Source organism: Dyella sp. A6, assembly GCF_036320485.1.
Classification (GTDB): Bacteria; Pseudomonadota; Gammaproteobacteria; order Xanthomonadales; family Rhodanobacteraceae; genus Rhodanobacter_A; species Rhodanobacter_A aluminiiresistens.
Map to the genome: position 1 here is coordinate 919,767 of NZ_CP132911.1, position 112,939 is coordinate 1,032,705.

112 protein-coding genes and 5 tRNA genes (2 of these 117 only partly in view) are annotated in these 112,939 nt (G+C 66.1%); 90 read left to right on the forward strand and 27 right to left on the reverse strand.

What is annotated here, in order from left to right; genetic code table 11:
- From flgM to RA164_RS03805, 3 genes are all read right to left on the reverse strand, one after another.
- On the reverse strand, positions 1-217 hold the 5' portion of the coding sequence (flgM, locus tag RA164_RS03795) for a flagellar biosynthesis anti-sigma factor FlgM (protein ID WP_329742646.1). It extends 104 nt beyond the left edge of the window; the window shows 217 of its 321 coding nt (coding positions 1-217); its start codon is at positions 215-217; the stop codon falls past the left edge of the window.
- 80 nt (positions 218-297) lie between these two features.
- Entirely contained in the window at positions 298-1,002 is a 705-nt protein-coding gene (gene flgA, locus RA164_RS03800) for a flagellar basal body P-ring formation chaperone FlgA (RefSeq protein ID WP_329742647.1), read from the reverse strand.
- Entirely contained in the window at positions 999-2,306 is a 1,308-nt protein-coding gene (locus RA164_RS03805) for a methyl-accepting chemotaxis protein (protein WP_329742648.1), read from the reverse strand. The genes flgA and RA164_RS03805 overlap by 4 nt, the downstream gene beginning before the upstream one ends.
- Before the next feature lie 189 nt (positions 2,307-2,495).
- Between RA164_RS03805 and RA164_RS03810 the strand changes: the two genes are divergently transcribed.
- The 12 genes from RA164_RS03810 (at position 2,496) to flgL (ending at position 13,906) form a co-directional block, all read left to right on the forward strand.
- Positions 2,496-3,413, forward strand: coding sequence for a chemotaxis protein (locus RA164_RS03810; RefSeq protein WP_329742649.1), 918 nt, complete (start codon positions 2,496-2,498; stop codon positions 3,411-3,413).
- A 143-nt stretch (positions 3,414-3,556) separates the two neighbouring features.
- On the forward strand, positions 3,557-3,949 hold the full coding sequence (flgB, locus tag RA164_RS03815; RefSeq protein WP_329742650.1) for a flagellar basal body rod protein FlgB: 393 nt from the start codon (positions 3,557-3,559) through the stop codon (positions 3,947-3,949).
- A 4-nt stretch (positions 3,950-3,953) separates the two neighbouring features.
- The gene (gene flgC / locus RA164_RS03820; protein WP_329742651.1) at positions 3,954-4,397 is read left to right on the forward strand and encodes a flagellar basal body rod protein FlgC; all 444 of its coding nucleotides are present in this window, start codon (positions 3,954-3,956) and stop codon (positions 4,395-4,397) included.
- Positions 4,398-4,414: 17 nt separating this feature from the next.
- Entirely contained in the window at positions 4,415-5,077 is a 663-nt protein-coding gene (locus tag RA164_RS03825) for a flagellar hook assembly protein FlgD (RefSeq protein ID WP_329742652.1), read from the forward strand.
- A gap of 45 nt (positions 5,078-5,122) precedes the next feature.
- Positions 5,123-6,343 carry a flagellar hook protein FlgE gene (gene flgE, locus RA164_RS03830; protein ID WP_329742653.1) on the forward strand — a complete coding sequence of 407 codons (1,221 nt, stop codon included), beginning with the start codon at positions 5,123-5,125 and terminating at the stop codon, positions 6,341-6,343.
- Positions 6,344-6,355: 12 nt separating this feature from the next.
- Positions 6,356-7,096, forward strand: coding sequence for a flagellar basal-body rod protein FlgF (flgF, locus tag RA164_RS03835; protein ID WP_329742654.1), 741 nt, complete (start codon positions 6,356-6,358; stop codon positions 7,094-7,096).
- Positions 7,097-7,129: 33 nt separating this feature from the next.
- A complete protein-coding gene (gene flgG / locus RA164_RS03840) occupies positions 7,130-7,915 on the forward strand; it encodes a flagellar basal-body rod protein FlgG (RefSeq protein WP_329742655.1) in 786 nt (261 codons plus the stop codon).
- Between the two features lie 8 nt (positions 7,916-7,923).
- Positions 7,924-8,610, forward strand: a complete 687-nt coding sequence (gene flgH, locus RA164_RS03845; protein WP_329742656.1) for a flagellar basal body L-ring protein FlgH — start codon at positions 7,924-7,926, stop codon at positions 8,608-8,610.
- The gene (locus RA164_RS03850) at positions 8,610-9,761 is read left to right on the forward strand and encodes a flagellar basal body P-ring protein FlgI (protein ID WP_329742657.1); all 1,152 of its coding nucleotides are present in this window, start codon (positions 8,610-8,612) and stop codon (positions 9,759-9,761) included. Before flgH ends, RA164_RS03850 begins: the two co-directional genes overlap by 1 nt.
- 1 nt (position 9,762) lies before the next feature.
- Entirely contained in the window at positions 9,763-10,743 is a 981-nt protein-coding gene (gene flgJ / locus RA164_RS03855) for a flagellar assembly peptidoglycan hydrolase FlgJ (RefSeq protein ID WP_329742658.1), read from the forward strand.
- A gap of 47 nt (positions 10,744-10,790) precedes the next feature.
- A complete protein-coding gene (gene flgK, locus RA164_RS03860; protein ID WP_329742659.1) occupies positions 10,791-12,671 on the forward strand; it encodes a flagellar hook-associated protein FlgK in 1,881 nt (626 codons plus the stop codon).
- Positions 12,672-12,676: 5 nt separating this feature from the next.
- Positions 12,677-13,906 (forward strand): flagellar hook-associated protein FlgL, encoded by a 1,230-nt coding sequence (gene flgL / locus RA164_RS03865; RefSeq protein WP_329742660.1) that lies wholly within the window; start codon positions 12,677-12,679, stop codon positions 13,904-13,906.
- An 88-nt stretch (positions 13,907-13,994) separates the two neighbouring features.
- Here the strand turns inward: flgL and RA164_RS03870 are convergent, their stop codons facing one another.
- Positions 13,995-18,083, reverse strand: a complete 4,089-nt coding sequence (locus RA164_RS03870) for a glycosyltransferase (protein WP_329742661.1) — start codon at positions 18,081-18,083, stop codon at positions 13,995-13,997.
- Positions 18,084-18,435: 352 nt separating this feature from the next.
- On the opposite strand from RA164_RS03870, the gene RA164_RS03875 reads away from it, so the two are divergent.
- The 32 genes from RA164_RS03875 to RA164_RS04030 all read left to right on the forward strand — a co-directional run bounded on the left by RA164_RS03875 (position 18,436) and on the right by RA164_RS04030 (position 47,787).
- Positions 18,436-19,827 (forward strand): flagellin N-terminal helical domain-containing protein, encoded by a 1,392-nt coding sequence (locus RA164_RS03875; protein WP_329742662.1) that lies wholly within the window; start codon positions 18,436-18,438, stop codon positions 19,825-19,827.
- Between the two features lie 200 nt (positions 19,828-20,027).
- A complete protein-coding gene (gene fliD, locus RA164_RS03880) occupies positions 20,028-21,527 on the forward strand; it encodes a flagellar filament capping protein FliD (RefSeq protein ID WP_329742663.1) in 1,500 nt (499 codons plus the stop codon).
- 14 nt (positions 21,528-21,541) lie between these two features.
- Positions 21,542-21,961, forward strand: a complete 420-nt coding sequence (gene fliS, locus RA164_RS03885; protein WP_329742664.1) for a flagellar export chaperone FliS — start codon at positions 21,542-21,544, stop codon at positions 21,959-21,961.
- The gene (locus RA164_RS03890; RefSeq protein ID WP_329742665.1) at positions 21,961-22,263 is read left to right on the forward strand and encodes a hypothetical protein; all 303 of its coding nucleotides are present in this window, start codon (positions 21,961-21,963) and stop codon (positions 22,261-22,263) included. The genes fliS and RA164_RS03890 overlap by 1 nt, the downstream gene beginning before the upstream one ends.
- A gap of 74 nt (positions 22,264-22,337) precedes the next feature.
- The gene (locus tag RA164_RS03895) at positions 22,338-22,889 is read left to right on the forward strand and encodes a PilZ domain-containing protein (protein WP_329742666.1); all 552 of its coding nucleotides are present in this window, start codon (positions 22,338-22,340) and stop codon (positions 22,887-22,889) included.
- A 359-nt stretch (positions 22,890-23,248) separates the two neighbouring features.
- The gene (locus RA164_RS03900; RefSeq protein ID WP_329742667.1) at positions 23,249-24,676 is read left to right on the forward strand and encodes a sigma-54 dependent transcriptional regulator; all 1,428 of its coding nucleotides are present in this window, start codon (positions 23,249-23,251) and stop codon (positions 24,674-24,676) included.
- Positions 24,677-24,737: 61 nt separating this feature from the next.
- Complete coding sequence (fliE, locus tag RA164_RS03905) at positions 24,738-25,085, forward strand: flagellar hook-basal body complex protein FliE (RefSeq protein ID WP_329742668.1); 348 nt, start codon at positions 24,738-24,740, stop codon at positions 25,083-25,085.
- A gap of 58 nt (positions 25,086-25,143) precedes the next feature.
- Positions 25,144-26,835: a flagellar basal-body MS-ring/collar protein FliF gene (gene fliF / locus RA164_RS03910; protein ID WP_329742669.1), complete on the forward strand. Its 1,692-nt coding sequence runs from the start codon at positions 25,144-25,146 to the stop codon at positions 26,833-26,835.
- A gap of 10 nt (positions 26,836-26,845) precedes the next feature.
- Positions 26,846-27,838 carry a flagellar motor switch protein FliG gene (gene fliG, locus RA164_RS03915; protein ID WP_329743473.1) on the forward strand — a complete coding sequence of 331 codons (993 nt, stop codon included), beginning with the start codon at positions 26,846-26,848 and terminating at the stop codon, positions 27,836-27,838.
- Positions 27,835-28,497 (forward strand): FliH/SctL family protein, encoded by a 663-nt coding sequence (locus RA164_RS03920; RefSeq protein WP_329742670.1) that lies wholly within the window; start codon positions 27,835-27,837, stop codon positions 28,495-28,497. The genes fliG and RA164_RS03920 overlap by 4 nt, the downstream gene beginning before the upstream one ends.
- Entirely contained in the window at positions 28,494-29,864 is a 1,371-nt protein-coding gene (fliI, locus tag RA164_RS03925; RefSeq protein WP_329742671.1) for a flagellar protein export ATPase FliI, read from the forward strand. Before RA164_RS03920 ends, fliI begins: the two co-directional genes overlap by 4 nt.
- Positions 29,861-30,295, forward strand: coding sequence for a flagellar export protein FliJ (gene fliJ / locus RA164_RS03930; protein ID WP_329742672.1), 435 nt, complete (start codon positions 29,861-29,863; stop codon positions 30,293-30,295). Before fliI ends, fliJ begins: the two co-directional genes overlap by 4 nt.
- Positions 30,296-30,309: 14 nt before the next feature.
- On the forward strand, positions 30,310-31,629 hold the full coding sequence (locus RA164_RS03935; RefSeq protein WP_329742673.1) for a flagellar hook-length control protein FliK: 1,320 nt from the start codon (positions 30,310-30,312) through the stop codon (positions 31,627-31,629).
- Positions 31,630-31,697: 68 nt separating this feature from the next.
- Positions 31,698-31,826, forward strand: coding sequence for a hypothetical protein (locus tag RA164_RS03940; RefSeq protein WP_329742674.1), 129 nt, complete (start codon positions 31,698-31,700; stop codon positions 31,824-31,826).
- Between the two features lie 113 nt (positions 31,827-31,939).
- Positions 31,940-32,440, forward strand: a complete 501-nt coding sequence (locus tag RA164_RS03945; RefSeq protein WP_329742675.1) for a flagellar basal body-associated FliL family protein — start codon at positions 31,940-31,942, stop codon at positions 32,438-32,440.
- Positions 32,440-33,456 (forward strand): flagellar motor switch protein FliM, encoded by a 1,017-nt coding sequence (fliM, locus tag RA164_RS03950; protein WP_329742676.1) that lies wholly within the window; start codon positions 32,440-32,442, stop codon positions 33,454-33,456. Before RA164_RS03945 ends, fliM begins: the two co-directional genes overlap by 1 nt.
- 68 nt (positions 33,457-33,524) lie before the next feature.
- Positions 33,525-33,806, forward strand: a complete 282-nt coding sequence (fliN, locus tag RA164_RS03955; protein ID WP_329743474.1) for a flagellar motor switch protein FliN — start codon at positions 33,525-33,527, stop codon at positions 33,804-33,806.
- Positions 33,806-34,210: a flagellar biosynthetic protein FliO gene (fliO, locus tag RA164_RS03960; protein ID WP_329742677.1), complete on the forward strand. Its 405-nt coding sequence runs from the start codon at positions 33,806-33,808 to the stop codon at positions 34,208-34,210. The genes fliN and fliO overlap by 1 nt, the downstream gene beginning before the upstream one ends.
- Positions 34,207-34,968, forward strand: a complete 762-nt coding sequence (gene fliP, locus RA164_RS03965) for a flagellar type III secretion system pore protein FliP (protein ID WP_329742678.1) — start codon at positions 34,207-34,209, stop codon at positions 34,966-34,968. The genes fliO and fliP overlap by 4 nt, the downstream gene beginning before the upstream one ends.
- On the forward strand, positions 34,965-35,234 hold the full coding sequence (gene fliQ, locus RA164_RS03970; RefSeq protein ID WP_329742679.1) for a flagellar biosynthesis protein FliQ: 270 nt from the start codon (positions 34,965-34,967) through the stop codon (positions 35,232-35,234). The genes fliP and fliQ overlap by 4 nt, the downstream gene beginning before the upstream one ends.
- Positions 35,231-36,001 carry a flagellar biosynthetic protein FliR gene (fliR, locus tag RA164_RS03975; RefSeq protein WP_329742680.1) on the forward strand — a complete coding sequence of 257 codons (771 nt, stop codon included), beginning with the start codon at positions 35,231-35,233 and terminating at the stop codon, positions 35,999-36,001. Before fliQ ends, fliR begins: the two co-directional genes overlap by 4 nt.
- A 4-nt stretch (positions 36,002-36,005) precedes the next feature.
- Positions 36,006-37,145: a flagellar biosynthesis protein FlhB gene (gene flhB / locus RA164_RS03980; protein ID WP_329742681.1), complete on the forward strand. Its 1,140-nt coding sequence runs from the start codon at positions 36,006-36,008 to the stop codon at positions 37,143-37,145.
- 81 nt (positions 37,146-37,226) lie between these two features.
- Positions 37,227-39,248, forward strand: a complete 2,022-nt coding sequence (gene flhA / locus RA164_RS03985) for a flagellar biosynthesis protein FlhA (RefSeq protein WP_329743475.1) — start codon at positions 37,227-37,229, stop codon at positions 39,246-39,248.
- A gap of 115 nt (positions 39,249-39,363) precedes the next feature.
- Positions 39,364-40,737 (forward strand): flagellar biosynthesis protein FlhF, encoded by a 1,374-nt coding sequence (gene flhF / locus RA164_RS03990; RefSeq protein ID WP_329742682.1) that lies wholly within the window; start codon positions 39,364-39,366, stop codon positions 40,735-40,737.
- A 46-nt stretch (positions 40,738-40,783) separates the two neighbouring features.
- Complete coding sequence (locus RA164_RS03995) at positions 40,784-41,653, forward strand: MinD/ParA family ATP-binding protein (RefSeq protein ID WP_329743476.1); 870 nt, start codon at positions 40,784-40,786, stop codon at positions 41,651-41,653.
- A gap of 1 nt (position 41,654) precedes the next feature.
- Entirely contained in the window at positions 41,655-42,425 is a 771-nt protein-coding gene (locus RA164_RS04000; RefSeq protein ID WP_329742683.1) for an RNA polymerase sigma factor FliA, read from the forward strand.
- Positions 42,426-42,474: 49 nt separating this feature from the next.
- Positions 42,475-42,882: a chemotaxis response regulator CheY gene (gene cheY / locus RA164_RS04005; RefSeq protein ID WP_329742684.1), complete on the forward strand. Its 408-nt coding sequence runs from the start codon at positions 42,475-42,477 to the stop codon at positions 42,880-42,882.
- A complete protein-coding gene (locus tag RA164_RS04010) occupies positions 42,879-43,520 on the forward strand; it encodes a protein phosphatase CheZ (RefSeq protein ID WP_329742685.1) in 642 nt (213 codons plus the stop codon). Before cheY ends, RA164_RS04010 begins: the two co-directional genes overlap by 4 nt.
- Before the next feature lie 13 nt (positions 43,521-43,533).
- Positions 43,534-45,507, forward strand: a complete 1,974-nt coding sequence (locus RA164_RS04015; RefSeq protein ID WP_329742686.1) for a chemotaxis protein CheA — start codon at positions 43,534-43,536, stop codon at positions 45,505-45,507.
- Between the two features lies 1 nt (position 45,508).
- Complete coding sequence (locus RA164_RS04020; protein WP_329742687.1) at positions 45,509-46,249, forward strand: flagellar motor protein; 741 nt, start codon at positions 45,509-45,511, stop codon at positions 46,247-46,249.
- Positions 46,246-47,250, forward strand: a complete 1,005-nt coding sequence (gene motD, locus RA164_RS04025; RefSeq protein WP_329742688.1) for a flagellar motor protein MotD — start codon at positions 46,246-46,248, stop codon at positions 47,248-47,250. Before RA164_RS04020 ends, motD begins: the two co-directional genes overlap by 4 nt.
- Positions 47,251-47,316: 66 nt before the next feature.
- Positions 47,317-47,787, forward strand: a complete 471-nt coding sequence (locus tag RA164_RS04030) for a chemotaxis protein CheW (RefSeq protein ID WP_329742689.1) — start codon at positions 47,317-47,319, stop codon at positions 47,785-47,787.
- 34 nt (positions 47,788-47,821) lie between these two features.
- Here the strand turns inward: RA164_RS04030 and RA164_RS04035 are convergent, their stop codons facing one another.
- Positions 47,822-48,079, reverse strand: a complete 258-nt coding sequence (locus RA164_RS04035) for a flagellar biosynthesis protein (RefSeq protein ID WP_329742690.1) — start codon at positions 48,077-48,079, stop codon at positions 47,822-47,824.
- Positions 48,076-49,287, reverse strand: coding sequence for a flagellar hook-length control protein FliK (gene fliK / locus RA164_RS04040; protein ID WP_329742691.1), 1,212 nt, complete (start codon positions 49,285-49,287; stop codon positions 48,076-48,078). Before fliK ends, RA164_RS04035 begins: the two co-directional genes overlap by 4 nt.
- A 210-nt stretch (positions 49,288-49,497) precedes the next feature.
- On the opposite strand from fliK, the gene RA164_RS04045 reads away from it, so the two are divergent.
- The 11 genes from RA164_RS04045 to RA164_RS04095 all read left to right on the forward strand — a co-directional run bounded on the left by RA164_RS04045 (position 49,498) and on the right by RA164_RS04095 (position 60,605).
- Positions 49,498-49,827 carry an STAS domain-containing protein gene (locus tag RA164_RS04045; protein ID WP_329742692.1) on the forward strand — a complete coding sequence of 110 codons (330 nt, stop codon included), beginning with the start codon at positions 49,498-49,500 and terminating at the stop codon, positions 49,825-49,827.
- 14 nt (positions 49,828-49,841) lie between these two features.
- Positions 49,842-50,204 (forward strand): response regulator, encoded by a 363-nt coding sequence (locus RA164_RS04050; RefSeq protein WP_329742693.1) that lies wholly within the window; start codon positions 49,842-49,844, stop codon positions 50,202-50,204.
- Between the two features lie 10 nt (positions 50,205-50,214).
- Complete coding sequence (locus RA164_RS04055; protein ID WP_329742694.1) at positions 50,215-52,197, forward strand: chemotaxis protein CheA; 1,983 nt, start codon at positions 50,215-50,217, stop codon at positions 52,195-52,197.
- Between the two features lie 129 nt (positions 52,198-52,326).
- On the forward strand, positions 52,327-54,036 hold the full coding sequence (locus RA164_RS04060) for a methyl-accepting chemotaxis protein (RefSeq protein WP_329742695.1): 1,710 nt from the start codon (positions 52,327-52,329) through the stop codon (positions 54,034-54,036).
- 95 nt (positions 54,037-54,131) lie between these two features.
- Positions 54,132-54,635, forward strand: coding sequence for a chemotaxis protein CheW (locus RA164_RS04065; RefSeq protein WP_329742696.1), 504 nt, complete (start codon positions 54,132-54,134; stop codon positions 54,633-54,635).
- Positions 54,636-54,646: 11 nt separating this feature from the next.
- Complete coding sequence (locus RA164_RS04070; protein ID WP_412731064.1) at positions 54,647-56,371, forward strand: methyl-accepting chemotaxis protein; 1,725 nt, start codon at positions 54,647-54,649, stop codon at positions 56,369-56,371.
- 4 nt (positions 56,372-56,375) lie between these two features.
- Positions 56,376-57,248 (forward strand): CheR family methyltransferase, encoded by an 873-nt coding sequence (locus RA164_RS04075; RefSeq protein ID WP_329742697.1) that lies wholly within the window; start codon positions 56,376-56,378, stop codon positions 57,246-57,248.
- The gene (gene cheD / locus RA164_RS04080) at positions 57,245-57,892 is read left to right on the forward strand and encodes a chemoreceptor glutamine deamidase CheD (RefSeq protein ID WP_329742698.1); all 648 of its coding nucleotides are present in this window, start codon (positions 57,245-57,247) and stop codon (positions 57,890-57,892) included. Before RA164_RS04075 ends, cheD begins: the two co-directional genes overlap by 4 nt.
- Before the next feature lie 73 nt (positions 57,893-57,965).
- The gene (locus RA164_RS04085) at positions 57,966-59,069 is read left to right on the forward strand and encodes a protein-glutamate methylesterase/protein-glutamine glutaminase (RefSeq protein ID WP_329742699.1); all 1,104 of its coding nucleotides are present in this window, start codon (positions 57,966-57,968) and stop codon (positions 59,067-59,069) included.
- A gap of 15 nt (positions 59,070-59,084) precedes the next feature.
- Positions 59,085-60,254 carry a methyl-accepting chemotaxis protein gene (locus RA164_RS04090; RefSeq protein WP_329742700.1) on the forward strand — a complete coding sequence of 390 codons (1,170 nt, stop codon included), beginning with the start codon at positions 59,085-59,087 and terminating at the stop codon, positions 60,252-60,254.
- Between the two features lie 45 nt (positions 60,255-60,299).
- Complete coding sequence (locus tag RA164_RS04095; protein ID WP_329742701.1) at positions 60,300-60,605, forward strand: STAS domain-containing protein; 306 nt, start codon at positions 60,300-60,302, stop codon at positions 60,603-60,605.
- 506 nt (positions 60,606-61,111) lie between these two features.
- On the opposite strand, the gene RA164_RS04100 is transcribed toward RA164_RS04095, so the two are convergent.
- From RA164_RS04100 to RA164_RS04125, 6 genes are all read right to left on the reverse strand, one after another.
- Complete coding sequence (locus RA164_RS04100) at positions 61,112-62,038, reverse strand: acyltransferase family protein (RefSeq protein ID WP_329742702.1); 927 nt, start codon at positions 62,036-62,038, stop codon at positions 61,112-61,114.
- Positions 62,039-62,329: 291 nt separating this feature from the next.
- On the reverse strand, positions 62,330-62,692 hold the full coding sequence (locus RA164_RS04105) for a hypothetical protein (RefSeq protein WP_329742703.1): 363 nt from the start codon (positions 62,690-62,692) through the stop codon (positions 62,330-62,332).
- 161 nt (positions 62,693-62,853) lie between these two features.
- On the reverse strand, positions 62,854-63,420 hold the full coding sequence (locus RA164_RS04110; RefSeq protein WP_329742704.1) for an NUDIX hydrolase: 567 nt from the start codon (positions 63,418-63,420) through the stop codon (positions 62,854-62,856).
- 92 nt (positions 63,421-63,512) lie between these two features.
- Complete coding sequence (locus tag RA164_RS04115) at positions 63,513-64,409, reverse strand: 5'-3' exonuclease (RefSeq protein ID WP_329742705.1); 897 nt, start codon at positions 64,407-64,409, stop codon at positions 63,513-63,515.
- A complete protein-coding gene (locus RA164_RS04120) occupies positions 64,406-64,975 on the reverse strand; it encodes a nitroreductase family protein (RefSeq protein WP_329742706.1) in 570 nt (189 codons plus the stop codon). The genes RA164_RS04115 and RA164_RS04120 overlap by 4 nt, the downstream gene beginning before the upstream one ends.
- Before the next feature lie 68 nt (positions 64,976-65,043).
- Positions 65,044-65,460: a cytidine deaminase gene (locus RA164_RS04125; protein ID WP_412731065.1), complete on the reverse strand. Its 417-nt coding sequence runs from the start codon at positions 65,458-65,460 to the stop codon at positions 65,044-65,046.
- Between the two features lie 158 nt (positions 65,461-65,618).
- Here RA164_RS04125 and RA164_RS04130 point away from each other — a divergent pair, with 158 nt between their 5' ends.
- Positions 65,619-66,719 carry an NAD(P) transhydrogenase subunit alpha gene (locus tag RA164_RS04130; RefSeq protein WP_329742708.1) on the forward strand — a complete coding sequence of 367 codons (1,101 nt, stop codon included), beginning with the start codon at positions 65,619-65,621 and terminating at the stop codon, positions 66,717-66,719.
- Between the two features lie 27 nt (positions 66,720-66,746).
- On the opposite strand, the gene RA164_RS04135 is transcribed toward RA164_RS04130, so the two are convergent.
- The 3 genes from RA164_RS04135 to RA164_RS04145 are packed head-to-tail and all read right to left on the reverse strand — an operon-like array spanning position 66,747 to position 68,305.
- The gene (locus tag RA164_RS04135) at positions 66,747-67,316 is read right to left on the reverse strand and encodes a DUF3106 domain-containing protein (RefSeq protein WP_329742709.1); all 570 of its coding nucleotides are present in this window, start codon (positions 67,314-67,316) and stop codon (positions 66,747-66,749) included.
- A 9-nt stretch (positions 67,317-67,325) separates the two neighbouring features.
- Entirely contained in the window at positions 67,326-67,718 is a 393-nt protein-coding gene (locus RA164_RS04140; RefSeq protein WP_329742710.1) for a hypothetical protein, read from the reverse strand.
- Positions 67,715-68,305: an RNA polymerase sigma factor gene (locus tag RA164_RS04145; RefSeq protein ID WP_329742711.1), complete on the reverse strand. Its 591-nt coding sequence runs from the start codon at positions 68,303-68,305 to the stop codon at positions 67,715-67,717. The genes RA164_RS04140 and RA164_RS04145 overlap by 4 nt, the downstream gene beginning before the upstream one ends.
- A 219-nt stretch (positions 68,306-68,524) precedes the next feature.
- On the opposite strand from RA164_RS04145, the gene RA164_RS04150 reads away from it, so the two are divergent.
- Together RA164_RS04150 and RA164_RS04155 are read left to right on the forward strand one after the other, a co-directional pair.
- Complete coding sequence (locus RA164_RS04150) at positions 68,525-68,824, forward strand: NAD(P) transhydrogenase subunit alpha part 2 (RefSeq protein ID WP_329742712.1); 300 nt, start codon at positions 68,525-68,527, stop codon at positions 68,822-68,824.
- The gene (locus tag RA164_RS04155; RefSeq protein ID WP_329742713.1) at positions 68,821-70,233 is read left to right on the forward strand and encodes an NAD(P)(+) transhydrogenase (Re/Si-specific) subunit beta; all 1,413 of its coding nucleotides are present in this window, start codon (positions 68,821-68,823) and stop codon (positions 70,231-70,233) included. The genes RA164_RS04150 and RA164_RS04155 overlap by 4 nt, the downstream gene beginning before the upstream one ends.
- On the opposite strand, the gene RA164_RS04160 is transcribed toward RA164_RS04155, so the two are convergent.
- Positions 70,214-70,684: a hypothetical protein gene (locus RA164_RS04160; RefSeq protein WP_329742714.1), complete on the reverse strand. Its 471-nt coding sequence runs from the start codon at positions 70,682-70,684 to the stop codon at positions 70,214-70,216. The genes RA164_RS04155 and RA164_RS04160 overlap by 20 nt on opposite strands.
- Positions 70,685-70,889: 205 nt before the next feature.
- On the opposite strand from RA164_RS04160, the gene sufT reads away from it, so the two are divergent.
- Positions 70,890-71,447, forward strand: coding sequence for a putative Fe-S cluster assembly protein SufT (sufT, locus tag RA164_RS04165; protein WP_329742715.1), 558 nt, complete (start codon positions 70,890-70,892; stop codon positions 71,445-71,447).
- Positions 71,448-71,563: 116 nt separating this feature from the next.
- Here the strand turns inward: sufT and RA164_RS04170 are convergent, their stop codons facing one another.
- From RA164_RS04170 to wrbA, 6 genes are all read right to left on the reverse strand, one after another.
- On the reverse strand, positions 71,564-71,926 hold the full coding sequence (locus RA164_RS04170; protein ID WP_329742716.1) for a hypothetical protein: 363 nt from the start codon (positions 71,924-71,926) through the stop codon (positions 71,564-71,566).
- Between the two features lie 18 nt (positions 71,927-71,944).
- Positions 71,945-72,436 (reverse strand): asparaginase domain-containing protein, encoded by a 492-nt coding sequence (locus tag RA164_RS04175; RefSeq protein WP_329742717.1) that lies wholly within the window; start codon positions 72,434-72,436, stop codon positions 71,945-71,947.
- A 93-nt stretch (positions 72,437-72,529) separates the two neighbouring features.
- Positions 72,530-74,170, reverse strand: coding sequence for an acyl-CoA dehydrogenase family protein (locus tag RA164_RS04180; protein ID WP_329742718.1), 1,641 nt, complete (start codon positions 74,168-74,170; stop codon positions 72,530-72,532).
- 75 nt (positions 74,171-74,245) lie between these two features.
- Complete coding sequence (locus tag RA164_RS04185; RefSeq protein WP_329742719.1) at positions 74,246-74,713, reverse strand: cupin domain-containing protein; 468 nt, start codon at positions 74,711-74,713, stop codon at positions 74,246-74,248.
- A gap of 36 nt (positions 74,714-74,749) precedes the next feature.
- Positions 74,750-75,097 (reverse strand): DUF2069 domain-containing protein, encoded by a 348-nt coding sequence (locus RA164_RS04190; RefSeq protein ID WP_329742720.1) that lies wholly within the window; start codon positions 75,095-75,097, stop codon positions 74,750-74,752.
- Complete coding sequence (gene wrbA / locus RA164_RS04195) at positions 75,094-75,693, reverse strand: NAD(P)H:quinone oxidoreductase (RefSeq protein ID WP_329742721.1); 600 nt, start codon at positions 75,691-75,693, stop codon at positions 75,094-75,096. Before wrbA ends, RA164_RS04190 begins: the two co-directional genes overlap by 4 nt.
- Positions 75,694-75,762: 69 nt before the next feature.
- Here wrbA and RA164_RS04200 point away from each other — a divergent pair, with 69 nt between their 5' ends.
- The 3 genes from RA164_RS04200 to RA164_RS04210 are packed head-to-tail and all read left to right on the forward strand — an operon-like array spanning position 75,763 to position 77,776.
- The gene (locus RA164_RS04200) at positions 75,763-77,034 is read left to right on the forward strand and encodes a YihY family inner membrane protein (protein WP_329742722.1); all 1,272 of its coding nucleotides are present in this window, start codon (positions 75,763-75,765) and stop codon (positions 77,032-77,034) included.
- Positions 77,034-77,510 carry a TlpA family protein disulfide reductase gene (locus tag RA164_RS04205; RefSeq protein ID WP_329742723.1) on the forward strand — a complete coding sequence of 159 codons (477 nt, stop codon included), beginning with the start codon at positions 77,034-77,036 and terminating at the stop codon, positions 77,508-77,510. Before RA164_RS04200 ends, RA164_RS04205 begins: the two co-directional genes overlap by 1 nt.
- The gene (locus tag RA164_RS04210) at positions 77,507-77,776 is read left to right on the forward strand and encodes an acylphosphatase (protein ID WP_329742724.1); all 270 of its coding nucleotides are present in this window, start codon (positions 77,507-77,509) and stop codon (positions 77,774-77,776) included. The genes RA164_RS04205 and RA164_RS04210 overlap by 4 nt, the downstream gene beginning before the upstream one ends.
- 10 nt (positions 77,777-77,786) lie before the next feature.
- Here the strand turns inward: RA164_RS04210 and RA164_RS04215 are convergent, their stop codons facing one another.
- The 3 genes from RA164_RS04215 to hemA form a co-directional block, all read right to left on the reverse strand.
- The gene (locus RA164_RS04215) at positions 77,787-79,889 is read right to left on the reverse strand and encodes an O-linked N-acetylglucosamine transferase, SPINDLY family protein (protein WP_329742725.1); all 2,103 of its coding nucleotides are present in this window, start codon (positions 79,887-79,889) and stop codon (positions 77,787-77,789) included.
- A 29-nt stretch (positions 79,890-79,918) separates the two neighbouring features.
- A complete protein-coding gene (gene prfA, locus RA164_RS04220) occupies positions 79,919-80,998 on the reverse strand; it encodes a peptide chain release factor 1 (protein WP_329742726.1) in 1,080 nt (359 codons plus the stop codon).
- A gap of 76 nt (positions 80,999-81,074) precedes the next feature.
- A complete protein-coding gene (hemA, locus tag RA164_RS04225; RefSeq protein WP_329742727.1) occupies positions 81,075-82,349 on the reverse strand; it encodes a glutamyl-tRNA reductase in 1,275 nt (424 codons plus the stop codon).
- 94 nt (positions 82,350-82,443) lie between these two features.
- On the opposite strand from hemA, the gene RA164_RS04230 reads away from it, so the two are divergent.
- The 8 genes from RA164_RS04230 (at position 82,444) to ychF (ending at position 89,934) form a co-directional block, all read left to right on the forward strand.
- Entirely contained in the window at positions 82,444-84,186 is a 1,743-nt protein-coding gene (locus tag RA164_RS04230) for a tetratricopeptide repeat protein (protein WP_329743478.1), read from the forward strand.
- Positions 84,183-84,797, forward strand: coding sequence for a lipoprotein insertase outer membrane protein LolB (gene lolB / locus RA164_RS04235; protein WP_329742728.1), 615 nt, complete (start codon positions 84,183-84,185; stop codon positions 84,795-84,797). The genes RA164_RS04230 and lolB overlap by 4 nt, the downstream gene beginning before the upstream one ends.
- Positions 84,798-84,876: 79 nt before the next feature.
- Positions 84,877-86,259: a 4-(cytidine 5'-diphospho)-2-C-methyl-D-erythritol kinase gene (gene ispE, locus RA164_RS04240; protein ID WP_329742729.1), complete on the forward strand. Its 1,383-nt coding sequence runs from the start codon at positions 84,877-84,879 to the stop codon at positions 86,257-86,259.
- Between the two features lie 25 nt (positions 86,260-86,284).
- Positions 86,285-86,359: transfer RNA gene (locus RA164_RS04245), tRNA-Gln, on the forward strand.
- A gap of 33 nt (positions 86,360-86,392) precedes the next feature.
- On the forward strand, positions 86,393-87,349 hold the full coding sequence (locus RA164_RS04250) for a ribose-phosphate diphosphokinase (protein WP_329742730.1): 957 nt from the start codon (positions 86,393-86,395) through the stop codon (positions 87,347-87,349).
- A 107-nt stretch (positions 87,350-87,456) separates the two neighbouring features.
- Positions 87,457-88,107 (forward strand): 50S ribosomal protein L25/general stress protein Ctc, encoded by a 651-nt coding sequence (locus RA164_RS04255; protein WP_329742731.1) that lies wholly within the window; start codon positions 87,457-87,459, stop codon positions 88,105-88,107.
- Between the two features lie 51 nt (positions 88,108-88,158).
- On the forward strand, positions 88,159-88,749 hold the full coding sequence (pth, locus tag RA164_RS04260) for an aminoacyl-tRNA hydrolase (protein WP_329742732.1): 591 nt from the start codon (positions 88,159-88,161) through the stop codon (positions 88,747-88,749).
- Positions 88,750-88,842: 93 nt separating this feature from the next.
- Entirely contained in the window at positions 88,843-89,934 is a 1,092-nt protein-coding gene (gene ychF / locus RA164_RS04265) for a redox-regulated ATPase YchF (protein WP_329742733.1), read from the forward strand.
- Between the two features lie 22 nt (positions 89,935-89,956).
- Here ychF and RA164_RS04270 read toward each other — a convergent pair whose 3' ends face one another.
- Together RA164_RS04270 and RA164_RS04275 are read right to left on the reverse strand one after the other, a co-directional pair.
- Positions 89,957-90,343 carry an STAS domain-containing protein gene (locus RA164_RS04270; protein WP_329742734.1) on the reverse strand — a complete coding sequence of 129 codons (387 nt, stop codon included), beginning with the start codon at positions 90,341-90,343 and terminating at the stop codon, positions 89,957-89,959.
- Positions 90,340-92,661: a SpoIIE family protein phosphatase gene (locus RA164_RS04275; protein ID WP_329742735.1), complete on the reverse strand. Its 2,322-nt coding sequence runs from the start codon at positions 92,659-92,661 to the stop codon at positions 90,340-90,342. The genes RA164_RS04270 and RA164_RS04275 overlap by 4 nt, the downstream gene beginning before the upstream one ends.
- A 109-nt stretch (positions 92,662-92,770) precedes the next feature.
- Here RA164_RS04275 and RA164_RS04280 point away from each other — a divergent pair, with 109 nt between their 5' ends.
- The 20 genes from RA164_RS04280 to rplC form a co-directional block, all read left to right on the forward strand.
- Positions 92,771-93,259 (forward strand): acyl-CoA thioesterase, encoded by a 489-nt coding sequence (locus RA164_RS04280; RefSeq protein ID WP_329742736.1) that lies wholly within the window; start codon positions 92,771-92,773, stop codon positions 93,257-93,259.
- Positions 93,260-93,433: 174 nt separating this feature from the next.
- Positions 93,434-93,519, forward strand: a tRNA-Tyr gene (locus RA164_RS04285).
- A 31-nt stretch (positions 93,520-93,550) separates the two neighbouring features.
- Positions 93,551-93,624, forward strand: a tRNA-Gly gene (locus RA164_RS04290).
- Positions 93,625-93,647: 23 nt separating this feature from the next.
- Positions 93,648-93,723, forward strand: a tRNA-Thr gene (locus tag RA164_RS04295).
- 84 nt (positions 93,724-93,807) lie between these two features.
- Entirely contained in the window at positions 93,808-94,998 is a 1,191-nt protein-coding gene (gene tuf / locus RA164_RS04300; RefSeq protein ID WP_329742737.1) for an elongation factor Tu, read from the forward strand.
- A 90-nt stretch (positions 94,999-95,088) separates the two neighbouring features.
- Positions 95,089-95,164 (forward strand) — tRNA-Trp (locus RA164_RS04305).
- A 76-nt stretch (positions 95,165-95,240) separates the two neighbouring features.
- Positions 95,241-95,633: a preprotein translocase subunit SecE gene (gene secE / locus RA164_RS04310; RefSeq protein ID WP_329742738.1), complete on the forward strand. Its 393-nt coding sequence runs from the start codon at positions 95,241-95,243 to the stop codon at positions 95,631-95,633.
- Positions 95,634-95,643: 10 nt separating this feature from the next.
- Positions 95,644-96,204, forward strand: a complete 561-nt coding sequence (gene nusG, locus RA164_RS04315; RefSeq protein WP_329742739.1) for a transcription termination/antitermination protein NusG — start codon at positions 95,644-95,646, stop codon at positions 96,202-96,204.
- A gap of 184 nt (positions 96,205-96,388) precedes the next feature.
- Positions 96,389-96,817, forward strand: a complete 429-nt coding sequence (gene rplK / locus RA164_RS04320) for a 50S ribosomal protein L11 (protein WP_329742740.1) — start codon at positions 96,389-96,391, stop codon at positions 96,815-96,817.
- Positions 96,818-96,820: 3 nt separating this feature from the next.
- A complete protein-coding gene (gene rplA, locus RA164_RS04325) occupies positions 96,821-97,531 on the forward strand; it encodes a 50S ribosomal protein L1 (RefSeq protein WP_329742741.1) in 711 nt (236 codons plus the stop codon).
- Positions 97,532-97,877: 346 nt separating this feature from the next.
- Positions 97,878-98,405, forward strand: a complete 528-nt coding sequence (gene rplJ / locus RA164_RS04330; RefSeq protein ID WP_329742742.1) for a 50S ribosomal protein L10 — start codon at positions 97,878-97,880, stop codon at positions 98,403-98,405.
- Between the two features lie 46 nt (positions 98,406-98,451).
- Positions 98,452-98,823: a 50S ribosomal protein L7/L12 gene (gene rplL / locus RA164_RS04335; RefSeq protein WP_329742743.1), complete on the forward strand. Its 372-nt coding sequence runs from the start codon at positions 98,452-98,454 to the stop codon at positions 98,821-98,823.
- 224 nt (positions 98,824-99,047) lie between these two features.
- Positions 99,048-103,208, forward strand: a complete 4,161-nt coding sequence (rpoB, locus tag RA164_RS04340; protein WP_329742744.1) for a DNA-directed RNA polymerase subunit beta — start codon at positions 99,048-99,050, stop codon at positions 103,206-103,208.
- Positions 103,209-103,323: 115 nt separating this feature from the next.
- On the forward strand, positions 103,324-107,538 hold the full coding sequence (rpoC, locus tag RA164_RS04345) for a DNA-directed RNA polymerase subunit beta' (RefSeq protein ID WP_329742745.1): 4,215 nt from the start codon (positions 103,324-103,326) through the stop codon (positions 107,536-107,538).
- Between the two features lie 182 nt (positions 107,539-107,720).
- Positions 107,721-108,095 carry a 30S ribosomal protein S12 gene (rpsL, locus tag RA164_RS04350; RefSeq protein WP_329742746.1) on the forward strand — a complete coding sequence of 125 codons (375 nt, stop codon included), beginning with the start codon at positions 107,721-107,723 and terminating at the stop codon, positions 108,093-108,095.
- A gap of 18 nt (positions 108,096-108,113) precedes the next feature.
- Positions 108,114-108,581, forward strand: a complete 468-nt coding sequence (gene rpsG / locus RA164_RS04355; protein ID WP_329742747.1) for a 30S ribosomal protein S7 — start codon at positions 108,114-108,116, stop codon at positions 108,579-108,581.
- Between the two features lie 130 nt (positions 108,582-108,711).
- Entirely contained in the window at positions 108,712-110,838 is a 2,127-nt protein-coding gene (fusA, locus tag RA164_RS04360) for an elongation factor G (RefSeq protein WP_329742748.1), read from the forward strand.
- 97 nt (positions 110,839-110,935) lie between these two features.
- Positions 110,936-112,126, forward strand: a complete 1,191-nt coding sequence (gene tuf / locus RA164_RS04365) for an elongation factor Tu (RefSeq protein ID WP_329742737.1) — start codon at positions 110,936-110,938, stop codon at positions 112,124-112,126.
- A 339-nt stretch (positions 112,127-112,465) separates the two neighbouring features.
- Positions 112,466-112,777, forward strand: a complete 312-nt coding sequence (gene rpsJ / locus RA164_RS04370; protein ID WP_014402136.1) for a 30S ribosomal protein S10 — start codon at positions 112,466-112,468, stop codon at positions 112,775-112,777.
- Between the two features lie 20 nt (positions 112,778-112,797).
- Positions 112,798-112,939, forward strand: partial view of a 50S ribosomal protein L3 gene (gene rplC, locus RA164_RS04375; protein WP_329742749.1) — the beginning only. It continues 500 nt past the right edge of the window; only the first 142 of its 642 coding nucleotides appear in the window; it begins with the start codon at positions 112,798-112,800; its stop codon lies beyond the right edge, outside the window.

The window sequence follows — 112,939 nt, forward strand, 5'->3', positions numbered from 1 at the left end:
CCACCCGCTGGGTGTTCACTTGCTGACCGCTGCCGGCCTTGGCGACGTCCTGCAGCGACTGGGCCGAAGCGGTCAGCTTCAGGCTGTCGCTACCGGCACCGGCTGTCGCCGAAGTGCTTTCGGTGGAGGTGCTGGCGCCCTGCTGGGTACCGCTGCCCTGGCTGCTCTTGGTTTGCGGCGGAAGCGGCAATCCGTTCGATGTAATGGTGGTATTCATGGCGTGTCCTAATGGGATCTTCGGCCTTTCAGATCAGACTATCGGCGTCGCGCGGGAAAACTTTAAGGGCAGTTGGCGCATCAGGGCAGCACCGCCAGCACGCCGGGGGATTGCACCACCGCCGTCACGGTGCGTCCCGAGCTGTCGTTGCGCGCCAGCAGCCGGGCGCCGACGTCGCCGCTGCCCAGGGCCACCCCGCTGGCGCGAACCTGAACGCCGCCCAGGTTGGCGATCAACTGCACTTGGTCGCCGGACCGTACCGCGATCCGGGTGGCCAGGTCGCCAGGAATCAGTACGCTGCCGGCGCTCACCGGCCTGGACAGGGTCCGGCCGCTGACCTGGTTGACCTGAGCGATGTAACCATAGCCCAGCCGGGTCACGTCGCGCTGTTCAGTACGAACGTCGCCCGGGCGGATGCCATCGCCGCGTTGCAGCGGGCGGGTGGTCACCAGCACGCTCCGGTACAGATGTACCCGGACCGGGATGCGGATGCGCCAGCCGCTGGCGACCGGGCAGTGCACTTCCACCCCGATGCGCGAAGTGATCCGCGTGCCGGCGGGCATCGAAATCTGCAGGTGGGCCGGACAGGCCGGCAGGCGCAGGCGGCTGTCCAGCGGATCGGCATGCACCTCGACCCGGTTGCCGCTGCGCCCAAGCTGTGTGCGCAGCCAGGTTTCGGCGGCCTGGCGCAGGCTCTGCGGCGACTGCACCGCAGCGGCATGCAGCGGTACGGCCGCCAGCAGCGCGCACGCGGCCAGGGTGAGGGTGACATGCCGCATGCTCATGAAGCGGAAGCTGCCAGCAGGGAGCCGAGCTGCTGCTGGATCGCTTCGCGCTCGGCTTCGATCCGGTCGGGCAGCGGCTTGGCCTGGTCGACGTTGCCATCGCCCATCAGGTTGGCGAAGGTCTGGCCGTGTTCGCCCAGCCGGCTGCCCGCTTCGCGCAGCATGGCCGAGGCCGGATTATCCGGATACTGTGCCGCCAGCTGGTCGATCGCGCGGCGCAGGGCGCGGGTATCGAACCAGCGACGATCCAGCGAGGTCGGTTCGCGCAGGGTCAGGTCCATCGCCTGGCGCAGCGCCAGCACCGACTCGCGCACGGTCAGGCTGAGGCTGGCGATATCGTTGCCGCCCAGGCTGTCCAGCCAGTCCAGTCCGAGGTGGTGGGTGAGTACGGCCCCGCGCGACATGGCCTCGCCATGGCGGCGTGCTTCCTGGGCGCGTCGGCGCAGGACCCCGAGCGATGTCTGCGCGGCGACCGCGCGGGCGTGCTGGGCATCGTGGTTCTGCTGGGCGGTCCGCAGCCGCTCGGTGGCGGTCTGCGCGGCTTCGTCACCCTGGCGCAGTGTGGTTTCGGCCGCGCTGATGCTGTTCTGCGCGCGTTCGAGTTGCTTCAGGCCGTGCTGGACGTCGCCATCCAGCTGCTGCGAGAACTCGCCGATGGCACCGGCCACTGCTTCGATCTCGGCGGTGGACTGGGTGGTTTTCTCGGCCAGTTGCTTGACCTCGTCGGCGACCACGGCGAAGCCGCGGCCCGCCTCGCCCGCGCGCGCTGCTTCAATGGCGGCGTTCAGGGCGACCAGGTTGGTCTGGTGTGCCAGCTCCTGCACGCAAGCGGTGAGCCGGCGGATCTCGCCGACCTGCTCGGCCAGCCGGTCGCGGTTGCGGTTGAGCGCGGACAGCGCGGTGCGGGTCAGGCGGACCTGTCCGTCCAGTTCGCTTACGCTGGTCTGTGCCTGGGCGCCGACGGTGCGGGCTTGGTCGACGCCGCTGCGGGCCTGCCCGAGCATCGTCGAGATCCCGGCGCCGGACTCCGTCAAACGATCGACGCTGTTGCGGCTTTCGGCGATGGCCTGTTCCAGTGTCTCCTGTTCGCGGATCAGGCTCTGCGAGGCGTTCAGCAACAGGCTCTGCTGCTCCAGCGTCTGCAGGGCAACGCCGCTGGGCGTGTGTTCCAGCCGCGCGAGCAGCGGTGCCAACAGCTGCGACAACTGGGGGTGCCGCTTCGAGAGCAGTTCGAATCCGGCCTCGTCATCGCTGGCGAGGGCCTGGATCATGGCGGCAAGGTGCTGGCTCCGGATGAAGGGCATGGATGCGACACTTCCTGAAAGTGGGAGGGACTCTCAAGAATCGTCGGAATCCCCTGGAACTTGAGCAAGCAACGCGCGTGCCAGCACCGCCGTGGCATGTCGGCGGCCCACCGGGGTGCCGCCGAACGGGGCTCAAGTGGTGGCGCGCGTGGCCGATAGCCATGCGAGTCGAACCGGTTGGATGTCGCGATGGCAGGTACGTTGCTGGAAAATGTGGAGCGCTATACCCGCCTTGCCGGGCACAACCGGATGGCGATGCTGCTTTTCCGTGTGGGTGGCGAGCAGCTTTTCGCGATCAATGTGTTCAAGGTGCGCGAGGTGCTGCGTCGGCCGCCGCTGGAGCGCATGCCCAAGGCGCACGAGCTGCTGGCCGGAAGCTGCGACTATCGTGGCCAGACCATCCCGGTGATCGATCTGGCTCTGGCGCTGGGGTATCCCTCGTTGCGCGACGAGCCGTCCGCGCACCTGATCGTCACCGAGTTCAGCCGCAGCGTGCAGGGCTTCCTGGTCGCCGACCCGCTGCGCATCGTGCATTGCGAGGGTGAGTCGATGGCGGCACCTGCCGCCGCGCTGGGCTTCGGTTCGCGCGTCAACGGCGTGACGCGGGTGGACGGCGCGCTGATCGCGGTGGTCGATGTCGAGCATGTGCTGGCCAGTCTGGACGAGACGCCGGCGGTGCTGTCGGACAGCCTGCAGAACGTCATGGCCGGGCGCTCATCCGCGCCGTGCCGGGTGCTGGTGGCCGACGATTCGACGGTGGCCCGGCGCAAGGTCGTGGATTTTTTCCGGCAGATGGGTATCGAGTGCGTGGTGGCGCAGGACGGCCGCGAGGCGCTGGACCGGCTGCTGGAGATGGCCGAAGGCCCCGCCGGGGAAGGTGTGGGGCTGGTCGTGTCGGATATCGAAATGCCACGCATGGACGGCTATGCGCTGACCCGCGCTATCCGCGAGACGCCTGGCCTGCGTTCGATGAAAGTGTTGCTACACAGCTCGCTCAGTGGGGTTTTCAACGAAGCCCTGGTGCGCGAAGTCGGCGCCGACCGCTTTGTCGCCAAATTCCAGCCCGATGTACTGGCCCGCGCCGTGCTGGAGCTGTTCCCGGACTGACCCGCCAACGCGTCGGGATTCCGACTCCTGCCTGATGCACGGTCCCGGCCGTGCGCTGCCAGACCGCGCCGCTGCGCGGTTTCCGGGCGCATGGCACGCTAATTGCCACACGACTACCACCGGCCAGGCCGCGTGGAGTCAACATGAGCAGTCTCGACAACCTTTTCGGCATGCACACACAGGCACTGGCCCTGTGGGAGAAGCGTGCGGAGGTGCTGTCCAGCAACCTCGCGAACGCGGATACCCCGGGCTATCTCGCGCGTGACATCGATTTCCGCAAGGTGCTCGCCGGCACCAGCAATGCGCAGACGGCACTGCCGCTGAGCACGACGTCGTCCGACCAGATCCAGCCGGTCACATCAGGCGACATGCCGCTTTCCTATCGCATTCCGACCCAGCCGAGCATGGACGGCAACACCGTCGATACCCAGGTCGAGGAAGCCGCGTTCGCGTCGAACAGCGTGCACTACCAGGCCAGCCTGTCCTTCATCACCGCGCAGATCCAGATGCTGCGCACCGCCATCACGGGGAACTGAGGCCATGTCGCTTACCAATATCTTCAACATCGCCGGCTCGGGCATGGCGGCGCAGTCACTGCGCCTCAACGTGGTGGCCAGCAACCTGGCCAATGCCAACAGCGTGGCGAGTTCGGCGCAGGCCGCCTACCACTCGCGCGAGCCGGTGTTCTCGGTGGTGCAGCAGGACGCCAGCATGGCCGCGCAGGCCGGCAGCGCCACCGATGCCGGCGACGGCTCGGTCGGCGTCAAGGTCGACGGCATTACCCAGAGCAATGCCCCGATCCAGCGCCAGTACGAGCCGGGCAACCCGATGGCCGACGCCAACGGCTATGTCTACAGCAGCAACGTCAACCCGGTCGACGAGCTGGTCAACATGATTTCCGCCTCGCGTTCCTACCAGAACAACGTCGAGGTGATGAACACCACCAAGCAGTTGATGCTCAAGACCTTAAGCCTCGGCAACTAGTCCAGACGGAGCAAACCGTGACCACGATCAATACCAACAGCACCGCCAGCACGTCGTCGGGTTCGTCCGTCAGCTCGGCGCTTTCCAGCACGATGTCGCAAGCCGACTTCCTCAAGCTGATGACGGCGCAGCTGCAGGCGCAGGACCCGACCAACCCGGTCAACAACTCGCAGTTCGTCTCGCAGATGGCGCAGTTCAGCCAGCTGTCGGCGACGCAGAAGCTGGATACCGACCTCACCACGCTCAGCAACAATGTTTCCAGCGCCACCCAGACCAACCAGATGCTGAGCTCGTCCAACCTGCTGGACCGCTCCGTGCTGGTGCCGTCGAGCAACCTGGCCTACAGCGGCAGCGCGATGAACGGTGGCGTGCAGGTGACCAGCGCCGGTCCGGTGACGGTGCAGATCGCCGACTCGGCAGGCAACGTGGTGCGGACGATCCAGCTCGGCACGCAGAACGCAGGCATGTCCAACTTCAGCTGGGACGGCAAGGACGACAACGGCAACGCCTTGCCGAGCGGCAACTACACGGTGAGCGCGAGCAGCGGCAGCACGGCACTGAACACCTATGTCGCCGGCACCGTGACCAGCGTCGGCTACGGCGGTACCACCGCGGGTACCACCCTGCAGGTGGCGGGCGTGGGCGATGTTTCGTTGAGCCAGGTGGCTCAGATTCTCTGACGCCGGCGACGACCCGGGCATCTTCATCATTTCGAGGAACGCATCATGGCTCTGAATACCACGCTCAGCGGCATCAACGCGGCGCAGTCCGACCTCAACGTCATTTCCAACAACATCGCCAACGCCAACACGGCCGGCTTCAAGGGCTCGCGCGCCGAGTTCGGCGACATTTTCGCGGTGACCGGGCTCAACCTCAGCGCGACCGCGGTCGGCAGTGGTGCCCACCTGCAGGAAGTGGCGCAGCAGTTCACCCAGGGTGACATCAGCACCACCGGCAACAGCCTGGACATGGCGATCAGCGGCAACGGCTTCTTCGTCGTCAACAGCGGCAACGGCCCGGTCTACACCCGTGCGGGCGACTTCCAGGAAAGCGCGGACGGCTACGTGCAGACCCCCGAAGGCGCCAACCTGCAGATCTACCCGCCGAACGGCGCCGGCGGTTTCGACACCAGCACGCTGAGCGACCTGAAGCTGATGACGACGCAGAGCACGGCGCAGGCCACCTCCACGATCACGCTGAGCTCCAACCTGTCGGCCAGCGACAGCGTGCCGACCACCACGCCGTTCAGCCCTACCGACTCCACCAGCTACAACGACGCGCAGCCGGTGACGGTGTACGACTCGCAGGGCGGCTCGCACCAGGCCACCGTCTACTACGTGAAGACCGGTACCAATACCTGGAACGCCAATCTTTACGTCGACGGCCAGAGTGCCGGCACGCAGGCGCTCACCTTCGGTTCGTCGGGCACCCTGGCCTCGCCGTCCAGTGGTCAGCTGGCCTTCAATGCGGTCAACCTGGGCAATGGTTCCAGTCCGCTGACGCTGACCCTCGACGCCAGCAGCGTCACCCAGTTCGGCACCAGCTATTCGGCAGGCACGATCAATCAGAACGGTTACGAGGCCGGCACCCTGTCGAACATCGACATCGACAGCAAGGGTGTGGTGACTGCGTACTACTCCAACGGCAAGAGCAGCCAGCTGGGTCAGGTCGCGGTGGCCAATTTCACCAACGAGCAGGGCCTGCGTCAGCTGGGCAATACCACCTGGGCGTCGAGCACCGACTCGGGCGTGCCGATCATGGGTACCGCCGACACCGGTGAATTCGGCAGCATCCAGTCGGGTGCGCTGGAAAGCTCGAACACGTCCGATACCACGGCGCAGCTGGTGGCGATGATCCAGGCGCAGCAGGCCTACCAGGCCAACGCGCAGGTGCTGGGCACCGACAACACGCTGACGACCACCTTGTTCAACGCGGTTTCCCGCTAAGCGGACGGCGCCATGGACCGCTCGATCTATGTAGCCATGACCGGTGCCGCGCAGATCCTGCGCGCGCAGGACGCGGTGAGCAACAACCTGGCCAATGCGTCCACGGTTGGCTTCAAGAGCGAGCTGAGCGCTTTTCAGCCCGTGCCCGTGCTCGGGCCGGGCGAAGCGTCGCGCATCAACACGGTGGCCCAGGGTGTCGGCGAGAAGATGACCGAGGGGCCGATGATCTCCACCGGTCGCTCGCTCGACGTTGCCGTACAGGGGCAGGGCTGGATCGCCGTGCAGGCGCCGGATGGCAGCGAGGCCTATACGCGCGCCGGCAACCTGCAGCTCACCGCCGACGGCCAGTTGACCGATGCCAAGGGCGACCCGGTGATCGGCAATTCCGGTCCGATCAGCCTGCCCGACAGCCAGCAGATCAGCATCGGTAGCGACGGCACCATCTCCACCGTGCCGCTGGGCCAGGGGCCGAACACCATGGCCACGCTGGACAGGATCAAGCTGGTCGATCCCGATCCGTCGCAGATGGTGCTGGGGCCGGATGGACTGATGCACATGAGCAACGGCAACGCCGCCCAGGCCAGCGACCAGGTCACCCTGGTCTCGGGCCAGCTTGAGGGCAGCAACGTCGATCCGTCGTCCGAGCTGGTGCGCATGATCGCGTTGTCGCGGCAGTACGACATGCAGATGCAGTCGATCAAGAGCGCCGAGAACGACGCCGATTCCGCCAACAAACTTCTGCAGGCGAACTGATAGTCCGCCCGCATCCCAAGTCAGGAGCGCACGATGTTTTCTTCACTGTGGATCGCCAAGACCGGCCTGGACGCGCAGCAGACGCGGATGGACGTGATCTCGAACAACCTGGCGAACGCCAACACGACCGCGTTCAAGAGCGGCCGCGCTTCGTTCGAGGACCTGATGTACCAGAACCAGAGTCAGCCGGGTGGCCAGACCACCCAGCAGACGGAGTCGCCAACCGGCCTGATGCTGGGTACCGGCGTGCGCGTGTCCGGTACCGAGAAGCTGTTCACCCAGGGCAGCATCGAGCAGACCGGCAACTCGCTGGACGTGGCGATCGAGGGGCGTGGCTTCCTGCAGGTGAGCATGCCGGACGGCAGTGTCGCCTATACCCGTGACGGCTCGCTGCACACCGACGCCAACGGCCAGCTGGTGACCGGCGACGGCTACCCGATCTCGCCGTCGATCACCCTGCCCAGCGGCGTGCAGAGCATCACCATCGGCACCGACGGTACGGTGTCGGCCACCACCGCAGGCTCCACCACACCGGTACAGGTGGGCACGATCCAGCTGGCCGACTTCGTCAACCCGGCCGGACTGCAGCCGATGGGCCAGAACCTGTACCTGGAGACCGCGTCCAGCGGTTCGCCGCAGACGGGTCAGCCCTCGCTCAACGGCATGGGTTCGCTGCAGCAGGGCTCGCTCGAATCGTCCAACGTCGACGTCGTCGAACAGATGGTGGACATGATCGAGACGCAGCGTACCTACGAGATGAATTCCAAGGCGATCAGCAGCGTCGATCAGATGCTGCAGGATCTGACCACCAAGATGTGAGCACCCCGATGATCACGCGATCCTTCCTGCCGCGTTGCCTGCCCCTGCTGGGCCTGCTGCTGCTTACCGGCTGCATGTCGATGCCTTCGCGGCACGACGATGCGGCATGGGCACCTACGCCGCCGCCGCCGCCGCCCACGGCGGCGCCGACCGACGGTGCGATCTACCAGGCTGGGCAGAACATGGAGCTGTTCACCGATCCGCGTGCGCACCGCGTCGGCGACATCCTCACCGTGGCCCTGGTCGAGAACATGCAGGCCAGCAAGAAGGCCACCACCGATACCAGCAAGAAGGACGTCACCAGTCTGGGGGCGCCGACCCTGCTCGGCCATGCGCTCACTTTCAACGGCAGCCCGGCATCGATCGGCACCAGCGGCGACCGCACCTTCGCCGGTTCCGGCGACAGCAGTCAGAGCAACCAGCTGACCGGCGAGATCACCGTGACGGTGGCGCAGCGCCTGTCCAACGGCAACCTGGTGATACGCGGCGAGAAGTGGGTGACGATCAACCAGGGACGCGAGCTGATCCGCGTCTCGGGCATCGTGCGTCCGCAGGATATCCAGCCCGACAACAGCGTGCCGTCGACTCGCGTGGCCGATGCCCGCATCACCTATACCGGACGCGGTGCCCTGGCCGATGCGAACACGCAGGGCTGGCTGTCGCGCTTCTTCAGCTCCAAGTGGATGCCGTTCTGATGATCACGAGCGCTGCCCCGTCATGGCGTCGCCGCCTGGCTGCATCCCTGCGTTGCGCCGCACTGGTGCTCGGCGTGGGTCTGGCCGTCGTGCCCGCGAAGGTACGTGCGGACAAGATCCAGGACCTGGTCCAGGTGGCCGGGGTGCGCAGCAACCAGTTGATCGGCTACGGCCTGGTGGTCGGCCTCCAGGGCAGCGGCGACCAGACCACCCAGGCGCCGTTCACCACCCAGAGCCTGGAGAACATGCTGCAGCAGTTCGGTGTCACCGTGCCTGCCTCGGTGAAGCCGCAGCTGAAGAATGCCGCGGCGGTGACGGTGACGGCGCAGCTGCCGGCCTTCATCAAGCCCGGCCAGACTATCGACGTGACCGTGGCCTCGATCGGCAATGCCAAGAGCCTGCGCGGCGGCGAGTTGCTGATGACACCGCTGCGCGGTGCCGATGGCCGTGTGTATGCGATGGCACAGGGCAGCGTGGTGGTCGGTGGCGTCAGCGCACAGGGCAAGAGCGGTTCCAGCGTGCAGGTGAACATCGCCTCGAGCGGACGGATTCCCAGCGGCGCCACAGTCGAGCGCGGCGTGATCGCGCACTACGACCATGGCGGCGACATCGTGCTTGATCTCAACACGCCGGACTTCACCACGGCGGCGCGCATCGTGCAGGCGATCAACCATGCCTACGGCGCCGGTACCGCGCAGGCCATCGACGGCGGCTCGGTCAGCGTACGCGCTCCGCAGGACCCGTCGCAGAGCGTCGCCTGGCTGAGCGCGATCGAATCGCTGGATGTGCAGCCGGGCTCGGCGCCCGCGCGGGTGGTGGTCAATGCGCGCACCGGTACGGTGGTGATCAGCTCCAACGTCACGGTCAGCGCGGCGGCGGTGGCGCACGGCTCGATCGAGGTGACCATCAGCGAGCAGCCGCAGGTCAGCCAGCCCGGTCCGTTCAGCAAGGGGCAGACCGCGGTGGTGCCCAACAGCAGCGTCAAGGTCAGCGAAAACGGCGCGCACATGTTCAAGTTCGGGCCGGGCGTGAGCCTGGACACCATCGTGCGCGCGGTGAACCAGGTCGGGGCTTCGCCCAGCGACCTGATCTCGATCCTGCAGGCACTCAAGCAGGCCGGCGCGCTGCATGCGCAGCTGGTGGTGATCTGAGATGGGGCTGTCTGCCGGCACGCTGCAGAACGTCGATACCTGGACCGACCTGTCCGGGTTCAACGCGCTACGCCAGACCGCGCAGACCGACAGCAAGGCCGCGTTGCCGGTGGTGGCGCGGCAGTTCGAGGCGATCTTCACCCAGATGATGCTGAAGTCCATGCGCGAAGCCGGCATGGGCGACGGCATTTTCGACAGCCAGGCCGGCGACGCCTGGCGCGACATGTACGACCAGCAGCTGGCGGTGACCCTGAGCGCGCACGGCCGCGGGTTGGGCATCGCGCAGATGCTGGAACGCCAGCTGGGCGGGTCGACCGGAGCCTCCGGCAGTGGCAAGACCGCTGCCGGCGAGGGCGTGGCCGCGGGTATCGCCGGCGCCGATGCCGCACCGGTAGCGGCCGACGACTGGCGCCAGCGGCTGGGTTCGGTGCTCGATGCCACCCGCGCCGTGGGGCGCCGGGTCATGCGCTGGCTGCCGCAGGATGCCAAGGAATTCGTGCGCGAACTGGCGCCCTATGCCGAATCGGCAGCGCGCAAGCTGGGCGTGTCGATGCGCGCGGTGCTGGCGCAGGCGGCACTGGAGACCCAGTGGGGGCAGCGCATGCCGGTACAGGCCGACGGCGCCAGCAGCAACAACATGTTCGGCATGAAGGCCAGCTCCGACTGGGACGGCGGTCGCGTCAGTGTGCCGACGCTGGAATTCGAGGGTGGCGTGGCGGTGCGCCGGCAGGCGCAGTTCCGTGCCTACGAATCGCCCGCGGCCTCGTTCAGCGACTACGCCCGCCTGATCGGCGACAACCCCCGTTACGCCGCCGCCCGCAACCACGGCGACGACGTGGCGGCGTTCGCCCGCGGGCTGGTCCAGGGCGGTTATGCCACCGACCCGGGTTATGCCAGCAAGCTCGACGCGATCGCCAACAGCCCGCTGATGCGCCAGGCGCTGGCCGCACTCAAGAAAGCCGACCCCACGCCGACTCTTTGACACTGAACCCGGCAGATCTCGATCTGCTTCAAGCGAGACCTTCATCCATGTCCAATATGCTCGCCATTGGTACCTCCGGGCTCAACGCCGCCCAGCTCGCGCTGAACACCATCAGCAACAACATCAGCAACTCGAGCACAACCGGTTACAGCCGCGAGAGCACGGTGCAGACCGAGCAGGTTGGGGCGACCATCGGCAACCTCACCATCGGTGGCGGCGTCAACGTCACCGCGGTGCAGCGGGCCTACAACCAGTTCCTCACCACGGCGATGTGGACCAGCAACTCCGGCCTGCAGGGTTCCACCACCTACAACGACCTGGCCACGACGCTGAACAGCACGCTCAGCAGCAGCGGCAACCTGCAGACCTCGCTGGACAACTTCTACACCTCGTTCAACACTCTGGCCGGTTCGGCCGACAGCAGTTCGAACCGATTGGCCGTGCTGGGTTCAGCCAGTTCGCTGGCGAGCAACTTCAATACCCTGGCGCAGCAGTTCGACCAGCAGCAGAGCTCGATCAACACGCAGGTTGCGCAGACCGTCGACAGCATCAACAGCACGGCTTCGAGCATCGCCAAGCTGAACCAGCAGATCGTGCAGGCCGGTTCCGGCAGCAGTGCGTCGAACGCGCTGCTGGACCAGCGCGACACCCTGGTCAACACCTTGTCGGGCTATCTCGGCGTCAGTACCAGTTTCAACACCGACGGCAGCATCAACGTGTTCACCAACACGGGCCAGAGCCTGGTCAGCGGCTCCAATGCCTACGCGCTGTCGACTGGGCCGAACGCCTATGACGCGACCACCACCGACGTGATGGACAACACCGGTACCGACATCACCGGCAAGCTCAGCGGCGGAACGCTGGGTGCGCTGCTGACCTATCGCAGCAATGTGCTGGTGCCGGCGCAGAACCAGCTGGGTCTGGCGGCCGTGGGGCTGGCTTCCAGCGTCAACACGCAGCAGTCCAAGGGCCTCGATCTCAATGGCCAGCAGGGCGCCGCGATTTTCAGCGTGCCGTCGCCGGGCGTGAGTGCCTCCTCGGCCAACCAGGGCAGCGCCACGGTCGCGGCCAGCATCAGCGATCCGTCTGCCCTTACCGGTTCGGACTACGTGCTTAGCTACAACGGCAGCCAGTGGAACCTGGCCACCACGGCAGGGCAGAGCGTGGCCCTGACCACCAACGCGAACGGCTCGCTGTCCGCCGCCGGTCTGACTTTCAACGTCTCGGGTACGGCCCAGGCCGGTGACAGTTACAAGATCGAACCGACCCGCAACGCGGCCAGCGGAATCAGTGTCAGCATGACCGACCCCAACGGCATTGCCGCCGCTGCCGCACTCACCACTACCGCGTCCAGCAGCAATACCGGTAGTGCGGCAGTCAGTGCGATCACGGTGACCGATCCGACCCATACGAACCTGCTCAGCAGCGCCACGGTGAGCTTTCCCACTGCCGGCAGTTACCAGGTGACCGACAGCTCAGGCAATGTGTTGTCCAGTGGCAGCTACAGCAGCGGTCAGGCGATCACGGCCAATGGCTGGAGCCTGACCCTGAGTGGCACGCCGGCCGCGGGCGACAGTTTCGCGGTGGCCGCGAATACCAGCGGCCTGGCCGACAACAGCAACGCCCTGAGCATGGCGGCGATGAGCGGTACCGGCGTGCTCAATAGCGGCAAGACCTCGATCGTGGATGCCTACGCCAACCTCACCACCCAGATCGGCGATGCCGGCAGTCAGGCATCCAGCGACCTGACCGTGCAGACCGCACTGAACAACCAGGCGGTCTCGGCACAGCAGAGCGTGTCAGGCGTCAACCTCGATCAGGAAGCGAGCAACATGGTGCAGTACCAGCAGGCATACCAGGCGGCCGCGCACATCATTTCCACCGCCCAGACCTTGTTCTCCAGTCTGCTCACCGCGATCCAGGCGTAATCGACATGCGCATATCCACACTCTGGCATTACCAGCAGTCGGTCAACACCATGCTGTCGCAGCAAAGTACGCTGGCGCAGACGCAGAACGAGGTGAGCACGGGCAAGCGCATCAATGTCGCGTCCGACGACCCGACCGGTGCGGCGCAGATCGTGGCCATCGACCATACGCTGGCGCAGAACAACGGCTATACCAGCGGCATCAATGCCGCCAATACCCGGCTTTCCACCGAGAGCAGCACGCTGAGCTCGGTCACCAACCTGCTCGATCGTGCGCAGTCGCTGGCACTCAGTGCGATGGACGGCTCGATGTCGTCGCAGAATCGCGCGAGCATTGCCGGCAACCTGGTGCAGGTGCGCAACCAGCTGCTGCAATACGCGAACACGACCGACGCCAACGGCAACGCATTGTTCGCCGGCACCAGCAACACCACGGTGCCGTTCTCGCAGAACGCCGACGGTTCGGTGAGTTACCAGGGCAATGCCACGCAGCAGATGGCGCTGATCGGCAGTGGACTGCAGATCCCCACCGGCGATGCCGGCAGCGCGGTGTTCATGAACATTCCCGCCGGCAACGGCAGCTTCGTGGCCAGCGCGGGCAGCGCCAACACCGGCACGCTGGTGGTCGGTTCGAACAGCGTCACCGACCCCGCCGCCTGGAAAGCCGCCGAAAGCGCTGCCGGCGGTCAGTTCACGATCAGCTTCGACGCCAGCGGCAACTGGACCGTGGCTGATGCCAGCGGCAATCCGGTGAACGACGCCAGCGGGAACCCGATCACCGGCACCTACAGCAGCAGTACCGGCAGCATCAGTTTCGACGGCATGTCGGTCAGCCTCAGCGGTACGCCAGCCGCCGGCGATACGGTGACGGTGCAGGCCAACCAGAAGCAGGACATCTTCAGCACGCTCAACCAGATGATCAATGCGCTGCAGGGGTCCGGCAGCAATACCCAGATCACCAACACCATGAACCGCCAGCTCGAGTCGCTGGACCAGGCGCTGGGCACGGTCAGCAATGTCCAGGTGCAGGTCGGCGGCCGCATCGACGAGCTCAACCAGCAGAGCACTGCATACTCGAGCCTGGGCGTGACTTACCAGTCGGCACTGTCCAACGTGCAGAACGTCGACGCCTACAGTGCGATCAGCAACCTTAGCCTGCAATCGGCGGCGCTGCAGGCCTCGCAGCAGAGCTTCGCCGCGGTGAAGTCGCTGAGCCTGTTCAACTACCTGCAATAACCCGACCCGGTTGCCATCGCCGGACAGAGAAACGCCCCTGCATGCAGGGGCGTTTCTCAGTTTCCGGTGTGGCCACGACTCTGCGGGATCAGTCCGGCAGCCAGGCCTGGCGGAACGCCTCGAGATGTTCGCCGCGCAGCATCCAGTCGCGCTGTACCTCGTCGCGCAGCCGGTCGCCTGCCCGTGCGGTGGCGTCGAGATCGGACAGGTGCTCGCGGATCGCGGTGATCCAGTCGCGGTAGCGGTTCTTGACCAGGGTGGCGGGCAGGTTGTCGCGATAGCACTCGATGTCGCTGGCGATCACCGGGAAGCCGCAGGCGCCGTATTCGAGCAACCGCAGATTGCTCTTGCAGGCGTTGAACAGGTTGTCCTCCAGCGGGGCCAGGGCGAGGTCCAGGTTCAGCGAAGCCAGCTTGGCCGGATAGTCGGCGATCGGCACGCCGCTGTGGAACTCGTGCACATAGGGTTTGAGCTTGTCGGGGCACATGCCGAAGAACACCCATTCGACCTCGTCGGCCAGATCGCGCACCACATCGGCGATCAACTCAAGGTCGCCGCGATGACTGGAGCCGCCACCCCAGCCCACGCGGGGCTTGCGGCCGGTACGGCGGGTACTCTCCAGGTTGTCCCACCAGTCTGTCGGCAGCCGATTGCGCACTACCCGGATGTCTTCGTGGAAACCGGCGAACTGTTCGGCCAGCGGCGCGGTCGACACCACGAAGCGATCAGTCAGCGCCACGGCCTTGCGCAGCGCTTTCAGGATGTCCTTGGGAAGGGTGCCGTGGGCGATGCTCTTCAGTGGGACGTTGGGCAGGTAATCGTCCAGTTCGTACACCTTGAAGGCACGGCTGAACTCGCGATACCGGCGCAGTACCTCCAGCTGGTTCGCGGTGAGCTGACGCTGCAGCACGATCGAGTCCGGTGCATAGCGCTCCATGTCGATGTGCTGTAGGTGGATCTCGGCGATCGCTCCTTCGGCCTGGCGCTCGCGCTGCAGTGCCAGGAACGGCTGCATGATGCGGTAGTGACCGCAGCCATGGTGATCGGCAGGCACGCAGAACAGGCGCGGCAGCAATGGCCTGGCGAACGGCTGCCAGGCCGGCATGCGCCGCTTGTCCAGGTCGAAGCCGTTGCCGTTGAGACTGAGGTTGGGGCTGTAGGCCGGGTCGCGCGCCAGCAGCGGCAACCATTTGCCGTACATGGTCTCCTGTTCCTTCAGAAAGCGCTCGCGCTTGGTCTGGGCGGCAGTGACATCGACCTTGCGCTGGCTGACGCTGCCTTCGTGCATCAGGCGTGCATACGGCGTCCACACGTTGAGGTAGCCGGCACTGTGTACCTTCAGACACAGGTCGACGTCGTTGTAGGAGACCTTGAACTGCGTCTCGTCGAGGCCGCCGACCTGTTCGTACACCGACTTGCGGATCATCAGACAGGCAGCGGTGACTGCAGTGTAGTTTTGGTCCACCTGCAGCCGGTGCATGTAGCCGTTGGCGTCTGCCGGCTGGCCGATGAAGGGGTGGTCGGCCGGGCCGCGCAGTCCAAGCACCACACCGCCATGCTGGATGTTGCCGTCCGGGTAGTGCAGCTTGGCGCCAACGATCCCGACTTCCGGCCGTTGGGCGTGATGCAGCAAGGCCTCGATCCAGTCTTCTTGCAGCACCGCGGTGTCGTTGTTCAGCAGCACCAGGTACTCGCCGCGTGCCTGCGTGGCGGCAAAATTGTTGATCGCCGAGTAATTGAACGGGTGCGGGTAGCGCAATACGCGCAGCTGCGCGCTCTGCAGCCGCTCGATGCCATCCAGATAGGCGCAGGCGGCGGGTTCCTGGCTATCGTTGTCGACGATCAGCAGCTCGTAGTTCGGGTAAGCCGTCTTGGCCAGCAGGCTGTCGAGCAGACCGTTGAGCATCGGCAGCTGATCGCGGGTGGGCACGATGATCGAGACCAGCGGCTGTCGCGGATGCAGGTAACGCACCCGGTTGATGCCAGGCAGCGCACCGGGCTGCATCTCATGCGCGACGCCCAGCCGGTCGAGATGGGCGGAGACCACGGCTGCCGTGTGCGCGGTGACCTCGGGCGATGACAGCCAGGCCGCATAGGCGGGCTGCGGGCGGTACAGCACTTCGGGCAGGTGACCGACGCTCTGCCGGCCATGCCGCTCGATGATGCGCAACAGCAGGTCGTAATGACCCAGTTCGCGCCATGTCGTGCTGAGACCGCCCAGATCGCGCAGTACATCCAGCCGCACCGCGAGCAGTCGACCGGTGTAGGGGTAACTGCGCAACAGGTCGAGGTTCAGGTCCGGCTTGAAAATTGGCTTGGCCGCCTCGCCGTCGACCAGGCTGTCCTCGTCGACGTAGCAGCAGGCCATGTCCGGGCGGGCGGCAAAGTGTGCCGACAGCAGCCGGATGGCATCGACGCCCAGCGTATCGCCAGCGTGCAGGGTCAGCAGCACCTGGGCCGGGCTGTCCGCGGCGAATGCGTTGAGCTGTGCGTTCCAGTCATCGGCTGCAGGCAGGATCACGATGTCGCCGGCCGCGCGCGACTGCGCGGCCAGGCTGTCGCGCGTGCGCTCAAGCGCAGCGGCATCGCCGTGGTCGATTATGGCCACATCCACGCGGCATCCTGCGCACAGCGAATCGCTCAGGGCTACCTGTGCCGGACTGAGGCGTCGCCAGTCCAGCCATTCGCGATAGATTTCATCTTCGCTCATCGGCCGCAGCGCAATCAGGGTCTTCTGCCGCTGGCGCTGATCGAGGTTGCCGGCGAGTTGTGCCAGCAGTTGGTCCAGAAGTTCGATGCGGTGTGCGCTGCGCTCTGGGTCAGGCTCGATCAATGGCAGCCGTGCGGCTCGTGCATAGGCGTGCTCGATCTCGATGCTGAAATTCGCCTGGCCGTGGCAACGCGTGACCGCATCGCGCGCGAACGCTCCGCGTTGCGCACGGTGAGCAGGCTGATCGACCAGTTCGAGCAGGGCCTGCCGGTAGGCATCCGGATCGGACCACAGGTAGCTGGGGGGCGGGATCGCATCCAGATCCTGGCTGAAGCCGCATTGCCGCCAGCTCTCGGGTGCGTACTTGATCACCGGGCGCCCGATCGCGGCGGCTTCCAGCAACGCCGTGTTGGAGGGAAATGGCGAGGCGTCCAGATAGACGTCGCAGGCGTGATAACACGAAACCAGCTCTGCCTCGGTGAGGTAGCCCGCGCAATGTACGCGCTCCAGTGGCAGTTCGGACCAGGTATCCATCTGCTCGTCCTGCGCCGGGCCGACCAGCAACAGGTGCACGTCCTGACGCTCGTGCAGCACCGGGGCGATCAGCCTGGCCAGCGAGACACCGTCGATGGGATCAAACTTGTAGTCGCTGCCGGACGAGAGCAGCAACACCGCGTTTTGCGGAATGCCGAAACGGGCGCGGATCTCGCTGCTGGCTGCCGCCGGGGTCAGCCGGTCGGCATCGATCGGAATCGGTGCCCAGCTCAACTGGTTCGGTGCGATGCCGCGTCGTGCAACGCTGATCCGTGCGGTGGATTCGGCCAGCGAGACCACCAGGTTGGAGATGGTCGCGCCCAACCAGAATACATGGCCCGCGTGATCCTCCAACAGCACATGCGGCGGCTGGCTCATGCCGGCCAGCGCAAGGTTCGGCAGGATGTCGTTGGGGTGGATGTGCAGTACGACGTGATCGGCCGCAGCCAGGATGTTGCGTAGTTGCAGCGTGCGTTCGATCAACGATTTCGCATCGAGCTGGACCAGTTCGATCAGGCCATCTTCGATCAGTTGCGCAATCCGTGGCGGTATCGGTGAACCGTCCTGGCGGGTCAGCACGATGGTATGGCGCGATTTCCTGTCCGCGTCGATCCAGCGCGTCGCCAGCCGGGTGTGACCGCCGATCTCGGTGGCGTTGCTGAGCACGGTCAGCACGCGGCGGGTGCCGGCTAAAGACGTTGCCGGTGGCGTGGGCTGGGCATCGCCCAGGGCCTGGCCAATGCGTCGCAACAGCGCCTCCAGCTCTGGCGATACGAATACGCCGCAACTGTGCAGCCAAGCCCAGGTGGCAGTTTCCTGCGCCCGCTCGATCGCGAGCCGCCAGTCGGCCTGTTCGACAGCCATGGCCAGCCGGTCGAGATGCTCGCGGAATTCGGCATGGTTCTGCGCAACAGGAGATTCGTCGTTCTGCATCAAGGTGCCTCGTGCGTGGCCGATGGAATGCCGTTGCGTCGGAATACCGTCGCGCGGCATGGGCATGGACGAGGAAGCAAGGGAGGTGCCAACGCCGGGCCCTGGTATAGCCAGAACGGCGGGTGCCGCGAATGGCATCGGCAGACCCGGCGGCAGATCGACGTGGTGATGGAGCCGCCAGACCGGGGTGCCCGCGAAGCGTAATCCCGGTTCTGCGACAGGCTTGCGCGCTCAAGTATTTCCGTGCAGGGCCGAAAAGATGCCCGAGGCGGTTGGTGATCCGGCGATCGGAACCCCGCTGGATCAAACGTCAGTCAAGCAAACCGCCCAATCCATTCCTAGGAGACATCACATGTCACTGGTCATCAACACCAACATCTCGTCCCTGGTGGCGCAGAACAACCTGAACGGCTCGCAGAGCGCCCTGGCCAAGGCCACCGAGCGCCTGTCCTCGGGCCTGAAGATCAACAGCGCGGCCGACAACGCCGCGGGCTTCGCCATTGCCACCAACTTCCAGACCCAGATCGGTGGCCTGGCGCAGGCGAGCAACAACGCCAGCGACGCCATCAATCTGGCGCAGACGGCCGGCTCCGCCCTGAACCAGGTGACCTCCAACCTACAGGCGATCCGCGACCTGGCCGTGCAGGCCGCCAACGGCACCTACAGCGCGTCCAACCGCCAGCAGATCAATACCGAAGTGCAGCAGCGCCTGCAGGAAATCACCCGCATCGCCAACCAGACCAGCTTCAACGGCACCAACGTGCTGAATGGCAGCGCCGGTACGCTGTCGTTCCAGATCGGCGCCAACGTGGGCCAGGCGATCGACGTGAACCTGAGCCAGGGCGTGCAGTCCTCGCAGATCGGCCAGATCGCGCAGACCTCCAGCGGCAACATCAGCAGCGCGTTCGGTTACACCATCACCGGCAGCAACCTGAGCATCGCCGGTACCTCGGTCACCGGTACCTTCTCTTCGGTCAGCGGTCTGGCCAATGCGATCAACACCCAGCTCGGCACCGGCTCCAGCGTGACCGCCTCGGTCAACGCCAACGGCGAGCTGACCCTGACCAACGCCGGTACCGGTTCGGTCACCGTCAGCGGTTCCTCGGCTACCACGCTGGGCCTGTCCACCGGTAGCAACGTGCTGACCTCGGGCGCCTCGGAAACCTCGACCAATGCGGCCTCCGAGACCTCCAGCCTCACCCTGACCGGCACCGCGCTGACGGTCAACGGCACGGCAATCACCGGTACCTTCTCCAGCGTGCAGTCGCTGGTCGATACCATCAATGCCAACGGCCTGAACGTCAGCGCCTCGGTCAATGGTGCGCAGAACGGTTTCAACCTGTTCTCCAATTCCACCATGGAAGTGGGCGCGGTTTCCGGTGGCGTGCTGAGCGGCAGCAGCCTGACCACGGGAGCGATCGCGGTCACCGGTTCGCTGCAGAACGGCAATGTGCTGACGGTGGATTCCGCCAACGCACTGGTCGCCGGCGTCGATGCCGCGCTGAACTCGGTCAGCAACCTGGCCAGTGACCTGGGTGCGGTGCAGAACCGCTTCCAGTCGACCATCGCCACGCTGAGCGCGCAGTCGACCAACCTGCAGTCGTCGCAGAGCTCGATCCAGGACGCCAACTTCGCCCAGGAGACAGCCAACCTCAGCAAGTCGCAGGTGCTGGAACAGGCGGGTATCTCGGTGCTGGCCCAGGCCAACGCGCAGCCGCAGCAGGTGCTGAAGCTGCTGGGCTAATAGCAGGTGGCATCCGTTCATGGCCGCGGTAGCGGCCATGAATGTGCGAGTCGGACCGGATGCCGTCGTCGTTCCGCACGGCGGCATCCTTCTTGCTTCGACGACCTGAGACGCCAGAAAAACGGCGCCGGCGATTTGCCGAAAGGCCGGTCGCAAGGCACGCGGCGTATCTCGACCAGTCCACTATTCGGAGTTGCAGCATGACCACGACCAGCAGTGCCACCGGCAGCCTGAGTGCCCTGAATACGCTGATGAGTTCGTTGTCGTCGGGCAGCAGCACGTCTTCCACCTCTTCCTCGTCGAGCTCATCGTCTTCGAGCACCTCGACGGGCACCGGCCTGCTCAGCTCGGCCGGCATCGGTTCCGGCCTGGACGTGACCGCCATCATCACGGCACTGGTCAACGCCCAGCAGGCCGGGCCGCAGGCACAGATCGCGGCCCAGGCGCAGCAGGACCAGAACCTGGAATCGGGTCTCAGCGGTCTCAGCAGCGCGCTCAGTTCGCTGCAGTCGGCGATGAATGCGGTCGGTACCAGCTTCAGCAGCTATACGGCCACCTTGTCGGATACGACCGTGGGAACAGCAACGGCCGCCAACGGTGCGACGCCGGGTACCTACGATATCCAGGTCAATTCGCTGGCGACCGCACAGAAGCGCGTCAGCGGGGCATATACCAGCGGCTCGGCCGTCGGCAGCGGCGCACTGAACGTTACGGTGGGCAGCTCCACCATGAACATCTCGGTGTCTTCCACCAGTACGCTGGCGGACATCGCCAGCTCGATCAACAGCGCCTCGAACAACCCGGGTGTGACGGCGACGGTGCTCAACGGCACGGGTGGTCAGCAGCTGGTGCTCAGCTCGAACAATACCGGCACCGCCAATGCTTTCACGGTGACGGCCGCCAGCGGCAGCAGCAGCGGACTTTCCAGCCTGGCCAGCACGCTGAATACGGCGGGCAGCAGCGAGGCGTCCGATGCGCAGTACACCATCGACGGCGTGGCGATGAGCAGCAGCAGCAACACCGTGGGCAGCGCGCTCAGCGGTGTCGTGCTCAACTTCGCGGCGACCGGCAGCACCAAACTCACGGTGGCCCAGGACAACAGCGGCATCACGTCGGCGGTGCAGAGTTTCGTTTCCGCCTACAACCAATATGCCAGCACGATCGGTGTGCTGAGCAGCTATGACAGTTCCACCGGTTCGGCCGGCCTGCTGCTGGGCAATTCGACCCTGCTGTCGGCGGAAAACCAGATTTCCAGCGTGCTGGGCAGCCAGGTCGGCGGCAACGCCCTGCAGTCGCTGGCGAACATCGGCATCACCCGCAATGCCGACGGCACCATGTCGCTCGATTCGCAGACCTTCAGTGCGGCCCTGAGCAGCAACCCGTCGGCGATGCAGAGCCTGTTCACCGGGACCAATGGCTTCGTCTCCAAGCTCAGCTCCACGGTCGATACGTTCACCGGGGCCAATGGCACCATCCCGCAGCAAATCAGCAACCTCAACAACGATCTAAGCAACCTCAACAATCAGGTTACCCAGCTCAATAGCCGCATGGACGAGTACAAGGCCCAGCTGAACGCGCAGTACACCAATCTCGACACCATGATGTCCCAGCTGAACAACACCAGCAGTTACCTGACCCAGTCGATGGCGGCCATCAGCGGTACCAGCACCTCCAGTTCCAGCAGCAAGAGTGGCGGCTAAGGAGAGGCATGACGATGAACCAGGCATACGCTCGCCAGGCTGCGGCCATGTATCAGCAGTACAGCGCCCGTGCCGGCGTGGAGGACGCCGACGCCCACCAGCTCGTTTCCATGTTGCTGGATGGCGCGATCGACCGCATGGCCCAGGCCTGCGGTCATATCCGGCATGGCGATGTGGCCGGCAAGGGCAACAGCATTTCGCGCACCGTCGCCATCATCGGCCAGCTGCGCATGTCGCTGGATCACGAGGCGGGTGGCGCGCTGGCCGACCGGCTCGAGGCGCTCTATGAATATGTGACGCGGCGGCTCATCCACGCCCAGCTGCACGACGATGTGGCGGCGCTGGAAGAATGCATCCGCCTGCTGTCGCCGGTGCGCGAAGGCTGGAAGGGCATCCGAGGTGAGTATCTTGCCGGCCGGGCCGTTGGTTCCTGATGGCATCGAGTCAGGCCTATCACGCACTCGAGCAGGCATTGGCGGTCAGCGGGCGCATGCTCGAGGCCGCCGAGATGGGTGACTGGGAGCAGGTGACCCGGCTGGACCTGGAGCGCAGGCGCTGGTTGGCGCAGGGTTACCCCGGTGATGAGCAGAGCAGCAGCTTCCTGGCCGTGATGCTGGAGCACAATCGACGGTTGCTTGCGATGGCCAGGCATGCGAAAGATAACGTAGAACAGGCAATGACCGACCAGCAGAAGCGGCATCAGGCACTGGGCGCCTATATGCGGGTCATTAGATAGGGCATGGGCGGTTCGTGGCTGGAACATGCCGGCCACCGATTGCTTTCACCGGGACGACCCGGGCGGGGGGGCTGATGAGCGACGAGGCATGGCAGGCGTTTTCAGAACGGGTGGCCTATGTCGACCATCTGCCGCTGGCACTGTTGCCACGGGACGCGGGCTTGGAAAGCGCCGCCCACGTCGAGGAACGCAACCTGCACGTACTCAACACCCTGGCTGCGCTGGAGGAGCGGCGCAACGAACCTGCCGACGACAGCAATGCGGTGATGCAGGAGCTGCAACGCCTGGACAACAAGCTGAATGTGCTGGTGGACATCGTCGGTCGCCTGCTTTCGCCCGACGCGGACCTGCCGCCACGCCAGGCGTTGCGTCTCAACGCGATCGGCGCCGAGATTCCGGCGTCGCTGCGCCCCGATGAGGCCGGCGCGTATTTCCTGAAGATCCATTTCGACGTCTGTCGCGCCCTGCCGCTGATGTTGCCCGTGCGCTTCGACCCGATTCAGCCGTCCGGACATGGATTTGTGACGCTGGACGTCAGTGGTCAGGCTGTCCAGGAAGGTCTGGAGAGGCTCGTTTTCCGTCAACACCGACGTAAAGTGGCAGAAGCCCGTCACGCAGGCATCTGAAAAGCGCACGGCTTTCGAATTTCTTCATGTGACCCGCATCACATAACTGAGTGCTGCCGCGAGAGAAATACGACGGAGTGTGCACTTTCCGTACTCCTTCGTCTTGCGTTGGGAAAGATTCATAAACAACTGCCGCATATGGGTTTTGCGTCGTCGTGACGCTTCGCTGCGGGTTTGACACGAGCCAAAAATGACACTGGTGCCTGTCACCGCAGCGTCAAATCTGCCGCTGCCTTGGCCTGCTTCTTGCCCCTCTCCGACATGAGAGGGGGCGCCAGGGAACTGGACGCTCGTGAAGGACAGGCGGGCGTCAGGACGGCGTTCTCCGGTCGACAGCAAGACCTGGAAGCAGAACCCACATGCAAACTTTCGACATCCCCGTCATCGAGTCGGACGCCCTGCGCGCCGACGCTGTTCTTTCGGCGCTTCATTTCCTTGGTTACCACCCGCAACTGCACGACGACTGCCGCTCGTTTCCCACGACGTCGACGGAATGGCGTGCCATGTACGTCGGCCACGTCGGTGACGTGTCGGAATTCCATCGCCAGTTCGCGCAGTTCGGCGGGCAGAAGCGTCCGCTGCCGATTCTGCTGGCTGCCGATTCGCCGCTGGCGAGCAAGCTGCCCGAGCTGGGTTCCAGCCGCGACATGCGCGTGGAGCTGATCGAGTTTCCCTTGAACTACGAGCGCGTGGCGCAGGCGATGGCGCGGCTGGCCGCGTTGCCGGTCGCCGGCAATCCGAATGCGCAGCGTTTCGTCGGCCGCTCGATGCCGATGAGCGGTGTCTACAGCCTGATCCGCCAGGTCGCGCCGTTCGATTCCAGCGTGCTGGTGCTGGGCGAGTCCGGTACCGGCAAGGAAATGGTGGCGCGCACCATCCACGAGTGCTCGTCGCGTCGCGACAAGCCGTTCGTGGCGATCAACTGCGGCGCGATTCCCGCCGAGCTGCTGGAAAGCGAACTGTTCGGCCACGAGAAGGGCGCGTTCACCGGTGCCATCAGCGCACGCAAGGGACGCTTCGAAATGGCCGAGGGCGGCACGCTGTTCCTCGACGAAATCGGCGACATGAGCCTGCCGATGCAGGTGAAGCTGCTGCGCGTGCTGCAGGAACGTGCGTTCGAGCGCGTCGGCAGCAACCGCACGCAGCACTGCAACGTGCGCATCATCGCGGCCACCCATCGCAACCTCGAGCAGGCGATCGAGAACGGCCACTTCCGCGAGGATCTGTTCTATCGCCTGAGCGTGTTTCCGCTGGAAATGCCGGCGCTGCGCGATCACCTGGAAGACATGCCGGAACTGGTCGACGAGTTCAACCAGCGCATGCGTCGTCGTGGGCTTGGCGGTGTGCGCTTCAGTGCCGGTGCAATGCAGTCGCTGCGCCAGCACACGTGGCCGGGCAATGTGCGCGAGCTGTCGAACCTGGTGGAACGGATGGCCATCCTGTTTCCGAACAAGGAGGTCCGTGCGATCGACCTGCCGGAAAAGTACCGTGGCGAGATCGCTGCCAGCGACGTGCAGGGTGCTGCGTTGCTGGCGCTGATGGACGAACGCGAGCCGGTTGCCCTGTGCGAGGCACCTGCGGGCGTCGATGCGGCCACGCTGCTGCCCGAGGGCGGTCTCGATCTGAAGGATCACCTAGCCGGCATCGAAGTGGGTCTGATCCGTCAAGCACTCGACACCACCGGTGGAGTGGTGGCGCATGCGGCCAAGTTGTTGCGCATGCAGCGCACGACGCTGGTCGAGAAGCTGCGCAAATACGGGCTGCAGAGCGGTCTTTCCGCGACCTGAGCATGTGGCATGCGTTGTGCATCCACCCCTGTATTGATTGATTGCGCGCCGGAAAATCGCCATGAGCCAGATTGACGTCAACAGTTTGCTGTCGCAGATGCGCCAGATGTCCACGCAGGCCTCGGCTTCGACTTCGGAGTCCGCCTTCAGAAGCATCGGCGCATCGCAGGGCACCAGCCTGGCTGGCAGCAGCTTCGGTGACCTGCTCAAGCAGTCCATCGCCGACGTGGCGCAGAACCAGACGCAGGCGGGAACGCTTGCGGCCAACTTCGAGCGCGGCGCCCCGGGCGCCGATCTGGCCAGCACCATGGTGTCGATCCAGAAGGCGCAGCTGTCGCTCAGTGCGATGAACCAGGTGCGCAACAAGCTCGTGGAGGCCTACAAGGACGTCATGGGCATGTCGATCTGACCCGGTCGACCCTGTCGATCCGGCCTCGTGTTCCACCACCAGCGAATGAGCACCTCCCATGGCAGATAACGCCATCGCGCCGAGTCCCGAAGGCTCGCGCCTGGATTCCCTGAAGCAGGTCATGAGCCATGCCGCGGCGCGGCAGCTGCTGCTGCTTGTCGGCGTGGCTGCGGCGGTGGCGTTCGGCGTGGCTGTGGTGCTGTGGTCGCGTGGTCCGAACTACACCCTGCTGTATGCGGGGCTGGAACAGAAGGACGCCGCCGCGATCACCCAGGCGCTGCAGGCGGCGGGTACTCCCTACAAGCTGGGGCCCGACGGTGCCTCGATCATGGTGCCGGCCTCGAAGCTGGCGGCGACACGCTTGAAGCTGGCCGCGCAGGGCCTGCCGCAGGGCGTGGCCAGCACGGGTGTCGAGCAGCAGGCCAGTTCCGGTTCGCCGTTCGGCATGAGCGATCTGGCCGAGCGCACGCATTACCAGCAGATGCTGGAAATGGATCTGGGCAACACCATCGCCAGCCTGCAGTCGGTGCGTTCGGCACGCGTGCATCTGGCCATGCCGCAGCCTTCCGCGTTCCTGCGCGACAACCATCCGGCCAGTGCCTCGGTGCTGGTGACGCTGTATCCGGGGCGCCAGCTGGACAGCAGCCAGGTCGCGGCGATCGTGCACCTGGTCTCGTCCAGCGTGCCGGGGCTCGACCCGGGCAATGTCTCGGTGGTGGACCAGCAGGGCCAACTGCTCACGACCAGCGACCCCGGCAGCGTGGGCGCGCTGGGCGACGTGCGCCTGCGCCTGGCGACGCGCATGGAAAATTCGTACGCGCAGCGGATCGAGGATCTGCTGACGCCGCTGGTCGGGCCGGGCCGGGTGCATGCGCAGGTGTCGGTCGACCTGAACTTCAGCCAGTCGGAAAAGGCCAGCGAGACCTACGACCCGAACCATCCGGCCCTGCGCAGCGAGCAGACCAGCAGCGACCAGCGCAGCGCGGGCGGCAGCAGCGGTGTGCCCGGTGCGCTGAGCAACCAGCCGCCGAACGTGGTGGCACAGCCCACCGCGGCCAACCCCGGCAAGGGCGCGGCGGTAGCCACGGCATCGAGCAGCAAGACCAGCGCCACGGCGGCTCCGGTCGACATCTCCAAGAGCGCCACGCGCAACTACGAGCTGGACCGCACCATCAGCCACGTCAGCAACCCGGCCGGCGGCATTACGCGCCTGACGGTGGCGGTGCTGGTCGACAACAAGCTGGTCGCCGGCCCGAAGGGCACGACCAAGAGTGTGCCGTTCACGGCGCAGGAACTGCAGCGCCTCACCGAATTGACCAAGAACGCCGTGGGTTTCGATGCCGCGCGTGGCGACAGCGTCACCGTGATCAACCAGTCGTTCAGTCAGGTGCCGGGGCAGCAGTCCCTGCCGACGCAGTCGTTCTGGCAGCGTCCCGGCATGCTTGACCTGATCAAGCAGGGCGTAGGCCTGCTGGTGGCGCTGATCGTGGCGTTCGGCCTGCTGCGTCCGTTGCTGCGTGGCGTGTTCAAGGGGCCGGCAACCGCCCAGCCCGCCGAGCTGCCCGCACCGGTGCCGACGGTGTCGGTGCGTGTCGACGATGACGCAGACGAAGAGCAGGGCGTGCGCCTGGCCGGACCTTCGCACGAAGCCTACGAACAGCGCATCCAGCTGGCGCGGCGCATGGTCAACGACGATCCGCGTCAGGTGGCCCAGGTGGTGAAGAATTGGGTGGGCGAAGATGGCAGTTGAGCAGGCACACATCACGGGCGCCCAGCGTGCGGCGATCCTGTTGTTGACCCTCGGCGAGAAAGACGCGGCCGAGGTGCTCAAGCACCTGAGCGCGCGCGACGTGCAGGCGGTCGGCTCGGCCATGGCCAGCCTCGGCAGCGTGTCGCGCGAGCATGTGGAGAACGCACTGTCCCGCTTGAACGAGGACATGGGGCGGCAGACCGCCTTCGGCGTCGGCACCGAGGACTACATCCGCAAGATCCTGGTTAACGCGCTCGGCGAGAGCAAGGCGGGTGGCCTGATCGACCGCATTCTGCTGGGTCGTTCCAGCAAGGGGCTGGAATCGCTGAAGTGGATGGAAAGCCGTTCCATCGCCGAGATGATCAGCCAGGAACATCCGCAGATCATCGCGCTGGTGCTGGCGCACCTCGAGCCCGACCAGGCCGCCGAGGTGATCGGTTACCTGACGCCGCGCGTCCGCTCGGACGCGATCATGCGCATCGCCACGCTCGATGGCGTGCAGCCGCATGCGCTGAACGAGCTGGACGAGATCATGGAGCGCCAGTTCTCGGGCAACTCGAACAAGCTGAAGTCCGCCAACGTCGGTGGGCTGAAGGCCGCGGCCAACATTCTCAACGCGATGGAAACGAGCCGCGAGGCCGAGCTGATGGAATCCATCCGCGTCCAGGACTCGACCCTGGGCGGCCGGATCGAGGAACTGATGTTCGTCTTCGACGACCTTGCCGAACTGGATGATCGCAGCATGCAGACCCTGCTGCGCGAGGTGCCGTCGGCGCGTCTGGTCACGGCGCTCAAGGGGGCCGAACCGGGCGTGCGCGAAAAGATGTTCGCCAACATGTCCAAGCGTGCCGCGGACATGCTGCGTGATGACCTGGAAGTGAAGGGGCCGGTACGCCTGAGCGAGGTTGATGCGGCACAGAAAGAAGTGCTCACGATCGCGCGCAAGCTGGCCGATGCCGGTGAAATCAACCTCAGCGGCGGGGGCGACGAGCTGGTCGGATGAGCATGACGCTGAGTCGCGAAACATGGCTGGACGTGGCCCGCTGGGAACCACCGGCGATGGACGCGCCGGACACGCCGGCCGAGCCGGAGCCGTTGGAAGACCTGCCTCAGGAAGTGGATCTGGCTGCGCTGGAACAGGCTGCCCGCGAGCAGGGGCGCATCGCCGGCCTGGAAGAAGGTCGCGCCGCCGCGCGTGCCGAACTGCAGCAGTCGCTGGACCGGTTCGAAGCGCTGATCGATGCCGCGGCACGCCCGCTGCAGGCGCTGGACGACGTCACCGGTCGTGAACTGGGTCGCCTGGCGATGGTGGTGGCGCAGCGGGTGATCGCAACCGAACTTCGAACCGATCCGGCGCTGGTCGTGCGGGCGGTGCAGCAAGCGGCCGATCTGCTGCCCTCGTCCAAGCGGGTGCTGCGGGTTGTCCTGCACCCTGACGATCTGGCGCTGGTGAAATCGCTGGACGCGGCAGAAGCGCACTGGGAACTGCGCCCGGACCCCGGCCTGACGCGAGGCGGCTGCCGGCTGGAGAGCGAAAGCTCGCGGCTCGATGCGCAACTGGAAACGCGGCTCGCCGCGGTGGTCGATGCGGTACTCGGCGAGGACGATGCGTCCGACGCCGAGCACACGGCGGAACACACACACAGCGGTGATGTCGCATGACCGACGTCGCCGCCCGCACCGTCGAAAGGCAGCAGCGCTGGCGCCAGCAGCTGGCCCAGCAGGCACAGCGTGCCGAATCCGCCACCCTGCTGATGGTGGAGGGGCGCCTGCGCCGGGTGATCGGTCTGACCCTGGAAGCGGAAGGTTGCGAGGCGCCGCTGGGCGCACGCTGCCTGGTGGCTGCCGCCGACGGCAGTGAACTGGATACTGAAGTGGTCGGTTTTGCCGACGAACGCCTGCTGCTGATGCCGGTGGGCGACATGCACGGCGTGCTGCCCAATGCACGGGTGCGTCCCTGCGCGCGCAGCGGCGGCCTGCCGGTCGGCATGGCCCTGCTGGGCCGCGTGGTCGGCGCGGATGGCCTGCCGCTGGACGGACAGGGCCCGCTCGAGGTGGACGAACACGCAGCGCTGAAGCGCGAGCCGATCAACCCGATGGCGCGCAAGCCGATCGACACCGCGCTGGATACCGGCGTGCGTGCGATCAACGGCATGCTGACGGTGGGCCGTGGCCAGCGTCTGGGCCTGTTCGCGGGCTCCGGCGTCGGCAAATCGACCCTGCTCGGCATGATGACCCGCTACACCGACGCCGACGTGGTGGTGGTCGGCCTGATCGGCGAGCGCGGCCGCGAAGTGAAGGAATTCGTCGAACACACGCTCGGTGCCGAAGGACGCAAGCGCGCAGTGATCGTCGCGGCGCCGGCCGACGCGCCGCCGCTGCGTCGGTTGCGTGGCGCCCAGTACGCCACCGCCATCGCCGAGTGGTTCCGCGACCGTGGCCAGCGCGTGCTGCTGCTGATGGATTCGCTGACCCGCTATGCGCAGGCGCAGCGCGAGATCGCGCTGGCGATCGGCGAGCCGCCGGCCACCAAGGGTTACCCGCCGTCGGTGTTCGCCATGTTGCCGGCACTGGTCGAACGTGCCGGCAACGACGCGGAAGGACGTGGCTCGATCACCGCCTTCTACACGGTACTCACCGAAGGCGACGATTACCGTCACGACCCGATTGCCGACGCGGCACGCGCCATTCTCGATGGCCACATCGTGCTGTCGCGCGACCTGGCCGAAGCCGGCCACTACCCGGCCATCGACATCGAAGCCTCGATCAGCCGCGTGATGCCGGCGGTGGCCGGGCGCGAGCACATGCGCGACGCGCAACGCTTCCGCCATGTCTATGCGTCCTATCAGCAGCAGCGCGACCTGATCGCCGTCGGCGCCTACCAGAAGGGTGCGGACCCGCAGATCGACCAGGCGATTGCGATGTGGCCGAAGGTGCGCGCCTACCTGCAGCAGGAAGTCGACGAACCGGTGAACCTGGCCGAGGCGGTCGAGGGGCTGCAGGGCATCGCCGCCGAGGTGGCCGCATGAAGTCGCGTTCGGAGCGCCTGATGCCGGCGGTCGATCATGCCCGCCAGAAAACCGAGACTGCACTGCAGAAGCTCGGCGAGCAGAAGAACCAGCTTGCGCAGGCCGAGCACCAGCTGGCCGAGCTGCAGCGCTATCGGCAGGAATACGCGATGGGTCAGCAATCCGGTGGCATGTCGGTACATGCCTTGCTGAACCGCCAGCAGTTCATCGAACGCATCGATCAGGCGATTACCCAGCAGACCCGTGAAGTGGCCCGCCGGCAGCGGTTGCTGGAACAGGCAGGCTCCAGCTGGCGCGAGGCCAATGCGCGCGAACGCGTGCTGGACGGCGTGGTCGAGCGTGCCGTCGAAGTGGAACGCCGCAGCGAAGAGCGGCGCGAACAGAACGATGTGGACGAACGCATGCAGCATCGCCGCGAGCGCGCCATCTGATCCGAGGTTATCCCATGAGCATTCCCATGCCCGTTTCGACCACCACCTCCACCGCCCCGTCACGCGGCCTTGCCGCTGCGGCGGGTCTGGACAGTACCAGTAGCGCCGATGACGGCCTGACGTTCGGTCGCCAACTGGACAACGCGCGCAGCCAGAGCCAGTCGCAGGACAATGCGTCCACGGCGTCCGATGGCGCATCGTCTTCGGCCTCAGCCTTGTCGTCCTCGAACGCGTCTTCCACGGGCTCTTCGTCGGCCGGATCGTCGTCGTCCGACGCGTCCTCGCAGACCTCCGACAACAGCAGCCAAAGCGGCGACAGCCAGGCCGCCACGGCATCGGCCGCGGACGGCACGACGGCGAAGACCACGGCCAAGACCACCGGCAAGGGCGACGGCAAGTCGTCCGGCAAGGACAAGAACAAGCAGGGCAACGACAGCTCGACGCTGGCGGCCAATTTGTTGACGCTGCTCGGTGCCTCCGCACAGACGGCGTCGACGTCGACGTCGACGAAGGGAACCAGCAGCACGAGCGCGGCTGCCGAAACGGCCAGTGGCGCGGCAGCCGGCATGCTGGCAACGGCGCTGACTGGTGCCGTATCCGCTGGTGCCAGCGTATCGACGGCCGCGATCGGCGCCGGTACCAAGGCACTGGCGCAGGCCGACGGCGGTAGCCAGGGCAGCGACACCACGGCCAGCGCCGACACGAGCGCCGCCGACACGGGCAGCAATCTTCTTTCCGCGGCGCTGGATGCCGCGGTGAAATCCATGGTGGCCGCATCGGCCAAGGGCACGACCTCGGTCGACGCAGCCAGTGCCGCCAAGACGCATGCGCAGAGCCTCGATCCGTCGTCGCTCGGCAACCTCGGGGCCGGTCTGCAGGGTCTGCAGCAGGGCGGAACGGCGGCGGTGCAGACGCTGACCGTGTCGGCGCCCGTCGGCAGTGCGTCGTTCTCGCAGGAGCTGGGCCAACAGGTGGTATGGCTCAGCGGTCAGGACGTGAAGCAGGCAACGATCCGCCTGCATCCGAAGGATCTCGGCGCGCTCGACGTGAAGGTCAGTCTGGCGCACGACAACCGGGTCAACGTGAGTTTTGCCGCACAACACCCGGCTGCCGTGACGGCGGTGCAGCAGACGCTGAGCCAGCTCGACACGATGCTGGCGGGGCAGGGGTTATCGCTGGGTCAGGCGCAGGTGGGCCAGCAGGGCAGCGGCCAGCAGGGCGGCAGTGCATCCTCGCGCAGTGATGGCCCCGGCGAAGTCGATGCAGTCGCCGACGTGGCGTCGACGACGTCGGTGCGGACCACGGCGCTGGGCCTGCTCGACATGTTCGCCTGAGCTGGCGGCGGCCGTCCGGTCGCCGTTCCGGTTCCATTCCTCCGATCCACCCACCATCGATCCGGCCGGTGCGCGACACCGTCCGGATCGTCGGCGTGTCCGGCATCGGCGACGGCAAGACGTCGTCGCATCGGCGCGACGACGCGGCGACACGCGTCAAGAAAGCGCCGCCGCGTGCTCTGTCTTTGATCAAGTAACTGTGAAATAAGGGTTTTCTGGTGTGGCATACCGTTTGCATCAACGGTAGCGAACGCCGTGTTCCAGCCTCCGGCACACGGCCCGACTCCCACACCCTGGTCCTGAGGTTTCGATGTCGAACAAAGAGCAAAACACGGAAGCAGCCGCACCGGCCCGAGGAGGCAAGAAGGGGCTGGTCATCGGCCTGGTGGTCGCCCTGGTGGCGGTACTGGGCGTCGGCGGCTACGCGATGCTGCGGATGCGGCACGGGGCGGCCGGCGGCGCCACTGCCCAGGCTGCGGCACCCAAGCCCCAGCCGGCAATGTATCTGCCGCTGGATCCGCCGTTCGTGGTGAATTTCCAGACCAAGCAGTCGCCGAGCTACCTGCAGGTGGGCGTGACCCTGATGGCGCACGACGCGGCGGCGATCAAGGCGGCGAAGGATGCCGATCCGGTGGTCCGCAACGCGCTGGTCATGCTGTTCAGCGCGCAGTCCGCGACTGATCTGGCCACCACCGCAGGCAAGCAGAAGCTGCGTGCCGAGGCACTGAAGGCGGTGCAGAAGGTGGTGCAGGAACGGCTCGGCCGTCCCGGCATCGACGCGCTGTATTTCACCAGCTTCGTGATGCAGTAATGAGCGACCTGCTTTCACAGGAAGAGATCGACGCCCTGCTCAACGGCGTCGATGGCGGCGCGGTGGAAACCGGCGGCGACGAACCGCCGCCGCGCGAAGCCGTGCTGTCCTATGACTTCACCCAGCAGGACCGCATCGTGCGCGGCCGCCTGCCGACGCTGGAGATGGTCAACGACCGTTTCGCGCGGTACTTCCGCACCGGCGTGTTCAGCGTGCTGCGCAAGACCTGCGAGGTCTCGGTGCTGGGCGTGAAGATGGTCAAGTTCAACGAATACGTGCATGGCCTGGCTGTGCCGACCAATCTCAACCTCGTGAAAGTGAAGCCGCTGCGGGGCACCGCGCTGGTGGTGATGGAGCCGCGCCTGGTCTTCACCGTCATCGATAATTTCTTCGGTGGCGACGGCCGCTTCCATGCACGCATCGAGGGGCGCGACTTCACGCCGACCGAGAACCGCGTGATCCAGATCGTGCTGGCCGAGGTGTTCAACGCCATGATCGAGGCGTGGGCGCCGGTGCTGCCGTTGCAGTTCGAATTCATCAACGCGGAGATCAATCCGCAGTTCGCGAACATCGTCAGCCCCACCGAGACGGTGGTGGTCTCGCGCTTCCACGTCGAACTGGATGGCGGCGGCGGCGAAGTGCACCTGACCATGCCGTACTCGATGATCGAGCCGATCCGCACGCTGCTCGATGCGGGCGTGCAGAGCGACCGCGTCGAGCGCGACGACCGCTGGCTGGAATGCCTGCACGATGAGGTGCTCGACGCCGAGGTCGAACTGAGCACCCTGCTGGTGGAGTCGATCCTCAGCATCGGCGACTTCCTCAACCTGCGGCCGGGCGACGTGATCCCCATTCCCAAGCCCGGCCTGTGCACGGTGTTTGCCGAAGACGTACCCATTTTCCGCGGCCATTACGGCCTTTCCAGCGGCCATAGCGCCGTCCGTTTCCATGCCCACGCCGGTCGCCGCGAGGCGCAGGCGAACAATGAATTTTCGATCGGGAATCCATCCGCATGACCCAGACCTACGAAACCGAAAACGACGATGCCGCCGTGGGCGTGGCTGCCCGTCCGGAAATCGGCGGCATGACCCATGGCGAAGCGTCGGACGTGAACCTGGACATGATCCTGGACGTGCCGGTAACGCTGGCGATGGAAGTCGGCCGCACCCGCATCAGCATCCGCAACCTGCTGCAGCTCAACCAGGGCTCGGTGGTGGAGCTGGATCGCGCGGCCGGCGAGCCGCTGGACGTCTACGTCAACGGCACCCTGGTCGCCCACGGCGAAGTGGTGGTGATCAACGAGAAGTTCGGCATCCGCCTGACCGACGTGATCAGCCCCGCCGAGCGCGTGCGCAAGCTCCGCTGATGACCACGCTGGCCTTCATGAGCGTCGCGCCGGTCGCGGCCTCGCCGCTGGCGGCGGGTGCCACGCCCAGCCTCGGCGGCGAGCTGCTGCAGGTGGTGCTGAGCCTGGCGGGGGTGGTCCTGCTGATCGTCGCCGCCGGCTGGCTGAGCCGTCGCGTGCAGGCGCGCACCCGTCCCGGTGGACGCCGCCTGCGCTGCGTGGAATCGATCGCATTGGGCGCACGCGAGCGCGTGCTGCTGCTGGATGCCGACGGCAAACGCCTGCTGCTGGGTGTGGGCGCGGGCGGTGTGCGCACGCTGCACGTCTACGACGGCGAGGCGCAACCCGTGGCAGAGGCACCGACCCCGTCCGCGCCCGCCTCGCCGTTCGCCGAACTGCTGGCTGGCTGGAGGACGCGCCGATGAAGACGATGCGCTGGTTCCTCCTGCTTCTGCTGCTGGGCCTGCCGCTGCTGGCCTGGGGCAATCCGGTCAGCCCCGGCGTGCCGGGCATCCCCGTGCTGAGCGTGCACAACGCCGGTGCCGGCGTGCAGAACTGGACCCTGTCGCTGCAGGTGCTGGCGCTGATGACCGCGCTGACCCTGCTGCCGGCATTGCTGCTGATGATGACCTCGTTCACGCGCATCATCATCGTGCTCGGCTTCCTGCGCCAGGCGCTGGGCACGCAGAGCACGCCACCCAATCAGGTGCTGCTGGGCCTGTCGCTGTTCCTCACCCTGTTCGTGATGTCGCCGGTGTTCAACCGCGCCTATCAGGACGGCGTGAAGCCGTACATGGACGGCCAGGTCACCGCGATGCAGGCGGTGCCGGCCGCGGCGGCGCCGTTCAAGCGCTTCATGCTCGACCAGACGCGTGACGCCGACCTGCAGCTGTTCACCCGGCTGGCCGGCCTGAAGCCGTATGCCAGCCGCGCCGACGTGCCGTTCCGGGTGGCGATGCCGGCCTTCGTCACCTCGGAACTGAAGACCGCGTTCCAGATGGGCTTCCTGCTGTTCATCCCGTTCCTGATCATCGACCTGGTGGTGGCCAGCGTGCTGATGTCGATGGGCATGATGATGGTCTCGCCAGTCACCATCTCGCTGCCGTTCAAGCTGATGCTGTTCGTGCTGGTGAATGGCTGGACGCTGCTGCTCGGCACGCTGGCCGGGAGTTTCTACACATGACGCCCGAGTCGGTCATCGCGTTCGGCCAGCATGCGCTCTACGTGGCGATGCTGGTGGCCGCACCGCTGCTGCTCACCGCACTGGCGGTGGGCCTGCTGATCGGCGTTATCCAGGCGGCCACGCAGATCAACGAGATGACGCTGAGCTTCATCCCCAAGCTGATCGCGATGGCCGTGGTAGGGGTGATCGCCGGTCCCTGGATGCTGCGTACGCTGGTGCAGTTCACCCACGACCTGATCATCAGCCTGCCCGGGGTCGTGCGATGAATGCGATCGATCTGTCGCAGCTGCCGATGTGGGCCGGCCGGGTGATGTGGGTGATGGCCCGCGTGGCGGGCTTGTGCCTGACCGCGCCGGTGTTCGGCGCCACCACGGTGCCGGCGCAGGTGCGCATCGCGGTAATCGTGCTGCTGACCCTGGTGCTGGTGCCGCTGGCGCCGGCCAGCGTCGATCCGCTGAGCGTGGCGGGCGCGATCACCCTGGTGCAGCAGCTGCTGCTGGGCGCGGTGATCGGTTTCGTCCTGTGGCTCAGCTTCCAGGCGGTGTCCTACGGTGGGCAGGCGGTGGCGCAGAGCATGGGGCTGGGCTTCGCCGAATCAGTCGATCCGTCCGGTGGCGGCAGCTCGCCGACGCTGGGCCAGTTCTACCTGCTGCTGGTCACGCTGCTGTTTCTGGCGATGAACGGGCACCTGCGCCTGATCGCCCTGCTGGCCGACAGCTTCCGTCGGCTGCCGCCGGGCACATCGGTCATCTCCCCGGCCGGGCTGCATGCGGTAACGATGTTCGGCGGCGAGCTGTTCCTGGGCGCGGTGCGCGTTGCGCTGCCGGCGCTGACCGCGCTGCTGGTGGTCAACATGGGGTTTGCCGCGATCAGCCGCGCCGCGCCGTCGATGAACCTGTTCGCGGTGGGCTTTCCGATCATCCTTAGCCTGGGTTTCATCGCGGTGTGGCTGTCGCTGCGCAGCCTGCCGGGTGCGTTCGCGGCGATCGAGGACCGTACCTGGACCTTGATGCACCAGCTGGCGGGGGGCTGATCCGTTGGCCGAGAAAGACGACCAGGAACGCACTGAACAGCCATCCGAAAAGCGCCTTCGCGAGGCGCGCGAGAAGGGTGACGTTCCGCGTTCGCGCGATCTTTCCGGCGCGCTGGTGACGATCGCCGGGATGGCGGCGATGATGTCCGGCAGCTCGCAGGCCTGGACGCATGCGCAGCGCATCTACCAGCTCGGCCTGAGCTATGACCGGGCCGAGCTGATGTCGGGCCAGCTGCCGCTGCACGTGCTCAGTGCGGCCGGCTGGGAAGCGCTGCTGCTGTTCGCGCCGGTGGCGCTGGCCACGGTGCTGGCGGCGCTCGGAGCGCCCCTGCTGCTGGGCGGCTGGAGCTTCAGCAGCGAGGCGCTGATGCCGAAGTTCGATCACCTGGACCCGATCGCGGGACTGGGCCGCATGGTCTCGATGCGCGGGCTGGTGGAGCTGGGCAAGTCGCTGCTCAAGCTGGCCTTCATCGGTGCCGCGCTGCTGCTGCTGCTGCGCCACAGCGCTGGCGCCATGCTGAATACCGGCAATGGCCATGTTGCCGACGACATCGCCGCATCGATGTCGCTGCTGGGCCGTTCGGCCCTGCTGTTCGGCGTGATGCTGGGCCTGATCGGTGGCATCGACGCGGTCTACCAGCGGTTCGACTACAACCGCCGCCAGCGCATGACCAAGCAGGAACTGCGCGACGAATCGAAGGAAACCGACGGCAATCCCGAGCTGAAGGGCCGCATCCGCCAGATGCAGCACCAGATGTCGCGCAAGCGCATGATGCAGGACCTGCCCAAGGCCGACGTGGTGGTGACCAACCCCACCCACTTCGCCGTGGCGCTGCGCTACGACGACGGCCGCATGCGCGCGCCGCGGGTAATCGCCAAGGGCATGGACGTGCTGGCCCAGCAGATCCGGCTGGTGGCCTCCAGTCACCGTATTCCGATGGTGGAAGCGCCGCCGCTGGCGCGTGCGCTGTACGCCACCACCCAGCTTGGCCAGGAAGTGCCCGCCGCACTGTACGTGGCAGTGGCACAGGTGCTGGCCTACGTCTACCAGCTGAAGCAGGCGACCGAACACGGCGCGACGCCGCCCGAACCTCCCTCGCCGCAGGTCGATCCGGACCTGCTCGGCCCCTACCGCGAATCCTGAGGCTAAGCCATCGTGGCCACTGCAAGCGCACTCCAAACCCTCAAGCAGCTGAGCCGCCGCGGCGCCGCGGCACCGGCCGTGATGCTGGCGGTACTGGCGATGGTGATGGTGCCGTTGCCGCCGTTCGTGCTGGACATGCTGTTCAGCTTCAACATCGCGTTGTCGCTGGTGATCCTGCTGGCGGTGATCTACGTGATGCGGCCGCTGGAATTCGCCGCGTTCCCCACCGTGGTGCTCGGTGCCACCCTGCTGCGGCTGGCGCTGAATATCGCCTCCACCCGCGTGGTGCTGCTGCACGGCCACGACGGCCCCGGCGCCGCGGGCAAGGTGATCCAAGCCTTCGGCGAGTTCGTGATCGGCGGTAACTTCGCGGTGGGCCTGGTGGTGTTCTCCATCCTCACCATCATCAACTTCGTGGTGGTCACCAAGGGTGCCACCCGCGTGTCGGAAGTGACCGCCCGCTTCACCCTGGACGCGATGCCCGGCAAGCAGATGGCGATCGACGCCGACCTCAATGCCGGCCTGCTGACCCAGGAACAGGCGCGCGAACGCCGCCAGGAAGTGCGCGAGGAAGCCGACTTCTACGGCGCGATGGACGGTGCCTCCAAGTTCGTGCGCGGCGACGCCACGGCGGGCATCCTGATCCTGCTGATCAACATCGTCGGCGGCTTCTTCGTCGGCGTGATGCAGCACGGCCTGTCGGCCAGCGAGGCGGCCAAGACCTACACCCTGCTGACCATCGGCGACGGTCTGGTGGCGCAGGTACCGGCCTTGATGCTGTCGATCGCCACCGCGGTGATCGTGACCCGCGTTTCCAAGGCGCAGGACATGGGCAAGCAGGTGATCGGGCAGGTGTTCGCCCAGCCGCGCGCACTGGCGGTGGCCGGTACCGTGCTGGGCGTGATGGGCCTGATTCCCGGCATGCCGAACATCGCCTTCCTGCTGCTCGGCGGCACCTGCGGCGGCGGTGCCTGGCTGCTGCACCGCCGCCAGATCGATCTGCGCGAAAAGCAGGCCAAGGCCGAGGCCCAGCCGCCGGCGGCAGCACCGCCGGCCGAGCGCACCGAACTGAGCTGGGAAGATGTCGTCAGCGTCGATCCGGTCGGCCTGGAAGTGGGCTACCGGCTGATCCCGCTGGTCGACAAGAACCAGGGCGGCGAGCTGATGGGGCGGATCAAGTCGGTGCGCCGCAAGCTGTCGCAGGATCTGGGCTTTCTGGTGCCGCCGGTGCACATCCGCGACAACCTGGACCTGGGCCCGAACACCTACCGCATCATCCTGATGGGCGTGCCGATGGGCGAGGCCGAGGTGCACAACGACCGCCTGCTGGCGATCAACCCCGGTCACGTGCACGGCACCCTGCAGGGCATCGTCACGCAGGACCCGGCGTTCGGGCTGGAAGCGGTGTGGATCGAGAGCGGCCAGCGCGACCTGGCACAGAGCTACGGCTATACCGTGGTCGATCCGGCCACCGTGATCGCTACCCATCTCTCGCACATCCTGCAGCAGCACGCGCACGAGCTGCTTGGTCACCAGGACGTGCAGCAGTTGCTCGACCGGCTGGCGCAGACCGCGCCGAAACTGGTCGAGGACCTGGTGCCCAAGCGGCTGTCGCTGGGCGTCGTGGTGAAGGTGCTGCAGAACCTGCTCGCCGAGCGGGTGCCGATCCGCAACATGCGCACCATCGTCGAGTCCTTGGCGGAACATGCCGGGCAGAGTCAGGAACCCGGCGCGCTCACCGCGGCGGTGCGCGTGGCGCTGGGCCGCCAGATCGTGCAGGAAATCGCCGGTCTGGCCACCGAAATCCCCGTCATTACCTTGGCGCCGGAGCTGGAACAGATCTTGCTCGGTTCCATCTCGGGAGGCGGTGTGGCTGGCGCGGCGGTAGAGCCGGGGCTGGCCGATCGGCTCCAGCAGAACGTGGCGGAAGCCGCGCGGAGGCAGGAGATGAGCGGTGAGCCGGCTGTGTTGATGGTACCGCCGCAACTGCGTTCGTGGCTGGCCCGGTTCACGCGGCACACGGCACAGAACCTGCACGTGCTGGCCTACAACGAAGTGCCGGACAACCGGCGGGTCAGGCTGGTGCAGGCGCTGGGACGATAAACATGAAGAGGCGAGAGATGCGTAGCGAGATGACAGACCTCCAGTTGCAGCCGGGCACGGCGAGCCGTTCCGGCCGCGTGTCGGCATTCCGTCTCTCGGGCTGGAGCCGCGCGGCATGAAGATCAAGCGATTCGTGGCGCCGGACATGCGCCAGGCAATGGGCCAGGTGCGCGACGAACAGGGCGACGACGCGGTGATTCTTTCCACCCGTCGCATCGACGAGGGCATCGAGGTGATCGCCGCCATCGACTACGACGAGGCGCTGGTGCGCGAGGCGGCCCGGCATGGCGCGCCGCTGCAGGTCGAGCCGTCGCGCAGCGCCGCTGCCGCGCGGCCGTTCGTGCCGCGGCCGTCCACACCGCCGCCGCCCACCCAGGCGCCTTCACTGGCCGAGCGGGTTGCGGCGATCCAGCCGGCACCGCGCGCCACACCCGCGCCTGCGCCGGTGGCCGCCGCGGCTCCGGCCGCTACCGCCGTGCGCGAGCGCGTGGCCGCACCGGCTCGCGCCAGCGCGGCGGCGAAAGCGCCGGCCGAACCGGTCGCGCTGCACCCGGTCATCGAGCAGGCCGCACAGGACACAGCACGCATGCGTGCCGAACTGGGCAGCCTGCGCGAACTGCTGGAATCGCAGCTCTCCAGCCTGGCCTGGAACGACATGGAACGGCGTCATCCGCTGCGCGCCCGCGTGCTGCGCGACATGACCCGCCTGGGCATCGAGCCGGACGTGGCCCGCGACCTGGCCGAGAACCTGCCCGAACAGCTGCGTCCGGACCAGGCGCGTTACCTGCCGCTGGGTGTGCTCAGCAGGCGGCTTTCGGTCACCGGTCGCCATGTCGCCGATGCCGGCACCACGGTGCTGATCGGCCCGACCGGCGTGGGCAAGACCACCACCATCGCCAAGCTGGCCGCGCGCGCGGTGATGCGCCATGGCGCCGCCCAGGTAGCGCTGGTCAGCACCGACGACTACCGCATCGGCGCGGCGGCGCAGCTGGAACACTATGCACGGCTGCTCGGCGTACGGGTGTTTCCGGCCTACGACGCGGCCAGCCTGCGCGAAGTGCTGCAGGTACTGCGCGGCCGGCATACCGTGTTGATCGACACGGCCGGCGTGGCCGGTCACGACACCCGTCTGCAACAGCAGATCGCACTGCTGCGCGACGTCGGCGAGCTGCGCACCTGCCTGGTGATGGGCGCCAACGCGCAGGCGCTGGCACTGGACGAGGCGGTGCGCTCCTACCAGCCGCTGCAGCCGCAGTCCTGCATCCTGACCAAGCTGGACGAGGCGCCCAGCCTTGGCGGCGCGCTTTCGGTGCTGATCCGGCACCAGCTCACGCTCGACTTCGTCACCGACGGCCAGCGTGTGCCCGAGGACATTGCGACGGCCGACACCCGCGCGCTGGTATGCCGTGCCGCGCAGGCCATGAAGCACCAGTCGGTCGAGGTGGACAACGACATGTTGGCCGAACGTTTCGGCATGGCCCTGGCATGAGGTGGGGGCAATGATGATGATGAATCAGGCATGGGGTTTGACGAATATGTTCCCGGCGCTGGCGAACGGGGGCCATGGTGGCGACGTCCCGGCGCCGGCCAAGGCGCGCTGCAGGACGATCGCGGTGGCCGGCGGCAAGGGCGGCGTGGGCAAATCCACCGTCGCGGTGAACCTGGCGATGGCACTGGCCATCGATGGCCGCAAGGTGGTGCTGCTCGACGCCGACCTGGGGCTGGCCAATGTCGATGTGATGCTCGGCCTCACGCCGACGCGGCATATCGGTCACCTGCTCGACGGCAGCTGTCATCTGGAAGAGTTGATGATGATGGCGCCGCACGGCCTGAAGGTGGTGCCGGCCGGCTCGGGCACGCGCCACCTGGCACAGCTGGGCAATGACGGGCATGCGGCGGTGATCCGCGCGTTCGACACGCTGGAAGCGCCGCCCGAGGTGCTGGTGGTGGATACCCCGGCCGGGGTGTCCGACAACGTGGCGATGTTCACCTCGGCGGCTGACGAAGTGGTGCTGGTGGTGTGCGACGAGCCGGCTTCGCTGACCGACGCATATGCCTTGATCAAGGTGTTGAGCCGAGATTTCGGCGTGCGCCGCTTCCGCATGGTGGCGAACATGGTGCGCAACGCCGGCGAGGCGAAGCAGCTGCACGCCAAGCTGGCCCGGGTCAGTGATCGCTTCCTCGATGTAGTGATCGATTTCGCCGGCATGGTGCCCCACGACGAGTACCTGCGCCGGGCGATCCGGCGGCAGACCGCCGTGGTCGATGCGTGGCCATCGAGCCGTTCGGCGATGGCATTCAAGCAATTGGCAGGTGCGGTCGATACATGGGGAGAACCTGTTTCCCCGTCGCTCGGCCGCATTGCGTTCTTTGGCGGACAAGGTGCGTCGCTGGCGGGGTGGTGAGATGAGCGTGGCTTCCGAATATCTGCAACTGCAACGCGAGAGTACCGACGAGCTGGTCCGTCGGCATGCCCCGCTGGTGCGTCGCATCGCCTATCACTTGATGGGGCGGTTGCCGCCGAGCGTGGATGTCGACGACCTGGTCCAGGCCGGCATGATCGGCCTGCTCGAAGCCGCGCGCAATTACGCTACCGACCGCTCCGCCAGTTTCGAGACCTACGCCGGCATCCGCATCCGCGGCGCCATGCTGGACGAGCTGCGCCGTACCGACTGGACTCCGCGCTCGGTCCACCGCAAGGCGCGTGAAGTCGCCGAGGTGGTGCGCCAGATCGAGAACGAGACCGGTACCGACGCCGATGACGCCGAAGTCATCCGCCGGCTCGGCATCAATGCGATGGAGTACCACCAGATTCTGGCCGACGCGGCCAGCGCCCGCCTGCTCAGCCTGACCGCGCCCGACGACTCCGATGGCGCCAATGCGTTCGACGTGATGGACCACGATGGGCTTGCTCCGCACGAGTGCGCCGAGCAGGAACGCATGCGCGAGGCGCTGGTCGGGGCCATCGGCGGCCTGCCCGAACGCGAGCAGCTGGTGATGTCGCTGTATTACGAGCAGGAACTGAATCTCAAGGAGATCGGCGCCGTACTCGGCGTGACCGAGTCGCGGGTATGCCAGATCCACGGCCAGGCGTTGATCCGTCTTCGTGCGCGCATGACTGACTGGCGCGAGCGCGATGAGGATGCCGCCGGACGGAAGCAGACGAAACGCAAATGAATCGATAACGCCTCTGGCGGCTCCCATCCCTTTTCATCGGAGAAGCTGTTTGGACAAGAACATGAAAATCCTGGTGGTTGACGACTTCTCCACCATGCGGCGAATCGTCCGCAACCTGCTGGTCGAGCTCGGTTTCAGCAATACGCTGATCCAGGAGGCGGATGACGGCAACAATGCCATCACCATGCTGCGCAACGGGCAGTTCGACCTGGTCGTGACCGACTGGAACATGCCGAACATGACCGGCATCGACCTGCTGCGCGCGATCCGTGCCGAACCGTCGCTCAAGGCGATGCCGGTGCTGATGGTCACCGCCGAGAACAACCGCGACCAGATCATCGCTGCCGCCCAGGCGGGGGTGAACGGCTACATCGTCAAACCCTTCACCGCGGTCACGCTGAAGGAAAAGCTCGACAAGATCTTCGAGCGTCTCGCCGCCCAAGGAGCGACCGCATGAATGCTGTAACCAAACCCCTCTTCGGCGAGGCCCTGCCGCATGAGCTGCAGCAGTTGTTGAGCACGCCCGACGGCCCCGCGTTCGAGCAGGCGCTGGACGGTCTGGTGCGCGAACGCGAGCAGCACCTGTTCCGCGCACTGGGCGTGCTGGCGCGCGACCTGCACGATGCCGTGCGCCGGCTCGGCAACGACCTGGCGCAGGAAGGTGTGCCCGACAGCGTGGCCGATGCCCGCCAGCATCTGCTGGACGTGCTGGACATGAGTTCCAAGGCAGCCCACCGCAGCCTGGATTTCGCCGAGCGCATGCGTCCCCGCGCCGAGGCGCTGGAAGCCGATGCCGACAAGGTGCTGGCCGCATCCGCAGACAACGAGCCGGCGGCGTCGCTGGCGATCCAGGCGCGCGATTTCGCCGGGCATTGCCGCGACGGCCTGTCCGACATGGTGCTGGCGCAGTCCTGGCAGGACCTGTCCGGCCAGCGCATCAAGAAGGTCGCCAATTTCATCGGCAGCGTGGAATCGTCGCTGCTCGAGCTGGTGCGGCTCACCGGCGCGCTGGCTGGTGGCGAAGCGCCGGTGGCGGCTGCCAAGGTGTCGAGCCAGGACGAGGCGGATCGCCTGCTCAGCGAATTCGGCTTCTGAGTCGGGGCCGTTCATGGAGTCCATGCCGGACAGCGAACTGCGCGACGATTTCCTGGTCGAGGCCGGGGAGCTGGTGCAGCGCCTGAGCGAGCAACTGGTGGCGCTGGAACAGACGCCGCGGGATAGCGAGCTTCTCAACGCGGTGTTCCGCGCCTTCCACACGGTCAAGGGTGGCGCCGGGTTTCTGTCGCTAGAGCCGATGGTGCACATGTGCCACCACGCCGAGGACCTGCTCAACGAGGCGCGCAACGGCGTCGTGGTGCTGCAGCCCGCGCAGATGGATGCGCTGCTGGAAGCGCTCGACCTGCTCAACGTGATGATGGACGCGCTGGCCCAGGACACGCCGATGCCGCACGCACCGGCCAACCTGCTGCAGCGCCTGCAGGTGAAGCCGGCGCCGCCGCCGGCCGCACCGGTCGCCGCACCGGTCGCCGCACCGCCGTCCAGCGGCGGCAGCATCGACGACGACGAATTCGAGGCGCTGCTGGACAACCTGCACGGCCAGGGCGGTGCGCCCGGCACGGCCAGCACGGCCGCGTCCGACGGCAGCATCGACGACAGCGAGTTCGAAGCCCTGCTGGACACCTTGTACGGCCGCGGCGGTGCACCGGGTGCGCCCACAGATACACCGGCGCCGGCACCGGCTGGCGACAAGACCAGCATCAGCGACGACGAATTCGAGAACCTGCTGGACAGCCTGCACGGCAAGGGCGGCACGCCGGGCGCGGTGGCCGCGCCGGCACCTGCGCCGGCTGCACCGCTACCCGCGCCAACGCCGCCGGCTGCGCCGGCCGCACGGCCGCCGCCGGCCGCCGAAAACACCGTGCGCGTGGACACCACGCGACTGGATGCGCTGGTCAACCGGGCCGGCGAACTGGTGCTGGTGCGCAACCGCCTGCTGAGCCTGGCCGCGCGCAGCGGCGACGAGTCGCTGGCCACCGCGGCCGGCGAACTCGACCGCATCGCGAACGATCTTCAGGGTGCGGTACTGGGCATGCGCATGCAGCCGGTACGGCGCCTGTTCCAGCGCTTTCCGCGCATCGTGCGTGACCTGGCGCGACAGTTGGGCAAGGACATCGAACTGGTGCTGGAGGGCGAGGACACCGACCTCGACCGCAGCCTGGTCGAAGCCCTGGCCGACCCGCTGATCCACCTGCTGCGCAATGCGGTCGACCACGGCCTGGAAACGCCGGACGAACGCGAGCGCGCGGGCAAACCGGCCAAGGGATGCGTGCGCATGGCGGCCAGCCAGCGCGGCGAGCGGATCGTGATCGTGGTGGCGGACGACGGCCGCGGCATGAATCCCGAGATCCTCAAGCGCAAGGCGATCGAGAAGGGCGTAATCGACGAGGCGCAGGCGGCACGGCTGAGCGAGACCGAGTGCCTGGAGCTGATTTTCCGGCCTGGCTTCAGCACCGCCAGCGCGATTTCCGACATCTCCGGCCGCGGCGTCGGCATGGACGTGGTGAAGACCCGCGTGGCCGAGCTCGGCGGCACCCTGCAGGTGCGTTCGCGGCTGGGACATGGCAGCGAACTGGAACTGACCGTGCCGCTGACGCTGGCGATCATGCGTGCGCTGATGGTGCGCGTGGGCCAGCGCATGCTGGCCATTCCGCTGGGCAACGTCGAGGAAGTGTTCGAGCTGGCGGCCGGGCAGGAGGGCATGCTGGACGGTCGCATCGTGGCCGCCCACCGTGGCCGCGCGCTGCCGCTGGGCAACCTGGTCGACTGGGCGGGCGTCACGGGCGAATCGGCGCGGCACGTGGTGGTGGCGCATGTCGGCCACCTGCGCGTCGGCTGCCTGGTCCACGAAGTGCTGGGACGCGAAGACGTGATGGTGAAGCCGCTGGGGCCGTTGTTCGACGGCGTATGCGGCGTGGCCGGCGCCACCGTGACCGGCGACGGCCGGCTGGCGCTGGTGCTGGACATGGCCGGACTGGTCGTCGAAGGCGGCCCGTTGCTGCCCCTGCTGCGTGCGACGGGGTGACATGGATCTCGTCAGCATCATCGGGACGATCCTGGCCTTCCTGGTCGTCATCGTCGGCACCGTGCTCAAGGGTTCGTCGATCAGTGCGCTGTGGAACCCCGGTGCTTTCGTCATCGTGTTCATGGGTACGCTGGCAGCGGTGATGCTGCAGAACTCCTGGCAGGTACTGCGCCGCGCGGCTGGCATGACCCGCCTGATCTACCAGCCGCCCCGACATTACCCGGACGACCTGGTGAGCCGGGTGGTGGGGTGGAGCGAGATTTCGCGCCGGCAGGGGCTGCTGGGGCTGGAGTCGCAAATCGACAGCGAGGCCGACGGCTTCGTGCGCAAGGGCCTGCAACTGCTGGTGGACGGCAGCGAGCCGGAGGCGATCCGCAGCGTGCTGGAAGTGGAGCTGGATACCCGCGAGCAGGTCGACATGGCCGCCGCCAAGGTATTCGAGCACGCCGGCATCTATTCGCCGACCATGGGCATCATCGGCGCGGTGCTGGGGCTGATGGCGGTGATGCAGCACCTCTCTGATCCCAGCGAGCTGGGCCACGGGATTGCCGCCGCCTTCGTCTCCACCATCTATGGCGTGTCGCTGGCGAACCTGCTGATGCTGCCGATGGCGGCGCGGCTGAAGACGCTGATCGGCAAGCAGGCGCGCATGCGCGAGATCCTGATCGAGGGGCTGGTGTCGATCGCCGAGGGTGAGAACCCGCGCCAGATCGAGTCCAAGCTGCAGGGCTACCTGTCGTGAGGCGCAAGCGGCACGAAGAGCACGTGAACCACGAGGCGTGGGCGATTCCCTATGCCGACCTGCTGACCCTGCTGCTGGCGTTCTTCGTGGTGATGTACGCCGTCTCGGTGGTCAACGAAGGCAAGTACCGGGTGATGTCCGAATCGATCATCGAGGCATTCAACGGCACCGCGCCGCGGGTGGTACCGGCACAAGGCAACATGCCTACGCCGATCGCGCCGGTGCCGGCCGCACGTACCGACTCGCCGTCGTACGCCACTATGAAGCCGCGACTGCGGCTGCCGCTGCCGACCCGCAACGTGATGGCCTCGACCATGCAGAAGGGCGCACTGGCGGGAAAGGTCGGCGAGACGCGCAATCTCGAGCAGATCCGCAAGGAAGTCGAGCAGGCACTGAAGCCGCTGATCGACAAGGGCATGGTGGCTGTGAGGGCCAACAAGGACTGGCTGGAGATCGAGATCCGCACCGATATTCTGTTCCGCAGCGGTGCCGCGCACCTGTCCGACCAGGCCGACCAGGTACTGCATGGCCTGGCATCGATCCTGGCGCCGTATTCCAACCCGTTGCGGATCGAGGGCTATACCGACGACGTGCCGATCGACACGTCGCTCTATCCGTCCAACTGGGAGCTGTCGGCGGCACGCGCGGCCAGCGTCGCCCGGCTTTTTTCCGACCACGGGGTCGACCCGAAGCGGCTCGGCATCATCGGCTGGAGCGAATACCACCCGGCGGCCAGCAACGACACGGCGGCCGGACGCAACCGCAATCGCCGCGTGCTGGTGGTGGTGCTGAGCAACCATTACCGGCTGAACCGTTTCGGCTCCGGCGTGCCCGACAGCAGCGCGCTGGGCGACACATCGCCGGCGACGCCGTCGCCATCTGCGCCATCACCGTCAACGCCGTCAGCGACACCGGCGAGCACGCCGGTACCCAACCCCATCGTCACGGTCGCCAACCTGCCCGCGTCGACGGACGCGACGTCCGGAGGCGGCCATGGTTGAGACCACGAATACGGCCGGTCGCGGCGATGGCGGCCGTACGCGACTCCGAATCTGCGAGGTGCTTACATGACATCCATGCCCGATGCCGCGCTGGCGACGGACCGTCGCTGGCTGGTTTTCCGGATCGCCGGACAGGCCTATGCGGCGCCGTTGTCGCGGGTCAGCGAAGTGATCCGCGACAGCGACGTGACCCCGGTGCCGGGCGCGGCCTCCGACCTGCTCGGTATCCGCCATCTGCGCGGACAGATCGTGCCGGTCATGGACGGCGCGCGCCGGCTTGGGCTGACGCCCGCCGCGATCGATCTCGAACACGTGCGGATCGTGGTGCTGGCCGAAGGCGGCCACCGCATCGGCCTGCGCGTGGATGCGGTCGGTGAGTTGCTGCAGTCCGACGGAGAAATCGCGCCGCCGCCACCAGGGCGGGGCGGGCGCGACAGCGATCCGGTGGACGGCGTGCTGCCGTTGAACGGCGGCTTTGTCGCGCTGCTGGATGTGCGTCGCCTGTGCCGGCTGCCGCAGGACGACCTCGCGGCCTGAGTCGAGGGGTTTGCCTTCCCGGGCCGCGCTGGCTTCAGGTTTCGGCGTCGTAGACGCTGGCCAGCACGGCCGCGGCCGCCGCATACAGCGTGGCCGGCACGTCGTCGCGCATGCGCAAGGCACACAGCAGGCCGGCGATCTGCGCGTCGTGGTGCAACGGCAGGCCCATCGCGCGAGCGCGCGAAAGCAGCGCGTCGAGTGCCTCCGGCGGCAGGGTCTGGGTGGGTTTGCCGTCGTCCGAGGCCAGTCGCAGGCTGACCTTGCGCTGGACCGATGCGAAAGTCTCGTTCATGCGGTTGCCTTCAGGAACATGGCGCTGAGTGGGCCGGCGGTCTGCGGCAGGCCGTGCTGGCAGCTCAGCTGATCGAGCACCAGTCCGCTGCCGGCGAGCCGCTCGCGCAGCCTGGCAAACTGGCGTTCGAGCCGCTCGACCGCATCGGCGTGGCGCGCCCACAACCTGACGCTGAGGCGCAGGCCGCGCAGTTGCAGTTCGCCGTGGACCGGGCCCAGTGCCGGCAGGTCGATGGCGAAGCCCAGCGTCCACGCGCCGCTTCCGGGCACTTCGTCGAGGCCGCCCGCGCCCGGATCGATGCGCAGCTGCAAGATGTCGTAGCCGCGGTCGCCCTGGATCGGGATTTCGATCATCCAGGCCGGCAGCGTGCTCGCCTCGAGCTGGGTCACTTCCAGTCGCGACAAGGCCGCATGGGTGGCGTCGCGCAGCTGCGGCAGCAGACGGGCGACATCTTCCTCCGGAGCCGCTGCGGTCAGCACCTCGTCCGCCATCTGCACGCGTGCCTGTGCCTGCAGGCCGCGGTTCTGCAGCGGCGGTGGGGTATCGGGCACATCCTGGTAGACAGAGGCGGTCTGGTAGGCTGGCGGATAGACCGGGGCAGTGCTGCGGGGCTGGTCCTGCAGCACCGCGGCAAGGCGCAGCAGCGCTACTTTCCAGTCGTCCTCGGCGGGCACGATGCCGCTGCCCGGCGGGGCCACCAGCGAAGCCTCCATGAAAACGCCGCTGCGTCGCACGGCCTGTTGCAGGCCTTCGCCCTGGGTGACTTCCGCCGGTGTGCGCGTGCTCTGTTCGAGCTGCGCGAGCACGGTGCGCAACTGCGGCGGCAACTGTCGCAGCATCGGGCGCCGGGCCAGTGTCGTCAGCGTGGCCAGCAACGGCGCGTAGCCATTCTGCTGGGGCAGCCGCTCGCGCAGCGCGCGGCCCACCACCTGTTCGGTCGAAGTGGTCACGTCGCCGATCACTTCCAGCAGCGGCTGCGGCCCCAGGCTCAGCACGCGAACCTGGAACTGTGGCGGCAACTGCGTGCCGGGCGGCTCGGCTTCGACCGTGAGCGCGCCGATCTGCAGCACCAGCATGCCCTGCGGCGACATGTTCATCGGACGCGCGGAAAACACGCTGCCGATGCGCCACGCATCCGCACCGGCGCCGGCGCCACTGGCGGCGCCGGCCCAGGTCAATGCGGCGATGCTGGTCGGTTGGATGTTCAAGGAAGAGGTCCTGTGACAGGTGACGCTAAGGAGTTCACCGGCGTACGGACAGGGCATCGGCCGGATCGGCAGGAACTTGAGGGGTGTCCGTCGCTTTTCGTCGCGATTGCTGCGAAAGCCCGTCGACAGCGCGCCGGATCGCCCTAAAGCAAGGCCGACAACGGCCGATAAAAGTCCCGCATGCAAAAGGCAGCGAGGTCGGAGCAGGGCATGGGCAAGTCATCGGACAAGGCAGCAGGCAAGGCCGCGGAAGCGCCGGTACAGCCGGTCGTACTGCCGGCAGATTGCCGCCTGGCCGAGGTTTCGGCGCTGCGTGGCCAGTTGCTGGATGCATTGAAAGCCCCGTCCAGCGAGCTGGATGGGGCAGGCGTGGAGCGGGTGGACGGCACGGCGGTGCAGCTGCTGGTGGCGTTCTGCCGCGACGCGAAAAAACACCAACACGCAGTGCGCTGGCTGGGGGCGAGCGATGCGCTGCGCGAAGCCGCGGCGTTGCTGGGTGTGGACCGGATGTTGGATTTGCCGGCCGTGCGGCCGGCCTGAACTCGAGGTGGACGATGGCAAAGATTCTGGCAGTAGACGATTCGGCATCGATGCGCGGCATGGTGGCTTTCACCCTGCGTGGCGCGGGGCATGAGGTAAGCGAGGCCGAGAATGGGGAGCTGGCGCTCGGGGTAGCCCGCGGCGACCGCTTCGACCTGGTGCTGGCCGACGTCAACATGCCGGTGATGGACGGTATCAGCATGGTGCGCGAGCTGCGCACGATGGACACGTACAAGGGCGTGCCGATCCTGATGCTGACGACCGAGTCGAACACCGAGAAGAAGATGGAAGGCAAGGCCGCCGGGGCCACCGGCTGGCTGGTCAAGCCGTTCGATCCCGAGCAGTTGCTGGCCACCGTCAAGCGCGTACTTGGCTGAGGATGTATCCATGAGCAACGGCGGACTGGCGCAGTTCCAACAGGTATTCATCGAAGAGAGCCTGGAAGGGCTCGACATGATGGAGTCGTCGTTGCTCGCGCTCGACGAAGGTGGCGACGCGGAGCTGGTGCACGGCATTTTCCGCGCCGCCCATTCGATCAAGGGTGGTGCGGCGACCTTCGGTTTTCCGGAGATGTCATCGTTCACCCATGAGGCCGAGTCGCTGCTGGACGAAGTGCGCAGCGGCAAGCGGCAGATCGATTCGGCGATCGTCGAGCTGCTGTTGCGGACCGTCGACTGCCTGCGTTCGATGTTTGCCCGTGCCCAGGCCGGGCAGCCCCTGAACGACGAGGTGGCCGACGGCCTGCGGCGTGAATTGGCGGCGGCGATGGGGCGCGGCGAACCGGCTGCGGCGCAGGCGCGCCGTGCGCTGGACCAGGCCGACGCCTGGACGATCGGTTTCCGCCCGCACCCGGGCATGCCGGCAGGCGGCAACGACCCGCTGCGGCTGATCCGCGAGCTGGGCGAGCTGGGCCGTCTCGACGTCAGTGCCGAGTTGGACCGGCTGCCGGCGCTGGACGCGCTCGATCCCACCGAATGTCATATCGGCTGGGCCCTCCAGCTGCATGGTCCGGTCAAGCGCGACGCCATCACCGCAGTGTTCGACTGGGTCGAAGGCGAATGCGATCTCTCGATCGAACCGGTGCATGGCGTGAGCCAGGCGCCGCAAGCGGCTCCGGCAGCGACGCCGAAGGCCGTACCCGCAGCGGCTGCTGCCGATGCTCCGCGTGCCGCCGCTGGCGCCGCGAGCGCCGAATCCGGTTCGGTGCGTGTGTCGACCGACAAGATCGACGGACTGATCAACCTGGTGGGCGAGCTGGTGATTACCCAGTCCATGCTCGACACCTTCCGCGAAGGCGTCGATGCCTCGCGGCTGGCCATGCTGGAACAGGGCCTGGCCCAGCTGGCGCGGCATACGCGCGAGCTGCAGGAAAGCGTGATGGGCATCCGCATGCTGCCGATCGCGTCGGTGTTCAACCGCTTCCCGCGCATGGTGCGCGACATCAGCCAGAAGCTGGGCAAGCAGGTCAAGCTGGAGCTGGTCGGCGAACAGACCGAGCTGGACAAGACGGTACTGGAAAAAATCGGCGATCCGCTGGTGCACCTGGTGCGCAACGCGATCGACCATGGTCTGGAAACACCGGAAAAGCGTGCCGCCAACGGCAAGTCCGATACCGGCACGCTGACCCTGGAGGCCTTCCATCGCGGTGGCAGCATCGTGGTGGAAGTGCTCGACGACGGCGCCGGCCTGAACCGCGACGCGATCGTGGCCAAGGCGGTCGAGCGTGGCCTGATTCCCAGCGGCGAAGGACTCAGCGACGAAGCGGTCGCCGACCTGATCTTCCAGCCAGGCTTCTCCACCGCCTCGGTGACCACCGACCTTTCCGGTCGTGGCGTGGGTATGGACGTGGTCCGCCGCAACGTGGCCGATCTCGGCGGCACGGTGGTCGTGCGCAGCGTGGCCGGCAAGGGCAGCACCTTCACCATCACGTTGCCGCTGACGCTGGCGATCATCGAAGGGCTGACCACCGCCGTGGGCGAGGAAAGCTACATCGTGCCGCTGGTGTCGATCGTCGAGTCGGTGCAGGTGAAGGCCGATGCCGTGCGCGGTGTGGTCGGCGGTGGCGAGCTGTTCCGCTTCCGTGGCGAATACCTGCCGGTGATCCGTCTGCATGAAGTCTTCGGCTGTGCCGGAGCGGTGCGCGACGTCGCCGAAGGGCTGATCGTCGTGGTCGAGGCCGAGGGCGGCCGGGTCGGCCTGTTCGTGGACCGTCTGGTCGGTCAGCAGCAGGCCGTTGTGAAATCGCTGGAAGCCAATTATCGACGCGTGCAGGGCGTGTCGGGTGCCACCATCCTGGCCGACGGCTCGGTGGCGCTGATCGTGGATGTCGCCGGCCTGGTCCGTCTGCAGAGCAGGCGCAAAGCGGCCTGATAGCGGGTCGCCAACGTTCCACCCCGTCGTGACAGGAAGCCAAGACCGCCATCGCAACCGATGGCGGTGTGCAGTACAGGGAATGAAGCCGGGCTCCACTTTCTGCCCCTCATTCTGATAGGTCCTATCGTGAAGTCTCCTCTGAAATACGTTGGTCGCCTGAGCCTGCGGGCACGGGTGTGGCTGGTGATCGCGTTCGTCATCGCCGGTCTGGTCGCCCTGACCGTGATTTCCGCGCTGGAAAGCCGCAACCTGCAGATGCAGGCGCGCACCCGCGCCCTGAGCGATGAGGTGGCCACGGCCACGTCGCTGCTCGACAGTTACCGGGCGCGTGCCCAGGCCGGCGAGTTCAGCCAGCAGGAAGCCGAGAAGCGTGCGCTGGCCGACCTGGCCAAGCTGCGCTGGGACCACGGCGTCGGCTACCTGTTCGCGTTCGACTCGAACTACGTGATGCGCATGCACGGCGTGATGCCCAAGCTGGTCGGTACCAATATCAGGAACGGCGCCGACATCAACGGCAAGCACATGTACCAGGCCATGGTGAAGGCCGACCTGAGCGATGGCCACGGCCTGACCCAATACGTGTGGCCGATGCCGGGCACCAAGAAGAACGAGCCGAAGATCGCGTACAGCGCGTGGTACCGGCCGTGGGACCTGCATGTCGCCACCGGCGCCTACTATGTCGACATCAACGCGCAGTTCCGGCAGATGCTGGAGGATAGCCTGCTGCGGGCCCTGCTGGTCGCGTTGCTGGTGATCGGCGTGGTGTGGTTGTCGATGCGCAGCATCCGCGACAGCATCGGCGGCGAGCCGGCCATGGCCGTGGGCCTGATGAACCGCATGGCCGATGGTGACCTGGCGCTGGACGGCGAAGCCGGGCTGGCAGCGGAGCCGGGCAGCATGCTGCATGCCATGCAGCGCATGTACCACAAGCTGGTCGAGGTCGTCGGCGAAGTGCAGCGCGGCTCGCAGGCGGTGTCGTCCACGGCGCGGCAGATCGCCCAGGGCAATGACGACCTGAGCCAGCGCACGCAGGAACAGGCGTCGAGCCTGGAAGAGACGGCTGCGTCGATGGAAGAGATGACCGCCACCGTGCGGCAGAGCGCGGACAACGCCGGCCACGCCAACCAGCTGGCCCGCGGCGCGCGCGAACAGGCCGAGCGCGGCAGCGAGGTGGCCGGCCGGGCCAGTGACGCGATGCGCGCGATCGAGGCATCCAGCAACCAGGTCGCCGAGATCGTGCAGCTGATCGACGAGATCGCGTTCCAGACCAACCTGCTGTCGCTCAACGCGGCGGTGGAAGCGGCACGTGCCGGCGAGCAGGGGCGCGGCTTCGCGGTGGTCGCCACCGAAGTGCGCAACCTGGCGCAGCGGTCGGCCGGTGCGGCCAAGGAGATCAAGACGCTGATCGGCGACAGTGTGGAGAAGGTGCGCACTGGCGCGGTCCTGGTCGATGAATCGCGGGCGGCGCTGAACGGCATTGTCGACAGCGTGCGCCGGGTGGCCGATATCGGTGCCGAGATCGCCGCGGCCAGCCAGGAACAGTCTGCTGGCATCGACCAGGTCAATCGCGCCGTCACCCAGATGGACGAAGTGACCCAGCAGAACGCCGCGCTGGTCGAGGAAGCCGCCGCCGCTGCCCGCGCCATGCAGGAACAGGCCGAGCTGCTGGCCGGCCAGGTGCGCTTCTTCCGCCTGTCCGGGGCCGACGCGGCACCGCCCGGGCCGGTGCGCTCGGCATCGCGGCCCAGCGTGGCCAAGGTCGCGGCGCCCGTCGCGGCACGTCCCGTCGCACCTGTGCGCGAGCCGGCTACGGCCGGGGGCTGGAGCGAATTCTGAGTTTTTGGCGGATGCGGGACTCAAGTTCCGCATCCGCACGCCGATCTCATCCATAGCATGGGGTGTCACGGGGCACCCCGCGACCGAGGCACACCATGTCCGACAACGCCCAAAGCGAAGCATCATCGCAGTACCTGGCCGTGAATCTCGCCCAGGAGGAATACGGTATCGACATCCTGGCCGTGCGCGAGATCCGCGGCTGGACACCCGTCACGCGCATTCCGCAGGCGCCGCACTATGTGCTGGGCGTCCTCAACCTGCGCGGCGCGATCGTACCGGTCATCGACCTGCGCCTGCGTTTCGGACTCGAGCGCGAAGCCTATGACGCCACCACCGTGACGGTGATCATCACCGTCGGCGGACGTCTGTTCGGTGTGGTGGTGGACAGTGTTTCCGACGTGCTGGATATCGAGCCGTCGGCGATGAGGCCGGTGCCCGACATGGGCACCACGGTCGATACCGAGTACCTCAAGGGACTGACCGCGATGGCGGAGCGCATGGTGCTTCTTCTGGACGTGGAGAAGCTGTTGCAGCCGCAGGACGCGCAGATGCTGGAGGCCGCTCTGCCTGCGGTGTCCGATGTGAAAGCCGTGGCCTGACAGGAATCACCATGAAGATGCCGAAATTCAAATTGAAGATCTCCGCCCTCACGGTTCGCGGCCGTCTGCGCATCGTGCTGGGCATGCTGGTGTTGATGCTGATCGCCGGTGCCGTGGTCGGCCTCGGCTCGATGCAGATGCAGAACAACAACATGCGTCAGATGTACAACGACGAAATCATCCCGGCGCAGGTCACCGCGCAGCTGGCGCAACATTCGTTGATGTCCTTCCTGGTGCTGGGCGAAGCGTCCAGCGTCGTCACCAAGCCGGCCCAGCTGAAGCAGAAGATGGCCGAGTTCGAGAAGTACCGCGAAAAGGTCAGCGCGCTGCGCAAGCAGGTCGCCGGTTTCCCGATGAATGCCGACCTGCTCAAGCAGTTCAAGAACTATTCGTCCACGGACAGCGACTACAAAAGCGCGCTGAAGGACATGACGGATGCGCTGAAGCAGGCCGATCCGGGCGCGGGCGACACGCTGGAAATGGAAGTGCGTCCGTTGATGATGATGCGCCAGGATACGCTCAACAAGATGGTCGACCTGCAGCGCGCGGCGGCCGAGAAGGTCTATACCGACCAGCTCAAGCGTTTCCAGGTGATCCGCGTCGCCTGCATCGGCGCGCTGGTGGTGGGCCTGCTGCTGTCGCTGTTCATGGCCTTGAGTCTGAGTCGCTACATCACCCGTACCTTGAGCTATGCCGGCGAGATCGCCCGTGCGATCTCCCGCGGCAAGCTGGGCCATGACATCAAGGTGAAGCACCGCGACGAGATGGGCGAGCTGCTGGATGCCTTCCGTACCATGGACGAGCGCCTCAGCGCCATCGTCAACGAAGTGCGCCACGGCTCCAGTGCGGTCAGCACGGCCGCCCAGCAGATCTCGCGCGGCAACGACGACCTGAGCCAGCGCACGCAGGAACAGGCGTCGAGCCTGGAGGAAACCGCATCCTCGATGGAGGAGATGACCTCCACCGTGAAGCAGAACGCCGAGAATGCAAGCCACGCCAACCAGCTGGCCCGCGGTGCCCGCGAGCAGGCCGAGCGCGGTGGCGACGTGGTGGCGCAGACGGTCGACGCGATGCGCGAGATCAACCAGTCCAGCGGCAAGATTGCCGACATCGTCAGCCTGATCGACGAGATCGCCTTCCAGACCAACCTGCTGTCGCTGAATGCGGCGGTGGAAGCGGCCCGCGCCGGCGAACAGGGCCGCGGTTTCGCGGTGGTCGCCGCCGAGGTACGCAACCTGGCGCAGCGTTCGGCCGGTGCGGCGAAGGAGATCAAGGTGCTGATCAAGGACAGCGTGGACAAGGTGAAGACCGGTTCGTCGCTGGTTGATCAGTCCGGCAAGGCGCTGGCCGACATCGTCGAAAGCGTGAAGAAGGTGACCGACATCGTGGCCGAGATCGCCGCGGCCAGTCAGGAACAGTCGGCCGGTATCGACCAGGTCAACCACGCCGTGCTGCAGATGGACGAAATGACCCAGCAGAACGCCGCGCTGGTCGAAGAAGCCGCCGCCGCCGCCCGTTCGATGCAGGAGCAGGCCGCCGAACTGAGCCAGCAGGTGGGTTTCTTCGAGCTGACCGGCAGCGACGACGGCGATACGACTCCGGCCCGTGCACCGGCACGCAAGTCGTCGGTGGTCGAGGAGGCCGAGGCCGTGTTCGCCGCAGTGCGCAGCAAGGCCGCCGCGCCCGCGCCGGCCGTCAGCGAGACGACCGACGTAAACGCCTGGAAGGAGTTCTGAGCCGATGGCCGTCAGCATGCTGGACGACGACGTCGCGACGGTGGCTGGCGGCCCGATGCTGGGTGATGCCGAGTTCGGCTTCCTGCGCGAGTTCGTCCACCGCCATTGCGGCATCGCGCTGAGCGAGCAGAAGCGGCAGCTGGTCCAGGGTCGCCTGCTGCGCCGCCTGCGTGGCCTGGGGCTGAAGGATTTCCGCAGCTACTGCGAACTGCTGCAGCGCGACCCCGACGGCGAACTGGGCGAGCTGGCCAGTGCGATCAGCACCAACGTCACCTCGTTCTTCCGCGAGATCCACCATTACGAACTGCTGGAGCAGGAACTGCTGCCGCAGTGGCTGGACCACAAGCGCCGCGAAGGCGACCGTCTGCGCATCTGGTCGGCCGGTTGTTCCACCGGCGAGGAACCCTACGCGCTGGCGATGGTGGTGGCCGAAGCGCTGGCCCGCACCGGAGCCACGGTCGACACAAAAATTCTGGCGACCGACCTGTCGCCCCGTGCGCTGGGCCAGGCGCGCCAGGGTGTCTATCCGCTGGACCGGCTGGGCGGGGTCAGCGAGGAGCGACGCAAGCGCTGGTTCCTGCGTGGCGCAGGCGATTACGAAGGCCTGGCCAGCGTGCACCCGCGACTGCGCGAGCTGGTCAGCGTGCTGCCCCTTAACCTGCTGCACGACTGGCCCATGCAGGGGCCGTTCGATGCGATCTTCTGCCGCAACGTGGTGATCTATTTCGACCAGCCAACCAAGAAGCGCCTGTTCGAGCGCTACGCCGGTCTGCTGGGTCCCGGTGGCTATCTGTTCCTTGGCCACTCGGAGTCGATGCACGGACTTTCCGACGCATTCGAACTGGTCGGCCGGACCACCTACCGGAAACGGTCGTGAACACGGTCGCGCCCAGGCTGGCCGAAAACCCGGTGCTGCCGGGCTTCGAACATCTTCGCCGGTTCTGGGACAGCGCGCAGAGCTGCCACACGGTGAAGGTGCTGCCGGGCGAGTTCTACGTCAGCATGCAGGACGAGGTGGTTTCCACCGTGCTCGGCTCCTGCATCTCCGCCTGCATTTTCGATCCGCGCCGGCGCATCGGCGGCATGAACCATTTCATGCTGCCTGCACCGAGCGGTGCGACCGGCGCGCGTGACGACTGGGCGCTGGTGGTGGGGCGTGCGGCGCGCTACGGCAACGACGCGATGGAGCAGCTGATCAACGCGATCCTGAAGGTCGGTAGCCAGCGTGTGGACCTCGAGGTGAAGGTCTTCGGTGGTGGTCGCGTGCTGACCCAGATGACCGATGTCGGTCGTCGCAACATCGAGTTCGTGCAGCACTACATCGAGACCGAGGGCCTGCGGCTGACGGCATCCGACCTGGGCGACGTGTATCCGCGCCAGGTGCAGTTCTTCCCGACCAGCGGCCGCGTGCGCGTGCGCCAGCTCAAGCGGCATCAGGACACCGTGCTGGTGGCGGGCGAGTCGCAATACCTCAAGCGTTTGGCGAATGATCCGATAAAGGGTGAGGTGGAGCTGTTCTGAACGCTCCAACCGTGATGGCGGCGGCCGCAAGGCCGGAACAACCGCCCAAAAAGAACAGACGAGAATCCCGGCAATGGAAAGAGTGCGTGTCCTGGTCATCGATGATTCCGCACTGGTGCGCAAGCTCCTGTCGGGCATGCTCGCCTCCGATCCGGATATCGAGGTCGTCGGCACCGCACCCGACCCGTTGATCGCCCGCGAAAAGATCAAGCAGCTCAACCCCGACGTGCTGACGCTGGACGTCGAGATGCCGCGCATGGACGGGTTGACCTTCCTCGAGAACCTGATGCGCCTGCGGCCGATGCCGGTGGTGATGATCTCGTCGCTGACCCAGCAGGGGGCGGACGTGACCCTGCGCGCGCTGGAACTGGGCGCCGTGGATTTCTTCACCAAGCCGGGCAGCGACCTGGCTGGCACTTTCGAGGCGGCCGCCAAAGACATCTGCAGTAAGGTCAAGGCGGCAGCGCGGGCCCGCCCGCGGCAACGCACCGCCGTGCGCAAGCTCGACGTAGCGCCACGGCTGAGCGCCGATGCGGTACTGCCGCGTTCGCAGGCGGTCGGCAGCCGCGGCGGCAGTCCGATCATCGCGATCGGCGCGTCGACCGGCGGCACCGAGGCGATTCGCGTGGTGCTGGAATCGATGCCGCCCGATGCGCCGCCGATCGTGATCACCCAGCACATCCCCGCGGCCTTCAGCGGCCCGTTCGCCGCGCGTATGGACAACTGCTCGGCGATGCGTGTCTGCGAGGCGCAAGACGGCCAGCCGATTCAGCCGGGCCACGCCTATATCGCGCCCGGCAGCCAGCATCTGCTGGTGCTGTGGGACGGCGCCAAATACGTCTGTCGCCTGCACGACGGTCCGCCGGTCAACCGGCACAAGCCGAGTGTGGATGTGCTGTTCCGTTCCATGGCTGCCAGTGTCGGCGCCGTGACGGTGGCCGCATTGCTTACCGGCATGGGCGACGACGGCGCGCGCGGCCTGCTCGAACTGCGCCAGGCTGGCGCTCGTACCCTGGTCCAGGACGAGGAAACCTCGGTGGTCTGGGGCATGCCGGGCTCGGCCTGGAAGCTGGACGCCGCACCCGAAGCGGTTCCGCTCGATCGCATCGCGGCCCGGCTGCTGGCCCTTTCGCACCACACCATTCCCGCTGCGCATGCCGCGGCTGCCCATTGCTGATTTCCGGATCAACCCATGTCAGTCCTACCGTTTTCCCGTTACATGATCGGATTCGCCGCCAGCGTGCTGGCCTTGCTGTTGGGCCTGTTCTGGCACGCGCCATGGCTGTCGCCGCTGCTGGTGGTGGTGGTGACGGCCGCGTGGATCGTCGAAGCCCATCGACACCAGGCGAGCGAGCCCGAAATGGTCGCCACCGTCGACAACGAACCGGTGCGTGCCACGCTTGAAGATGTGCGCAGCGCGTTGGTCGACGAGCTTGGCAATGCCTCGCGCGAGCTGCACCAGGCGCTGGAGCTGCTGAGCGACGCGGTGTCCGAGCTGGGTGGCGGCTTCGACGGCCTGTCGCGCAAGACCGGCGAACAGCAGTCGCTGCTGAAGCAGATCATCGACGGCCAGAAAGACGGTGTCTCGATCCAGGACTTCGCCGCCCGCACCGGCGACCTGCTGGAGCACTTCGTCGGTCTGATCGTGCAGCTCTCCCGCGAAAGCCTGCGCATCGTCTACCGCATCGACGGCATGGCCAAGGAAATGGACGCGGTGTTCGGCCTGCTGAAAAACGTCAACACCATCGCCGAGGAAACCAACCTGCTGGCGCTGAACGCGGCGATCGAGGCCGCCCGTGCCGGCGAAGCCGGGCGGGGCTTCTCGGTGGTGGCCGGCGAGATCCGCAACCTGGCCAGTCATTCCAACCAGTTCAACGAGCAGATCGGCAGCCACGTCGAGCGCGCCCGCATATCGATGGAACAGCTGCGCAAGCTGGTCGGTGCGCTCGCCTCGCAGGACCTGAACGTGGCGCTGTCGGCCAAGGGCGGCATCGACGCGATGATGGAGCACGTCACGCAGAGCAACGCGCGCACCAGCGAGGTGGCCGATCAGGCGGTGAAGATCAACATCGGCCTGGGGAGCGACGTTTCCACCACGATCCGCTCGCTGCAGTTCGAGGACATCCTCAGCCAGCTGCTCAACCAGACCCGCATGCGCCTGGTCGAGCTGCAGGACGTGACCGAGGAGTGCACCCGCGACATCGAGGCGCTGGCCTGCGAGAACGTGGACGCGGAAGTGCTGACCGAACGTGCCGGACGCGTGCGTGCCCGCCTTGCGGTGCAGCGCGAGAAAGCCCGGATGCGCGCACGCGGTCCGGCCCTGCAGAGCTCGATGGATGCGGGCGAGATCGAACTGTTTTGACGTTGCCGTGTCGTCGCCTTGCCGACGGCGCCGAGGAGTGTATTCATGAGCCTGACCATTCACCACGACAACGAGCAGGACTGCCTGACCCTGCAACTGGGCGAGCATTTCGATTTCTCGGTGCATCGCGATTTCCACGACGCCTGCCTGGGCGAGGTGCCGCGCGCGCGGCGCTACGTGATCGACCTGGAAGCCGTCAACAGCATGGACAGCTCGGCGCTCGGCATGCTGCTGCTTCTACGCGAGCACGCCGGCGACGAGCGCACCGAGATCCACCTGGTCAATATCGACAGCGCCCTGCGCGGCACCCTGCGCGTGGCCGGCTTCGACCGCTTCTTCGTGCTGCACTGAATCGGGTCGATCGTGCCGGGTGCCGGTACACGCGCGGCGCACATAGAACCCTGGACGCGCACTATCTCAGATATCGAAACAGGCCGTGATGCGACTATCGGATACGGGTGGTCCGCATCGCTGTTTGGCGTCCAGAGGTCCGTGTGTGAAGCGGTAGGAGTCGTCGCCAGTAGCTGACGTTCATCCCAAAGCACATCGCTACCAGTAAGTCCTTGAAGACAGACTCACGCGCCAGCATCAAGGTGCCGCATTCTGTTCGGCGCGCTGTCGATGTTGGCAGGTCGGCATGGCATCCGACGCGAACGACACCAACTAGCGGTTGAATACGTTTCCGTTCAGACGCTGGGGTGTACTCGTTGATGCATCTTGGCCAAGAAGCACCGATGCGACGATGGCAATAGATTCCACCTCATCGCCTCTTGGAACAGCTCAAAAAAACGAGCCACCGCTGCTCGATGAGTTCGGTGTTCACCCACAGAAGGGTGGGGGAATCTCGGGAGCTGCTGCTATCTTTCTACCACTACGCTCACGCTTCCTAGCATAGCGTTTCCTGATCGCCGGCCCGGCTTGAAGCGCAGCGCTTTCTTTTCTATGAGGTGCCAAGAGGCGGTCGCTAGAGCGAGTGTCACCGGAACGGTGATGGACAGCAGCTCAAGGTAGGGCGTTTGCCTCCCTATCAGGGCAACGCCTATTTGCTGCACGGGCCATGCGTAGATATAGATGCCGTAGGACAGATCGCCGATTTTCGAGATGTTTCGCAGGCCAGGCCATGACCGCAAGCCAACCGCGACCGTCAGCGGTGAAACGACGAATGCGAGGCCAAGTTTTGTCTGATCGATGCGAATGAGCGCATAGCCCAGAACCAAGAACACCAGAGATGGCAAGGGTTTGCGAAGGTACGGATACGCTCGCAACAGGCTCCCGGCGGCGAAGAAGAGTCCGAAGTACGCCAGAATCGTTTCTCCGGATTGCAGGCCCGAGAACACGAAGTAACAAAAAATGCTCGCGGTCAGCACGATGGAAGAACGCCGTGTGGCCACGCCCGCCACCAGAAGGAGTGCGTAGCAGGCGACCTCGTATTTAATGGTCCAAAGCGATCCGTTGGTAAGATGCCAAGGGTTGTTGGGGAATCCTGTCAGCCCGAACGCGGCAATCACTGTCCATGTCAGTGGCATGGACACGCAGAGGGCTGGCGCCATCCGTAAAGTACGGCGGGCGGTAAAGCGCAAAATGTTCGGGTCGCTCAGCCAACTGGATGTGACTAGATAGCCGCTGATCGAGAAGAAGATGAGCACGCCAAGGTTGCCGAGCGAATGGTCCCCGACGACCCTAGGTTCCCAACGCCCGGACAAAGCGAACTGATGGCTGACCAGGACGAGGAAGGCGCCAATGAGGCGCAAGGCATCGAAATTGTTGTGCGGCGCGTTGTTCATGCCTTTTCGTTCCCAGTTTCTTGCTAAGCATGGGCATTGGAAAGGGCATTGAGGCGGCGAATTTACGTCCGCCTTGGGCGTCTATGGACGATCGACGCACGAGGTCATTACACCGGCCGCGTGTACAGCCGCACCGGCGATTAGGCTTGCCGACGACACATAACGAAATGCCCCCGGTGAGAGGGCCGGGGGCATTTCGGTCGATCAAGTCGCTTCGGTGGCGTCAGCGGGGAGGCATCGGCCGGCCGGGGGAGTAAGCGCCTTCTTTCAACGCGGTTGGCGTGGCACGGCTTACCAGGTGCGCACGCTGCCGATGCTGGCGGTGAATGCCTGCATGCCGGGCTGGTAGCGGAACAGTCGGCCGAGATCGAAGCTCACCGACTTGCCCGGTGCGATGTTCGAGGTACCGGCCGGCCAGCCCTGCTTGGTGGCCAGCACGTTGCCGCTGGCGTCCTTGGCGACGATGCGGATTTCGGCGGCTGCGGCGGCGCTGCAGTTATTCACAAGCTGTCCGCTCAGGCTGACCCGCGGACCGAAACCGCCCGACACCGGACGGATCTTGAAGTCCTGGATCGAGAAGTTGGTGGCGGAACAAGCGGCATGGGCGCCCAGCGGTGCAAGCAGCAGCAGGGCAGAAACGAGCATGGTTTTCATGGGGCTTCCGTCAGAGTCATGTCGCAAGACGACGACAGCCCTAGGATCGGCAGCCCGGTGGAAAGCTTTAGGGATGTTTGCCGGATTCCGTAACGCAGCTGGCAGAAGCTGGCCGTAATGGCGCGGCCACGGTCACGTGCGGCGAGCCTGCTGCATGGGGCTCAGGCGGTGGGTGCGTGCTCCAGGAACCATAGCCCGGCAAACAGTTTCGGGTCGACGGAATAACCTGCGGCCGCGCGTTCGAACAGCCATGCGCCTGCCTCACTGCGTGGAATTTCGTGAACCACGATGTTCTCGGTATCGTCGCCGCCGCCGCTGCCGACTCTTGTCAGGTCGAGCGCGCGCACGAAGGTGATCTGTTCGGTGCTCATGCCGGAGGACGACGGCCCGGCATGCAGGTACTCGACGCGGGCGCAGCGCCAACCGGTTTCCTCTTCCAGCTCGCGCTGGGCGGCCAGCATTGCGCCTTCGTTTTCCTCGCCGGCGATGTCGCCGATCAGGCCGGCGGGCATCTCGATGGTGAACTGGCGGATCGGTACGCGGTACTGCTCGACGAACAGCACGCAGTCAGCCGGAGTCACCGCGATGATGATGACCGCACCGGCCGGGTTGTTGCGCTCGACGTATTCCCAGCGGCCGCGCTTGCACAGGGTGAGCCAGCGCCCCTGGAACAGGGTTTCGGCGTGATCGTCGGCATCGGCCGGTATGCGTCGGGTGTCGGAATCCATGAGCTCGGTGGGCCGCTGAGGCAGCATGCATGGTGACGCGCGCGCCGGGCCGAGGCAACCGCTGGCGACGGCTGCGTGCGGTTAACCAAGTTTCAGTCCTTGCCGGTGGCCAGCGCCGTCAGCCGGCTGCGTGTCAGCGGGCCGAAGCGCAGGCGTTCGCAGAGGTTTTCCAGCGCGCCGGCATCGCCATCGCGCCGGCGCAGACCGTCGATGTCGGAGGGCACCGGTGCGTCCAGCGCGATGCGGGTGAGCCGGCGATACATGCGTGCCGCGTCGCTGTGCTCGCGCAGCCGGGCGACGCAACCCGCCGCGCCGCGGATGCGCAGGAAGGCGACCTCGTCGACGCGTTCGAGCAGGTTGTCGAGGTTGTCGAAGTGGCCAAGCAAGGCTGCCGCGGTCTTGGCGCCGATACCCGGCACGCCGGGAATGTTGTCCACCGCATCACCGCACAGGGCCAGGTAGTCGGCCACCTGGTGCGGGTGCACGCCGAGCTTTTCGTACACGCCGGCGGGGCCCCAGCGCAGGTTCCGTGCGAAGTCCCACTGCTCGTCGTGCTCGCCTAGCAGCTGTCCGAAGTCCTTGTCGGCCGAGACGATGACGCTGGCGATGCCGTGTGCCCGCAGCTGCCACAGGGCGCTGCCGATCAGGTCGTCCGCTTCGTAGCTGTGGTCGATCAGCACCGTCACGCCGAGCGCCTCGACCACTTCGCGGCAGAGCACGAACTGGCGCTCCAGGTCGGCCGGCGGCAGTTCGCGGTTGGCCTTGTAGGGCGGGTAGATCGCATTGCGGAACGAGGTGGTGAGCGAGGCGTCGAAGGCCACCGCCACGTGCCCGGGGCGGGTGCGTTCGAGCAGTTCGCACAGAAAACGGGTAAAGCCGTGCACGGCGTTGACCGGATGGCCGTCGGCGTCGAAGAACTCGTCTGGCATCGAATGCCAGGCACGGAACACGTACAGGCTGCCGTCGACCAGGTGGGCGGCGCTGCTCATGGCGTCCAGCTGCTGAGCAGTTCGTCCAGCACGGGGCGGTCGCGGTCGGGTACGTCGATGCGCGGCGTGCCGATGTGCACGAAGCCGACCGTGCGTTCGTGCCCGCCCAGACCGATGATGCGCGCGGCTTCGTCGTCGTAGGCGGCCCAGCCGGTGAGCCACTGCGCGCCATAACCCAGTGCATGCGCGCCCAGCAGCAGGTTGTAGGCCACGCTGCCGGCGCACATCACCTGTTCGATTTCCGGCACGCTGCTTTCCGGGTGCAGGCAGGCGACCACCACGATCACCAGCGGCGCGAAGGTATAGCGCAGGCGTTCCTTTTCCTGTTTCGACGGCGGCAGGTCGGGGTCGCGTGCCAGCGCGCGCGCGGCCAGCCGTTCGCCGAAACGCAGCTTGGCGTCGCCGCGCAGTTCGATCAGCCGGAACGGCGCCAGCTTGCCGTGGTCGGGGACGCGGATCGCCGCTTCGAGCAGCGCGCGCAGCGCGGCCGGGTCGGGTGCCGGTTCGTCGAGCTGGCGCGAGGGAATCGAGTGGCGCTGCAGCAGCAGGTCGAGGGGTGCGGTCATGGTGTGCATAGATGGCGCGGAAACCGCCATGGTAACGCGGCGGTTCAGGTGGCACCCGCGCAGCTGGCTCAGCCCGGCTCCGGTTCGAGCCGGAATGCGCCGGGCAGCAGCGCGGCCACGCTGGTTTCCTGCATGTCGCCGGCAAGGTTGCCCAGCCACACCGGCATGTCGGCGTCGCACAGCTCGGCGATCACCTGGCGGCAGGCGCCGCAGGGCGAGACCGGCGCGGGGGTGTCGGCGGTGACGGCCAGGGCCACGAAGTCGCCACGCCTGCAGCCGGCCGCCATCGCGGCGAACAGCGCGGTGCGTTCGGCGCAGTTGCACAGGCCGTACGAGGCGTTTTCCACGTTGCAGCCCGCAAAGCGCCGGCCGTCGCGGGTCAGCACCGCCGCGCCGACGGCGAAGTGCGAATAGGGTGCGTAGGCATGTTCGCGTGCATCGCGCGCGGCGTGCAGCAGGGTCTGGGCGGTCTCGGTCATCGGCATCGCGGTCTCTGGTTTGCCAGCCCGCGACGCGCAGCCCTGAAGCCGGTCGGTGGGCCAGTCTACCCCCGGCACCGGGTCGCCGGGCAAGCGGCACGGCCGGCATCCGCGGGGGCGAACGCCCTGCTAGGATGGACGCACATGTCCGCAGGGGATGCACGATGCCGATCACCGTGGCCGCATTGCGCGAAACCGCCGCCGCCGAGCGGCGTGTGGCGATCACGCCCGAGGTGGCGAAGAAGTGGCGCGGGCAGGGGCTGCGCGTGCTGCTGGAGCGCGGCGCGGGCGAGTCGGCCGGGTTCCCCGACAGCAGTTATCCCGACGTGGAGTTTGCCGATGCCGACAGCGTGCTGACGACGGCCGACCTGCTGGCTTGCGTGCTGCCGCCAACGGACACGGCCCTGGCGAAACTGCGCGAGGGGGCGGTGCTGGTCGGCCAGTTGCGACCCTACGGTGCCGCCGAGCGCCTGTCCGCGATCGCCGCGCGCCGGCTGACCGCATTCGCGCTGGAGCTGCTGCCGCGGACCACCCGCGCGCAGGCGATGGACGTGCTCAGTTCGCAGGCGGGCGTGGCCGGGTATCGCGCGATGCTGATTGCCGCCGAGGCCTGTCCCAAGTTCTTCCCGATGCTGACCACGGCAGCAGGCACGATCCGGCCGTCGCGCGTGCTGGTGATCGGCGCCGGCGTGGCCGGCCTGCAGGCGATCGCCACCGCCCGTCGGTTGGGTGCGCAGACCGAGGGCTACGACGTGCGCCCGGAGACCCGCGAGCAGGTCGAGTCGCTGGGTGCGAAATTCCTCGACCTGGGCGTCAGCGCAGCGGGCAGCGGCGGTTATGCGCGCGAGCTGAGTGCCGACGAACGGGCAGCCCAGCAGCAGGCGCTGGCCGATCACCTGAAGGTGTTCGATGTGGTGGTTTCCACGGCGGCGGTACCAGGTCGAGCGGCGCCGAAGATTCTGACCGCCGCCATGGTGGCGGGCATGAAGCCCGGTGCGCTGATCGTCGACCTGGCCGCCGAAAGCGGTGGCAACTGCGAGCTGACCCGGCCGGGCGAGCGGGTCCGGCAGGATGGCATCACCGTGCTCGGTCCGCTCAACCTGCCGGCGGGCGCACCGCTGCATGCCTCCGAGATGTATGCACGCAACGTGCACCATTTTGTCGATCTGCTGTTGCGCGATGGCGCGCTGCAGCCGGATTTCGACGACGAGCTGGTATCAAAAAGCTGCGTGGTGCGCGCGGGCGAGCCGGTGTTCCGAGGCTGACGCCGACCAGCGGCGAGGTGCGCTTGGTCAGCGGTGACCGCTCGGTCCACCGCCGCCACCGCCCAAGCGGCCACCATCCATTCCACCGCCGCCAGCGCCACCGAATGGGCGCATGTCCGGCGGCGGTAGCGCGCCGTTCGGCCCCATGTGGTGCAGCCATTCGCGGCGGTCGGCCGGCGACTGCGAATGCCATTGCCGCAGCAGTCGTTCCTGCTGGTCGGGCGGCAGTTGCTGGAAGCGCCTGAACGCGGCACGCAACTCGGCCTGGCGTTCGGGCGGCAGGCGGTGGAAGCGTTCCAGTTCGCGCCGTGTGCGGGCGCGCTGCACAGGTGTCATGCGCTGCCAGCGTGCGATGCGTTCGCGAATTTCCTCGCGCCGCCGGGGCGGCAGGGTAACCCAGTGCTCGGCCCGCTTCAGCATGTGGTTCTGCCGGTGCGGTGACAGGTTGTCCCACTTGTCGCGCAGCGGCGACAGCATGTCCTGCTCCGCAGGCGTCAGGCTCTGCCAGGGATGGGCCGTGGCCTGCTGTGCCTGCACGACGCCCAGCGGCAGGGCGAGCAGCAGGATCAGCAAGAGCAGCAGGGCGGGGCGGGACATGGTCATCGGTCAGTGCGTGTCTGCGGGCGGGGCGTTGGTGGACGCCAGCCAGCTGTAGAAGTCGAGGTTCTGGTACAGGTTGGGATCGATATTGCTGTCGGGGTCGGGCGGTAGCTCGTTGTCGGTTGCAGAAACGGCGTGGTGGACGCCGGCGGCAGTGTTGCCCGACGTGCCATGCTGCAGCGGCTGCCAGACGATCAGTGCCGCCAGCGCCGCTACGGCCAGCGCACCCACCGGAAGCAGGGCGCGGATGCCGAGCGGTGCGGGGTCGAGCGCGGCTTGCAGTGCCCGGCGGCGGGCAGCGCGCAGGCGCCCGGCGGTGGTCGGGTCGAGGTTGCGGCCCGCTTCCTGATAGAGCGTGCGCGCACGCTGTTCGATCGATGTGTCTGACGCGCGTTTCATCGCCAGTCCTCCAGTTGGTCGCGCAGGTTGTGCATGGCACGCGACAGATGGGTTTTCACGCTGCCTTCCGAACAGCACATGGCGCGGGCCGTTTCCGCCACGTCCAGCCCTTCCAGCACGCGCAGCATGAAGGCTTCGCGCTGGCGCTGCGGCAGCTTCTTCACGGCGGCGGCCATGTCGGCATAGGACTGTGCGTCGTGCAGCCGGTCGAGCGGGCCGGGGCCGGTATCGGCTGGTTCCCAGACCGGCAATTCGTCGCCGTTGCTGTCGTGTCCGCCCCCCAGCCAGCCGACCACGATCGAGCGCACCTTGCGGCGACGCTGCAGGTCCACCACGCGGCGGCGCAGGATACCCCAGAACAATGGCGACCATTCGGCGGCCGGCTTGTCGCGGTAATGGCGCACCAGCCGGAGCATGGAGTCCTGCACGGCGTCCAGGGCGTCCTCGCGGTGCCCAAGATGCATTTCGGCGACACGGAAGGCGCGGCGTTCCACTCCGGCCAGGAACATGTCCAGCGAGGCGGGCAACACCCGTTCGTCGCGGGTCAGCAACTCGGCCTCGCCCAGCGGGGCGGCAAGGCTGTTCATGTCGCGGTCCTCCGTCTCGGACAAGTGCGCATCGCGTGGGTCCATCGGCCTGTTTTCCACGGTCAACGCGACAGGGCCGCAGCGGTTGACCGTGCCACGCGCAAGCCGATGCCGGTAGCGGTATTGTCTGTATCGGACCGGCGCCGGGCGTCCCGGCTGATCAGGACACGCCAAGTACCGTATGATGCAGTGGAAACGGCGAAGTCGCGGGGGAAGCACATGCTCGACGGGTTCCTGGCGCTGTATATCTTCATGCTGGCTGCGTTCACCGGCTACGAGATCATCTCGCGTGTGCCGGTCATTTTGCACACACCGCTGATGTCCGGCTCGAACTTCGTGCATGGCATCGTGCTGGTCGGCGCCATGATAGCCCTTGGGCACGCGCGTACGCCGTTCGAGATGGGGCTGGGTTTCGTGGCGGTGCTGCTGGGGGCCGGCAACGCGGCCGGCGGCTATGTGGTGACCGAACGCATGCTCGAGATGTTCAAGTCCAGCCGCAAGCCGGGGGACAAGGCATGAGCTGGCTGCCGACGTTGATCCGGGCCTGCTATTTCCTCGCCGCACTGCTGTTCATCCTCGGTCTGAAGCGCATGAGTTCGCCGCGCACCGCGCGTGGCGGCATCGTGTGGGCCGGCGTGGGCATGCTGGTCGCGGTGCTGGCCACGTTCGCGCTGCCCGGCATGCAGCATCGCGGTTTGATCCTTGCCGCCGTGCTGATCGGCGTGGCCGCGGCCTGGTGGAGCGGGCGCCGCGTGGCGATGACCGCGATGCCGCAGATGGTGGCGCTTTACAACGGCATGGGCGGCGGCGCGGCAGCGGCGATCGGAGGGGTCGAGCTGGTCGCCCACGCGCGTCCTGCGCTGGCGACGCTGGCGGCCGTGTCCCCGTTGTCGCCGGTGGAGGTGGTGCTGGGCGTGCTGGGTGCCTTGATCGGTTCGGTGAGCTTCTCCGGTTCGCTGATCGCGTTCGCCAAGCTGCAGGGCTGGATGGACCGGCGTTTCGTGTTCCCGGGGCAGCGTGCGGTCAACCTGCTGATCCTGCTGCTGGCACTGCTGCATGGCGCGCTGCTGGTCGGTGGCGACCTGACCTTGCCGGTGATCGCGGGCTTCTTCGTGTTCTCCCTGCTGTTCGGGCTGATGATGACGCTGCCGATCGGCGGCGCCGACATGCCGGTGGTGATCTCGCTGTACAACGCGTTCACCGGCCTGGCCGTGGCGTTCGAGGGTTTCGTGCTGGGCAACGAGGCGATGATCATCGCCGGCATGGTGGTGGGGGCGGCGGGCACCCTGCTCACCCAGTTGATGGCCCGGGCGATGAACCGTTCGCTGGGCAACGTGCTGTTCGGCAGCTTTGGTGCGGCGGCCAGTGGTGCGGGGCAGGCCATCGAGGGAGCGCAGAAGCCGGTCGAGGCTGGCGACGCCGCGGTGATGATGGCCTATGCCGAACGCGTGGTGATCGTGCCCGGCTACGGCATGGCGGTGGCCCAGGCGCAGCACAAGGTATGGGAATTCGCCAGGCTGCTGATCGAGCGCGGGGTGAAGGTGAAGTTCGCGATCCACCCGGTGGCAGGGCGCATGCCCGGCCACATGAACGTGCTGCTGGCGGAGGCCGGCGTTCCGTACGACCTGATCGCCGACATGGACGACATCAACCCCGAATTTCCCACCACCGACGTGGCCCTGGTGATCGGTGCCAACGACGTGGTGAATCCGATGGCCAAGACCGATCCGGCGTCGCCGATCTACGGCATGCCGATCCTGGACGTGGCCGGTGCGAAGAACGTCATCGTGGTCAAGCGTGGCAAGGGGACCGGCTTCGCCGGCATCGAGAACGCGCTGTTCTACGCCGACAACACCCGCATGCTGTACGGCGACGGCCAGGCTGCCGCCAGCGAGCTGGTGACCCAGCTCAAGGCTGTGGACGGCTGAGCGCGTCCGCGCCGCCGGACTTGCGCGGACGCGGCTGGCGCATCGCGGCAAGTGCGGCCAGCACGGCGCCGACCAGGAACCAGGCGGTGGCCGTGGTCGAGGTGCCGAGCCTGGCCAGCATCAGCAGCATGCCCGGTCCGGCGGTGCGCAACGCATCCATCAGGCCGATACCCAGGCCGCCGGCAATCCGCGCGGCGGCGATCAGCAGGCTGAGATAGAGCGCGGCCAGCAGGGTCGCCGCGGCGGCCAGGGCGGCGGCGGTCATGCGTTGGCCGGGGCAGACCCAGTGCCGTATCGCCACGGCCAGCAGCCAACCGGCCGGCAGTGCCAGCCATGGCATCGTCCGGCCCTGCCAGACGGCGAACAGCATCCAGACCGCACCGGCGGCCAGTCCGAGCATGGCCGCACAGAAGACGCTGAAGATCGTGCCGATCAGGTTGCGCAGGCTCATGGCCGGGCGAGGTGTTGGGCGGGCGTGGCGGGCATGCGGGTTCCCTCGGGCAAAGCGGTCATATTAGCCGGATCGGCGCAGCCGACCCTTGAGGCTGCCGCTTCCGACCCGATCTTGAGGCAGACGGGCCGCGACGGCGCCCGGCATAATAGACAGCCGGGCCGCCGCAACGCGAGGCCCGTTTCCCGACGATCGGCAGGATGGCATGAGCGGTTTCAGTCTGAGCAGCGAACCTTTCACCCTTGAGCGTGATTGCACGGCGGTCATGGTGCCGCAGGGCGAAAGCGTGACCCTGCCGGCGGGCCAGGTCGGCTATATCACCCAGGCACTGGGCGGCAGCTTCACCGTGTACGTGGAAGGCAACCTGTTCCGCATTGCCGGCAATGACGCCGATGCGCTGGGCAAGGAGCCGCCCGCACCGCTGGAACTGCCGGCCGATGCCAGTGACGCCGACGTCGAACGGCTGGTGTGGGACCAGCTGCGTACCGTGTTCGACCCGGAGATTCCGATCAACGTGGTGGAGCTGGGCCTGGTCTACGACGTCAGCCTGGAACACGACGACGCGAACGGCCGCAAGGTCTACGTCAAGCTCACCCTGACCGCACCGGGTTGCGGCATGGGCGACATCCTGGTCGACGATGTGCGCACCAAGATCGAGCTGATTCCCACGGTGTCGGAGGCCGACATCGACCTGGTGTTCGACCCGCCGTGGAACCATTCGATGATGTCGGACGCGGCCAAGCTGGAAACCGGCATGCTGTGACGCCTTTTCCTCTCTCCCCTCCGGAGAGAGGGCTGGGATAAGGGGCCAGTCTTGCGGGTAGTGAAGCTGGAGTGCGTTCCAGAAATTGCACTCTGCATTTCTGCTTGCGTTTTTAGTCAGACGACAAGGAAGAAGTGATTGGAGCCATAGACATTGATTGCCTCGGGGCACACGTAATGCTCTGGTCGCAATGAGAGAGCGATGGTGGACGAATCCTCGAAGGTGAGTACAAGTGATTCGGCAGGATGAAGTTCAACAGAGATGACCGTTTTCGCAATTTGCTCGCAGAGCAAATTGCGAAACTGCACTTCGCCTGAGATTGCGGTTCCACTTTCAGATCGAACAGAGATTGGCGTAAGCGCATTGATGGTTGGCGGCGGATCAAATTGAAGCTGGACATAGTCCATGGCGAACGTGACGCCTGATAGGCGCCGGCCTTCAACTTGCGCACGGATGGCTTCTTCGATGTCCAGAGACATGACTGTTGCCTGCTGTTTTCAGCCCCGTACTTCCTCAAACCGGTTTTCCGCCCGGTTCTTGCGCACCTTCGCCGGATCCCACACGCGGCCGTTCATGGCGATGTAGACGCCCTCGGGCAGGGTCTGCACCGCGGCCACCGCGCAGCCAATGTTGAACACCGCGTCCGAGCCCTGGAAACGCGCCGGATTCAGCGCGCCGGTCAGCACGATCACCTTGCCGGGAATGCCGGCCAGCACCTTGGCGGTTTCCACCATGGTGTCGGTACCGTGGGTCACCAGCACGTGGCTATGCGGCTGCGCCTCGATGGTGGAGCGGATCAGCGCGCGGTCCTCGTCGGTGACATGCAGGCTGTCCTTGCGCAGGATCGGGATCACGTCGAACTGGAATGCCACGCCGAGCTGGCCGAGGATTTCGCCGATCTGCGGCGCGCCGATCTTGTAGTCCGACTTGTCGTCGAAGTAGATCTTGTCGATGGTGCCGCCGGTGGTGACGATGGACAGGTGCTGCATGGCTGGGGATCGCGTTGAAGGGGAAAGCGTGCATTCTAGCCCGCCATGCCGGCAGACCCCAGCGATGGCTGGCCGGGGCGCTGCATGACCGGCTCAGTCCAGCAGCAGGCGGGTGTCGCCGGCATCCGGCAGCACCAGCCGGTCCAGTCCCAGGCCGACGAAACGGCGCAGGGCACTGGCAGGACGCCGGTCGCCACGGGCGCTGGCCCAGGTCGCCTGTCGCGCCAGCAGCGCTGCCGCGGCGCAACGTGCCAGGGTGAAAGCCAGACCGCGGGCGCCGGCCTCCAGTGTCTCGCGGGTACCGCTGTTGTGGTCTAGCCAGCGTGCGGCGGCCTCCAGGGTCTGGTGGATCACGCTGGCCGCGTGCATGTCGTCGCTGTCCTTCAGCCAGCCCGTCACCGCGGTGCGCAGGGCATCCGGGCCGTCGCCGGCCAGCGCGCGCAGGGTGTCCAGCGACAGTACATTGGTGGTGCCCTCCCAGATCGCATAGACCTGCGCGTCGCGCAACAGCTGGGGCAGGCCGGTGTCCTCGATGTAGCCGGCACCGCCGAAGCATTCCAGCGCCTCGGAACAGGTGGCCACGGCCAGCTTGCCGGTCCACAGCTTGGCCAGTGGCGTAAGCAGGCGCAGCAGGGCGGCCTCGTGCACGGCTGCGGCGCCGTGTTCGACCCGGCCGAGCAAGTGCGCGACCTCGAACGACAGTGCGAACGCCGCCTCGAAGCTGGCCTGCATGTCGGCCAGCGTGCGCGCATGCAGCGGGTGGTCGATCAGCGTGTGTCCGAACGCCTGTCGACGCGTCGCATAGTCGCGCGCAAGCCTGATCGCGCGAGCCATGCTGGCCACGGCGCAGACGGCGTTCCAGCTACGCGTCACGTTGAGCATCGGTGCCACCTGCCGCACGCCGTGCGCCAGTTCGCCGAGCGGCCAGGCGGGCAGGCCTTCGAGATGGATTTCGGCGGTGGGCAGCTCGTGCGTGCCGAGCTTGTCCTTGAGGCGGTCGATGACCAGTTCCGGCTTGCGCTGGGTATCGTCCATGGTCTCGACATAGAACAGCGCCAGTGCGCCCGCGCCGTTGCCCGCGCCCTCGGGTCGGGCCAGTGCAAGCGCGGCCTCGCCGACCACGGCGGAGCTGAACCATTTGCGGCCGTACAGGCGCCACTGGCCTTCGGGGTCCTGCCGCGCGACGGTTTCGGTGTTGCCGACGTCGGAGCCGCCGGCAGTCTCGGTCATCCATTGTCCGCTCAGCCAGAACGTGGCCGGATCGCGGCTCAGGAAGTGCGGCAGGGCGCGCTCGATCAATGCACGGTTGCCGGAGGCTTTCAGCGCGGTCGCGGCACCGTCGGTCATCGCCAGCGGGCAGGTATAGAACTCGCTGGCGACGTGATAGAGATAGACGCGGGCGAAGGCTTCCAGCCGCCCGTATTCGTGATCTTCATGGCCGGCGGCAAGCACCGCATGTCCGGTGGTGATCACCGGGCCTTCCTGCCAGGCGGTGGTCAGTTCGACCCGGTCGACGCGACGGCCCCAGGCATCCCAGCGGGTCAGCACCGGCTTGCGGCGGGTGGTCGAGCAGGCCCGCTGCCAGGCCATCACGGCGTAGTCGCCGAGTACATCCAGGTCGGCATCCAGCGCGGCCCTGCGCCCGGCCGGCAACACGCGGTCGAGCAGGGCCTGCAGCAGCCGGTCGCTGCGGTACGGGTGCGACAGCTGCGGCGCGGCTTGCAGGAATTCCATCGGTGGCTCCTGACGAACGGTGCCGCAGTATAGGCACGCCGGAGTTGTGCCTGGCGTGAAGCGTCAAGGCCGCGCTCAGTCGGGTTCGATGGCGTCGAAATCCACCAGGTCGCCGTGTTCGTCATGCATGTACAGGCGCTTGCGCCGGTGCGGGTAATCGCAGATGTCCTGTGCCAGATGCTGTCCGGCGACCAGCAACACCAGCGGCGCATCGCCAGTATTGGTCAGCACGTGCGCGACACCGTCGCGGGCAAAGCCCAGGAAGTCGCCGGCCGCCACCGCATGAGTGACCTCGTCGATCAGCGCCGTACCCTGTCCCTGCAGTACGTAGACGAATTCTTCCTCGTACAGGTGGCGATGGTATTCGCTGGAGTCGCGACCGGGCGGGATTTCGATCAGGTGCACGCCGAGCTGGCTGAGTCCGGTGGCGCTGCCCAGCGACTTGCGCAGGCGCAATGCGTTCGGGTTCAGCGGATGGGGCCGGGCGACGGCCTTCATGGCGGCGATGTCGGCAGCCTTCAGCAGTGCGGTTGGGCGGGACATGCGGCCTCCGGGCTCGATCAACGGCGATGGGGCATTTCAATGACGTGCGCGGCGGACCCCGGCGCCCAGCGACCCGATCAGCAGCAGCGTGAGCGCCACTTCGAGCAACGCCGGTATGCGCTCGTGCGGAGCGCTCCAGGCTTCGGCGACGCCGTGGCAGAAGTAGAACAGGCTGAGGATACCGGCCCACAACAGTGCGCGACGGAGGTTTGGCAGTGCGGTCAGTGGCAGCAGCAGCGGAACTACGGTGATGGCCAGGGCCAGCCAGACCGGCACATGCTGCGGCGGAAACAGCCACACGTACCACGCCAACTGCAGCAGGGCGAGTCCTGCCCAGGCAACCAGGCCGGTGCGGTCGACGAGGCCGACGCGGGTCGTGCTCATGCGGCCGGGTCGAGCTTGTGCGCGGTTTCCGCCAGGCGTCGTCCGAGTGCGCGGGCCAGTTCGCGTTCGTGTTCGCTGATCGCGTTTTCGCCCTTGCCGCCAGCGACATGGCTGGCGCCGTAGGGTGTGCCGCCGCTACGCGTGGCGCTGAGTGCTGCTTCGGTGAAGGGCAGGCCGAGCAGCAGCATGCCGTGGTGGAGCAGCGGCAGCGCCATGCTGAGCAGCGTCGATTCCTGCCCGCCATGCTGGGTGCTGCTGGAGGTGAAGAGCGCGGCCGGTTTGCCGACCAGCGTGCCGCTGGCCCACTCGGCGCCAGTGCTGTCCAGGAAGTATTTGAGTGGCGCGGCCATGTTGCCGAAGCGGGTCGGGCTGCCCAGGGCCAGTCCGCTGCACTCCTGCAGGTCCTGTCGGGTGACGTAGGGCGCGCCGTCTTCGGGTTCGGGCGGATGTGCCACTTCGGTCACCGGGGCCACCGGCGGCACCTGGCGCAGGCGTGCACGCATGCCGGGGATTTCCTCGACGCCGCGCGCGATCAGGCGAGCCAGCTGCGCGGTGTGGCCGGTACGGCTGTAATACAGGACCAGGATGTCGTTCATGCGGCAGGAACATTCATGGGCGATGCGCTAGTGTACCGGTCGACATCCGCGATGGTGCCGACCCGAACCATGTCCCAGCGTTTCAACCGCGATCGTGTCCAGAGCCTTGGCCGCTACCTGTGGCGCCGGTTTCTGGACGACAAATGCTTCGAGACGGCGGGTGCGCTGTCCTACACCACGCTGGTGTCGCTGGTGCCGTTGATGGTGGCTGGCCTGGCGATGTTCTCGGTATTTCCGGTATTTGCCGGCGCGCGCGACACCTTGCTGAATTACGTCTTCAAGAACTTCGTGCCAGCGGCTGGCGAGCATGTGCAGACCGCGCTGCAGGCATTCGCCAGCAATGCCAGCCAGCTCACCGGCATCAGCATCCTGCTGATGCTGTTCAGCGCGATCTCGATGATGGTGAGCATCGAGGACCGGCTCAACCGGATCTGGCGGGTCAGTTGCCCGCGCCGCTGGGGCTCGCGGCTGCTGTTGTACTGGGCAGCGCTGACGCTGGGCCCGATCCTGGTGGTGGGTGGGCTGGTGGCCAGTTCGTACGTGACCGCGCTGCCGCTGTTGCACGAGACCGTCAGCCAGCTCGGCATCGGCGGCATGGTGTTGCGCATACTGCCGTTCGCGGCGACCTTCGTGACGCTGTGGCTGCTGTACGCGGTCGTGCCGAACCGGCGCGTGCCGTATCGTGAAGCGTCGATCGGCGCGTTGCTCGGCGCGATACTTTTCGAAGTCGCACGCTGGGGCTTCCGGCTGTTCGTGCAGAGCGGGCATACCTACCAGCAGATCTACGGCAAGGCACTGGCGGTGCTGCCGATCTTCCTGCTGTGGATCTACCTGTCCTGGGTCATCGTGATCCTGGGCGCGTCGATCGCGGCGTCGATCGCCTCGTTCGAATACCGCCCGGCGGCGAAGGCACTGCCGCGGGATGCCGAATTCCTGGGGCTGCTCACCGTGCTGTGGCATTTCGTGGCGGCACAGCGGGCGGGGCGCAGCACCGATCCGGCGCAAGTGCAGCTGATCGAGCCGGGCCTGCACGGTACGAACGTGGTGGCCTGTTTCGACGTGCTGCAGCGGGCCGGGCTGATCCAGCGCAGCGAGTCCGGCGGCTGGCTGCTGTCGCGCAGTCTGGATGGCGTGGACCTGCTGCATGTCTACAACTACTGCGACTATCGGTTGCCGCTGGAGCCGGCCAAGGAGGCGGCTGCCCTCGAGCTCGATCTGCCGGCTCCGTTGCTGGCGCTGCTGGAAGAGCTGGCCCAGACGCTGCGTGAAACGCTGGGCGCGCGGCTGGATCAGGCCTATCCTGCCGGCTGTTCACCGCATTCCGTCGAGGAGTCTGTCTGATGAAGTGGTACAAAGCATCGGCCCTGGCCGTATTCGCGTTCTTCGCCGCGGCACCGTCGTTCGCGGCCATGCCGCTGCATCCCTCGCTGAAGGTGACCACGCTGAAGGGCGCCAACTGGAGTCTTGCCGCGCAGCGCGGGCACTGGGTGATCGTGAATTTCTGGGCGACCTGGTGCGTACCATGCATCAAGGAGATGCCTGATATTTCGTCGTTCGTGACCTCGCACCCGGCGGTGCGCGCCATCGGCCTGGCCTATGACGACAGCCCGCTGGCCAAGATCCGCACCTTCGTCGCCAAGCACCCGGTCAGCTATCCGGTGGCGCAGGTGACGCTGGACAAGTCGCCGAAGGATTTCGACCCACCGCTCGGCCTGCCGACCACTTACCTGATCGCACCGGATGGCACCGTGGCCAAGCGCTTCATCGGCCCGGTCGACGGCCACATCCTGGAAGCGGCGATCAAAGCCTCCAGATGACCCAGGCTGCGCGCTTCTTCGTCAGTGGCCGGGTGCAGGGCGTGTTCTATCGCGCGAGTACGTGCGAACAGGCGCGCGCACTGAGTCTGACCGGCTACGCGCGCAATCTTGCCGACGGTCGGGTGGAAGTGCTGGCGAGCGGCGAAGCGGCAGCGCTCGATGCACTGGAGCACTGGCTGTGGCAGGGACCGCCGGCCGCGACGGTGACGGCAGTTGCGCGTGAGCCGGCTGAAGCGCCACAGGCTCTCGGTTTCCGCACGTTCTGACCGGGTGGCCTCAGAAGTCGTGGTCGGCCGGCGGACGTCCGATACGGTAACGGGCGCTCATCCACCGCACGGCACGCTGGAAGTCCGCTGCGAAGCCCTGCATGTCGAACAGCGGGCTGGCCTTGCGCTGTTGTGACAGGTAGTGCCGCAAGGCGGTCCGCGCCAGCCGGTTGTTGCCCAGCTGCACGGCGGTGGCGATGAAGCTTTCCTCGTCGTCGGTGATCAGCTCGGGCAGTCCCAGGTGCTGCAGCAGGCTGGCCGCCACGCGGCCGGCAAAGGTGTCGCCGCGCAGGGTGAGCACCGGGCAACCGGTCCACAGTGCGTCCGACGCGGTGGTGTGCGCGTTGTAGGGCAGGGTGTCGAGAAATAGATCCACGTGGGCGTAGTGCGCCAGGTAGTCGGCATGCGGCAGGCGGGGCAGGAACACCAGCCGCGCGGGGTCCATGTCTAGTGCTGCGGCTGCCTTGCGCAAGCGCTCCACACTGCCGTCCGGCCCCTGCATGAGCCATAGCACGCTGTCCGGCACCTGCTGCAGGATCAGCATGAAGCGGGCAAACGCGGCGGGATTGAGCTTGTAGCTGTTGTTGAAGCAGGCGAATACGGTATGGCTTTCGGGCAGGCCACAGGCGACGCGTGGAGGTGCTTCGGGTAGCGGGCGGGTCGGGTCGTTCGGCTGGAAGCAGCGCGGCAGGCGGACCAGCTTCTCGCTGATGTGCTGGCGCATAGTGTCGGGTACGACGACGCTGTCGGCCAGCAGGTAGTCCATCCATGGCGCGCCCGACGTACCCGGGTAGGCTAGCCAGTTGACCTGCACGGCAGCTGGGCGCAGCGACAGCAGCTCGGCGTTGTCGTGTCCGCAGTAGCCGTTGAGGTCGAACAACACTTCGATCCGCGCGTCGTTGATGCGGCGAGCGGCCTGCATCGCGGTCAGTCCGCTGATGTCGTGCAGGGTGGCCGCCGCCGCGAGGCGTTGGCGGATCGGGCCGCCGTCGTCGGCGGTGGTGGCGAACAGGTGGACATCCAGGCCGTTGCCGGCAAGCGCCTCGACCAGCGCGATCAGCAGCAGCCCGGTGGCATGTTCGCCAAAGCCGTCGGCGACGAAGCCGGTGCGGATCGCCGTGCCGACTTCGGGCGCGGGATAACCCAGGCCGAGCTGCTGGCGACGCCGCGCGTTGCTCCGCTCGACGTGCGCGGCATGGGTCGTTGCACAGAGGGCTTGCGTGGCGGCATTGCCGTCCTCCGCCAGAAAGGCGAATGGGCCGATGCCTGCGCGTCGGTCACTGACCGCCTTGTGCACCTGTGCGGCCAGGCGGTCGATGTCATGCCAGTCGCAGCAGCGCCGGTGCGCGAACAACAGCTGGCTCAAGGCCGGGGTGAGGTTCGGGGCGGCCTTGAGTGCGCGTCGCCACGCGGCCATGGCACTCGGCAGGTCGCCGGATTCGTCCAGCATCAGGCCGGCTTCGTAGGGATACTCCGGATTGCCCGGTGCCAGGCGTTCGGCCTGCAGCCAGGCATCGGCGGCCGCGCGTGGTCTGCGCTGGGCGCGCAGGGCATGCGCAAGCAAGGCATGGGCCGGGGGCATGCGGGGATGCAACTGCAGCGCCTCGCGCGCATGTTTCTCAGCTTGTGTGTAGTGGCCGAGTTCAAGCTCGGCGGCCGCCAGATTGACGCGCAGGCCGGGATGTTCGGGGGCGCCGTGGGTGGCCATCGCAAAAGCCTCGCGGGCCTGTTCGAAGCGGACGGCAAACATTAATGCGGTGCCCAGGCCATGCAGTACTGCGGGGTGACCGGGATGGTTGCGCAGCGTGGCACGCAAACGTTCGATCGCCGCATCGGGCTGGCCCTGCTGGACGGACAGCGAGGCGAGGTTGCACTGGATCTCGACGCTCTGTGGCGCCAGTTCGGCGGCACGGTTCAGTGCCATGCGTGCTTCGTCGATGCGTTGGCAATGGGTCAGCGCGATCGCGTGCAGCCGGATCAGTTCGTGCGCCACCGGGAATTGTCGCCGTGCCAGCGAGGCGAAGCGTTCCGCGCCGGCATGGTCACCCGCCTCCAGCAACGTGACCATCCGCTGCAGGGCCTGGTTGATGTCGGTGGGGGCGGCGATGCTCATGGGCGAGTGTTCGTCGGAGGTCGCCGGCATCAGCTGCCGGCCAGCGATTTCAGCTCGTCAGCCTGGTGTTCCCGCACCAGGGCGTTGATCAGTTCGTCCAGGTCGCCTTCCATGATTTCCGGCAAGCGGTGCAGGTTCAACCCCACCCGATGGTCGGTCACGAGGTTATCCTTGTAGCGGTAGGTGCGGATACGCTGGCTGCGGTCGCCCGAGCCTACCTGAAGTCGACGCTCCTGTGCCTGCGCGGCGGCCTGTTTTGACTGCGCCTCGTCGAGCAGGCGGGCCTTCAGCAGGCTCATCGCGCGGGCGCGGTTCTTGTGCTGGCTGCGTTCGTCCTGGCACTCCACCACGGTGCCACTGGGCAGGTGGGTGATGCGGATGGCGGAGTCGGTCTTGTTGACGTGCTGGCCGCCGGCGCCGGAGGCGCGGAAGGTGTCGATCTTGAGGTCGGCCGGGTTGATCTCGATGTCGTCGATCTCGTCCAATTCCGGCAGCACTGCTACCGTGGCGGTGGACGTATGGATGCGGCCCTGCGACTCGGTGGCCGGCACGCGTTTGACGCAGTGCGCGCCGGACTCGAACTTCAGGCGCGAAAACGCGCCCTTGCCTTCGATGCGCGCCACGATCTCCTTGTAGCCGCCATGTTCGCCGGGGTTCTCGCTGAGGATCTCCACGTGCCAGTGCCGGCGCTCGGCATAGCGTGCGTACATGCGGAACAGGTCGCCGGCGAACAGCGCCGCTTCGTCGCCGCCGGTGCCGGCGCGCACTTCGAGGAACAGGTTGGCCTCGTCGCGCGGGTCGACCGGCAGCAGCAGGATCTGCATGCGCTCGTCCAGTGCTGCCAGCTGCGCCTGCAGCCGGGCCACGTCGTCGGCGGCCATCTCGCCAAGCTCGGGGTCGTCCAGCATGGCGCGGGCATCGGCCAGCTCCTGCTCCGCCAGGGCCTGCTCGCGCAAGGCGCCGGCGACGGGTTCCAGCTGGGCGTATTCGCGCGATAGCTCGCGGAAGCGGGTGTTGTCGGCCAGTACGTCGGGTTGGCCCAGCAGCAGGCCGACTTCTTCGTGGCGTTCGGCGAGGGTTTCGAGCTTGCGTCGGATGGAAGGCGTCATGGTCGGGGCGATGCGGGAAGGAGGCGGGGCGGCGGCTGGCCGCGACGGATCCGGTAGCGGCAGCCAGCCGCCCTCGCTATGCGTCCTTCGACTCGGCCTCGCTGTCCAGTCCGTACAGGCGTTCGGCCGCGTGCAGCAGGTCGAGGTCGCCGCCCAGTGCCGCTTCGCGCAGGCGGGCGCTGGGGTGATGCAGCAATTTGTTGGTGAGCGTGTTGGCGAGAAAGGCCAGGGCTTCGTCGGCCGGCTTGCCGCGAGCGATCATCGCCTGCGCCTTGGCCAGCACTTCATCACGGTAGCGTTCGGCATGCTGGCGCAGGTCCAGCGCAGGGTTTTTCAGGGTGAGCGCGCGGCGCCAGGCCATGTAGCGCTCCACCTGCAGGTCGATGATGGCATCGGCCTCGCGCGCCGCGGCCTCGCGCGAACGACGGTTCTCGTCGATCACCTGGCGCAGGTCGTCGATGCCATACAGGAACACGTCGTTCAGTTCGCCGACCGCAGGCTCGATATCGCGCGGTACCGCAATGTCGACCAGGAACATCGGGCGGCGGCGGCGCGCGGCCACGGCCTGCTCGACCATTGCCCGGGTCAGCACCGGCTGCCGCGAGGCGGTCGAGGCAATCACGATGTCGGCCTCGGCCAGGTGCTGCGGCAGGTCGTGCAGGGATATCGCGTAGCCGCCATGCCGGCTGGCCAATTCCTGCGCGTTCTCCAGCGTGCGGTTGGCCACGATCAGCCGGCGTACCTGTTTGTCGACCAGGTGGCGTGCGGCCAGCTCGATGGTGTCGCCGGCACCGATCAGCAGCACGCAGGCCTGCTCCAGTTCGGTGAAGACCTGTTCGGCCAGGCGCACCGCGGTGAACGCCACCGACACGGTATGCGCGCCGATGCGGGTGTCGGTACGCACACGTTTGGCGACCGCGAAGGTGTGCTGCAGCAACCGGTCCATCGGTGCCTTCAGCGCGTGGGCGCTGCGCGCTGTCTGGTAAGCGCCCTTCACCTGACCGAGGATCTGCGGTTCGCCCAGCACCATCGAGTCCAGTCCGGTGGCGACGCGGAACATGTGGCGGACGGCGTCGTCCTCGCGGTGCTGGTAAAGGAACTCGTCCAGTTTGCCCGGGGTCAGATGGTGATGCCGGTTGAGCCAGTCGCCAGGAACCTGTTCCGCCCCATCCGCCACGCTGACGTACAGCTCGGTGCGGTTGCAGGTGGACAGGATCATCGCCTCTTCCACGCCCGGCTCGTGGGCCAGTTCGTCCAGCGCCTGGCTGGTATCGCCGCTGTCGAACGCCACCAGTTCGCGCAGGCCGACCGGCGCGGTAAGGTGGTTGAGCCCGAGGGCGATCAGCGGCATGGCGTGAGGGAATTCAAGGCGGCGGGCATCCGGCAGCGTAGACTTTATGATGGGGCCGACAAGGCCGAAACCGACGGATGGATGAGTGAATAGTGTGCTGAGCGGTGGTTATAAGTTCAAGCAACTGCGGCATTTTGCGGCGAGTGGCCTGGTGTTGCTGGGGGTGGCCGGTTGCGCCTCGCTGCCACCGGTACGGCCGGCACCCGCGACACTGCCGGCGCAGCAGCCGCTGGCGCACCTTACCGTGGCGACGCCCGATGACGCCCATAACCTGACCGAGCAGCTCCTGGCTGGCGAGATGGCGCTGGCGCGCACCGATCTCAAGGCGGCTGCACAGGCCTACGGCAAGGCCATGCTGCTTACCAGCGACCCGAGCGTGGCCGAGCAGGCCGCGGCACTGGCTGTCGCCGTGCATGACGACGCCGGCGCGCGGCGCGCACTGGACCGCTGGCAGGCACTTGGTGCGAAGCCGGCGCCGCTGGCGCAGATGCGTGCCCAGCTGGCACTGGGCGAGGGGCGAACCGCCGAAGCGCAGCATCAGCTCGAGCTGCTTACCGCCAGCGGCGACAAGGATGCCTGGCGCGATTTCGGCCGGGTGCTGCTCGGTAGCCGCGATCCCGCCGCCGCCGGCCGGCTGCTGGTGGCGCTGGCCACGCCGGCGCGTCTGCCGGCCGACCCCAAGGCATGGCTGGCGATGAGCGAGATGGGCGACCAGTTGGGGCGGCATGCCTATGCGCGGCAGATCGCCGATGCGGCGGTGAAGCGCTTCCACACGGCGGAAACCTATGCCTGGGCGGCACAGCTGGCGTTCAAGGCCGGCGATCGCAAGCAGGCCATGACGCTCTTCGGAAAGGCCCGCGCGAAGGACCCGAAGAACATTCGACTGCGCCTGGCCTACGCTAGCCTGCTGCAGCACAACGGCGATGCGGCACACGCGGCCCGCGTGCTCGAGGATGGTCCACAGGACACGGCTACCTATGCCATGCGTGCCGGACTGGCGGCGCGCGCGCATGACTCCGCCGCACTGGCGCGGGTCTACGACCAGCTCAGCCACGCACCGGACGAACAACGGATCCACGGGGCCTACCTGCTCGGCCAGCTTGCCGAAGCGCTGGGACATCCGGATGCTGCCCTGAAATGGTATGACCAGGTGGCCGACAGCGATCCGCATGCATTCGACGCCGACCTGCGCAGCGCCGTGCTGCTGCAGGCCCAGGGCAAGTCGGCGCAGGCGCACGACCGACTCGCGCAGATGCAGGTGGACTACCTCGACGACCCGCCCGAGCTGCGCCAGGCCTACGAGGTGGATGCCGACCTGTATATGCGCGAGCAGCGCTACACCCAGGCCATCGACGCCTTCAGCCATGCGCTGCAGGTGGTGCCGGACGATCCGGGTCTGCTGTATGGACGCGGCCTGGCCTATGCCGAAGCGGGCAAGATCGATCAGGCGGTCGCCGACTTCCGCCACCTGCTGAAGATCAAACCGGGCGACGTGGACGCCAGCAACGCCCTGGGCTTCACCCTGGCCGATGCCGACCGCGACCTGCCCGAGGCGACAAGGCTGATCGAGGTGGCGCGTGCGGCCAAGCCGCATGATCCGTCGATCGCCGACTCGTGGGGCTGGCTGCAATATCGACTCGGCCATCTGGATCAGGCGGCCCAGGTGCTGCGTGGCGCGTGGCAGGCCAGCCACAACCCGGACATCGCGGCGCATCTTGGCGAAGTGCTGTGGAAGCAGGGACATCGCCAGCAGGCACACAAGCTGTTCGACGAGGCGCACAAGCTCGATCCGCACAACGCTACCCTGCAGAGCGCGCTGCGGCGGCTGCATCCATGAGGCGCGCATGGCGGTGGTCGATCGCGGCGCTGCCGCTGCTGCTGCTGGTCGCCTGTGCGCCGCGTCAGCTGGTGCGGCTGCCGGGCAATGCGGCCATGCTGGCGCAGCAGCAGGCGCGCGAAAAGCAGTTGGCGGCGGTGACCCACTGGACCTTGCGGGGGCGTCTTGGCGTATCCGACGGTCATCACGGCGGCAGCGGCAGCCTGACCTGGACCCAGGATGGCGACCGCTATGCCTTCGAGTTGCAGGGGCCGGCACTGAGCGGTGTCGATTTCCGCCTGGTCGGCGGTCCGGACGGTGCCACTCTCAATGGGGTGCGTGGCGGACCGCTGCACGGTCCCGACGCCGAGACCCTGATGCAGGCCGCGCTGGGCTGGACGGTGCCGTTGCGTGACCTGCGCGCGTGGGTGCTGGGTCTGCGCGCGGACAGTGGTCCGGCCAGCTTGCGCTTCGGCGACAACCATCTGCCCTCGCTGCTGCAGCAGGACGGCTGGACGGTGGACTACCGTGCCTGGGACAGCCAGCGTCAGCCGCCGCTGCCGACCACCATTTTCGCGTCCAAGCCGCCATACAAGGTGCGCCTGGCGGTGGAAAGCTGGAGCATCCGCTAGACTGCGCAGCCCGCCCTGGCCAATCGCCTTGGCCCTCTCTGTCGCGATGACGGACACCTTACGGACCGGTTCCCAGCGCATGATCTGCACCATTGTTTCCGCCCGGCCCGATCAGCTCGATGCGCTGCGCGACATCGAGCTGGCGGCGCTGGAAATGTTCCGCGGCCACCCGGCCTGGCGCGCCTATGCGGCCTCCACGCCCAGCGATGCCGATGTGCTGGCCGATGCGATCGGTCGTGGACGCGTGTGGGTGGCGCTGGATGGTGCCGGTCACGAGATGGGCTACGTCGGCGTGGGGGTCGAGGATGGCGAGGCCACCATCGCCGAGATCGACGTGCGCCCCGAGTGCGGATGCCAGGGTGTCGGTGCCCGTCTGCTGGAACATGCCTGTGCCTGGGCGGCTGAGTCCGGCTATCCGGCGATCAATCTGGGCACCTTGTCGGATGTGGCCTGGAATGCCCCGTTCTATGCGCGGCACGGCTTCGAGGTGGTGCCGCCGCGGCAGTACACGCCGGCGTTGGCGGAGCACGACCGGCACGACCGCGAGCGCGGTTTTCCGATGGATCTGCGGGTCTACATGCGGCGCCGACTGGGGCTGTCGCCGGAGGGCTGGACCCGCTGGCCGGCGCCGGCCAAGCTGAACCTGTTCCTGCGCATTACCGGTCGCCGCGCCGATGGCTACCATGAGCTGCAGACCGTGTTCCGCCTGCTCGATCGCGGCGACGAGCTGCGCCTGCGGGTGGGCGGCGACGGCCAGATCAGGCGCGTGACCGAAGTGCTCGGAGTTGCCGAGTCGGACGATTTGACCGTGCGTGCCGCGCGCCTGCTGCGCGAGCGGGCTGGCGTCACGGCCGGAGCCGAGATCGAGGTGGTCAAGCGCATCCCGATGGGCGGCGGCCTGGGTGGCGGCAGCTCGGACGCGGCCAGCGTGCTGGTCGGCCTCAACCAGCTGTGGCATGCCGGGCTGGACGAGGATGCGCTGGCGGCACTGGGTGCCGAACTGGGCGCCGACGTGCCGGTGTTCGTGCGCGGGCGCTCGGCCTGGGCCGAAGGTATCGGCGATCGGCTGCAGCCGATCGACCTGCCGCGGCGCTGGTATGCGGTGCTCGATCCACGCGAACACGTGCCGACCGCGGCGCTTTTTCAAGCGTCTGAATTGACACGAAATGCACCGGCAGCGACAATTTCGTCCTTTGCTTCTGGCGAAACGGCGGAAAACGTCTTCGAGCCAGTCGTGCGTGCGCGTCATCCCCGGGTGGCGGCTGCGCTGGACTGGCTTGGCGCTTTCGGCCGCCCACGGCTTTCCGGCAGCGGCGGTTGCGTGTTCCTGGAGTTCGCCTCGCGCGAGCGCGCGGAGGCGGTCGTCCGGCGCTGTCCGGTACGGTTCGATGCGTGGGTGGCTGCAGGCGTGGGGCTTTCCCCGTTGTACGACGCGCTTGCCAGGCATCGTGCGGCGGCCTGAGCCGGAAGCGGAAATGCGTTCACATTGGGGCGTCGCCAAGCGGTAAGGCACCGGGTTTTGATCCCGGCATTCGCAGGTTCGAATCCTGCCGCCCCAGCCAGTTCACTCCAAATCTGCTCCAGAGGAAGTCATTGTGGATACGTCCGCTCCGATGCTGTTCACCGGCAACGCCCACCGCGCGCTGGCCGAGGACGTGGCCCAGCGGCTCGGCATCCCGCTGGGCAAGGCCTTGGTGGGCCGCTTCAGCGATGGCGAGGTGCAGATCGAGATCGAGGAGAACGTGCGCCGCCAGGAAGTCTTCGTGCTGCAGCCGACCGGCGCCCCTAGCGCGGAAAACCTGTTCGAGCTGCTGACCCTGGTGGATGCGCTCAAGCGCGCCTCGGCGACCAGCGTGACCGCGGTGATGCCGTATTTCGGCTACGCCCGGCAGGATCGTCGCCCGCGCTCGGCGCGTGTGCCGATCACCGCCAAGATGGTGGCAAGGATGGTCAGCACGGCAGGCGTGGACCGCGTGCTCACGGTCGACCTGCATGCCGACCAGATCCAGGGCTTCTTCGACATTCCGGTGGATAACGTCTATGCCTCGCCGCTGCTGCTGGCGGACATCTGGCGGCACTTCTCGCTGGACGACCTGATCGTGGTCAGTCCCGACGTCGGCGGCGTGGTGCGCGCGCGTGCCATCGCCAAGCGACTGGACGATGCCGACCTCGCGATCATCGACAAGCGCCGGCCGAAGGCCAACGTGGCGACGGTGATGAACATCATCGGCGACGTGGATGGCAAGACCTGCGTGATGGTGGACGACATCGTCGATACCGCCGGCACGCTGTGCGCGGCCGCCGCGGCACTGAAGGAGCGCGGTGCGCGCAAGGTCATCGCCTACTGCGTGCATCCGGTGCTGTCGGGTGCGGCAATCAGCAATATCGAAGGCTCGCAGCTCGACCAGCTGGTGGTCACCAACACGCTGCCGCTGCGCCCCGAGGCACAGGCGTGCGCGAAGATCCGCCAGCTCTCGGTGGCTGAGCTGCTGGCCGAAACGATCCGCCGCATCGCCTTCGGCGAGTCGGTGAGCTCGCTGTACGTGGATTGAGTTTTCCGTCGCGGCGGCTCCGGTCGTCGCGGCACCACGGCTTTCCTGGTCGCGGGAAAGTCGAACAGCCGCCGCGAGGCGGTTCATTAACCTAGGTAGTAACCGAAATGTCCCAGACTCATGAAATCAAGGCCCAGAGCCGCAAGGACGAGGGGAAAGGTGCGAGCCGCCGCCTGCGTCACGCGGGCTTTGTGCCGGCCGTGGTGTACGGTGCCGGCCAGCCGCCGGAAAGCATCCAGATCGAGCACAACACCGTGCTGCTCGCCGCCAAGCACGAGTGGTTCTTCTCGTCCGTGCTCGACCTGAACGTCGACGGCAAGGTGCAGAAGGTGCTGGTGCGTGACTGGCAGAAGCATCCGTTCAAGCAGCTGATGATGCACATGGACTTCCTGCGCATCGACGAGACCCATGCGATCCGCGTCAGCGTGCCGCTGCACTTCCTGAACCAGGAGAAGTCGCCGGCCGGCAAGACCTCCGGCGTGGTGGTTTCGCACAACCTGACCGAAGTGGAAGTCTCCTGCCTGCCGAAGGACCTGCCCGAGTTCATCGAGGTCGACCTGGCCGCGCTGAAGCCGGGCGAGATCATTCACCTGTCGCAGCTCAAGCTGCCGGCCAGCGTGGAGATCCCGGCGCTGCACCTGGCTGGCCACGATGTCGCGGTGGTCACCGCCAATGCCGTGCAGGAAGAGGTCGAGGACGCACCGGCGGCCGAGGGCGCCGAGGGCGAGGCCAAGCCTGCCGACGAGTCCAAGAAGTAAGCTGCGGCGGCCCGCATCCCGATGGGGTGCGGGCCGCACGTTGTGTACCGTATGGCGGGGCTTCGACTCATTGTCGGCCTGGGCAATCCCGGCGCCGAATATCTCCGGACCCGGCACAATGCCGGGTTCTGGTTTGTGGACGCGCTGGCCTCGGAGCAGGGCGAACGCTGGAGCTTCGACGGCAAGCTGCACGGCGAGTCCTGCAGGGTGCGGGTCGGTGGCGAATCGCTGTGGCTGCTCAAGCCAGCCACGTTCATGAACAAGAGCGGCATCGCGGTGGTTTCCGCGCTGCGCTATTACAAGATCACGCCGGAGGAATGCCTAGTCGCGCACGACGACCTGGATCTTCCCGCCGGCACCGTGCGGATGAAGTTCGATGGCGGCCACGGCGGCCAGAACGGTCTGCGCGACATCATGGCCCACCTGGGGCACGGCAAGTTCCATCGCCTGCGCGTCGGCATTGGCCATCCCGGACATCGCGACAAGGTGACGCCCTGGGTGCTGGGGCGACCGTCGGTGCAGGACGAGGATGCGATCATTGACGGCATCGGCCGTGCACTGGATGCGCTGCCGCTGGCGGTGGCAGGTCAGTTCGACAAGGCGATGCAGCAGCTACACACGGCGGGAACGGCCAGGGGGTAGTGCCGGGCGTGTGCGCCCGACCTGGGTTGCGCCGCTCCGCGATCTCCCGGTCTGCCCGTTCCTTCTTCCCGGTTTTCTGTTTCGGAGTTTCCCATGGGCATCAAATGCGGCATCGTCGGCCTGCCTAACGTCGGCAAGTCCACGCTGTTCAATGCGCTGACCAAGGCCGGCATCGCGGCCGCCAATTTCCCGTTCTGCACGATCGAACCGAACGTGGGTGTGGTGCCGGTGCCCGATCCTCGCCTGCAGGCGCTGTCCGACATCGTCAACCCGCAGAAGGTCATTCCGACCGCGGTCGAGTTCGTTGACATCGCGGGACTGGTGGCAGGTGCTTCGAAGGGCGAGGGGCTGGGCAACAAGTTCCTGGCGCATATCCGCGAGGTGGATGCGATCGCCCATGTGGTGCGCTGCTTCGAGCACGGCGACATCGTGCACGTTGCGGGCAAGGTGGACCCGGTGGCCGACATCGAGACCATCGATACCGAGCTGGCCCTGGCCGACCTGGATTCGGTGGAAAAGGCACTGAATCGCGCCGAGCGCGCGGCCAAGGCCAACGACAAGGATGCGCTGGCGAAGAAGCCGGTGCTGCAGAAGCTTGCCGCGGGTCTGAACGAGGGGCGTACCGCGCGCAGTCTTGGCCTCGATGACGAGGAAAAGGCGCTGGTGCGCGACCTGTTCCTGCTGACCCTGAAGCCGCTGATGTATATCGCCAACGTCAACGAGGAAGGCTTCGAGAATAACCCGCACCTTGATGCCGTGCGTGCCCGCGCGGCCGCCGAGGGCGCCGAGGTGGTGCCGGTCTGCGCTTCGATCGAAGAGGAGCTTGCTCAGCTCGATGACGCCGACCGCGACGAATTCCTGCATGACCTGGGCCTGGACGAGCCAGGCCTGAACCGGGTCATCCGTGCCGGCTACAAGCTGCTCAACCTGCAGACCTACTTCACCGCGGGCGTGAAGGAAGTGCGCGCTTGGACGATCAAGCGCGGCTTCACCGCACCGCAGGCGGCCGGCGTGATCCATACCGATTTCGAGAAGGGCTTCATCCGTGCCGAGACGGTCGGTTTCGACGATTTCGTCCAGTACAAGGGTGAGGCGGGTGCCGCTTCGGCCGGACGCCTGCGCAAGGAAGGCAAGGACTACGTGGTGAAGGACGGCGACGTCCTGCACTTCCTGTTCAACGTCTGATAACCGTTTGCGCGGCGAGGGGTTACTCGCCGTTGCCTTCGATCATCCGCTGCTGGATGCGGTCGAGATAGGCATCGAGTTCCGCCGTGCTGGCGAACACCTCGCTTACCGGCACCGCCTTGACGATGTCGAACACCTTGCGCACCTGCGGTTGCGGATCGAGCAGCAGGGTGTGTCCGTGCAGGGCGCGCGTGGCCTTGCGTACGCGCGCCACGCTGCGCAGACCGGCGCTGCTGATGTAGTCCAGGCCGGCGAGGTCGAGCACTACCGTGACGCCTTGCGGCAGCTCGCCCATCATCGGCAGGACGGTGGTATCGAAGTCCAGGTAGGTGACAGCGTCGAGCCGTCCATTCAGATGCAGGACCAGCCGGGCGGGCGAGGGACGTTCCGCGCGCAGTTCGATCGTCATGTCGTCACTTCCTTCGGGTCGGGATAGATGAAGCGCAGTTGCAGGTGATTGCCGCTGTGGTCGTGGTGGTAGCTCAGGTCGCTGGCCATGGCACGCACCAGATGGATGCCCAGGCCGCCGACCTGGTCCGGGTCGGCGATGTCGCCGGTGAGGTTGGGGGCTGGGGCCTGCAGCGGGTCGAATGGCGTACCGTCGTCGTGCAGTTCGGCAAGCACTGCATCGGCGTCGGTCCGCAGGCGAAGCTGGATGCTGCCGTCGCCACCGGCATGGCCGTGCTGGGCCATGTTCACCATCAGTTCCTCGAGCACCAGCCGGACATCCTCGCGCGTGCCGGGCGGAACGCCTGCGTCGTCCAGCAGGGTCTCGCAACGGTCCAGTGCCGCGAAAACCTGTTCGGTGGTGGGCTCGAGGGTGAGATCAAGCATCGAGAACTCCTCCATGTCGCCATCGCTCCAGTTCAGGGCCAGGATCGTGATGTCATCGGCCTGGTCGCAGCCAGCCGCGAAGGCGTCGACATCGGACAGCAGGCGCGACGTGAACGCAGCCGGGTCGGCCGGCAGTGGCTTGCGGACCAGGCTATCCAGGGCGCGTTCGATGCCGAACATGCTGCCATCGTCACGGCTGGCCTCGGTGACGCCGTCGGTATACATCAGCAGGGTGTCGCCGCTGCGCAGGGTGAGTGACTGTTCGCCGTAGATGGCGTCTTCGTCCAGCCCGATCGCCGGGCCGGTTTCCACCTGGAACAGGCGGCTGCTACCGGCGCGGCACAGTATCGGTGGTTCGTGGCCGGCGCTGGCAAAGGTGAGTCGGCCGTTGGCAATGTCGATCACGCCGCACAGCAGGGTGATGAACATGCAGCTTTCGTTGCCTTGGCACAGCTCGCGGTTGAGCTCTTCCAGTAAATGGCTGGGTTGGCGTGTGTGTGGCGCGAGTGCCTTGGCCAGCGTGATCGCACGGGCCATGAACAGTGCTGCTGGAATCCCCTTGTCCGAAACATCGCCGACCATCAGACAGAAGTGCTGCGCATCGAGCATGAAGTAGCTGTAGAGGTCACCGCCCACGGCGCGGGCCGGGCGTAGCGTGGCGTGCAGCTCGAACGTGGGCGTGCGCGCACTCAGGTAGTGCTCGCTGGGCAGCAGTGCGACCTGGATCTGATGGGCGATTTCCAGCTCGCTGCGCAGTCGTTCCTGTTCCCGTGTGGCCGCGGTGAGGCTGGCGATGTGCCTGGCCAGCTGGCGACGCATCATGTCGAAGGCGTGGGTCAGGCGGCCGACCTCGTCGGGACGTTTGATCCGTGGCAGGGTGAACTCCAGATCGCCACGCGCGACATGCTCGGCGCGAAGGGTCAGCATGGTTAGTGGGGCCAGCGTGCGCCGGGTCACCACCAGTGTGATCACGGCGATGCCCAGCATGGCCAGCAGGCCCAAGGCCAGCACATGCAGGAACAGTCGTTGCAGGCTGTTTTCCAGCAGGGACTTCGGCACCAGCAGGCCCAGTGTCCAGTGCGTACCCTGGATGCTGGCTCGGTACAGCCAGGCACGTTCCCGTATCGCGGGATCCACGTCTGCCGGCACGCTACCGGGGCTGGAACTGGTCACTGCCAGTGCGGACAGCAACCCGGGCGAGGCGGTTTCGCCCTGCCGAGTCATGCCGTCATGGGCCAGAAAATGTCCGCTGGGCCCGATCACGAACATCACGGCACCGTCGGGGCGCTTGAGCGAGCCCAGAACCCCTGCGAGCCAGCTCAGGGTGACGTCGGCGTTGACGATGCCGACACTTTGCCCGTTCTGCTGGATGGCTACGGAATAGTTGATCAGTCGCTGCTGCCGCGAAAGCGAATAGAAGGGGCGTTGCCAGCAGCCGTCAGTGCAGGTCAATCCGGTCTGGAACCAGCGCTGCTTCCAGTAGGGCTTGGCGCTATCGCGGCTGAGATCGCGTTGTGCCAATGCGCCATCGGCAAGGCGGTCGATGAACGGCGCGGGCGGTGGGTGTGCGGTATCGGCAGGGGTCCAGGTGAACGCCAGTCCGGCGATGTCGTTGTCCGCCAGCAGTGTGCTTCTGGCCAGTTGCGCGACGAGCTCCGGGTGCGTCTGTGCCAGGCGTGCCAGCAGTTGGGTGGCCTCCGATGCACGGGCCAAGTGGGCTTCGATGCCGTGTGCGGCAGCCAGGGCCAGCGTGCCCCCTTCGCGGTGGGCCGAGCGCAGCCAGGTTTGGCGAAGATGTCCGAGCAGAATCCACCCGGTGGACATGACCACCAGTGCCGAACCGAGCAGGCTCCAGGCCGCCAAGCGTGAAGCGATACTGCGCAAGCCTTTCATGTGCTGCGCCCCCCCTTTCATCCTGCCCTCATCTAGCCACGCCATGCGGTTGTCCGCAAGGACGTCATTGGCGGCATACTTGGCGTTTCCATTTGCGGGAGCGTCACGAATGCCCGGGCAGCAGAGCGAAGTCACTTTCCGGTTCTTGGCCGAGCCGACCGACGTCAATTTCGGCGGCAAGGTCCATGGCGGCATGGTGATGAAGTGGATCGACCAGGCGGGCTACGCCTGCGCGGTGGGCTGGAGCGGGGCCTACTGTGTCACCGCTTCGGTCAGCGGGATCCAGTTCGTGAAGCCGATCCTGATTGGCGACCTGGTGACGGTGCGGGCCCGTCTGATCAATACGGGTACCTCCAGCATGCATCTGGCCGTGGATGTGCGCGCCAGCGATCTGCGCACTGGCGAAAAGCGTCTGGCGACCAGTTGCGTGATGGTGTTCGTGGCGCTGGACCGTCAGGACGGCAAGCCGACGCCAGTGCCTGCTTGGGTGCCGCGAAACGACGAGGATCGCCGTCTGCAGGAGCACGCGCGCCGGCTGATGGAAATGTCCAAGGCGATGGAGGCGCAGGTGGTCGCGATGCCACCCGACGCCCCGTAGGGAGTGTGACTTCCGGTGGCCTTGATGTGGCTGTTCGCACAAAGCGCTTGCTCTGTCGAAGCCAAGCGCGCATCATGCGCGGCCCGTGCAGTTCGGCGCCCGATCGTGCACCGGAAAATGTCGTTTAACTGTTGACAGATTCCGGAGGCGTGGCGAAAATAGCCGTTCTTTGTTGGAGGGATACCCAAGCGGCCAACGGGGGCAGACTGTAAATCTGCTGGCTTACGCCTTCGGTGGTTCGAATCCACCTCCCTCCACCATGACAAGTTCCGCGCAAAAGGCTTCACCCGGGCGGGAGTAGTTCAATGGTAGAACCTCAGCCTTCCAAGCTGATGGTGCGGGTTCGATTCCCGTCTCCCGCTCCATTGATCCCCTCGTCGTGTTTCGTGCTCATGTAGCTCAGTCGGTAGAGCACTTCCTTGGTAAGGAAGAGGTCGCTGGTTCGATTCCAGTCATGAGCACCACTTGCACGGCAAGTCGGGTGGCGTCACGCAGTCATGCGGACTGTTTTCTCTCACATCAATTGACTCCATCGGGGTTTAGCGCGTATGGCAAAGGGTAAATTCGAACGCACCAAGCCGCACGTCAACGTGGGCACGATCGGACACGTGGACCACGGCAAGACGACGCTGACGGCGGCACTGACGAAGATCGGTGCGGAACGGTTTGGCGGCGAATTCAAGGCCTACGACGCGATCGACGCGGCGCCGGAAGAAAAGGCACGCGGCATCACGATTTCCACCGCACACGTGGAATACGAATCGCCGACGCGCCACTACGCGCACGTGGACTGCCCGGGTCACGCGGACTACGTGAAGAACATGATCACGGGTGCGGCGCAGATGGACGGCGCGATCCTGGTGTGCTCGGCCGCTGACGGCCCGATGCCGCAGACGCGCGAACACATCCTGCTGTCGCGCCAGGTGGGCGTGCCGTACATCGTCGTGTTCCTGAACAAGGCCGACATGGTGGACGACGCCGAGCTGCTCGAGCTGGTCGAGATGGAAGTGCGCGAGCTGCTGTCGAAGTACGACTTCCCGGGCGACGACACGCCGATCATCAAGGGTTCGGCGCTGAAGGCGCTGGAAGGTGATCAGAGCGAAATCGGCGTGCCGGCGATCATCGCGCTGGTGGATGCGCTGGATTCGTACATTCCGGAACCGCAGCGCGACATCGACAAGCCGTTTCTGATGCCGGTCGAAGACGTGTTCTCGATCTCGGGTCGTGGCACGGTGGTGACCGGTCGCGTGGAGCGCGGCATCATCAAGGTGGGCGAGGAAATCGAGATTGTCGGTATCCGCCCGACCACCAAGACGACGGTGACCGGCGTTGAAATGTTCCGCAAGCTGCTGGACCAGGGCCAGGCGGGCGACAACGTGGGCCTGCTGCTGCGCGGCACGAAGCGTGACGAAGTGGAGCGTGGCCAGGTGCTGGCCAAGCCGGGTTCGATCACGCCGCACACGGACTTCGAGGCCGAGGTGTACGTGCTGTCGAAGGACGAGGGTGGTCGTCACACGCCGTTCTTCAAGGGCTACCGTCCGCAGTTCTACTTCCGCACGACGGACGTGACGGGCGCGGTGCAGCTGCCGGAAGGCGTCGAGATGGTGATGCCTGGCGACAACGTGAAGATGGTGGTGAGCCTGATCCACCCGATCGCGATGGACGAGGGCCTGCGCTTCGCGATCCGCGAAGGCGGTCGTACCGTCGGCGCCGGCGTCGTCGCCAAGATCGTCAAGTAAGATTGGCCGTCGCGGCAACGTGATGGCATGAAGGTCGCGAAGGCGAGCGGTCATGACCGCTCGCCATCGTGTTTGAAGCTCAAGCAGCGTACGCCAGTAGCTCAATTGGCAGAGCAGCGGTCTCCAAAACCGCAGGTTGGGGGTTCGAGTCCCTCCTGGCGTGCCATCTTCTTAAGGAACGATGGCGGAACGTGGATCGATGGGTTCAGGCCTGTCCAGACAAGCGGCTCCGCACGATGCGCATGAATACCAAGGTGGAACAGACCAAGGGCGTAAGTACCGGCGATGTCGGCAAGCTGACGCTGGCAGTCGTCATTCTGGTGGCGGCCGTCGTGGCGTACACGGTGCTGGGCAACGGTGCTGTGTCGTCGTCGATCCGGCTGCTCGGCCTGGTGGTCGGTGTAGTGGTCTCGCTGGCCATTGGTGCCTTTACCGGTCCGGGCCGCCGCGTGCGCAATTTCATTGCCGAGTCGCAGTTCGAGATGCGCAAGGTGGTCTGGCCCACGCGCGATGAGACCGTGAAGACCACGGGTATCATCATCGCCGTGGTGATCGTGCTCTCGCTGCTGCTCGGGGCGATCGACCTGATCCTGAAGTCGGTCATCCTGGACTGGCTGCTGAAACTGGGTGGATAAGATGGAAGGCATGAGCAAACGTTGGTATGTGGTGCATGCCTATTCGGGCTTCGAGAACCAGGTCAAGCGTGCGCTTGACGAGCGCATCAAGCGCGCCGGCATGGAAGAGAAGTTCGGCGAAGTACTGGTGCCGACCGAGGAAGTGATCGAGATGCGCGGCGGCCAGAAGCGTCGCAGTGAGCGCAAGTTCTTCCCGGGTTACGTGCTGGTCCAGATCGAGACCGATACCAGCGGCAAGTCGCCGCGCATCGACGACGAATGCTGGCATCTGGTGAAGGAAACCCCGAAGGTCATGGGTTTCATCGGTGGTACGGCGGATCGTCCGCTGCCGATTCGCGACAGCGAGGCCGACACCATTCTGAGTCGCGTCCGCGAAGGTGTCGAAAAGCCCAAGCCCAAGGTGCTGTTCGAGCCGGGCGAAATGGTGCGCGTCACCGATGGTCCGTTTAACGATTTCAATGGCGTGGTCGAGGAAGTCAACTACGAGAAGAGCCGTCTTCGCGTGGCTGTGCTGATTTTCGGTCGTTCGACGCCGGTCGAGCTGGAATTCGGCCAGGTCGAGAAGGCCTGAGCGCGGCCCCGGCATGGGGCTTGCTTAAAAACTGATCACCCCGTAAACTGCGCGGTTCACGCCGGGATCTCATGGTCCGGCGTGTCCGTGTTTCAGGAATTCGCAGGATCGCGGGTTCCCCTCTCACGCATGGACGGTTGCCGCGAGGAGCCGTAAGGCGTCTGGACTCGCGAGGATAATCCCGATGGCAAAGAAAGTCGTAGGTTACATCAAGCTGCAGGTCAAGGCCGGTCAGGCCAACCCGTCGCCGCCCGTGGGCCCGGCCCTGGGTCAGCGCGGCCTGAACATCATGGAATTCTGCAAGGCGTTCAATGCCGCCACGCAGAAGCTGGAGCCGGGTCTGCCGATTCCGACCGTGATCACGGCGTACTCTGATCGCAGCTTCACCTTCATCACCAAGACCCCGCCTGCTTCGATCCTGATCAAGAAGGCCACCGGTGTCGCGAAGGGCTCGTCGAAGCCGAATACCGACAAGGTCGGCAAGATCACGCGCAAGCAGCTCGAAGACATCGCAAAGCAGAAGGAGCCGGATCTGACGGCTGCCGATCTGGACGCCGCGGTGCGCACCATTGCCGGTAGCGCCCGCAGCATGGGCCTCGTGGTGGAGGGTTAAGACATGGCAAAGCTCACGAAGCGCATGAAGGCGGCCCAGTCCGCAGTGCAGCCCGGCAAGTTCTACGCCCTCGATGAGGCGCTGAAGCTGGTCAAGGACAACGCCAAGGCGAAGTTCGCCGAATCCGTCGATGTGGCCGTGCGCCTCGGTATCGACGCCAAGAAGTCGGACCAGGGCGTGCGTGGTTCCTCGCTGCTGCCGCACGGCACCGGCAAGACCGTCAAGGTCGCCGTGTTCTGCCCGGCGGGCGAAAAGGCCGAGGCCGCCAAGGCTGCGGGTGCCGACGCGGTCGGCATGGACGACCTGGCCGAGCGCATGCAGGCAGGTGATCTCGACTTCGGTCGCGTGATCGCCACCCCGGACGCCATGCGCGTGGTCGGCAAGCTCGGCCAGCTGCTGGGTCCGCGCGGCCTGATGCCGAACCCGAAGGACGGCTCGGTCACCGCCGACGTCGCCACCGCCGTCAAGAACGCCAAGGCGGGCCAGGTGAAGTTCCGCAACGACAAGGCCGGCATCATCCACGCCACCATCGGCAAGGCCAGCTTCGATGCGGCTCAGCTCGCGGACAATCTGAACGCACTGATCGCCGACCTGCTGAAGGCCAAGCCGGCTGCGGCCAAGGGCCAGTACCTGCAGAAGGTCGCCCTGTCCAGCACGATGGGCGTCGGTGTGCCGGTTGATACCTCGTCGCTGAGCACCAGCGCAGCGAAGTAAGCAGAACCAAGTCCTGCATGCCCCAAAGGCATGCAGGCCGTTTTTGAGGGTAGCTCCGGCTCACGCCGGGGCCATCGTCAAAGACCGCAGGCGCGACCAGCGCGCGACGACGACGGGCAGGGAGCTCGCCAGTGGCAGGGAATCGCCGTCGCCGTAAAGCCGGTCGCTTAATCGACTCCCCGTGGGTCGGCCTGCGTAGATGGTGTCGTCCCTTCTGGAATCCGTTCGATTCGTTTCTGGAAAGGCCACCACCCGGGACACCCCGGTGTCCCCGGCGTCAGGGAAGGCGCTGCCCAGGACCGCAAGCGGCAGGAGCCGCAAGCGGATGTCATAGTGGAGGAGTGATATGGCTCTGAATCTCTCTCAGAAGCAAGAAGTAGTCGCCGAACTGGCCGAAGTGGCCGCGAAGGCGCACTCCTTGGTTGCCGTCGAGTACGCGGGCACCACGGTCGAACAGATGACCGCGATGCGCAAGAAGGCCCGCGAGAGCGGCGTGTTCCTGAAAGTTGTCAAGAACACGCTGGCTGCGCGCGCCATGGCCGGTACCGAGTTCGAGGTCGTCAAGGACGCCCTGACCGGTCCGCTGCTGTATGCGTTCTCGACCGAGGAGCCCGGCGCTGCCGGTCGCCTGATCAAGGAATTCGCCAAGACCAACGACAAGCTGAAGGCCAAGGTCGTTTCCGTGGAAGGCAAGCTGCTGCCGGCTGCCCACGTGGACGTGCTGGCCTCGCTGCCGACCCGCGAAGAAGCGCTGGCCATGCTGGCCCGCGTGCTCGCCGAGCCCGCTGCGATGTTCGCCCGCGCCGTCAAGGCCGTGGCCGACAAGCAGGGCGGTGGCGAAGCGGTCGCGGAAGAAGCTGCGGCTGAAGCCTGAGTTCGTCGTCTATCCCATTCGATTCAATTTCCAGAGGTAAAACACAATGTCCCTGACCAACGAACAGATCGTTGACGCCGTCGCCGCCAAGTCGCTGATGGAAGTGATGGAGCTGGTGAAGGCCATCGAAGAGAAGTTCGGCGTGTCCGCCGCCGCCCCGGTGATGATGGCCGCTGGCCCCGCCGCTGCCGGCCCGGCTGCCGAAGAGAAGACCGAGTTCGACGTTGTTCTGGTGAGCGCCGGCGAGAAGAAGGTCGACGTGATCAAGGCTGTCCGCGCGATCACCGGCCTGGGCCTGAAGGAAGCCAAGGACCTGACCGAGCAGGGTGGCGTCCTGAAGGAAGCCGCTTCGAAGGAAGACGCCGAGAAGTTCAAGAAGGACCTGGAAGCTGCCGGCGCCAAGGTCGAACTGAAGTAATTGGCGCCCTTGCGCGCCATCAGTTTGATCCAGCGTCAAGCAAGCCTGGGGGCGCAAGCCCCCGGGCTTTGCCTGTTTTGTGAAGAAATGGGGTATGGAGAATAGGGAATTTCCCTCGTCGCGCGATCAGGCGCCAGAGCGATTCCGCATTCTCGATACCCGATTTCCCAATTTAGCCGGTGCGTGCACCACCGGCGTCACTGCGAACCGAGGCGGTACCCACCATGACCTACTCGTTTACCGAGAAGAAGCGCATCCGCAAGGACTTCGGCAAGCGCCCGCCCGTACTGGGCGTGCCCAACTTGCTGACGATCCAGACCGACTCCTACCGGGAGTTCCTGCAAGAGCACGTCGCGCCGAAACAGCGGGCGGACAGGGGGCTGCATGCGGCGCTGAAGTCGGTTTTCCCGATCAGCAGCTACTCCGGCAATGCCGCCCTGGAGTATGTGGACTATCGCCTGGGCGAGCCGCCGTTCGACGAGCGTGAATGCCGCAACCGCGGCATGACCTACGGTGCGCCGCTGCGCGTGACCGTGCGCCTGGTCATCTACGACAAGGACAGCCCGGCCTCCAGGAAGGCCGTGAAGTACGTCAAGGAGCAGGAGGTCTACATGGGCGAGATCCCGCTCATGACCGACACCGGCACCTTCATCATCAACGGCACCGAGCGCGTCATCGTCTCGCAGCTGCATCGTTCGCCGGGCGTGTTCTTCGACCACGACCGCGGCAAGACGCACAGCTCGGGCAAGCTGCTGTTCTCCGCCCGCGTGATCCCCTACCGCGGTTCGTGGCTGGACTTCGAGTTCGATCCGAAGGACGCGCTGTTCACCCGTATCGACCGTCGCCGCAAGCTGCCGGTGACCGTGCTGCTGCGCGCGCTGGGCTACAGCAACGAGGAGATGCTGGGCATCTTCTTCGAGCACAACGTGTTCCACCTCGGCAAGAAGGGCGGCACCACGCTCGACCTGGTGGCCGAGCGCCTGCGTGGCGAAACGCTGACCTTCGACCTGATGGTCGGCGACAAGGTGCTGGTGGAAGCCGGCAAGCGCATCACCGCGCGTCACGTGCGCCAGCTGGCTGCCGAGGACATCACCGCGCTGGAAGTGCCGGACGACTACCCGGTCGGCCGCATCCTGGCGATCGACGTGGTGGACCCGAAGACCGGCGAACTGCTGGCCTCGGCCAATGACGAGATCACCGCCGAGCAGCTCGAGAACTTCCGCAAGGCCGGTATCGAGACCCTGCCGACGCTGTACGTGAACGACCTGGATCGCGGCGCGTACATCTCGCACACCCTGCGCATCGACAGCACCCACACGCCGCTCGAGGCGCTCGTGGAGATCTACCGGATGATGCGTCCGGGCGAGCCGCCGACCAAGGAAGCGGCGCAGAACCTGTTCTTCAACCTGTTCTTCACCTTCGACCGCTACGACCTGTCGGCCGTGGGCCGGATGAAGTTCAACCGTCGCGTGGGCCGCAAGGACATCCTGGGTCCGGGCGTGCTGTACGACCACAAGTACTTCGGCGACCGCAAGGAAGAAGCTTGCGTGGAGCTGGTCAAGGAGCAGGGCGAGACGTCCGACATCCTCGACGTGCTGAAGGTGCTGATCGAGATCAAGAACGGCCACGGCACCGTGGACGACATCGATCACCTGGGCAACCGTCGCGTGCGTTCGGTCGGCGAGATGGCCGAGAACACCTTCCGCATCGGTCTTGTGCGCGTCGAGCGTGCCGTGCGCGAGCGTCTGTCGCTGGCCGAGGCCGACGGCCTGACCCCGCAGGACCTGATCAATGCCAAGCCGGTGGCGGCTGCGGTGAAGGAGTTCTTCGGCTCCTCGCAGCTCAGCCAGTTCATGGACCAGAACAACCCGCTGTCGGAAGTGACCCACAAGCGCCGCGTCTCGGCGCTGGGGCCGGGCGGCCTGACCCGCGAGCGCGCCGGCTTCGAAGTGCGCGACGTGCATCCGACCCATTACGGCCGCGTCTGCACCATCGAAACCCCGGAAGGCCCGAACATCGGCCTGATCAACTCGCTAGCCGTGTATGCCCGCACGAATGCCTACGGCTTCCTCGAGACGCCGTACCGCAAGGTGCTGAACGGCAAGGTCACCGACAAGGTGGACTACCTGTCGGCGATCGAGGAAGGCGACCACGTGATCGCCCAGGCGAACTCGCCCCTGAACAAGGACGGCAGCTTCACCGAGGAATTCGTGTCCTGCCGTTTCCGTGGCGAATCCGAGCTGCGTCCGGCTGCCGAAGTCGACTACATGGACGTCTCGCCGATGCAGACCGTGTCGGTGGCGGCGGCGCTGGTGCCGTTCCTGGAGCACGATGACGCCAACCGCGCACTGATGGGCGCGAACATGCAGCGCCAGGCGGTGCCGACGCTGCGTTCGCAGACCCCGCTGGTGGGTACCGGCATCGAGCGTGCGGTGGCGCGTGACTCGGGCGTCACCGTCAGCGCCAAGCGCGGCGGCGTGATCGACCAGGTCGACGCGGGCCGCATCGTGGTGCGCGTGAACGAGGAAGAAGTCGGCGAGAACGATGCCGGCGTCGATATCTACACGCTGACCAAGTACACCCGTTCCAACCAGAACACCAACCTCAACCAGCGCCCGCTGGTGAACGTCGGTGACATGGTGGCCAAGGGCGATACGCTGGCCGACGGTTCGTCGACCGATCTGGGCGAGCTTGCGCTCGGCCAGAACATGCTGATCGCGTTCATGCCGTGGAACGGCTACAACTTCGAAGACTCGATCCTGCTCTCCGAGCGCGTCGTGCAGGAAGACCGCTACACCTCGATCCACATCGAGGAGCTGGCCTGCGTCGCGCGCGACACGAAGCTGGGTGCCGAGGAAATCACCGCCGACATCCCCAACGTGGGCGAACAGGCGCTGGCGCGTCTGGACGAGTCGGGCATCGTGTACATCGGTGCCGAAGTGAAGGCGGGCGATATCCTGGTCGGCAAGGTCACGCCGAAGGGCGAGAGCCAGCTGACGCCGGAAGAGAAGCTGCTGCGCGCGATCTTCGGCGAGAAGGCGTCCGACGTGAAGGACAGCTCGCTGCGCGTGCCGCCGGGCATGGACGGCACCGTCATCGACGTGCAGGTGTTCACCCGCGACGGCATCGAGAAGGACAAGCGTGCGCGCCAGATCGAGGAAACCGAGATCAAGCGCATCCGCAAGGACTTCGACGACCAGTTCCGTATCCTGGAAGGCGCGATCTACAACCGCATGCGCGGCCAGCTGGTCGGCAAGTCGGCGATGAGCGGTCCGGGCGGCCTGAAGCGCGGCGCCGAAATCACCGATGCCTACCTGGACGGCCTGAAGAAGGACGACTGGTTCAAGATCAACGTCAAGGACGAGGACGTCACCGAGTTCCTCGAGCGCGCGGCCGACCAGGTCAAGCGTCATCGCGAGGAGTTCGACAAGCGCTTCAAGGAGAAGCAGGCGAAGATCACCCAGGGCGACGATCTGGCACCGGGCGTGCTGAAGATGGTCAAGGTGTTCCTGGCCGTCAAGCGTCGCATCCAGCCGGGCGACAAGATGGCCGGCCGCCACGGCAACAAGGGTGTGGTGTCCAACGTGGTTCCGGTCGAGGACATGCCGCACATGGCGGACGGTACCTCGGTCGACATCTGCCTGAACCCGCTGGGCGTGCCGTCGCGTATGAACATCGGCCAGATTCTGGAAGTGCATCTGGGCTGGGCCGCCAAGGGCCTGGGCCGAAAGATCCAGAAGATGCTGGAAGCACAGGAGAAGGTGGCCAAGGTTCGCAGCTTCCTCGACGAGATCTACAACCACCATGTCTCGGGCGCGGTGCAGCACGTGGATCTGAAGTCGCTTAGCGACGAGGAGATCATGAACCTGGCGACCAACCTGCAGGCGGGCGTGCCGATGGCCACCCCGGTGTTCGACGGTGCCGAGGAAACCGAGATCAAGGCGATGCTGAAGCTGGCGGATCTGCCCGAGTCGGGCCAGACCGCGCTGTTCGACGGCCGTACCGGCGAGGCGTTCGATCGCCCGGTCACCGTGGGCTACATGCATTACCTGAAGCTCAACCACCTGGTCGACGACAAGATGCACGCGCGCTCCACCGGTCCGTACTCGCTTGTTACCCAGCAGCCGCTGGGCGGCAAGGCCCAGTTCGGTGGTCAGCGCTTCGGCGAAATGGAAGTCTGGGCGCTGGAAGCCTACGGCGCGGCCTACACCCTGCAGGAAATGCTGACGGTGAAGTCCGATGACGTGCAGGGCCGCAACCAGATGTACAAGAACATCGTCGACGGCAACCACGAGATGGCGGCCGGCATGCCGGAGTCCTTCAACGTGCTGGTGAAGGAAATCCGCTCGCTGGGCATCGACATCGACCTGGAAGAAATCAAGTGATGGTCGGGGCGGGGACGGGAGCCATCTCCCGTTCCCTGTTTCCCGTTACCCAGACAGGGATTCGCTCGCTCGTGCGGACCCCGGCCATAGAATCAGCTCCTATCGGAGACTTGAAATGAAAGACTTGCTCAATCTGTTCAACCAGCAGCGCACCACGCCCGAGTTCGACTCGATCAAGATCGCCCTGGCATCGCCGGAGCTGATCCGCTCGTGGTCGTACGGCGAGGTGAAGAAGCCGGAAACGATCAACTACCGTACCTTCAAGCCCGAGCGTGACGGCCTGTTCTGCGCCGCCATCTTCGGTCCGGTGAAGGACTACGAGTGCCTGTGCGGCAAGTACAAGCGCATGAAGCACCGCGGCGTGGTCTGCGAAAAGTGCGGCACCGAAGTGACCCTGGCCAAGGTGCGCCGTGAGCGCATGGGCCATATCGAACTGGCTAGCCCGACCGCCCACATCTGGTTCCTCAAGTCGCTGCCCTCGCGCATCGGCCTGATGCTGGACATGACCCTGCGCGACATCGAGCGCATCCTGTACTTCGAGGCCTTCGTGGTGATTGACCCGGGTCTGACCGCGCTCGAGCGCGGCCAGATGCTGACCGAGGACCAGTACCTCGAGGCTGTCGAAGAGCACGGCGACGAGTTCGATGCCCGCATGGGTGCGGAAGCCGTGTTCGAGCTGCTGAAGTCGCTGGACCTGCCGGCCGAAGTGATCCGCCTGAAGGAAGAGATCGCTTCCACCGGTTCGGAAACCAAGCTCAAGCGCCTGACCAAGCGGGTCAAGCTGATCGAGGCCTTCCTCGAGTCCGGCAACCGTCCGGAATGGATGGTCATGACCGTGCTGCCGGTGCTGCCGCCGGACCTGCGTCCACTGGTGCCGCTGGATGGCGGTCGCTTCGCCACGTCCGACCTGAACGACCTGTACCGCCGCGTCATCAACCGCAACAACCGCCTGAAGCGCCTGCTTGAACTCAGCGCGCCCGACATCATCGTGCGCAACGAAAAGCGCATGCTGCAGGAATCGGTGGATGCGCTGCTGGACAACGGTCGCCGTGGTCGTGCCATCACCGGTACCAACAAGCGTGCGCTGAAGTCGCTGGCCGACATGATCAAGGGCAAGCAGGGGCGTTTCCGCCAGAACCTGCTCGGCAAGCGCGTGGACTACTCCGGTCGTTCGGTGATCGTGGTGGGGCCGACCCTGCGTCTGCACCAGTGCGGCCTGCCCAAGAAGATGGCGCTCGAGCTGTTCAAGCCGTTCATCTTCGCCAAGCTGCAGGCCCGTGGCGACGCGACCACCATCAAGGCCGCCAAGAAGCTGGTCGAGCGCGAAGAGCCGCAGGTGTGGGACATCCTCGAAGAGGTGATCCGCGAACATCCGGTGCTGCTCAACCGCGCCCCGACGCTGCACCGCCTCGGCATCCAGGCGTTCGAGCCGAAGCTGATCGAAGGCAAGGCCATCCAGCTGCATCCGCTGGTCTGTACCGCTTTCAACGCCGACTTCGACGGTGACCAGATGGCCGTGCACGTGCCGCTGTCGATCGAAGCGCAGCTCGAAGCGCGCGCCCTGATGATGTCGTCGAACAACATCCTGTCGCCCGCCAACGGCGAGCCGATCATCGTGCCGACCCAGGACGTGGTGCTGGGCCTGTACTACATGACCCGCGAGCTGGTGAATGCGAAGGGCACCGGCATGGTGTTCTCCGGCATCGGCGAAGTGCGTCGCGCCTACGACAACCGTGCGGTCCAGCTGCACGCCAAGGTCAAGGTGCGCGTGAAGCAGGTGCATATTGCCGACGACGGCACGCGGCATAGCGAGACCCTGCTGCTGGATACCACGGTGGGTCGTGCGCTGCTGCTCGAGATCATGCCCGAAGGCCTGCCGTTCGAGCTGGCCAACACGGAGCTGTCGAAGAAAGCCATCTCGCGCCTGATCAACGCCAGCTACCGTCGCCTCGGTCTGAAGGAGACCGTGGTGTTCGCCGACCAGCTGATGTACACCGGCTACCGTTTCGCGACGCGCGCGGGTATCTCGATCGGCATCGATGACATGATCATCCCGGACGAGAAGAAGGGCATCCTGGAAGAGGCCGAGAAGGAAGTCGTCGAGATCCAGCAGCAGTACCAGTCGGGTCTGGTCACGGCTGGTGAGCGCTACAACAAGGTGGTCGACATCTGGTCGCGCACCAACGAGCTGGTCGCCAAGGCGATGATCGACGGCATCGGTACCGAGAAGGTCACCGACGCCGAGGGCAAGACGGTCAACCAGAAGTCGATGAACTCGCTGTACATCATGGCTGACTCCGGCGCCCGTGGTTCGGTGGCGCAGATTCGCCAGCTGGCCGGCATGCGCGGCCTGATGGCCCGCCCGGACGGCTCGATCATCGAGACGCCGATCAAGGCCAACTTCCGCGAAGGCCTGAACGTGCTGCAGTACTTCAACTCCACCCACGGTGCCCGAAAGGGCCTGGCGGATACGGCGCTGAAGACGGCTAACTCGGGTTACCTGACCCGCCGTCTGGTGGACGTGGCGCAGGACGTGGTGGTCACCATGGAAGACTGCGGTACCGAGAATGGCCTGACCATGCAGCCGATCGTCGAAGGCGGTGACGTCGTCGAGCCGTTGCGCGACCGCGTACTGGGTCGGGTGGTGGTCGAGGATGTCTATGCGCCGGGCGACGACGATCAGCCTATCGTCACCCGTGACACCCTGCTCGACGAGGCGCTGGTCGAGAAGCTCGACCAGGCCGGCGTGCAGCTGATCAAGGTGCGTTCGCCGATCACCTGCGAAGCCACCCATGGCGTGTGCGGCCTGTGCTATGGCCGCGATCTGGCCCGTGGCCACCTGGTCAACATCGGCGAGGCGGTCGGCGTGATCGCCGCGCAGTCGATCGGCGAGCCCGGCACCCAGCTGACCATGCGTACGTTCCACATCGGTGGTGCGGCTTCGCGTGCGGCGGCAGTGGACAACGTCACGGTCAAGACCACCGGCACGCTGAAGTTCAACAACCTCAAGACGGTGCAGCACGCGCAGGGTCACCTGGTGGCCGTGTCGCGTTCGGGCGAAGTGTCGGTGATCGACGCAAACGGCCGCGAGCGTGAGCGCTACAAGGTGCCGTACGGCGCCACTCTGGCGCTGAAGGACGGCGATCCGGTCAAGGCGGGTCAGACCGTCGCGAACTGGGACCCGCACACCCATCCGATCGTTTCGGAAGTGGCCGGTACCGTGCGCTTCATCGACTTCATCGATGGTGTGACGGTGCAGAACCAGACCGACGAACTGACCGGCCTGGAGTCGGCGGTGGTCACCGATCCGAAGCGTCGCGGTACGGCGGCCAAGGATCTGCGTCCGATCGTGCGTCTGGAAGATGCGAAGGGTCGCGAGCTGAAGCTGCCGGGTACCGACGTGCCGGCGCAGTACTTCCTGCCGGCCGGCGCCATCGTGTCGATCCAGAACGGTGCAGAAGTGGGCGTGGGCGACGTGGTTGCCCGTATCCCGCAGGAAACCTCCAAGACGCGTGACATCACCGGTGGTCTGCCCCGCGTGGCCGACCTGTTCGAGGCACGCAAGCCGAAGGAACCGGCGATCCTGGCCGAGCGTTCGGGTGTGGTCAGCTTCGGCAAGGACACCAAGGGCAAGCAGCGCCTGATCATCAAGGACGTCGACGGCAACGAGCACGAGGAGCTGATTCCGAAGTGGCGTCAGGTCATCGTGTTCGAAGGCGAGCATGTGGAGAAGGGCGAAACCGTGGTCGACGGCGAGCCGAATCCGCATGACATCCTGCGCCTGCTGGGCGTGGAGCCGCTGGCAGCCTATCTGGTCAAGGAGATCCAGGACGTCTACCGTCTGCAGGGCGTGAAGATCAACGACAAGCACATCGAGGCGATCATTCGCCAGATGCTGCGCAAGGTGGAGATCACCGAGCCCGGTGAGAGCCATTATCTGCGCGGCGAGCAGGTCGAGCGCGTGCGCATCAACGAAGAAAACGACCGTGCCGTCAACAAGGGCGAGCGTCCGGCGGGCTACGAGTCGGTGTTGCTGGGCATCACCAAGGCGTCGCTGGCGACCGAGTCGTTCATCTCGGCCGCATCGTTCCAGGAAACCACCCGCGTGCTGACAGAGGCGGCGGTCCGTGGTACGCGCGACACCTTGCGTGGCTTGAAGGAAAATGTTATTGTCGGCCGGCTTATCCCAGCGGGTACGGGTCTGGCTTACCACACGCAGCGGCAACGCCAGGGTGGCCTGACCGCCCTGGAGCTCGAAACGCTTTCGGGTTCCGTCCCCCAGGCTTCCTCCGTGGAAGCGCCCGCAGGTACGGATGCAGGTGTCGAGTAAGCCCGTCCAGGGTGTTGCTTGCTGAACCAACGAAATGAGGCGCAACGGATGCGCCTCGTGTTCGAGTCAAGGATGTCAAGGGCTTAGGCTTGCCTGTGGCAGGCCGCCCATGTTAAATTCCCGCTTCTTGGCAGGCCGGATCGTATCGGTCTGCCTTTATGTTTCCTCAGGAACAGCTTCGCATGACGACAGTCAACCAGCTTGTGCGCAAGAACCGCAGCCCGAAGAGCTACAAGAGCGCTTCGCCTGCCCTGCAGAGTAGCCCGCAGCGTCGCGGCGTCTGCACGCGCGTTTACACGACCACCCCGAAGAAGCCGAACTCGGCCCTGCGCAAGGTGGCCAAGGTCCGTCTGACCAATGGCTACGAGGTCATCAGCTATATCGGTGGCGAAGGTCACAATCTGCAGGAGCACTCGGTGGTGCTGATCCGTGGCGGTCGTGTCAAGGATCTCCCGGGTGTGCGTTATCACACCGTGCGCGGCAGTCTCGATTGCGCCGGCGTCGCCAAGCGTCGCCAGGCCCGCTCGAAGTACGGCGCTAAGCGCCCGAAGGCCTAAGAGTCGAGGACTGAAGACATGTCGCGTAAAGGTTCACATCCCGCCCGTCTGATCCTGCCGGATCCCAAGCACGGCAGCCAGCTGATTGCCCGCTTCATCAACATGGTGATGAAGAGCGGCAAGAAGTCCGTGGCCGAGAGCATCGTCTACGGTGCGCTCGATCATCTGGGCGAAAAGAATGCAGAGCCGGTGGCTCTGGTCGAGAAGGCGCTCAATAACATTGCCCCGGCGGTCGAGGTGAAGTCCCGCCGCGTCGGTGGTGCCACCTATCAGGTGCCGGTTGAAGTGCGTCCGGGTCGTCGTATGGCGCTGGCCATGCGTTGGGCGATCGAGGCTGCGCGCAAGCGTGGCGAGACCTCGATGCCGCGCAAGCTTGCGGCCGAGCTTCTCGAAGCCTCCGAAAGCCGCGGTGGCGCGATCAAGAAGCGCGAAGAGACCCATCGCATGGCGGAAGCCAACAAGGCGTTCTCGCATTACCGCTGGTAATCCGGGCGTTTCCCGCGTCGTTCGCGGCGCGGGAATGAGCTCGCCGGTTTGGCGAACTTCCAAAAACAGGCGCGGTTAAGAAGACCGCCTTGAGGCAGGGCAGGGTAGCCCGAAAGCAGGTATACATCCCATGGCACGCACCACACCGATCGAGCGCTACCGCAACTTCGGCATCATGGCCCACATCGATGCCGGCAAGACCACCACGACGGAGCGCATCCTTTTCTACACCGGCGTCAGTCACAAGATTGGCGAGGTGCATGATGGTGCGGCCACGATGGACTGGATGGAGCAGGAGCAGGAGCGCGGCATCACCATCACCTCGGCGGCCACCACTTGCTTCTGGCAGGGTATGGACCGCTCGCTGCCGCAGCACCGCTTCAACATCATCGACACTCCCGGGCACGTCGACTTCACCATCGAGGTGGAGCGCTCCCTGCGCGTGCTCGATGGTGCGGTATTCGTGTTGTGTGCGGTCGGTGGCGTGCAGCCGCAGTCCGAGACCGTGTGGCGCCAGGCCAACAAGTATTCGGTGCCCCGCCTCGCGTTCGTCAACAAGATGGACCGCACCGGCGCCAATTTCGAGAAGGTGGTCGGTCAGCTGAAGTCCCGCCTCGGTGCCCATCCGGTGCCGATGCAGGTGCCGATCGGTGCCGAGGACAACTTCGAAGGCGTGGTCGACCTGGTCAAGATGAAGGCTATCTACTGGGATATGGAGTCCCAGGGCATGAACTTCGAGTACCGCGACATTCCCGCGGACCTGAAGGACGTGGTCGAGACGGCGCGCAACTTCATGGTCGAGTCGGCGGCCGAGACCTCCGAAGAGCTGATGAATAAGTACCTCGAAGAGGGTGACCTCGGCGAGGACGACATCATTTCTGGTCTGCGCGCGGGCACGCTGTCCACGTCGCTGATCCCGGTGTTCTGCGGTACTGCGTTCAAGAACAAGGGCGTGCAGGCCATGCTCGACGCGGTCATCCAGCTGCTGCCGTCGCCGGCCGACCGCCCGCCGGTCAAGGGTGTCGACGAAAGCGAGCATGAGGCCAGCCGCCCGGCCGACGACAAGGCGCCGTTCTCCGCGCTTGCGTTCAAGATCATGACCGATCCGTTCGTCGGTTCGCTGACCTTCTTCCGGGTCTACTCCGGCGTATTGAACTCGGGCGATTCGGTCTACAACCCGGTCAAGTCGAAGAAAGAACGTGTGGGCCGCATCCTGCAGATGCACTCCAACGAGCGCCTGGAAATCAAGGAAGTGCGTGCGGGCGACATCGCTGCGGCGGTCGGCCTGAAGGACGTGACCACTGGCGACACGTTGTGCGCTCAGGACCAGGTCATCGTGCTCGAGCGCATGACCTTCCCGGAGCCGGTGATCTCGATGGCGGTCGAGCCGAAGACCAAGTCGGACCAGGAGAAGATGGGTATCGCGCTGGGGCGCCTGGCGCAGGAAGATCCCACCTTCCGCGTGCGCACCGACGAGGAGTCTGGCCAGACCATCATCTCCGGCATGGGCGAGCTGCACCTGGACATCATGGTCGACCGCATGCGTCGCGAGTTCAACGTCGAGGCGAATGTCGGCAAGCCGCAGGTGGCTTACCGCGAGACAATCCAGGGCGAATACAAGGCCGACTTCAAGCACGCCAAGCAGTCGGGCGGCAAGGGCCAGTACGGTCACGTGGTGATCGAGTTCTCGCCGATGTCGGACGCCGATGCCAAGCATGCCGATGTCAAGGACGATTTCCTGTTCGTCAACGAAATTACCGGCGGCGTGGTTCCGAAGGAATACATTCCGTCGGTCGAAAAGGGCCTGCGCGAATCCATCACCAGCGGTCACCTGGCCGGCTTCCCGGTGGTGGGTATCAAGGCGCGCCTCGTGTTCGGCTCCTACCACGACGTCGATTCGTCGGAAATGGCCTTCAAGATCGCCGCCCATGGCGCGTTCAGGGAGCTGTTCCAGGACGGTTCGAAGCAGTCGCGTCCGATCCTTCTCGAGCCGATCATGAAGGTGGAGATCGTGACGCCGGAGGATTACCTCGGCGACGTGATGGGCGACGTCAGTCGTCGTCGCGGCGTGCTGCAGGGTTCTGACGACACCCCGTCGGGCAAGACCATCAACGCGATGATCCCGCTCGGCGAGATGTTCGGCTACGCCACTTCGCTGCGTTCGCAGACGCAGGGGCGTGCCACGTTCACGATGGAGTTCGATCATTACGAGCCGGCGCCGAACAACATCGCCGAGCAGGTGATGAAGAAGGCCTGAGTTGTTGCGGTCACGGCGTGACCGTTTGATCATCATGCAGCCACCCATGGCTGCTCATCCAAAAGTTCCAATAAGGTTCATCTAGAGGTTTCCAGCCATGGCAAAGGGTAAATTCGAACGCACCAAGCCGCACGTCAACGTGGGCACGATCGGACACGTGGACCACGGCAAGACGACGCTGACGGCGGCACTGACGAAGATCGGTGCGGAACGGTTTGGCGGCGAATTCAAGGCCTACGACGCGATCGACGCGGCGCCGGAAGAAAAGGCACGCGGCATCACGATTTCCACCGCACACGTGGAATACGAATCGCCGACGCGCCACTACGCGCACGTGGACTGCCCGGGTCACGCGGACTACGTGAAGAACATGATCACGGGTGCGGCGCAGATGGACGGCGCGATCCTGGTGTGCTCGGCCGCTGACGGCCCGATGCCGCAGACGCGCGAACACATCCTGCTGTCGCGCCAGGTGGGCGTGCCGTACATCGTCGTGTTCCTGAACAAGGCCGACATGGTGGACGACGCCGAGCTGCTCGAGCTGGTCGAGATGGAAGTGCGCGAGCTGCTGTCGAAGTACGACTTCCCGGGCGACGACACGCCGATCATCAAGGGTTCGGCGCTGAAGGCGCTGGAAGGTGATCAGAGCGAAATCGGCGTGCCGGCGATCATCGCGCTGGTGGATGCGCTGGATTCGTACATTCCGGAACCGCAGCGCGACATCGACAAGCCGTTTCTGATGCCGGTCGAAGACGTGTTCTCGATCTCGGGTCGTGGCACGGTGGTGACCGGTCGCGTGGAGCGCGGCATCATCAAGGTGGGCGAGGAAATCGAGATTGTCGGTATCCGCCCGACCACCAAGACGACGGTGACCGGCGTTGAAATGTTCCGCAAGCTGCTGGACCAGGGCCAGGCGGGCGACAACGTGGGCCTGCTGCTGCGCGGCACGAAGCGTGACGAAGTGGAGCGTGGCCAGGTGCTGGCCAAGCCGGGTTCGATCACGCCGCACACGGACTTCGAGGCCGAGGTGTACGTGCTGTCGAAGGACGAGGGTGGTCGTCACACGCCGTTCTTCAAGGGCTACCGTCCGCAGTTCTACTTCCGCACGACGGACGTGACGGGCGCGGTGCAGCTGCCGGAAGGCGTCGAGATGGTGATGCCTGGCGACAACGTGAAGATGGTGGTGAGCCTGATCCACCCGATCGCGATGGACGAGGGCCTGCGCTTCGCGATCCGCGAAGGCGGTCGTACCGTCGGCGCCGGCGTCGTCGCCAAGATCGTCAAGTAATTGCTTTGCGGGGTTCCGGCGGGATGCCGGGCTTGACCCTTGCCATCTGGAAAGGTGGCGCTAGCAGGGCTTTTGGCTAGAGAAACTCGCCCCACCTAGGTGGGGCGAGAGTTGGGTCGAAGGGTCGGTGCCATTAGTGCCGAGCCCTTTGGCGGTGGCGAAAGCCACCGGTTTTTCTGTGCGCCCATAAAAAAAGTGGGACATGTGCTGAAAAACCGTGTATAGTTGTGAATTCACCGTGGCATAAAAGCGCGGTGTCGTGTTGTACCAGGGTTGTGCGAGGCGGTGAGAAGCCCCTCGATTCACAGTATTTGTTCTTTCGATAACAGGACACGGTTTATGGCGAACCAGAAGATTCGCATCCGGCTCAAGGCGTTCGATCATCGTCTGATCGACCGTTCGGCCAGCGAGATCGTCGAGACGGCCAAGCGCACGGGCGCTACGGTGCTCGGCCCGATTCCGCTCCCGACCAAGATCGAGCGCTACACCATTCTGGTGTCGCCTCACGTCGACAAGGACGCGCGCGACCAGTACGAGACCCGTACGCACAAGCGTGTGCTCGACATCGTCGACCCCAACGACAAAACCGTGGACGCGCTCATGAAGCTTGACCTCGCCGCAGGCGTGGATGTCCAGATCAAGCTTGGCTGAGCGATAGACAGGATACGAAGATGAGTATCGGACTGGTTGGCCGCAAGTGCGGCATGAGCCGACTCTTCACTGAAGACGGACGCTCGATTCCGGTGACGCTGATTGAAGCCACCCCGAATCGCGTCACTCAGTTGAAGACGGAAGATAACGATGGCTACAGCG

Coding starts and splice junctions, on each gene's coding strand:
- flgA (WP_329742647.1), bottom strand. CDS start 1,002: ATGAGCATGCGGCATGTCACCCTCACCCTGGCCGCGTGCGCGCTGCTG.
- RA164_RS03805 (WP_329742648.1), bottom strand. CDS start 2,306: ATGCCCTTCATCCGGAGCCAGCACCTTGCCGCCATGATCCAGGCCCTC.
- RA164_RS03810 (WP_329742649.1), top strand. CDS start 2,496: ATGGCAGGTACGTTGCTGGAAAATGTGGAGCGCTATACCCGCCTTGCC.
- flgB (WP_329742650.1), top strand. CDS start 3,557: ATGAGCAGTCTCGACAACCTTTTCGGCATGCACACACAGGCACTGGCC.
- flgC (WP_329742651.1), top strand. CDS start 3,954: ATGTCGCTTACCAATATCTTCAACATCGCCGGCTCGGGCATGGCGGCG.
- flgE (WP_329742653.1), top strand. CDS start 5,123: ATGGCTCTGAATACCACGCTCAGCGGCATCAACGCGGCGCAGTCCGAC.
- flgF (WP_329742654.1), top strand. CDS start 6,356: ATGGACCGCTCGATCTATGTAGCCATGACCGGTGCCGCGCAGATCCTG.
- flgG (WP_329742655.1), top strand. CDS start 7,130: ATGTTTTCTTCACTGTGGATCGCCAAGACCGGCCTGGACGCGCAGCAG.
- flgH (WP_329742656.1), top strand. CDS start 7,924: ATGATCACGCGATCCTTCCTGCCGCGTTGCCTGCCCCTGCTGGGCCTG.
- RA164_RS03850 (WP_329742657.1), top strand. CDS start 8,610: ATGATCACGAGCGCTGCCCCGTCATGGCGTCGCCGCCTGGCTGCATCC.
- flgJ (WP_329742658.1), top strand. CDS start 9,763: ATGGGGCTGTCTGCCGGCACGCTGCAGAACGTCGATACCTGGACCGAC.
- flgK (WP_329742659.1), top strand. CDS start 10,791: ATGTCCAATATGCTCGCCATTGGTACCTCCGGGCTCAACGCCGCCCAG.
- flgL (WP_329742660.1), top strand. CDS start 12,677: ATGCGCATATCCACACTCTGGCATTACCAGCAGTCGGTCAACACCATG.
- RA164_RS03870 (WP_329742661.1), bottom strand. CDS start 18,083: ATGCAGAACGACGAATCTCCTGTTGCGCAGAACCATGCCGAATTCCGC.
- RA164_RS03875 (WP_329742662.1), top strand. CDS start 18,436: ATGTCACTGGTCATCAACACCAACATCTCGTCCCTGGTGGCGCAGAAC.
- fliD (WP_329742663.1), top strand. CDS start 20,028: ATGACCACGACCAGCAGTGCCACCGGCAGCCTGAGTGCCCTGAATACG.
- fliS (WP_329742664.1), top strand. CDS start 21,542: ATGAACCAGGCATACGCTCGCCAGGCTGCGGCCATGTATCAGCAGTAC.
- RA164_RS03890 (WP_329742665.1), top strand. CDS start 21,961: ATGGCATCGAGTCAGGCCTATCACGCACTCGAGCAGGCATTGGCGGTC.
- RA164_RS03895 (WP_329742666.1), top strand. CDS start 22,338: ATGAGCGACGAGGCATGGCAGGCGTTTTCAGAACGGGTGGCCTATGTC.
- RA164_RS03900 (WP_329742667.1), top strand. CDS start 23,249: ATGCAAACTTTCGACATCCCCGTCATCGAGTCGGACGCCCTGCGCGCC.
- fliE (WP_329742668.1), top strand. CDS start 24,738: ATGAGCCAGATTGACGTCAACAGTTTGCTGTCGCAGATGCGCCAGATG.
- fliF (WP_329742669.1), top strand. CDS start 25,144: ATGGCAGATAACGCCATCGCGCCGAGTCCCGAAGGCTCGCGCCTGGAT.
- RA164_RS03920 (WP_329742670.1), top strand. CDS start 27,835: ATGAGCATGACGCTGAGTCGCGAAACATGGCTGGACGTGGCCCGCTGG.
- fliI (WP_329742671.1), top strand. CDS start 28,494: ATGACCGACGTCGCCGCCCGCACCGTCGAAAGGCAGCAGCGCTGGCGC.
- fliJ (WP_329742672.1), top strand. CDS start 29,861: ATGAAGTCGCGTTCGGAGCGCCTGATGCCGGCGGTCGATCATGCCCGC.
- RA164_RS03935 (WP_329742673.1), top strand. CDS start 30,310: ATGAGCATTCCCATGCCCGTTTCGACCACCACCTCCACCGCCCCGTCA.
- RA164_RS03945 (WP_329742675.1), top strand. CDS start 31,940: ATGTCGAACAAAGAGCAAAACACGGAAGCAGCCGCACCGGCCCGAGGA.
- fliM (WP_329742676.1), top strand. CDS start 32,440: ATGAGCGACCTGCTTTCACAGGAAGAGATCGACGCCCTGCTCAACGGC.
- fliN (WP_329743474.1), top strand. CDS start 33,525: ATGACCCATGGCGAAGCGTCGGACGTGAACCTGGACATGATCCTGGAC.
- fliO (WP_329742677.1), top strand. CDS start 33,806: ATGACCACGCTGGCCTTCATGAGCGTCGCGCCGGTCGCGGCCTCGCCG.
- fliP (WP_329742678.1), top strand. CDS start 34,207: ATGAAGACGATGCGCTGGTTCCTCCTGCTTCTGCTGCTGGGCCTGCCG.
- fliQ (WP_329742679.1), top strand. CDS start 34,965: ATGACGCCCGAGTCGGTCATCGCGTTCGGCCAGCATGCGCTCTACGTG.
- fliR (WP_329742680.1), top strand. CDS start 35,231: ATGAATGCGATCGATCTGTCGCAGCTGCCGATGTGGGCCGGCCGGGTG.
- flhA (WP_329743475.1), top strand. CDS start 37,227: ATGCTGGCGGTACTGGCGATGGTGATGGTGCCGTTGCCGCCGTTCGTG.
- flhF (WP_329742682.1), top strand. CDS start 39,364: ATGAAGATCAAGCGATTCGTGGCGCCGGACATGCGCCAGGCAATGGGC.
- RA164_RS03995 (WP_329743476.1), top strand. CDS start 40,784: ATGTTCCCGGCGCTGGCGAACGGGGGCCATGGTGGCGACGTCCCGGCG.
- RA164_RS04000 (WP_329742683.1), top strand. CDS start 41,655: ATGAGCGTGGCTTCCGAATATCTGCAACTGCAACGCGAGAGTACCGAC.
- RA164_RS04010 (WP_329742685.1), top strand. CDS start 42,879: ATGAATGCTGTAACCAAACCCCTCTTCGGCGAGGCCCTGCCGCATGAG.
- RA164_RS04015 (WP_329742686.1), top strand. CDS start 43,534: ATGGAGTCCATGCCGGACAGCGAACTGCGCGACGATTTCCTGGTCGAG.
- RA164_RS04020 (WP_329742687.1), top strand. CDS start 45,509: ATGGATCTCGTCAGCATCATCGGGACGATCCTGGCCTTCCTGGTCGTC.
- RA164_RS04030 (WP_329742689.1), top strand. CDS start 47,317: ATGACATCCATGCCCGATGCCGCGCTGGCGACGGACCGTCGCTGGCTG.
- RA164_RS04035 (WP_329742690.1), bottom strand. CDS start 48,079: ATGAACGAGACTTTCGCATCGGTCCAGCGCAAGGTCAGCCTGCGACTG.
- RA164_RS04045 (WP_329742692.1), top strand. CDS start 49,498: ATGGGCAAGTCATCGGACAAGGCAGCAGGCAAGGCCGCGGAAGCGCCG.
- RA164_RS04050 (WP_329742693.1), top strand. CDS start 49,842: ATGGCAAAGATTCTGGCAGTAGACGATTCGGCATCGATGCGCGGCATG.
- RA164_RS04055 (WP_329742694.1), top strand. CDS start 50,215: ATGAGCAACGGCGGACTGGCGCAGTTCCAACAGGTATTCATCGAAGAG.
- RA164_RS04065 (WP_329742696.1), top strand. CDS start 54,132: ATGTCCGACAACGCCCAAAGCGAAGCATCATCGCAGTACCTGGCCGTG.
- RA164_RS04070 (WP_412731064.1), top strand. CDS start 54,647: ATGAAGATGCCGAAATTCAAATTGAAGATCTCCGCCCTCACGGTTCGC.
- RA164_RS04075 (WP_329742697.1), top strand. CDS start 56,376: ATGGCCGTCAGCATGCTGGACGACGACGTCGCGACGGTGGCTGGCGGC.
- RA164_RS04085 (WP_329742699.1), top strand. CDS start 57,966: ATGGAAAGAGTGCGTGTCCTGGTCATCGATGATTCCGCACTGGTGCGC.
- RA164_RS04090 (WP_329742700.1), top strand. CDS start 59,085: ATGTCAGTCCTACCGTTTTCCCGTTACATGATCGGATTCGCCGCCAGC.
- RA164_RS04095 (WP_329742701.1), top strand. CDS start 60,300: ATGAGCCTGACCATTCACCACGACAACGAGCAGGACTGCCTGACCCTG.
- RA164_RS04100 (WP_329742702.1), bottom strand. CDS start 62,038: ATGAACAACGCGCCGCACAACAATTTCGATGCCTTGCGCCTCATTGGC.
- RA164_RS04105 (WP_329742703.1), bottom strand. CDS start 62,692: ATGAAAACCATGCTCGTTTCTGCCCTGCTGCTGCTTGCACCGCTGGGC.
- RA164_RS04110 (WP_329742704.1), bottom strand. CDS start 63,420: ATGGATTCCGACACCCGACGCATACCGGCCGATGCCGACGATCACGCC.
- RA164_RS04115 (WP_329742705.1), bottom strand. CDS start 64,409: ATGAGCAGCGCCGCCCACCTGGTCGACGGCAGCCTGTACGTGTTCCGT.
- RA164_RS04120 (WP_329742706.1), bottom strand. CDS start 64,975: ATGACCGCACCCCTCGACCTGCTGCTGCAGCGCCACTCGATTCCCTCG.
- RA164_RS04125 (WP_412731065.1), bottom strand. CDS start 65,460: ATGCCGATGACCGAGACCGCCCAGACCCTGCTGCACGCCGCGCGCGAT.
- RA164_RS04130 (WP_329742708.1), top strand. CDS start 65,619: ATGCCGATCACCGTGGCCGCATTGCGCGAAACCGCCGCCGCCGAGCGG.
- RA164_RS04135 (WP_329742709.1), bottom strand. CDS start 67,316: ATGTCCCGCCCCGCCCTGCTGCTCTTGCTGATCCTGCTGCTCGCCCTG.
- RA164_RS04140 (WP_329742710.1), bottom strand. CDS start 67,718: ATGAAACGCGCGTCAGACACATCGATCGAACAGCGTGCGCGCACGCTC.
- RA164_RS04145 (WP_329742711.1), bottom strand. CDS start 68,305: ATGAACAGCCTTGCCGCCCCGCTGGGCGAGGCCGAGTTGCTGACCCGC.
- RA164_RS04150 (WP_329742712.1), top strand. CDS start 68,525: ATGCTCGACGGGTTCCTGGCGCTGTATATCTTCATGCTGGCTGCGTTC.
- RA164_RS04155 (WP_329742713.1), top strand. CDS start 68,821: ATGAGCTGGCTGCCGACGTTGATCCGGGCCTGCTATTTCCTCGCCGCA.
- RA164_RS04160 (WP_329742714.1), bottom strand. CDS start 70,684: ATGAGCCTGCGCAACCTGATCGGCACGATCTTCAGCGTCTTCTGTGCG.
- sufT (WP_329742715.1), top strand. CDS start 70,890: ATGAGCGGTTTCAGTCTGAGCAGCGAACCTTTCACCCTTGAGCGTGAT.
- RA164_RS04170 (WP_329742716.1), bottom strand. CDS start 71,926: ATGTCTCTGGACATCGAAGAAGCCATCCGTGCGCAAGTTGAAGGCCGG.
- RA164_RS04175 (WP_329742717.1), bottom strand. CDS start 72,436: ATGCAGCACCTGTCCATCGTCACCACCGGCGGCACCATCGACAAGATC.
- RA164_RS04180 (WP_329742718.1), bottom strand. CDS start 74,170: ATGGAATTCCTGCAAGCCGCGCCGCAGCTGTCGCACCCGTACCGCAGC.
- RA164_RS04185 (WP_329742719.1), bottom strand. CDS start 74,713: ATGTCCCGCCCAACCGCACTGCTGAAGGCTGCCGACATCGCCGCCATG.
- RA164_RS04190 (WP_329742720.1), bottom strand. CDS start 75,097: ATGAGCACGACCCGCGTCGGCCTCGTCGACCGCACCGGCCTGGTTGCC.
- wrbA (WP_329742721.1), bottom strand. CDS start 75,693: ATGAACGACATCCTGGTCCTGTATTACAGCCGTACCGGCCACACCGCG.
- RA164_RS04200 (WP_329742722.1), top strand. CDS start 75,763: ATGTCCCAGCGTTTCAACCGCGATCGTGTCCAGAGCCTTGGCCGCTAC.
- RA164_RS04205 (WP_329742723.1), top strand. CDS start 77,034: ATGAAGTGGTACAAAGCATCGGCCCTGGCCGTATTCGCGTTCTTCGCC.
- RA164_RS04210 (WP_329742724.1), top strand. CDS start 77,507: ATGACCCAGGCTGCGCGCTTCTTCGTCAGTGGCCGGGTGCAGGGCGTG.
- RA164_RS04215 (WP_329742725.1), bottom strand. CDS start 79,889: ATGAGCATCGCCGCCCCCACCGACATCAACCAGGCCCTGCAGCGGATG.
- prfA (WP_329742726.1), bottom strand. CDS start 80,998: ATGACGCCTTCCATCCGACGCAAGCTCGAAACCCTCGCCGAACGCCAC.
- hemA (WP_329742727.1), bottom strand. CDS start 82,349: ATGCCGCTGATCGCCCTCGGGCTCAACCACCTTACCGCGCCGGTCGGC.
- lolB (WP_329742728.1), top strand. CDS start 84,183: ATGAGGCGCGCATGGCGGTGGTCGATCGCGGCGCTGCCGCTGCTGCTG.
- ispE (WP_329742729.1), top strand. CDS start 84,877: ATGATCTGCACCATTGTTTCCGCCCGGCCCGATCAGCTCGATGCGCTG.
- RA164_RS04255 (WP_329742731.1), top strand. CDS start 87,457: ATGTCCCAGACTCATGAAATCAAGGCCCAGAGCCGCAAGGACGAGGGG.
- pth (WP_329742732.1), top strand. CDS start 88,159: ATGGCGGGGCTTCGACTCATTGTCGGCCTGGGCAATCCCGGCGCCGAA.
- ychF (WP_329742733.1), top strand. CDS start 88,843: ATGGGCATCAAATGCGGCATCGTCGGCCTGCCTAACGTCGGCAAGTCC.
- RA164_RS04270 (WP_329742734.1), bottom strand. CDS start 90,343: ATGACGATCGAACTGCGCGCGGAACGTCCCTCGCCCGCCCGGCTGGTC.
- RA164_RS04275 (WP_329742735.1), bottom strand. CDS start 92,661: ATGAAAGGCTTGCGCAGTATCGCTTCACGCTTGGCGGCCTGGAGCCTG.
- RA164_RS04280 (WP_329742736.1), top strand. CDS start 92,771: ATGCCCGGGCAGCAGAGCGAAGTCACTTTCCGGTTCTTGGCCGAGCCG.
- tuf (WP_329742737.1), top strand. CDS start 93,808: ATGGCAAAGGGTAAATTCGAACGCACCAAGCCGCACGTCAACGTGGGC.
- secE (WP_329742738.1), top strand. CDS start 95,241: ATGAATACCAAGGTGGAACAGACCAAGGGCGTAAGTACCGGCGATGTC.
- nusG (WP_329742739.1), top strand. CDS start 95,644: ATGAGCAAACGTTGGTATGTGGTGCATGCCTATTCGGGCTTCGAGAAC.
- rplK (WP_329742740.1), top strand. CDS start 96,389: ATGGCAAAGAAAGTCGTAGGTTACATCAAGCTGCAGGTCAAGGCCGGT.
- rplA (WP_329742741.1), top strand. CDS start 96,821: ATGGCAAAGCTCACGAAGCGCATGAAGGCGGCCCAGTCCGCAGTGCAG.
- rplJ (WP_329742742.1), top strand. CDS start 97,878: ATGGCTCTGAATCTCTCTCAGAAGCAAGAAGTAGTCGCCGAACTGGCC.
- rplL (WP_329742743.1), top strand. CDS start 98,452: ATGTCCCTGACCAACGAACAGATCGTTGACGCCGTCGCCGCCAAGTCG.
- rpoB (WP_329742744.1), top strand. CDS start 99,048: ATGACCTACTCGTTTACCGAGAAGAAGCGCATCCGCAAGGACTTCGGC.
- rpoC (WP_329742745.1), top strand. CDS start 103,324: ATGAAAGACTTGCTCAATCTGTTCAACCAGCAGCGCACCACGCCCGAG.
- rpsL (WP_329742746.1), top strand. CDS start 107,721: ATGACGACAGTCAACCAGCTTGTGCGCAAGAACCGCAGCCCGAAGAGC.
- rpsG (WP_329742747.1), top strand. CDS start 108,114: ATGTCGCGTAAAGGTTCACATCCCGCCCGTCTGATCCTGCCGGATCCC.
- fusA (WP_329742748.1), top strand. CDS start 108,712: ATGGCACGCACCACACCGATCGAGCGCTACCGCAACTTCGGCATCATG.
- tuf (WP_329742737.1), top strand. CDS start 110,936: ATGGCAAAGGGTAAATTCGAACGCACCAAGCCGCACGTCAACGTGGGC.
- rpsJ (WP_014402136.1), top strand. CDS start 112,466: ATGGCGAACCAGAAGATTCGCATCCGGCTCAAGGCGTTCGATCATCGT.